The organism is Pirellulales bacterium (assembly GCA_019636335.1).
Classification (GTDB): Bacteria; Planctomycetota; Planctomycetia; order Pirellulales; family JAEUIK01; genus JAHBXR01.
Genome location: JAHBXR010000003.1, coordinates 1 through 115343, shown reverse-complemented (window position 1 = coordinate 115343; position 115343 = coordinate 1). Strand labels below are relative to the sequence as shown.

Genomic DNA, 115343 nt, shown 5'->3' with positions numbered 1-115343 from the left:
GCTCCACCGCTAATCCGGCCGCGCCACCCAAAGGCGCCGCGATTCTCTCCCTCGATCGGCGAAGAAGCGTTCGCGATCTCTTCCCGTCCCTGGCAGGACGGCGTGCAGCAGGCCATGGCCGACGGAGGCGCTGATCGTCGAGCCGGCGAGCGTGCCGATCAACAAGTGTAGTCCCTTTTCTGGGCATGACGCGGGCGGCGGCGTATGCTGGAACGCGACGTGTACGCTTTTCCTTCGCGCCTCGCGAACCGTAAGCGTTTCTCTCCAGCACGGCAGAATCATTCGGTTTCGTTCGCATGTCGTCGCGGCAGCAGTGCCTGTTCCTCAGCGCCGGGTTGATCGTCCTAACGGCGATGGCCTACGCGCCGCTGTGGCACAACGACTTCGTCAACATCGACGACGGCGTCTATATCTGGCAGAACCCCCACGTGCAGCAGGGCTTCACGACCGAGGCGATTCGCTGGTCGTTCGAGCTCAGCTTCCGAGACGATTGGCGCCCTTACGAAGCCAACTGGCATCCCCTCACCTGGCTTTCGCACATTCTCGATTGCCAATTGTTCGGCGCCGCTCCCACCGGGAGCAGCCCGCGCGGGCATCATGCCGCGAATCTGCTGCTGCACGCGCTCAGTACGGTTTTGCTCTTCTGGGCACTCTTGCGTCTTTCCGGCCAGTCCTCGGTTTCGACGAGCGCGAATCGCTGGGCGAGCGCCTTCGTCGCCGCCCTTTTCGCCTTGCACCCCTTGCACGTCGAGGCGGTCGCGTGGGCCGCCGAACGCAAGGAAGTTCTGTGCGGGCTGTTCTGGTGGTTGACGCTGCTCGCCTATGCACATTGGGTCGAAAAACCGAGCCCGACGCGACACCTATTGGTCGCCGCGTGTTTCGCGCTGGGCCTGCTGTCGAAACCGATGATCGTCATGCTGCCGGTCGTGCTGATCCTGCTCGACTTCTGGCCGTTGCGTCGAATGACGGTCGAGGCCGGCGATGTAACGCGTGTTTCCGCGCCGGCCGTGCGCCGTTGCGTCCTGGAAAAATGGCCGCTCTATCTGCTGTCGCTGGCCTCGGCCTTCATCACCTACCACGCGCAGCAACATGGCGGCACGACGAGCTTGCTCGAGCCGACGGCGCTACCCATCCGGCTGGCGAACGCCGCACTATCCACGGTCGCTTACCTGAGGCAGACGTTCTGGCCTACGGGATTGTCGGTCTATTACCCACACCTGCGCGACGAGATTGCGGCACAAGGCTGGCAGGCCCTCGACGTCTGGGGGGCGTTCGCCTTGCTCGCCGTCGTGACGGTGGCCGCCGTTGTCTCTTGGCGACGCTGCCCATGGCTTTTTGTCGGATGGTTCTGGTACCTGGTGACCCTGGTGCCGGTCATCGGCATCGTACAAGTGGGACGCCAAGGTCGTGCGGATCGGTACACGTACATTCCACTGGTGGGAATCTTTATCGCGGTGTCGTGGGGTGTGGCCGCGCTGCTGGACAGGCTCGAGCAACGCCCGAGCAGGACGACCGGAACGGACGAGCCCGTTCGTGCGCGTCATTCATTCGCTTTCGAGACGGCACTGGCCGGCGGAATGATCTTATTGATTTGCGGCGTGCTTACCTGGCGCCAGGTCAAAGTCTGGCAGAACGATCTCACGCTGTTCGGCCATGCCTTGGAGGTCACGTCGCGGAATGACTGCGCCGAAATGAACTATGGCACAGCACTGCTGCACGCTGGACAGCTTGAGGAAGCGACTACTCATCTGGCCCGCGCGGTCGAATTTCGGCCGAACTATATCCCAGCCCGGCGCAATTATGCGGCCAGCCTCGCCCTGACGGGCAATGTCGCGGAGGCGACGGCGCAGTTGCGCGCAGCGCTCGTCATCGACCTCGACTTTGGCCTGGCCGCCCGCGACCTGGCGAAGATCCTCGCCACCACGAACAACGACTCGATACGCCACGGGCCCGAGGCCCTACGCTGGGCACAGCAGGCCCTCGTGGTGCTGGGAGCAAACGACATCGAAACTCTCAGCGTGCTGGCGATGGCGCAGGCCGAAACGGGGGACTACGTGGCGGCCCAGCAAACCGCCTTGCGCGCCTTCGAGTTGGCCCGCGACGCGGGAGAGCGTCCCCAGCTCGAAGCGTTGGCGGCACAGATCGCGCGGTACCATCAACAGCGGCCGGTCCGCCTGCGTTGGGGATCGAACTAGCTGCCGTACGCCGACGAAACAATTCTCGGCCAAACAGTTGCAATCGCTTTGAGGCTGCGAGACAATCCCGCTCTTTCCTCTTGGGCCTTGCCAGCCAACCTGCGAAGCACCGTCGCCGCGCGGTGTCCCGTGCCCATGTCCGCGCCAACGACGCCTCACACCGAAGAGCATCCGATCTCGCTCGTGCAGCATCCGCCCCACACCGTGGGGGGCATTCTGCGTCGGCTGGGTCCCGGGCTCATTATCGCCGGTTCGATTGTCGGCTCGGGCGAGTTGATCGGCACCACGAAAACCGGCGCCGAAGCCGGCACTTATCTGCTCTGGCTGATCGTCATCGGCTGCGTCATCAAGGTCTTCGTGCAGGTCGAATTCGGCCGCTATTCGATCGGCCAAGGTCGCACCTCGATGGAGGGCATGAACGATCTGCCCGGCCCCCATCTCCGCGTCAGTTGGTTGATGTGGTACTGGGTCTTCATGTTCGCCCTGGGGCTCGGGCAACTCGGCGCCATCGTCGGCGGCGTGGGACAATCGCTGTCGATGACGTTTCCCATCACGGGAGACTTCAACCGCTTGATCGAGCAGCAACGCGAGTACGATCTCGTCGAGTTTCCGGCCGCTCTCGAACAAGCCCGTAAGGCTGCCGATACCTCGCCGGTCGAACGCGACGAACAGACCGAAGTCCGCCTGCTGATCGCCGCCGGGAAGATTGCCGGAGCCCGTCCGACGGGCGAGACGCGCGACGATATCTATTGGTCTTCGCTCGTCACGTTGATCACGTCGGTGCTGCTCGTGATCGGGCGCTACAATATGATTCAAAACGTGTCGGTGGCGCTCGTGGCCATGTTCACCGGCATGACCGTCTTCAACCTGCTCGCCTTGCAATATCACCAGGATTGGGCCCTGACCTGGGACGAACTGCGCAACGGCTTCAGCTTTCGCCTCCCCCCGAATCGACCGGGCACGTCACCCGTCGGCACGGCCCTGGCCACGTTTGGCATCATCGGCGTGGGGGCGAGCGAGTTGATCGCCTATCCCTATTGGTGTCTCGAGAAAGGCTACGCCCGCTTTACCGGTCCGCGCACCAGTGACGAATCTTGGGCGGTGCGCGCCCGCGGCTGGATGCGCGTGATGCGTTGGGACGCCTGGTGCTCGATGGTGGTCTACACGCTCGCGACGGTCGCGTTCTACCTGCTGGGGGCGGGCGTGCTCCACCGGGCGAACTTGAACCCCTCGGGCAACCAGATGATCGCCACGCTCGCCGAAATGTATCGCCCCGTCTTTGGAGAATGGGCGGCGTGGATCTTTCTGCTGGGAGCGTTCGCCGTCTTGTACTCGACGTTCTTCATCGCCACGGCCGGTAACGCACGCATGGCGAGCGACGCGCTGCGAATCTTCCGCCTGAGCGACGGGACGCCCCGCGTCCAGCAGCGTTGGGTCTCGATTCTCTCCGGCGTCTTTCCGTTTGTTTCGCTGTCTATGTACCTGCTGGTCCGTAACCCCGTGGGCATGGTCCTGGCCAGCGGCATGGCGCAATCGGTGATGCTGCCGATGCTGGGGTTTGCCGGTTTGTATTTCCGCTATCGAAGGTGCGATCGCCGTATCATGCCGGGGGGGCTGTGGGATCTCTTGCTGTGGCTCTCCGTCGGGGGACTCTTGCTTGCCGGCGGCTGGGGCATTTGGACCGAAGGACAAAAGGCGATCGCGTTCTTGAGCGGCTGGCTGGGATAGAGGGGGCAATCGGGCTGAACCTTTGCTCCGCGCCGCGTGTCGAACCGGCCGGCACGGCAACTCGCATCCACCCCGTTTACACCCGGCAGCCGGCTATCCTATGATGTTCCCCATGAGGAAGCGCGGCGCGCCGCCATCGTTCGGCGCGAGACCGGATCGACCACGCAGACCTGCCACAACGGAGCACTCATGACGACCAAGGGAGAGGCCTTTGCCGGGCTGTCGGTGGCCATCACCACGCCCTTTCGCGATGGCAAGCTGGACATCGCTACGCTGCGGGCTCAGGTCGAGTTTCAAATTGCCGCCGGCACGCAATGCCTGTGCCCCGTAGGGACGACGGGAGAGTCGCCGACCCTCTCGCACGACGAGCACGAACACGTGATCGCCGCGGTGGTCGACGCCGCCGCCGGACGCATCAAGGTGATGCCGGGCACCGGGTCGAACAGCACGAGCGAAGCCCTGCGACTCACCAAGTGGGCCGCCCAGCAAGGCGCCGATGCCGCGCTGGTGGTCGCTCCCTATTACAACAAGCCCACGCAAGAAGGCTTCTACCAGCACTTCAAGGCCCTGGCCGAAGCCGTCGACATTCCGATCTGCGTCTACAATATCCCGGGCCGTACCGGCAAGAACATCGAGCCGGAAACGATCGCCCACATGGCCGAGCTGCCCAACATCACCATGGTGAAGGAGGCGACGGGGTCGCTCGATCAGGCCTCGCAGATCCTGTCGCTCACGAATCTCACGGTCCTCAGCGGCGATGACAGCCTGACGCTGCCGATCCTCTCGATCGGCGGACGTGGCGTGATCTCGGTCGTGGGCAACATCGTGCCGCAAGACATGCTCGGCCTGCTCCGTGCTTGGGACGCCGGAGACATTGCCGGCGCCCAGCAGTGGCACCACAAGCTGTTTCCCCTTTGCCGTGACATGCTCGGACTGGCGACGAACCCCATTCCGATCAAGGCGGCCATGAAGCTGGTGGGGCGCGATACGGGCGAGCTACGCATGCCGATGACGTCGCTCGATGAAGATCTCGAGGCGCGCTTGCGAAAAACGCTCTCGGCCTATGGCTTGCTCTGATCGGACGTAGCGCCGATGCTCGAGGTTGCGTGGCTCTTCGAATATCCGACGCTCAACGGCGGCGAATACTCGTTGCTCGCCACGTTCGAGGGTCTACGCGCGGCGGGCTTCTACATTCGGGCGATTGCCCCCGCCCACGGCCCCCTCTCGGCGGCGCTGGCGGCGCGGCGCGTCGACCTGATTCCGCTCGAAGAGGCCGGAACGCCAGACAATGGCACGCCCCCGACGAGCGAGCCGCTGCCAATGCGGCGTCAGCTCGCCGCGATTCTCAAGAAGCTCAAGCCCGCGCTGCTGCACGCCAACAGCCTGAAGATGGGGCGCATCTCGGGACCGGTCGTGGCACAAATGAACCTGCCCAGCGTGGCGCACCTGCGCGACATCTTGCGACTGTCGCAGGGGTCGATCGACGATCTCAATCAGCATCGGCGTCTGCTGGCCGTGTCGCACGCCACACGCGACTATCACGTGGCGCAGGGCATCGCCGCCGAGAAGACGCATGTCATGTACAACGGCGTCGATTTGGCCCGCTTCCGTCCCCATGCGCCCGATGGCTGGCTGCGCCGCGAACTCGATCTGCCGCGCGAGGCACTCCTCGTGGGCAACATCGGGCAACTTGTGCAGCGCAAGGGGCTCGACGTGCTGGCGCAGGCCGCGGGAATGCTCGCCAAAAGCCATCTCAGGCTGCACTACCTCATCATCGGCGAGCGCTACTCGCGGAAGCCCGAAGCGCTCGCATACGAGCAACAGGTGCGGCAAACGTTTCACAACCTGGGCTTGCAGCAGCGCGTGCATTTCCTCGGCGTGCGGCACGACGTCGATCTGATCCTGCCGGAGTTGGATCTTCTCGTCCATGCGGCACGACAAGAACCGTTGGGGCGCGTACTACTCGAGGCGGCCGCCTGCGGCACGGCCATCGTGGCGACCGACGTGGGGGGCACGCGCGAGATTTTTCCCTCGCACGAACCAGCCGCCATGCTCGTCCCACCGGATCGGCCCGAGCGACTTGCCGCGGCGATGGCCACGCTGGCAGGCGATGCGGCGTTACGTTGCGAGTTGGGGGCCGCCGCGCGTCGACGGGCGGTCGAGGCCTTCGATGCACAGGCGGCCGCCGAGACGCTCGCCGGATACTATCGCGCGGTGCTGGGGGGGAATGTCGCACACACGGCACGTTGATCGTTGGCGGTCGCGGCGGGGCAACGTCTCTGCTAGAACAAGTGACACCGCCGCGAATCGATGCACGATTTGCTCCGGTGCATTCGTCGCCTTTCGCGCGAGCATCGCCCGGCTGAGGGCGGAAGGAGAAACCGCTTCCACATGAACGCACGCAGAGAAACCTCGCTCGGCAAGCTCACGCGCCGCGAATTCCGCGAACGCATGGCCGCCGGCGAACTCAAGGCCTGCATCATTCCGGTGGCCGCTGTCGAACAACACCTCGAGCATCTGGCCATGGAGCACGATTGGCGCAGCGCCCAGCTCGTGTCACGACTCGTGGCCGAACGCCTCGCCCCGCATGTCGTGGTGGCCGAGGGTCTCATGGCGGGCATCAGCGAGCACCACATGCGTCACTTCGGCACGCTCTCGCTCAAGCCCGGCAGTTTTCTGGCGGTCTTGTGCGATCTGATCGAGAGCATGGTCCGCGCCGGCTTCCAGCACATCCTCGTGCTGAATGGACATGGCGGCAACATCGCGCCGTGCCAGGGAATCTGGGGGCAGTTTCAGCAACTGGCCGGAGTGAACCTGCACTTCCTGCCCTACTGGGACGTGCTCGATCGTGACGTGGCCGGCAAGTTGCTGCAGACGGGCGTCATTCCCGGCCACGCGCAGGAATTCGAAACGGCTTTCGCCCTGGCGAACTTTCCCGAGAACGTGCGGACCGAGATGTGGACCGACCAGACCGATCAGGCACCGTCGCTCGCCACGGCCGAGGCCGGCGCGAAGCTCACCGAGATGGTGGTGACGGGGGTCGCACAGTATCTGCAGGAGATGATCGACGGCCGCCGCACGGCGGAGATCCCGTCTTATTTCCCTTGACCCGTTGTCCGGACGCTCGGCACGGTTCACTACGACTTGCCGGGCGAGTGGTACTCTTCGATGCTCGCCTCGAAGTGGGGATCGAGCGTGCGCTGAAATTCCTGCCACAGCTCGGCGATCACCGGCTCGCTGCTGATCTCCTCGGTGACGCGTCGGCAGGTCGATTCGTCCGGATACCAGTGTACTTCGAGCCATGTGCAGGGATCGCCCGCGCTCTGGAAATAGCTCGTGCGCACCGAGTCGTGGCGACGGTAGATATTGCCCGCCTGTTCCTGGATTGCCAGGTAGCGATTCAGCCGCTCGGGCAGCACTCGGTAGCGAAACAGTCGCACGAACATCGCGATACGGTCTCTCTCACAATCGCGGTCGCGCGCGATGGGCCACGAGATCAACTAGCGATCAAATTTAGCTTACTGAGTGCCGTCACGGTCGCTAGGACCCAAAAGAAGAGCCCCGACACGAACAGCGCAATCCGCACGAACCAACCCGGCCGGATCGGTTTGGGGAGCAGGCAGAGGTTAATCGCCAGCGTATGCCAGCAACTGAAGCCCAGGGCGAAGTTGAGCACCATCGTGGCGTAGAGCACCAGTTGCTCGGGCTTGCTGATACCTAGCATCACGAAGCTCAATGCCGACCAACTCAAGAGGACTCCGAAATACAGATACCGCATATCTTCCGGACGCCAGCGGCGCAGGCGGGGGCTGGCCGTCCAGAATACGTCGACCCAGCGGCGCACGAGACCGTCGGCTGTCGAGGCCATACTCGTGGCCAATACGATGAAACCGCAGAAAAGCGTCAGGTGCCAGAAGACACTCCCCATCGTCATCCCGGAGACTTCGCTCACACGTGCATGCACACCATCGGCGGTCATGCCGGCGGCCGTCCACTCACTCGCCTCGACACCTCGACGCAGGAACTCCACAGAGAGCATGCTTGGCAGCGCTACCCCCAGCAAACAGGCTGGAAACCAGACAGCCAACTGATCGCGGACGACGTGCCGATACCAGCGGCGCCAACGGGGGATCGATCCTTCATCTGGATGGAAGACGGTGCCAACGTGCGAGAGTTTGATGTCGCGGCCGCCGAACACCGCCGGAATGGCCCCCACCTGCCAGCCCATCCCCCAGCCCTGGTCGCGCGTGTAGTTGCTGATTGGCGTGTTCGACAGCCCTCCCTGCCCCGCGATGGCGACAAAACCGGCCAGCGTGGCGATGAGCGTGAGGTCGATAATCGGCAGCGGGTGGCCTTCCCATACGGCCAGGAAGATGTTGTCTATGTTTGTGCCGTCGCGAATCCCGTCGCCATCGACGTCGTGGAACTTGTCGGGCACGCCGTCTCCGTCGCGGTCTTCCCAGGCATCGGGCAGGCCGTCGCCGTTCGTGTCGATGGTCGGCGGATAGGCTTCTTCGACGATATCGAGGTGGCCGTCGCCGTCCCAGTCTTCACCGGGATCGAGCAGGCCGTTGCCGTTGAGGTCTTCGCCCCGGCGCACCGGCACGTTGCCCACCTTCAGAAAGCCGCTGAAGATGTCGATCCAGGTGCTGGGCTTCGAGAAGAAAATGCCCAGCACGAGGAGGAACCCGAAGACGAAGACGATTTTGAACATCATCACCGCCTTGAGCGAGTTGTACACCTTGCCGCCGACCATGAGTGGCAAGATCGAGAGTACAAAAATCACATAGCCCAGCACCTTTAACAGCCACCAGTGATTCGCGTTGGTCTCGGGCGATGGGATCTCGCCGATGATGAGCGCCCCCAAGGGGGTAGCCGCGTTTGCTGCCAGATAGGGAAACACGGCGCCGAAGTCGAGCACGAGGTAAACGCAGAGCCAGAATCCCGGCCCCGGTAGCGTGCGGAACTTGCCCGTGAAGATCGGCTCGCCGCTGTAAAGCGTGTAGCGGCTGATCTCGATGTTGTAGATCACCTGGCCCAGGATACTGACCAGGGCGAGCCACATCATGGCGCCGCCGTACTGGGCGGTGACGATGGGGCCGAGCAGCCACTCGCCCCCGCCGATCGCGGCGCCGCCGGCCACCAGCCCGGGACCGAGCATGGCGGCCCAGTTGCGCCAGGTGAAGCGGGGCGCATCGATCAGCTCGCCCGTCTTCCAGGCGGGCATCTTTTGCGAACCAGGGTGCGGCGCCGGCGATGGTGCATCGGCGCGCGCAGCGATCGTCTCGGTGATCGGTTGTGCCATGATCCCTCAGGTGCCCCACTCGTTCCCTCGGCGAGAAGCGCAAAGAACCTAAAAGATGGCAGCAATCGGCGCGCGATGCAAGCAACAAATCGGCGGCTAACGCACCGCCAAGAATGCACATGCCGGCACAGCGATGGTTCGGTCGTCAAGCTGCCCTGCCAAGTCCTGCGTAATGAGCAACCCAAACGGCGAATCGTATTTGGCTTGACCGCAAAACGAGTTGATGCCGGCCAGATCATTGCGTGACGGTTTGCCGCGACAATACTTCACTTCAATTGGAATTTGCTGCATTCCGATTGTAAGCACGAAGTCGATTTCTCCAGGCGCGGCTGGCGGCGGATAAAAACGCTGCGCGCGGTCGATCCGTGCATGGCGTGGCGGCTCCCCCCGCCGTCGCGCGGTCCCATCTCCGGCGTAGGCTATAGTTTGAAGTGGTTTCCCACCGTTTCCAAACCTGGGGGAGAATCGAAATGGACGCCGCCTGTCGGCCTGTCAGCACCTGGGCCGTGAGATTCACGGCGTTGTTTTTCGTTGGCCTGGCCCTTCCGGCCACGAGGGCAACGGCCGACGAGGCGCCCCCCGAGACGCTCGCGGAACTGGAACGATTCCTGGGCGACTGGAAGACCCGGACGCAAATTCGCCATTTCGGACCGCCCCCTCGCGAGTTCGACACGCAAGGCGAAGCCACGTGCCGACGAACGCTCGAAGGCCGCTTCTTGGAGTTCCGCGCCCAATCCGTTCCGCCGGGAGAGGCCGATCTGCAAATCATGACTTACGACACCGCAGCGGATCTCTACCGGCAATGGGTGTTCGCTTCCGACGGGTACTACCACGAAGCGGTCGGCAAGTGGAACCGGTCCACGTCCGTTCTACGCTGGACGGGCAAGACCGCCGATGCGTCCTTCGTCATCGACGACCGCTGGGTTTCTCCCGACCGGCTGGAATGGACCTTGCAGCGCACCGACGCCAGCGGAAAGCCAACGCAGACGATTCAAGGAACGCTGACGCGAGTCAAACCGAGCGAACCGTGAGTGGCGGCCGGCAAGCCGCGATCGCCCGAGTGGGTACCCGGCGGTCCGTGACGTGCCCGGTCTCTCCCCAAAAGCTTTCGCGGGAACGGTAGCTCCCCGAGCGCGAGGCTACCGTTTCGCCTTGATCGCCCGCACCATGGCGGTGCCCATGTCGGCGGGGCTTTCGGCCACGGCGATGCCCGCGGCCTCCAAGGCGGCCACTTTTTCGGCCGCGGTGCCTTTGCCGCCGGAGATGATCGCCCCGGCGTGCCCCATGCGCTTGCCCGGCGGCGCCGCACGGCCGGCAATGAAGGCCGCCACCGGCTTGGTGACGTGTTGCTTCACGTAGGCGGCCGCTTCTTCCTCGGCCGTGCCGCCGATCTCGCCCATCATGAGGATGGCTTCGGTCTTGGGATCGGCCTCGAACATCTTGAGCAAATCGATAAACGACGTGCCGACGATCGGGTCGCCCCCGAGACCAACGCACGTCGACTGCCCCAGCCCCAGCCCGCTGAGCTGGAACACGGCCTCGTAGGTCAGCGTGCCCGAGCGGCTCATGACCCCCACCGGACCCGCCTTGTGAATGTAGCCCGGCATGATGCCGATCTTGCACTGCTCGGGCGTGATGACCCCCGGACAGTTCGGTCCCACGAGCACCGACTTGCTGCGCTTCACGGCATCGTACACGCGCACCATGTCGAGCACGGGCACGCCTTCCGTAATGGCCACCACCGTGGGAATACCGGCATCGACCGCTTCGAGAATCGCATCGGCGGTAAAAGCGGGGGGCACGAAGATCATCGTCGCGTTGGCGCCGGTCTGCTCCACCGCTTCATGCACGGTGTCGAACACGGGCACGCCTTCGACCGTCTCGCCCCCCTTGCCGGGCGTGACGCCGCCGACCATCTTCGTGCCGTATTCCTTGCAACCGCGGGTATGGAACTGCCCCACCTTGCCGGTGATACCCTGGCAGATGACCCGCGTGTCCTTGTCGATCAGGATGCTCATGTTCCGAGAGTCCAGTTTACGCGCTTGTGTTCGAGGGAACGTGGTCCTAGCCCGCCGCCGCGACAACCTTCTTGGCCGCGTCGGTGAGTCCTTCGGCCGAGATGATCGCCACGCCGCTGCCGGCGAGGATCTTGCGGCCTTCTTCCACCTCGGTGCCTTCCAGCCGCACGACCAGCGGCACGTTGAAGCCCACGGTCTTGTACGCTTCGACGACCGCGGTGGCGATCGTCGTGCAGCGCATGATGCCGCCGAAGATGTTGACCAACACGGCCTTCACGTTCGGATCGGACAGCAGAATGCGAAAGGCCTCGGTCACCTGCTCGACATTCGCGCCGCCGCCGACGTCGAGGAAGTTGGCCGGGTTGCCACCGTGCAGCTTGATGAGGTCCATCGTGCTCATGGCCAGGCCGGCGCCATTCACCAGGCAGCCGATGTTGCCCTCGAGCTTGACGTAGCTCAGGCCGGCCTTGCCGGCACGCACTTCCGAAGGATCCTCCTCGGCCACGTCACGGAGCTCGGCCAGTTCCGGATGGCGGAACAGGGCGTTGTCGTCGAAGGTGATCTTGGCGTCGAGCGCCAGCAACTCGCCGGCGCCGGTCACCACCAGGGGATTGATCTCGACCAGGCTGCAATCCTTCTCGACGAAGACCTTGCAGAGGGCCTTCATGAACTTCTCGGCCGAACGGACGCTGGCCCCCGTCAGCCCCAACAGGGCCGCCAGCTTGCGAACCTGGTAGCTACCGAGGCCACGATCGGGATCGAAGGCCGCCTTGAAGATCTTTTCCGGCGTCTTCTCGGCCACCTCTTCGATATTCATGCCCCCTTCGCTCGACACCATCACGACCGGCTTCGAGGCCGCTCGGTCGACGACGATGCCCAGGTACAACTCGCGGGCGATATCACAGCCCTCTTCGACGAGGACCTGTCGCACCGTCTGTCCCTCGGCGCCGGTTTGAATGGTAACCAGCTTGTGCTCGAGCAGATTCTCAGCGACGCTTGACGCTTCCTCGGCGCTTTTGACCAACTGCACGCCGCGCTGGGCGGGATTGTCTTGGACCGTTCCCTTGCCCCGACCGCCGGCGTGGATCTGTGCCTTGACGACGGCCAGCGAGCCCCCCAGCGTGCGAAAGGCCTCGGCGGCCTCGGCGGACGAACGTGCCACGATGTTGCGCGGCACCGCGACACCCGCCTCGCGGAGAATCTGTTTCGCCTGATATTCGTGGATCTTCATACTGTTCCTTCACCGCGACAAAGTGCGCCACGGTTCGACATTGGAAACGGCCGGCCCGAAATGAATCGCGGCCCACGCTCACAGGCGAGTCGTCGGGCCGTCGAAGTCCGGTTCGGAGGGCAAACGGTCGGGGATGCTCGATCAGCACACCAGGGCGATCGTGGCAAGGCGCGGATTATAGGTCCCGCGGCGCAAAGTGGTCAAGCGACCAGAGCACGCTGAAAAGGGAAGTGTTTTCGCGTCTTGGCGGCATCCGGTGTACCGCATCGAGCGAAGATGGCCGCACGCCCTGCGACGCCGTGGTCGGCGAGTAGAGGAAAAAACAAAGAAGGCCGCTGCTCGAGAGTTCCGGCAGCGACCTTCCAGGTTGTGTCGTGTGTCCGTCGTCGTCACGCGGCGCATCGCCGAACAGCGACCGCCTGCCACGGAAGAGTACGTCGGCTAGCTGAGCTGCGCGAGCGCATCGAGGGCTTGCCGCGTCTTCTCGACGCCGCCCAACTTCTCGGCCATCGCCTTGACGGCCTTCAACGTGCTCAGCGTGATTTCGCCATTCGCCTTGCTGCGGGGGCCGCGTTTGGGTTGATACGAGCCCGTCTTGCGCGCCAGCTCGGCTTTGAGATTGCTGACCTGCGCCGCAGAAACCTTGATCTTCTTTTGCGCGAGAATCGCAATGACGTCTTTGGGAGCCGTGTCGTGTCCCTTGTCATTCAGTACATCGCGAATCGCCTGAGCCTTGCTGGGTCCACGGCTTCCAGCTTTTCGAGCTGCCATTCACAGAACTCCCATCAAAAGGTTAGCCCACTTTCTTATGAGCTAAACAGTAGCACGCGCTGGAGTGTGGTTAAAGTGGAGTTGCGACTTTCGATGAATAAAAAACCCGAAGGACGCCACCCCCTGTGTGCGGGGGAACGCCCGTTAGTGCAGTACCTCAACGGGTACATTCGTTCGCCGCAATACAAAAACCAATCGTCTACCCGTAATGTCCGGCATGAACGGCCTCGTGAACGTTTCCGGCGCTTCAGGGGCGCCATTTGTCCGTCTGTTCGCGATACCAGGCATGCTCTCGTACGGTGATGAATTGGCCGTCGCCGACGTCGCGGGCGAAATGAATCGTTGGATCCGGGCAATTACCAGCTCTCGTGTCGACGATACGATGTTCGACCGGATACCAGCGTTGACGCCCCACATAGCCGTTCAGCGCCTCGAATTGAAAATCGAGGTAGGGCACCATCGAGCGCGAAACGAGGAATCGCGGCGGTGGACCTTCGCTAAGCAAGCGAAAGCACGCGGTGCCCCCTCGTACCCGATTCGGCAGATAGAACATCAACGGCACGTCTTCGTACGTGATGAGAATCTCGTCCTCGGGCCGCAAGCGTGGACGAAGCAGTTCGATCAAATCGCGATTCGGGTCGGGCAACACGTCGGCCAGATCGAGGTACAGCCAACGCCACTCCTGGCGTGCCACGTAACCCATGTCCTCGACGCGCCAGGAGAGCTTCGGGATGACCGCCAGACCAACCCGCGAAAAGAAGGGAGAAAACGTGAGCAAGGCCGCCAAGGCAATCGCCCCCCAAGAACGCCAGGGCAACCATCCTTCGGGAAGAAAATGCGGGAGCCCACGCACGCAAACAAACGCCAGCAACGCTGCGGCAAAGGGAGTGCTTCCCACGATATATCGAAGATAGGGCGCCGGCGCAACGACCGTTACCCACACCAGATTGATGACCAGGATGGCAGCCGACAGAAAGAGGAAGCGACGTTGTGTCGGCCGCAACTTGCTCCACTCGTACCATAACAACCAGACGGCCAGCACCAGCAGTACCCAAGGAATGACGTACTGATTGAAATTGAACAACGAACCGGCCGAGCGATAACGCCAATCGAAAATGGTTTCTTTAAGACGCGAGAAGAGCTCGTAATACCACACCCACGGCGCCACGGTGAATCCGATCGCCGCGAAAACCAGCAGCACGCGCCCGCGAGAACGAGACGCACACACCACACCATCGAGAAACAATAAGCCGATCACGGGCCAGAACGTGCCATAGTCGAATTGGAACCAGATCCAACTCGTCAGCACGAATAGAATCGCTCCTCCCCGTCCGGCCGTTTGCCAACGCAAATAGGCGAGCACCGTCAACAGCATGAACAGACAAGACGGCGCGTAATAGCGGCACTGCCGCATGTGCAGCACCCAAAACACATTGGTGGCCAGCAGAAAACCCGCGATCCAAGCCATCCACGGATCGTCGAACTCGCGACGAATGAAACGGTAGAGGATGGCCACCGTCAGCAGTCCGCACAAAGCAAACGGAATCCGGGCGGCCAACGTCCCCTTGCCAAAAACCTGAAACGATGCGGCCGTCAGCACGAATTGCCCCCACGGCTGACCGATCCAGGTCGTATCGGGCTTGAAGTCGCCGCGGGCGACGAAGTAGGCAATGGCCACCTCGGGGTCGCGAATGCGACGTTCGAGGCCGATCCGATCGCGATCGGCCGTGACGTCCATCGTGATCAGATTGCGGCCGTCGTAGCCCAACGGCCGGCCAAACTCCAGCATCCGCTCGGCCAGCACCCCGGTGGCCGCTTCGTCCTGCCAGAGGTAACGCCGCCCCAGGTGCCAGAACAACAGCCCGCTGGCAATCAAGGCCAACAGAGCGATTGCCGCAAGCTCGCCCCACGATACAAAACGCCGCGTGCTCGCCGGCATCCACGCCCCGTCGGTCTCGTGCGCTGCGATCGCCGCCAAAATGCCACCCGGGGGCGCGGCGAAGTCGCGCCAATCGTAGAAACGTCGTGTCAGATGCTGGGACGCCGACCCATCACCAACCCGACAATGAACAGGACCAGGAATATCACGAACAGGATGCGCGCGATCTGCATCGCCACGCCTTCCAAGCCCCACAGACCCAGCACCCCCGCGACGAGCGCAATCACGAGAAAAATCAAGGCCCAGCGCAACATGGCGATCTCCCCTCTTGTTGCAAATTCAACAAGTACAAACCATTACTGCGACGATTGCGCCTCGTTCTCCGCCCCCTCGGGCTGGTTGAGTCGCACGAGCAGCCACTGTTGGGTGACCCCCTCGTCGAAATGCACCAGCGCGGTCGTCTCGTCCTGCGTGAGATTATAGATGCCCGTCTCCATGACGGGCAAATCCTGACCTTCGATGTGCCACGCCGCGCGCTGCGTGCTCCGATCGACGGCGCCAATCACCGACTCGGCCGAATCTTTCAGAGTATTGTGAAAGGCGCCGCTGATGATCCCATCCTGGCTCACCGCCAGTTGCAGGAACAATGTCGGATCGGTCGACTGCTCTTTGTCGGGCACCACGGCGAACACACCCAGCGGCATCCACTCGATCTGCTCGCTATCGAGATCCGCGGGCACGCTGTTGGCAATCTGCGATGCTTGTTGTGCGTAGTCATCCTCGGAATAAGCCGGCTGCCCATCGACGTAAACGGTGCTGTCCTGGTAGTAGACGTTGCCCCCCGTGCCAAAGTCGTAATAGATCGGCGTTCCCCAGGTATAGGGCATCCACGCCGACAGCGCAACCCAGTTCGGCCGGTTCCAATAATTGAAGCCCGGGTGATAGTGCCAGTGCAGGTTCGGATGATTCACCCACCAATGGTTATTGTACCAATGGTTGCGGTTCGGGAACTGATTCTGCCAGCGGTTGCGGACCTGGTTGGCAATCTCCTGGCGGTTTTCCCAACGGCCGGGCAGATTGTTCTGAAGCTGTTCCCAGCGCCCGCCCGAGGGTCGGGTCCAATCGTTCGGCCGATTGAAATCGGGACGGGTGATACCGGGTCGATTGATGTCCGGCCGATTTCCGGCACCGGGGCGCGCGGGCAGCGTCGTGATACCGCCGGGAATGTTCAGAAAATCTCCCAGGTCGCCAGGAGAAGGTCGCCCACCGGGACGATTCAGATCGGGCCGAGAGCCTGGTCCCAAATTGCCCGGCAACGTCGAGATGCCGGGGCGATTCCCGCCGCCGGGGCGCGTCGTTCCCCCCGGACGCGCGATGTTGGTGCCGCCGCCAGGGCGTTGGCCTGGATGCACATTGGGTAGCTGACCCGGACGTTGTCCCGCATTGAAATTCGGTAACTGCCCAGGACGCTGACCTGTATTGAAATTGGGAAGTTGCCCCGGACGCTGGCCGGTATTGAGATTCGGAAGCTGCCCCGGGCGCTGACCGCCGTTCCAGTTCGGCATCTGGCCAGGACGTTGGACGTTGTTGAAGTTCGGCATCTGGCCCGGTCGCGTCCCGATCTGTCCCGGCAAGCCGGTCGAGATATTGCCGGGCAGGTTGCCTGGCCGCATGCCGCCGGTGTTGGGCCTGGCGGGCAAGGTCTGTGGGCGCTGCGCCGGCAACCGGCTCATCGAGGGAGATCGATTCATGGCCGCGTGATTGATGCCTCCCGCGCCCCCCAGGTGAGCACCCCCGGCGCGCATGCCGGCGCCACCTCCGCCACCTCGACCTCCGCGCGCTAGCGCCTCGGGCACAAGACCTGCGACGATCAACAGCCCGGCGATAAGCGGCAATGTTACCTTGTTCATGGAGATGGCCTTTCCGTTTCACTCGCCGGCGTGGTCGTCTCTTCGATGTCGCGCGTGACCGTCACCGGATCGATATTGGGCAGCAGCACGCCGTCCACTTCGCGCTGGGTCGACTCCCAGGAAAAGCGGTCTACTCCTAGCGGCGTCAGAATTTGTACGGCGGTCGCTTGTCTTCCATCGGGAAGCGTAGCTCGCGTCTGGATCGTCCAATGATCCCCCTCGTTCTTCCAAAAGCCTTCGCCAAAACCACCGTCGGAATCGAACACCCAGGAACGAACCTGACCGTGGACGGGGTCCCAACCGATGACCTGCGTTCCCACCAGCTCTGACTGCCCCGGTATCGCGACTCGGAACGAGCGAGAAATGAAGCTTTGATTGGCCACCCAGCGGCACGAGGTGGCCACCTGGCCTTCGTTGTCGGCGTCGCGCCACTCGCCAATCAGCCACTCGAGATCTTGCAGATAGTCGTGCGGCGTTGACGCCGGGGGCGCGGCTTCCTGCTGGGAGAACGTTAATTCGCGCACCGTATCGAGCTGCCATTGCCCGTCGCGGCGAACGTGTACGGCGAGATAGCTCGATTCGTCGGCGCGACCATCGGGGGACGCGACTCGCGCGGTCCCTTCTTCGGTGGCGGTGTCCGCGGTGGCAAAGCGGATGCGATCGACTTGCACGTCCAGTTTTCTGCCGGGGTTTTCGGCAAACTCTTGGGCAAAATATTCGGCCAATGCCTGGCGTCCTTCGATACGGTCGCCCGCCGGGGTGATGTATTCGGCCGACTCGCTCCAATGCCCCGCCAGGGTCGAAGCGTCCGCGGCGTTGAACGCCTCGACGTACGATTTCACGCGGGCGAGGATCGCCTTGCGATCTTGTTCGACGGCATCATCCTGCGCCACGACCAGGCGAGCCAGGCAGGTCGTCAGCAGGAGGAACGAGCACGCCACACGGCGAAGATTCATGGTGCAACTCCCGAGGAAGCGAGACGCAAGCAATCGAGCAGGGGTGCGACGCGGCGGATCGAGACCCGATCCTGTCAGACAAGCGGCCGTCGTGGCTCGCGGACGGCTTCCAATTCTACTTCTCGCGCGTTCACATTGCGCGATATTTCCAACAATTGTGCCTGGTGCGAAAAGTGTCCAACCAGCGACCTTTGTGGATGATTTGCCACAACATCAGGGGGGGGTGGGGCCGGCCGGCTGCGGTTGCCGCCGCTGTGCTTCGATCCATTGCCGAAGCTGCCCGATCGCCGGTGCGCCGGGCGCCAGTCGAGTAAGTCGATCGGCCGTCTCGGCCGCGCGATCCCAATCCCGGCGCTCCGCGTAGAGCAGCGTGAGGGCATGCCAGGCATCGATCATGCGCGGATCGAGTTCGCACGCCTTTTTCAAGGCAACTTCCGCTTCGTCGAGCTGGTGCTGCTGCTGGAGCGCAAGCCCCAGGTTGTATTGCAGGCGTGCCTGCGCCGGCTCGAGCCGGGCCGCCGTCTGCAACTCGGCGATCGCCTCCGGCAGCCGATCGGGGGATTCCGCCAGCAGCAATCCCAGCGAATAGCGCGCCATGGCGAACTCGGGCTGGAGCTCGACGATCTTGCGGAATAGCTCTTCCGCCTCGGCCGGTTTTCCCTGCGTGTGAATCAACATGGCCAGATTGTTCAAAGCCGGCACGAATCGGGGCGACAAGCGCAGCGCGGTGCGGTATTCGGCTTCGGCCGTTTGCGGATCGCCCCGTCGTTCGGCCAGCATCCCCAAGTTCAGATGGGCGGCAGGCTGATCGCTATTGGCATGCTGGCCGGCGATGTATTCGTCGGTCGCGGCCCGCAGCGCGATTCGTCCGTCAGCGTCGAGCGTCGTGGCCGGCACGCCCGACAGGATGCGGGCCGCCTCGGTGCGCACGGCGCGCACGGGATCGGTCAATTTCGGGGCCAGCAACTCAGCCAACTCGTCCGGCGGTAGATTCTCGGCCGCACCGGCCGCGGCGGCGCGCACCAGGGCCTCGTCGTCCTTGAGAGCGCGGGCGAGCACCTCGCGCGTCTCGTCGATGGGGTAGCCTCCCAACAAGGCTGCCGCGCTGGCACGCACGACGGGCCCGACGTCCTTGCGGCGGATCAACTTCGACAGGCTGTCGACCGCCTCGGGCTTGCCCGCTCGTCCCGCCGCGATGGCATGGGCATAGTGCGGCTCGTGCAGTCGTTTGGGTCCGTACCACTTCACGATCCAATCGCTCGCCCACTGGGGCGTCTCTTTTTCGTGGCACCCGTTGCAAGCGTTGGGCGTGCCCAACGACACGGTAAGATCCGGCCGCGGAACGCGAATGCTGTGATCGCGCCGCGGATCGACCACCATGTAATTCGTGGTGGGCATGTGGCAATCGACGCAGTTGGCCCCGGCCTTGCCCACGGGGTGATGGTGGTGCGCCGGTCCGTCGTACTTGCCCGGCACGTGGCACTGGCCGCACAACTGGTTGCCTGCGGCCTTCAGCTCGAGCGAGTGGGGATCGTGGCAGTCGGTGCAGCGGACCCCTTCGCGATACATGCGGCTTTGCAGGAAGGAACCGTACTCGTAGACCTCCTCGCGAATCTGCCCATCGACGTGGTAATGCTCGCCACCGAGCAACTCGGGCATGTAATAGTCGAGGAGCTCATCCCCCGGCGTGTAACCGGCATGCACGATGCGGCGGCGTGAGTGGCAAGGGGCACAACTGTTGAGTTCCCCTTTCGACGACTTCCCCTTGAGCCGGGCGAGTCCATAGCCGTAGTGCCGGTCCCAGAACAGCGATTTCGCTTCGGCCAGCTCGACATGGATGCTCCCCGGACCGTGGCAGGCCTCGCAGCTCACGTCGATCTCGGAGAACTCCGTGTGGTAGGTATCGGTCTTCAGGTCGTAGTTCCTGCGCAGGTTGGTCGAGTGACACTCGGCGCACATGTAGTTCCAGTTTTGCGCCGGGCCAGCCCAGAAAAGCTCATCGTCGGGCTTGATGTGCTCGTCGTGGTAGATGTGAAACCAGCGTTTGTCCTTCGTGTCCCAGGTGGTGGGCAGCGTCTGCAGTCGTCCGCGTTCCGTCTCGACCAGGTACTGTTGCAAGGGGCGGATGCCAAAAGTGTATTTGACCGGATAAGTGCGCGCCTGGCCGTCGGGGCCCTCGGTGGTGACGAAGTACTCGTCCCCCTGGCGGAACATGCGCGACTCGACGCCGAAGTGCGAGAAGGTGGCACTGTCGAAATCGCCGACGACGGAATCAGCGTTCGGCAGTTCCATGGCCCGATCGTGATCCGAGCCGGCCCACTTGGCAGCCTCGGCCGCGTGGCACTCGGTGCAGCGTTGGCGGCCGACATACTCGGCGCGTCGCCCCGGGGGGAGCGCGGTCCACCAATCGAGCGCCAGCGCGGCCCCTCCCAGGGCCAACAGAGCCAGCGGCAACCACAACAATCGGCGCAAGCGAAGTTCCGTCGCAGAGGTGAATGAGGTCGAGACCGCGCCGCGCGAACGAACGTCGCTTCCGGTTCCGTGGGAAGGCGCGGTCTTTCGATTATCAATCGCCCCTCAGACCGCCGCAACCGTGCCCGGCATGGAACCCGGCGGTGGCCCCGAGTTCCATCACACGATACGATGCCCGGCATGCTGATTTGGATGACGACCTATTATCTCGAGACGCTCGATCCCACCGAATTGCGTCCCTCGTTGCGCGGTGAAGTGGGCGACCTGGTCATCCACCGGCAAGCCCCCGCAGGTACGACCAACCGCCGGTTTTACCTCTCGGTGGGGGCCGACTGGACCTGGACCGACCGGCTCTTCTGGACCGACGACGCTTGGGAGACCTACGCCCGGCAGCCGGGGCTCGACACCTATATCGGTTACGTCGGCGACGAGGAGATCGGCTACTTCGAGCTCGACCGCCAGCCCGACGGGAACACACAGTTGGCCTATTTCGGCTTGCTGCCATCGGCGATCGGCCGAGGACTGGGGGCGCGGTTGCTCGTCACCGCCATTCAACAGGCCTGGCGCGACGGCGCCCGGCGTGTCTGGGTCCACACCTGCACGCTCGACCATCCGCAGGCGCTGGCCAACTACCGCGCCCGCGGCATGCAGCTCTACAAGCAAGAGTCGTGTTGGAAAGAGCTCTAACCTAGCACCGAGGCGCGCCCCCGCGTAGCAACTCGTGCAGCACGATGCCGGCGGTGACCGCGACGTTGAGCGAATCGACCTCCGCCGACATCGGAATCGTGATCTTCCGCTGGCACAGTTCGACCAGGTGAGGGGGTAGACCGTGCGCCTCGTTGCCGAGCAACAGCGCAAAACGGCGCGAACACGGCCGTCGTCCCAGCGTCTCGGCGGCAGGGTCGAGCACCGTCGCCATCAGTTCGATGCCCTGTTGCTCGCGCAGCGTCGTCAGGTCGCGCGCCAGATCGCGCGAAAAAGCCAGCGGCAAGCGCAGCGACGCCCCCATCGAGACGCGCAACACTCGCCGGTCGAATGGATCGCACGTATCGGGACCGATGATCGCTCCGCGTGCCCCTAGCGCCAACGCACTGCGAAAGATCGAACCCAGGTTTTCTCGGTCGTGAATACCCGCGCAAACGATCAGTCCGCCCCCTTCCGGCGCGTCGGCCAGTAGCTCCTCGCATGGCCTTCCCGGCAGACGTCGGGCGCAGGCCAACACGCCGCGATGAAAGTTGAAGCCGACCAGCCGCTCGAACCAGGCGTCGGGCACGACATAAACGGGCACTGCGTCGGCGACGCGGGGAGCAAACGTCTCGGCCCAGCGTTGGCCCAAGAGCAACGACGCCACGGGAAACCGGCTCGCCAACAGACGCTCGACCAGCTTGCTCCCCTCGCACACGAACAAGCCGGCGCGGAGCGTTTCGTTCTTGTTCTTCAGATGGCGATAGACGGCCAGCCGAGGATCGTCCAAATCGTCGATCGGAATGAACGTCATCGCCGTGGCACTCGCACGCACATCGCAACCGCGGCCCGCGCGGCGACGAATCATCTCGGATTCAAGTGAGGGCGAACAAGCGGTTCTTCGCCGGCAGACTCGAGATCTGCGAATAGTGGTAGATCGTCGCGCGCTCGGTTCCTTCGTCGACGATCGGCGTGGGGCCTTCGACGACAAAATCGGCAAAGTGCGGCGCGTTGAACGCAATGAAGGCCAGACGCAGGCTGTCGATCTCGCGGTCATAACGCTGGCCGAGATCGGGCAGCGCGATCGGACCGGTGTCGTTCTGATACATCTGCCGATCGAGGCTGATATTCATCGTCTTGGCCGGGCATTCGATGATTGCCCGCAACCCCAATTCTTCGTTGGCCAATTCGGTCTGTGTCACGATGGGCTGCCCGGCTTGCGTTGCATCGCGAATGGCCGGCCATTCGGTCAATTCGACCGGCTGGCGGGCTTCGTGCAGCAGCAACTCGGGCTGTCCCCACAACTGATCGATGGCATAGGTGCTGCGGTAATCGGGATTCAGCCACGCCTTGCGACGGAACACGAGCAGGTTCGCACCGCCGAAGATGGGCAGAAAATCGTAGTTGTCGTCGTAGAACAGATCCTTTTCGCCAAAGGTGTTCTCGCTCTTGCACGAAGCGCACTGGTAGTAATCCGTCGATGTGTTCCGCTGCGCGTCGATGATGCGCGTGCGGCTTTCGATCCAGAAGCGCACCGAATTCTTCGCCGAAGTGCCCCGCAAAAACGAGCGGCCATAGTCGAGCGGAACCATCTCCTCTCCTGCCGGCGCCGCGAAGACAGACTTCACCAGCGAAGCAACCATGAGCGGCGCAGCACTCAATGCCGTAGCAGAAAGAAAGGTACGGCGAGACGTTGGCATCGTGATCCCCTCACTGCGCTAGGGTGCAGAACATGTCGCGGCAAGCGAGGCTTCTCCGAAGTCCGTCGCGACAGTAGCCCTATAAGCGACGATCCGGTCCCAAGCAAGCACTCACGGCACATTCGCAGCCAGAACTTGAAGTCCAGCTACTTACGTAGGCATCGAATAGGGCGCTCGGTAGGTATAGCCGAGCAGTGCGTTCGCCGCATCGTCACCGGGAAACGTTTCGCTCACCGGATCCCACGTCAGCTTGCGCCCCATCCGCACGGCGATGCTCCCCAGATGGCACAGCGAAGCCGAGCGATGCGAGCTTTCCACGTCCGAGACCGGCGTCGCCTCTTGCTTGACACACTGCAGAAAGTGATAGAGGTGCTGCAACACGATGCGGTCCTTCGAGGGAACGCTGTCGTGCAGACGAATCGCATCTGTGGGCAAGGGATTTCGGGCCGCTTCTTCGACCGGGGCGCCGTACAGCCCGACGCGATTCACGGCAAGGCGTCCCTCGGTCCCCTCGAAGCGCACGCCTAGCCGGTCGCGACCCTCCTTGATTGTCTTCGTGGGCAAGCTCTGCAACAGAATCTGCGTTCCGTTCGGATAGGTCATCGTGACGCGAAACTCGCGCGGAATCTGATAGCCGCCGGCGATGTCGGGCAGCCCCTGCGGCGTGACCCCTTCGATCTCGATCGGGCCATTCAGCTCCATGCCCAGGCCCCACTGCGCGATATCGAGCTCGTGTACCGCCCAATTGACGAGTTCTCCCTCGCTGTAGTCCCACCAACAGTTCCACGTTTGATAGCGCTCGGGACAGTATTCGGCGAGGGGCGCAGGGCCCAGCCAGGCGTCCCAGTTGAGCCCCGCCGGCACGGGCCGCGACGCGAAGGGACCTCCCAAACGTCCCTTTTCCAACACATTCACGACCACGCGTTTGATCTCGCCCAGGCGGCCATTGCGCACCAGTTCGCAAGCCAGACGATAGTTGGCGTCGCTCCGCTGCTGCGTTCCGACGAGCAACGTGGTACCGCTTTCTCGCACGGCGCAGACGATCGCTTGCCCCTCGTGGATCGTGTGCGAGAGGGGCTTTTCGCAATAGATGGCCTTGCCCGTCTTCGTCGCCTCGATGGCGATCTTCGCGTGCCAGTGATCGGGCACGGCAATGATGACCGCGTCGATGTCGTCGCGTGCGAGCACTCGGGTGTAGTCTTCGTAGAGCTCCGCGCCGGGGCACTCGGCGTCGCGGACCGCTTCGGCCTTGGCTCGATTCACTTCGGCAATGGCCACGACGTCGCCGTACAGAGGCAAGAATCTCGCCAGGCGGAGGATGTTGGCCAATCGGCTGCCGCGCACGCCCGCCCCGATCAGGCCGACACGCACACCCCGGCGAGAAAGCCAGTAGCCACTGCCCCCCAGCGTGCCGGCCGCGGCAATTCCGGCCGCGCCCAACAAGAGGCCGCGTCGCGTGAAGCGACGGTTTCGCGCCGGCGCGGCCGCGGGGGGCGTATTGGTGGCGGGCTCTTCGAGCTTACTGTTCATCGTAGAGCGAGGCTGGCCACGGGGTTCGGTTCAGGTGTCGGAACTGCTTACCATTCTAACTACGCTCCCCGAGCGGTACAGTTTCGCCCCTTCGAGCGACCGTGCAGCGACCGCGTCGCGCGAACATATCGCTCGCCGGAAAGGGAGGTTAGACTGATCGTGCGGGTAGTCCCCCCACACCCGGCATCCCTGGCACGCCACTCCTCAAGCCCGGACGAGCATGCTCCCTGTCCATCGTTTTACGCGGCAATTCGCCCGATGCCGATCGCTCGGCCCCTTCGTCGCCAGCGTTGTTTTGCTGCTGGCTTGCGGTAGGGCGTCCTTCGCCCCGGCCGCGGTGATCGTGCTGACGAACCGCGCTCCGGCCGCGGTGAATTTCGAGTGGCTCCCCGCCGGGGGCGAGGCCACGTCGCGCGAGCTCGCCGTGGGGGACGTCGTGGCGTTGCCGGTCACCGAAGGGGCCAGGATTCAGTTCGGCACCATCCGCGGCAAGCAAAAGTACGAGCTCAGTCCCAACTCGATTTATTTCTTTCACGATGCGAAGGGGACCGGTCTCGATCTCGAGCAGGTGGGCGTCCACGGCCACGTGGCGCGGCGGCCCATCGACTCGGGCCTCGAACGCGCGCCCTCGCGCGAGGTCGCCACGGTCACGGTGCGCATCTACGTCGACGAAGAAGAACGGATGACGCCCGCCTATTGGCAAGACCGTTTGCAGAAGCGCGTGGAAGCCGCCTCGCAGATCTTCGAGCAGTGTTGCGGCGTGCGTTTCAAGGTGGTGGCGACCGGCACGTGGCCCTCCGACGACGCGGCCGAGAATTTTCAGGCCTCGCTCCGCAACTTCGAGCGAATGGTCACGGCGCATCCGGCCGACCTGGCCATCGGCTTTTCCAGCCAATACGCCGATACGAAACCGGGCACCGAAATCGGCGGGACGCGGGCCCCCTTTCACCCGTACATCCTGATTCGCGAGGGTTCGGCCCGCGTGGGGGAGCCCGAGAAGCTCGAAGTACTGGTTCACGAATTGGGGCATTATCTCGGCGCGACGCACAGCCCCGAGGCGACCTCGGTCATGCGACCGCGCCAGGGAGATCGCCGCGCGCTGTTTGCGAGCCACCGGATTGGGTTCGATCCCGTGAACACGCTGATCCTGAACATCATCGGCGAGGAACTGCGCCAACGCCCGCTGCGTGCCTTGCGCGAGTTGAGCCTCGAGACCCGTCTCGAGCTGCGGCCGATCTATGCCGCGCTCTCGCAAACCTTGCCCGAGGATCCGGCCGGCCCCATCTACGTGCGCCTGCTGGGCATCATCGATCCGGTCGAGACGTTCGAACCGGCCACGGTGAAATAGGCCACGCCGCAGCGTGCCTAGGCTTCGCCGCCGTCGTCGGGCAGGATCTCGTATCCGTAGCGCTCGAAGAAAGGCCGCCAGCGCCGCGAGATTTCCCGCCGCAACAGCGGCGCCAGGTGGTAGCGGTTCGTGCGATACTCTTTCGAGTTGTCGACGTAATTCTGCAGTGCCGGCAGTGCCGGCTCGATGTCGCCCAACTCCAGATGCGAATAGATCTGCCGCATCTGTCCCAGCATGTCCCCCACGAGATCCTCGTAGCGCACCTCGTAAAAGCGATCGGGCGGAATCAGATCGCGGGTCTCTTCCAACCGGTGGTGCATGCGCATGAAGGTCTCGAAGACATGCTCGACCAGCCCCTCGAACTTGGGCACCTGTAGCCCGTGGATGTTGTACAGCCGCTGCCACAGATGGACCGTCGAGGGAAACACCACGTAAGGATCGCGCACGATGTTGATAAACCGTGCGTCGGGAAACATCTCGAGCAAAATCTTGACCCGCGCGGTATGGGGCGGCGACTTCAAGATCATCCGCCCCGGCCGCTTGAGCGTCACGTGCTTGAGAAAGCGCAACAGTGCCGCTTTCCAGCGTTCGCGGTCTTCGGCCGAAACGCCTTCGAGGTCCAAATACTCGGGATACTGCGGCGGCTCGTTCGGAAAGGCGATTGTCAGGTAGGGAGTGGGCACCCCCAGGTTGCACAGGGCGAACTCGTCTTCCTGAGGGCTGTCCCAGCCGAAGGCCATGTTGTCCATGGGCCGGTTCGGGGGCATCATCCAGTTGAAGAAGGTCGTCACGAACCAGTTGCTGAGCAGGAAATGATTCGGCTCGAGACATTCGTACGTCGTCGAGAACGTGTGCCGCTTGTCGAGGATCAGCAGCTCGTGCAATAGAGTCGTGCCCGAGCGCCAGTGTCCCAAGATGATGACCGGCGGTTCGAGCTCGGTTCGCTTCGTGCGACCGGCGTAGAGCGCATTCTGCACCCAGCCGAGCGACGTGTGTGCCACGCTAAATAGCGTGTCGAGTGCCGCGATATGTGCCCGCGATGGACTGAACCGGAAGCGATTCCGCGCAAAGAGGCGCATCAGACCGAAGAAGTCGGTTCCGAGCCAGATTCTCGGCGTAAACCACTTCTCGTTCTTGAGCGAACCGCTGGCCAGTTCCGGCTGGGGGACTGGTGTATCGGTACCGACCGCCATAAGTTCCCTTGAGCAATCACGCGTCAGCCGCGCGAGGCCCCACCCAATCGAGGTAGACAGTTCATACCCACGACGCAGGGTCTGGGACCAATCGTAGCCGGCAGGCGGCCTCAGCGGCAACCGGGGTTCGGCACTCCGTGGCGGCAACTGCCGGGCTTTAATCCTCTTGAGCCAGAAAGCTCGACGCTTGCCCCCAGTCTCCGCCAAAGACGGTTTCGTGCAGGGGGCGGCGGGGACGACGCTCGCGGTCCCGTTCGGCCAACTCGGGGCGATCCTGGGGTTTGCCTTCATAGCCCAGGGCGATGCCCGTCAGAGCGTGATACCCCTCGGGAATCTGGAAGAGCTCGCGTGCCCGATCGGGCAGGATACCGATCATCTGGTGGACGGCGATGCCGCGCGAGGTCGCCTCGAGCGAAAGCGTGGCGGCCGCCAGACCAAGATCGTGCTCGCAAGCCGCGTTGGGTTTCCCGTTCTTGACGAACTTTTCCGAGACCACGCCGATCGCCAGCGCCGAAGTGTGCTTGGCCCAGGCCTGATTCCCCTCGACCAGGCACGACAGCACCTTTTGGAACAACTCCGGCTCGTCGCGCGTGCCCACGATAAAGCGCCACGGCTGCTCGTTGTACGACGAAGGCGCCCAGCGTGCCGCTTCGAACAACGCACGCAGATCGGCCGCGGGAATCGACCGCTCCTCGAAGACGTAAGGACTCCAGCGCTCGGCCACAAAATCGTGTACCGGATGTTGAACGGGGGCTCTCATCGGGAAACTCCTTTGATCCATTGATCCATTGATCAGCCGGTAGGCGATTTTGCTGCGTGGCAAGGACTTGCCCTCAATCGTGACGGTTCGCACTTCGGGGCTGCTCGTTGCCTGCCAGCGCGATTATAGGTCTCGACGATGTCTGTTGCGACAAGCATTTCGTGCCCAGGCACCAGTGGGTCGCCAAGGTACCGCTTTCGCATCGCCGGCTATTGCCGTACGAGCGTGGCCGCTACCAGCAAGTAACGGTACGGGTACTTCTCAGGCTCTTTTCGCAGCAGCGCCTTCGCCTGCTCGTAGATAGCCGCGACCGTTGCGTCGCCGTGCGCGGGCTCGACCACGTGCCGCACGACCGGTTCGCTGAAGGCCTGCAGAAAGCCGACATACGCGTCGGCATAGCGTTCCACGTTCCCCGACTTCTTGAAGTCTTCGACAAAGGGCGTCGGCACACAACCGTCGAACACCTTTTCGACCGTGAAGGCCGACGCGAGCGGCGCGTCCTTCTCGCGAACAGGCGCCAGCAGCTCGTCGAGCGAGCGGAAGTAGACCGGCATCGTGATGCGTTCATAGACGGCGCGGTCGATGCGTCCTGCGTCGACCAACGCTCGGCAGGCGTCGTCGAGCAGATCGTAGACCCCGCTGCCGCACCAATGTTGCTCGTTTCGGCCAGGCAGGACGATGATCAGCCGCGCGCCCGCTTGCATCTCTGCGGCGCGATGCGTGTAGAACCGCAGCAGGTCGGAGGCCGCCTGTTCGATAAAGGCACGCCGCACCTCGGCCGGAATCTCTACGCCGGGCCGAATCGTAGCGCCGCAAGGGTGAATCACAAAATCCTGCACGAGCGCCGGCAGTCGGTCCATCCAGCAGACGGCGTTGAAGGTCATGCCCAGATGGACCGTCGCTGGGGGCAACAGCGGCCCATAGAACGAACCTCCCGCCGCCACGGGAAAAAAACCTTCGCGGTCGGCCGCCAAAGCATGGCTGGCCGTGAGATTCTCGAACAGACGATTAAAGTTGTTCGTCGCCAGATCGCTGAAGACGCCGCAGATGGGATGCTTCGCGCCGCGGCGCTGGAGCACCTCCACGGCGCGGCCCAGGCCCAGGATTGCATTGTTCCCCTCGGAGCAACCATAGTCGGCGATCGTCACCGGCTTGCCCGCGGCGGGCAAGGTGAGCTCGCGCGCGGCGATCTCGATCCAGTCGAGCAAAAACTCGATCGTGGCACGCTGGGCCGTGGAATGCTCGTCGTAAAAGCCCCGATCCTTCATTCCGCTGGTGCTGGGCACGGGCATTCCTCGCGTGTGCTAGTCGGGCTGGCGACGCCTCCGGCGGCGAGCCGCTAAACATAGCACACCGATCATGCCCGTCGAGGCAAGCGCCAGCGACGAAGGCTCGGGCACCACCTGCCAGCCGATATCTCGAAAGCCAGCCAAATCGAGATCGGTCATCAACTCGCGGACGCCGCGCGGCGTCGAAGGATCCATCAATGTCGTTTGCGGAACTCCGTTCACGAGGCCGGTCACCCCCAGATCCCAGTGGCCGCCGGAGTTGTCGAGCGGCACCGGGCCGCCGTACAAGGCCATGCTCGCTGGCCCATGAAAATCGTACACGCTACTCGAACCCGTGATCCAGCTATCCCACGACGCAGCAGTGCCGAAACCGAGCAGATGCCCCAACTCATGCACCGCGGTGGTGAGAAAATCAGATTTCGTCGAATCGAGCCCGGCGACCGTCTGTCCAAAATGCCAGGCAGCAGCGGAATTGAAAGTGATCGAGCCGCCCCAAGGGCCGAAGTCGGTTGCACTCGGGCCCGTGGTGTTGAGTTGCCCGCGATGGAGCGCCGCGTCGACGAACGAGGCACTCCCCGACGCGGTGGCTATTCCCTGCGAGGCAAACCCCAACACCGAGCTGGGAAAGGAACGTCCACCGACAAAGATGCGAATCTCCCCCTCGTCGAGCGTAAGATCCGAGCGGAGGACAGGACCGCCTCCCTGTCCGGGATGCACGAATCTTGCCGTCCAAGAGTCACCGCTCGCCGGGGCGATGGGAGCCAACGCATCGGCGAACATCGAGTAGACCGCGGCCGCCTCTTCCATACGAGCGCGCCGCTCGGGGTCGTCGAAGAACCCCTGGATGTCGTACGTGTAGTCGATGTGAATCGTCACCGCGGCCGCCTCACCGCAGGGCAGCACGAAACCGAACCCGCTCAGCAGGGCAAACAACAGCGATCGAAAGCAGTTCGAGCGGTGGGCAAGTGACAAGATCGTCTCTCCGAGTTCAATTCCTGCGGGGGGGAGACGCTCGTCGCCCCTTCGACGAGCGCTCGCCAACATGTTGCTACGATCGCGACAGGGCCTCGACGGCCAGGCCGATGTCGATGGGAAGACGAACGTCCTCGGCAATCGGTAGCGCGCGAATATGGATTCGCAAGTTGTCCGTTTCGCGTTCGAGCCACGTCGGCTGCTCCCCTTCGACCGTTTCGATGCGATCGCGGTAGATCTGCGCCAGGTTCGAGCGACGAATGACGTCGATTACATCGCCCGGCCGCACGAGCAACGACGGCCGATCGGCCTTGCGGCCATTCACCGCGAAATGACCGTGCGCCACGCCTTGCCGCGACTGAGGCCGCGTGGCACAAAAACCGGCACGCCGCACGACGTTGTCCAGCCGGCGTTCGAGCAGCGCGATCAAGGCATCGGCCGTGTTGCCTTCGGTGCGCTGTGCCCGAGCGAAAATTCGACGCAGCGTCCGCTCGCCGAGGCCGTAGAAATGCTTGATTTTCTGCTTCTCGAGCAGCGCCTGGCCGTAGACCGAAAGTTTGCCCCGCCGCGTGTGCATGCCGGGGGGCGAATCGCGACGTTCCAGCGCACGCCGCGCGCCACCGTTCTCGTAGATCATGACGCCCAGTCGGCGATTGACACGTCCCTTCGGACCGGTGTAGTGAGCCATGAGATAGTCCTTGTATGAATGGAATCGTGGTATTCCTGGCAAGTACTGCAAGGCGGAACGCTCGACGCCGGGAGCAAAGAGAAATTGCTCATCCATTCACTTCCCCAGCAACGGCCCGTGAGAAGACACTAGCCAGGGGAAGCGCCTACCGCGCGACGCTCTCTGCCCGTGCTCGCGAAGAACTCGCGATATCGCACGGGCCTAGGCACGAACAAGCTTGCCTGGAATCACGAGCGTCCTTTGCCGCCGACGTATCAAACGCGAAACAATTTGCGTCATCGAGAATTCGCTCCCCACACAGACACTTTGGGAAACGAAAGCCAAGCAGCTGGCGAGCGGCCGAAATTGGCTGGGCAGGCTGGCAGATCGGATGAGACGATGTCTCAACCTGCCCGCGATTGTAAGCGGGATTCGCCAACGGTCAAGTAGTGCCTCGCTTCACAACCTCGGAACGACTTCCGGACCTGGTGAACCACCCCAGGCCATCTCCCGCTATCGGAGGAATCCGTCCCGCCGGGGGCTTATTTTATTGACGGACGCGCCCGTCATTAAATACGATGGCGGCTCGGACGCGGTCCCTCGCGGCGGCCTGCCGCTGCGAACCGCGACCGGAGTCCCTCGCCCCCCAAGACACGTTCCCCGCCGCCATGAGCACGCACACTCGCCGCCGACGCGGACGCCCGGTCGATGCCGACTTGCGCTCGCGGCGCGAAAACGAGATCCTCGACATGGCCGCGCGCGTCTTCGCCGAGCGTGGTTACGCCGGTACCGATCTGCAGGTCGTGGCCGATGCGCTCGAAGTAGGCAAGGGAACCATCTATCGCTACTTCCGCGACAAGCAGAGCCTGTTTCTCGCCGCGGTCGATCGCGGCATGAACAATCTGCGCGAGAGTGTCGATCGCTGGGCCGCGCAGTCCGACGACCTGCTGCACCAATTGCCCCTGGCGATCTACGGCTACCTCCAGTTCTTCGACTCGAATCCGCACATCGTCGAGCTGCTGATCCAGGAACGGGCCGTATTTCGCGATCGCCCCAAGCCCACCTACTTTCAGCACCGCGACGCCGACGTCGTGCGCTGGGAACAGCAGGTTGCCGTGTTGATTGCCGCCGGGCGCATTCGAGACATTCCGGTCGAGGCGATCTCCGAAGTAGTCGGCGATGCGCTCTACGGCACGATGTTCACCAACTACTTTGCCGGCCGCAAACGATCCGTTTCCGAACAGTGCCGCAACGTGGTCGACATTCTCTTCCACGGCATTCTCACCCCCACGGAATTGAAGCGCTGGCGCTGGAAGGTGCCGGAAGAAAAAACCTCGCGTCCCCCTCGCAAGGTCCTTCGGACGCCGCGTAAGAAATAACCCCCAAGAAAGTACCTAGACGACGTGTTCTCCATGTTGAAAGTTTCCGCTCGACTCTACGCGATCGCCCCGCTGGCGCTGGTGGGAGTCTTGGCGCTAGGTCTGCTCCCAACCACGGGCTGCGGCAAGGCCGAGGCGCCCGCGGCCACCGTGGCCTCGGCGACGCCTGCCGAAGCCCTGGCCATCCCGGTCACGGTCGAAAAGGTAACGCCACGCCCCGTGCAGCGCATCGTCTACGTCAGTGCCACGATCCACGGGCTCGAGGAGGTCATCGTCACCCCCGAGGTCGAAGGGATCGTGAAGCGCATCCATCACGAGGTGGGCGATCGCGTCAAGCCGGGCGAGATCCTCGTCGAGCTCAACCCGATCAACTACCGGCTTGCCGTGAACGAAGCGATCCAGGCCCTGCAACTCGAGTTGGCCCGGCTGGGTCTCAAGGAATTGCCGGCAGAGGAATTCGACGTGACGAAGCTGCCGGGCGTCGTGCGCGCCGACCGGCTCGTCGAGAACGCCCGCCGGCGACTGGCGCGGGTCGAGAGCCTGTTCGGCCGCAAAGTGGCCACGGAGGAGGACTTCGACCAGGCGCGCACCGATTTCCAAGTCGCGCAGGCCACGCTGCAACAGACCATCGACGAGACCGAGGCCACGATTGCCTCGGCCCGATTGCGGGCCGCGACGTTGGCCTCGGCGCAAGAACGGCTCGACGATACGTCGATCTACGCACCCGATTTACCCACGCTCGCGCCCGACGGCTCGGTCGTCGTCGACTATGTCGTGGCCGAGCGCATGGTGGCCGAAGGAGAAATGGTTCGCGCCTTCCCCTCGCGCGACATGTTCCGCCTGGTGGTCGATCATCCCCTCAAAGTGCGAGCCAGAGTCAGCGAACGCAACCTGGCCGCGATTCGCGAGGGGCAGACGTTGAAGCTCAAGATCGATGCCTATCCGAGCGATCTGTTCGACGGCAAGATCGTGCGCGTCTATCCCACGATCGATCGCGCGAGTCGCACCTTCCAGATCGAAGCGATCGTGCCGAACGAAGATCGCCGCCTCAAGCCGGGGGTCTTTGCCAAGGGAGGCGTGCTTACCGAGCTCGATGAAAACGCCCCCACGGTGCCTCTCGACGCCGTGGTCACCTTTGCCGGCGTGACCAAGGTGTTCGTCGTCCGCGACAATAAGGCCTACGCCGTCGAAGTGCAACTCGGCGAAACGGGAGAGGGCTGGATCGAAATCAAGGGAGATTTCGATCCCGAGAGCACCGTCGTGACGAGCGGCCAGACGAAGCTGGCCGATGGCACCCCCGTCCGGATTCGCGAGCCGGAGACCCCCGAGATGGCGAGGCGCGAGCCGTGACCATTTGGGATCTCTGCATTAAACGGCCGATCTTCACGGCCATGCTCGTGTCGGCCCCGATCGTCATGGGGATCGCCTCCTTCAATCGCTTGGGGGTCGATCTCTTTCCCAACGTCGACCTGCCGGTCGTGGTGATTACCACCACGCTGCAGGGGGCCAGCGTCGAGGAAATGGAAACCTCGATCACCAAACCGGTGGAAGAGATCGTCAACACGATCTCCGGCATCGACGAGCTGCGCTCGACGACCAAGGAAGGACTCTCGCAGGTCACCGTCCAGTTTGTGCTGGAGAAAAACGGCGATACCGCGGCGCAAGAAGTGCGAGACAAGATTTCGACCATCCTCTCGCAGTTTCCGCCGGGCACCGATCCGCCGATCATCGACAAGTTCGATCTCGATGCCTCGCCCGTGGCGACGATCGCCATCTCGGGCCGCCGCGATCAACGCGAAGTCACCGAGATCGCCAAGAAGCAGGTCAAGGAAGTTCTCGAAACCGTTTCGGGCGTGGGCGCCGTCGTCATGGTGGGGGGCCGCGAACGCGCGGTGAATGTGATCGTCGACGCGTGGCGGCTCGTCGCCTACGGCCTCTCGATCGAGGATGTCCGGCAGGCCCTGGTCCGGCAGAATCTCGAAATGCCGGGGGGGCGCGTCGACCGCGGTTCGCAGGAGGTCGTGCTGCGCACCATGGGGCGCGTCCCCTCCTCGTCCGCCTTCGGCGAATTGATCATCGCCGATCGCGACGGCTATCCCGTGCGCATCAACGACATCGCCCGTGTCGAAGACACCTACGCCGAGCCGCGCGGGCTGAGCCGGCTCGATGGCGATACGGCCGTCAGCCTGGTCGTGCAGAAGCAGTCGGGCACGAACACGGTCGAGGTCGTCCACGCCGTCAAGCAACGCCTGGAGAAGGTTCTCGAAACGCTTCCCGCCGATATCAATATCGAGGTCATCCGCGATCAATCGCGTTTCATCGAAACGTCGATCGAGGAGCTCAAGTTCCACCTCGTGCTGGCGGCCGCGCTGGTCAGCCTGACGATTCTGCTCTTCATCCGCGACTGGCGGACCACGGTGATCGCGTCGCTCGCCATTCCGTCGTCGGTGGTGGCCGCGTTCGTGTTCATGGACTGGATGGGCTTCACGCTCAACAACATCACGATGCTGGGGTTGATCCTGGCGATCGGCATCGTGATCGACGATGCCGTCGTGGTCCACGAGAACATTTTCCGCCACATGGAAGAGCACGGGACCGACGCCCGAACCGCGTCGAGCACGGCCACGCGCGAGATCGCGCTGGCCGTGGTGGCGACCACGCTGTCGCTGCTGGTGATCTTCGTGCCGATCGCCTTCATGTCGGGGCGCGTGGGGCGGTTCTTCAACAGCTTCGGCTTCACCGTCGGCTTCGCCGTGCTGATGAGCATGTTCATCTCGTTCACGATGACCCCCATGCTCTGTGCCCATTTCCTCAAGCTCGAATCGGGGCACCACAGCAGCAAGGGGGGCTTCATCTGGCGCGCGATCGACGGCTTCTATGGCTGGATCCTGGGATGGTCGCTACGGCACCGCTGGGTCATCGTGCTGGCGTCCGTCGGCTTGCTCGCCGCCACACCGGCCATTTTTGCGAACGTGGGCATGGATTTCGTCCCCCGCGACGATCAGAGCGAGTTCGAAATCTCGATGACCCTGCCCGAAGGGTACTCGCTCGAGCGGGCCGATAAGATGCTCCGCGAGATCGAGGCTCGCGTGGCCAAATTGCGCGGCGTGACGCACCAGTTCACGATCATTGGCGACACGACCGGTCGCATCGCCGAAGGCCAGGGGGACGTGACGCAGGCCTCGATCTATGTGCGGCTGATCGATCTGCGCGAGCGCGACTACACGCAGTTCGACGTGATGCACGATGCCCGCCTCGTCATGGCCGACTATCCCGATATCCGCGGCGCCGTGCAGGACGTGCAGGCCTTCCAGGGGAGCGGCTTCCGCCAGGTCGACATCGATTTGAACCTGAGCGGACCCGACCTTGCCGAGTTGCAGACGATGGCGGAACAGATCACCGACTGGCTGCGCGGCACGGGGCACTACGTCGATGTCGACACCAGCCTTGCGCTGCGCAAGCCGGAGTTGCGCGTCGAGGTCGACCGCGAGAAGGCCTCGGACCTGGGAGTGCCCATCGAGACGATCGCCGCGACCTTGCAGGTGCTGGTGGGTGGACAAATCGTCTCGAAGTACAAGGAAGACGACGAACAGTACGACGTCTGGCTCCGGGCCGATCTTCCGTATCGCCGCAGCCGCGAGTCGATCGGCGCCATGACGCTCCCCTCACCCAAGGTGGGACTCGTCGAGTTGGCCAACCTGGCTAAACTCGTGCCAGCGCAAGGGCCGTCGACCATCGATCGCTTCGGCCGTCGCAGGCAGGTCGTCGTGGTGGCCAATCTACAAGGGCTCGCCCTCGGCGATGCCGTGAACGAGATCAGCCAGCACATGCGCACGATGGACCTGCCCTCGGGCTACTCCTGGGAGTTCATCGGCCGCGCCAAGCTGCTGGCCGAGTCGAACTCGAACTTCGTCGTCGCGTTCGCCTTGAGCTTTCTGTTCATGTACATGGTGCTGGCCGCGCAGTTCGAGAGCTTCGTCCATCCGATCACCATCCTCTTGGCATTGCCCCTGACGTTGCCCTTTGCCTTGATCTCGCTGATCCTCTTGCGCACGCCGATGGACATCTATGCGATGTTCGGCATCTTCATGCTGTTCGGCATCGTGAAGAAGAACGGCATTCTGCAGATCGACTACACGAACGTGCTGCGCGAAAAGGGCCTGCCGCGCGACGCGGCCATCCTGGAAGCGAACCACACGCGTTTGCGCCCCATTCTGATGACCACCCTGATGCTCGTGGCCGCCATGGTCCCCATCGCGTTGGGGCAAGGTCCCGGCGCCGCCGCGCGGGCCAGCATGGCCAAGGTGATTCTGGGGGGCCAGACCCTCTCGCTGTTGTTGACGTTGCTGATTACGCCGGTCGCCTATTCGTTGTGGGACGACCTGACTCGTCTGGTCTTTCGGATCGCGAAACGCAAGAATGCGGCCAGTGCGGAACCCGCCGCGGCCGCGAGCCTTTCCTCGCAGGAGACAGCGGCCGGCCCGCCACCTCCTGTGCAGGATTAGCCCGACATGCCCGACAAGAGTTGGACTCTGCTCTCCTCGCGCACGGTCTTCGAGCATTTCATCTTCGACCTGCACTGCGATCTTTATCGCCTGGCGCCCGACGGGCACGAAAGCGAGTTCGTGCGGTTGGAGTGCGCCGATTGGGTCAATGTGATCCCCATCACCGCCGAGGGAGACGTCGTCTTCGTGCGGCAGTATCGACACGGCGTGCGCGCCCTTTCACTCGAGATCCCCGGCGGCATGGTCGACGAGGGAGAACCGGCCGGCGCGGCCGCGCTGCGCGAGCTGCAAGAAGAAACGGGCTACGACTCTTCCCAAGTGCGACGACTGGGCGACCTGTGGCCGAATCCCGCCATTCAAAACAACCACTGCCATCTCTACGTGGCCGAGAACTGCCGCCTGGTGGCTCCCCCGCGCCCCGACCCGCGCGAACGGATCGAGGTCGTGACGCACCCTCTCGCCGAGATACCGCGACTGATCCGCGACGGTGAGATCCGGCACTCGCTGGTGATTTGCGCCTTTGCCCTGTACGGCATCGTGCCCGCCACAACCGAGTAGGTCAGGTACGCCGTACCTGACACTCAAACGAGTCGCCACGTCAAACCTTTGTCAGGTACGGCGTACCTGACCTACTCGACGGCTTCGCTCCTTCGATCCTTTACGCCTGATGGCTTGGCCGACCGATCTCGTTGTGATCGTGCGATTCGTGTTGCACTTCGTCCTGCTCCCCCTCGGGCGCATGCTTCTCTGGCGGAAGTGACGAGCCGATCCAGCCTTTGCGGACGAAGAAGATGAACTGCCCCACCACCACCACGATCATCGTCAGCCAGACGAGCGGGTAACCGTAGTACCACTCCAGCTCGGGCATGTTCCAGGGGGAGGTCTTCGTGTTGAAGTTCATGCCGTAGATCCCCACGATGAACGTGAGCGGAATGAACAGCGTCGAGATAACCGTCAGCACGCGCATCACCTCGTTCAGGCGATTGCTCGCGTTCGAGAGGTACAGGTCCAACAGGTCGGCACAGCGCTCGCGATCCACCTCGAGCAGATCGATCAACTGCACCGTGTGATCGTAGCAATCGCGAAAGTAGACCCGGGTCTCATCGCGGACCAGGCTCGAGTGATCTCGCACCAGCACGTTCAGCGCTTCGCGCTGCGGCCAGAGCACGCGGCGCATGCTGCGCAAAATGCTCTTCGACCCGTGCAAATCCCGGATCGTCTGCGCGCTGGGCTTCGCCAGCATGAGATCTTCGAGCGTGTCGAGCCTGTCCCCCTGGTGTTCGAGCACGGGAAAGTAGGCGTCCACGGCGGCGTCAATCAAGGCATAAGCAAGATAGTCGGGCCCCGCCACGCGGGCGTGCCCCTGCCCTGCCCTGACCCGCTGCCGTACCTGCTCGAAGCAGTCGCCCGGGTCTTCGAGAAACGAGACGACGTAGTTCTTCCCCAGAAAGATGCTCACCTGCTCGCTGTCGAAATGGGCATTCTGTCGCGGGATGCGCGTGACGATAAAAAGATGGTCGCGATACTCCTCGACCTTGGCCCGCTGATGCACGTTGACCACGTCTTCGAGGGCCAGCCGGTGCAGGCCGAACATCTCGCCCACCTGACCGATGATGGTGGCATCTCCCAGCCCTTCGACATTGATCCAGGTGACCGGGTACTTGTCCAGGTATTCGCGTGCCTCGCTGACCTTGCCGAGCATGCGCTCTTCGCAGCGATCGCTGCCATAGGACAGCAGGTGCAGCTTGGGCGACTTCGCCAAGGGATCGACCACCACGCTGCCGGGCAACGCCCCGGGCTGCGTGCGGCGTTGAAATCGTGCCTTGCGCTTGCGACGATGCATGGAACCGGCAGCAGTGGAACCCTAGGAAGCACAACGCTCGTCGACGATCGCCACCGGCGTGGCGATCGAACGTATCCGCAAATCGCGCTGCGGATAAGCAATTTCGATCTCGGCCTCGCGGAACAAGCGATCGATCGACGACAGGATGTCGTGCCGGGCAGCCGACACGACTTCCAGGCCCGGCACAAAGGCCTGCAGCGCGAAGTTCATCGTGCTGTCTCCGAACGATTCGAACGTGGCTTTCGGTTCCGGATCCTTGAGCACGAGCGTATGCTCGCGGGCCGCTCGCTGCAACAGGTCGCGTACGAGCGAAACATCGGAACCGTACGCCACGCCCACGTTGACCTGCAGGCGCTGGATCGTGTCGCTCAGCGTCCAGTTGACGACGCGTCCCGTGATGAAGTCCTTGTTCGGCACGATCAATTCCTGGCGATCACCATTCGTGATCGTGGTCGCCCTCATCCGAATGCGGGTGACCGTGCCCGACATGTTGCCCACGGTAATCACGTCGCCCAGACGGACCGGCTGCTCGAAGAGGATAATCAGGCCCGAGACGAAGTTGGCAAAGATCTCCTGCAAGCCGAAGCCGAGGCCGACCGTCATGGCCGCGACCAACCATTGCACCTTCGACCAGCCGATGCCGACCAGCCCGAAGGCGATCATCGCGCCGATCACCACGATGAGATATCGACAGACCGTCGAGACGGCATAACGGGCCGAGGCGGTCAGCGGCAGTCGCTGCAAAACGGCGATCTCGAGCAAGCCCGGTATATTCTTGCCGGCGACATAAGTGAGCGCGACGGCAACCAGCGAAAGCAGCAAGTGCGCCAGGGTAATATCCTGCACCGGCATGCCGAGTTGGTTCACTCCCAGGTTGATGGCCGTATCCGATGACCAGAGGGTAATCTGATTGAGCACCCCCAGGGCAGGCAGCACGTCGACCCAGGCCAGGTAGCAGCCCACCCCCAGCAAGACGCAGACCAGCACGTTGATCAGCTTGCGCGTCTGTTCATCGATCGTCGACAGGTCGATCATGGGCTCTTCGAGCACGATCGCGCCGGCGGTGTCTCCCTCGGCGGTCACCACGTCCTGGCGCGCTTCGACCATCGCGGCGCGTCGTTCGCGTGCCTGCTGCATCGCCAAGCGGCGGCGCGTGATCAGCAGCCAGCGGAGCAGCAGGGCATGCACGACGACCGCTCCGGTAAGAATCGCCAGCGTGACAAACATGCGCCACGCGAGTTGATCGGCCGTATAGTGATAACCGGCCGCGGAAAGCAGCGCGAGGCTCAACGGCGCGGCCATGGCCGCCGCATACCACAACGGCCTGAGCCGACTGGCCCACCCTTGCGGATACAGCGTGATGTAATCGGCCAACGCACCGGATGAAGGTCGCAGAATACGGTGTACGAAGAACGCCACGAGCAACATCCCGGCGATGAAAAGCAGTCGCCCGAGCGAGTGTCGCCAGACCTCATCGGTCTGGGTCGACGAGTGAATCGTCACCGTGATCAGCAGGAAGGGCAGCCCCACGAACATGGCCGCGCGCAGGTTGCGTCGCACGATGCTCACGCCCCGCGCCGGCCATTGGAAATGCGCCTCGGCCAACCCCAGGGGGCGACAAACCTGGCACAGGAACTCGCCCAGCAGCATGACCTGCGCGGTGGTCGCGAAGGCGCTCGAGAGCGCGGCGCCGAGGGCGCCCGTTTCTTTCGCCACCAGAAGCCACGCGATAAACCAGCAGAACCCGGGCCACATGGCCGCCGAGATGATCGTCGCGGCCAGCGACTCCAGCGTCGGTCCGAAGACCGCACAGTTGCGACGCGCGGCGATCTCGCCTTGCTGGCGCATCCGCTTCCGCAGCTTGTCGCGTGCCAGGACCACCGCGAACATGACGAGCACCCCCAAGCCCGCCGACAGTGGATGGATCCGCAGCACTCCTTCGGCCACCTCGGCGGCGGCTTTCCAATCCTGCGGATCGCGCAGCTTGCTCAAGCAGGCCACGGCATCTTGCAGCGTGCCGGCATGCGCCACTTCGGTGCTACGAATCCACAACATCAGCCCGTCGATCCAGTCCGAGTATTCGGCCTGCTGCTCGCGGAGCAGTTGTTGCTTCGTATCGACGTCGATGAGCGCCTCGTAATACTCGCGATAATCCGGAATGAGGCTGGTGAGAATCGTGGACTGGTTGGCCAGCAAGGTCCGCACGTTATTCCGGAGCTCTTCCCGCGGCGTCGTATTGGCGGCAAAAGCCGGGCTTTGCAGCAGTTCGTCCACGGCGTCGTCGAGTTCGTCCAGCGCTTCGGCCTGATCTTCGAGCGCGAAGAGTTGCTCCTGCGCAGCGACCAGTTTGCGCCACAGCGGAGCCCGCGTCTGGCCGTGTAGCAAATCCCTCTCCAAGTCGATACGATCGCGTTCGAGTTCCCGCCGCCGACGCGACAGGAGCGAGCGAATCGGTTCCGTAAGTCCGGCATCGTCCACCTTGCCGCGGTCGCGTTCGGCACGCGACTTCAACTCCTTGAGCGAGTGGTCGAGCGAATCGACCTTCTGCTGCAACGCACGAATCTGCTCGGGCAACTGGATCCGTAGCGCCGCCAGGGCCTTGTTCTCCTCGGCCAGCGCCTTCGTGGCGTCGTCACGTACTCGCGCGGCGGCGGTGCTGGCACTCATGGCCTGGCCCCGCGCTTCCTTGACCCGCGCAAGCTGCAGCTTTTCTTGCCAGGCATCGACGAGTGCCTGCGCTGCCGAAAGCCGCCGAGCGGCCAGCTTCTGCTCCTGTTCCAATAATTCGATCGTGGAAGAGAAGAACTGCTCTTCCAGTTCCCACAACGCGAGCTGAGCGACCAGCAACTGCTCTCGGGCCAGCAGCGCCGCCTGATCCGCCAGCGACAACTCGGGAGGCAAATCGGTGCGGCCGCCGATCGCTGTCAGGCGGCGCCGTACCTCGGACAATTGATCTTGGGAGGTCTCGCGCGTGCGCGAAATATCGAGCTTGCGATCGATGCGGCGTTGCGGCTCGGCATCGAGTTCTTTCTTCTCGTCGGCCAACTGCTTGCGACGTGTCACCTGCTCAGCCGCAAGTTGCTGCAACTCGCCCACCGCGGCGTTGGATGGCACCACCAGGTTCGGTTCGGTGACTGGCTTCGCCAGCTCGTCAGCGACCACCTTCGATCGATCGGGCACTTCGCTCAATTGCCTGGCCAGCGACTCGCGCCGTGCATTCAGGTCGGCGGCCCGCTTGCGATCATCGAGGGCCGCGCGGTAGTGCTCGGTGAGAAAGACCTTCGCTTTTTCATCGAGCGCCGTGTCGGTCTCCACGTCGCGCAGGCGGGCCTCCAGGGCCTCGACGGTAACTGGCACGGCCGTGCTGGTCGTACCGGGCTCGCCCGGGGGGGCTGGTTGCCGCGCCAAGAGAGGGACGCCACCCACGTAGGTTTGTCCCAGGGCCGTGGCCGGCACGAGCCAACCCACGAGCAAGGCCGCCAACAAAACGAACGTCTCGCCGTGGGTCAGTCGTTTTTCGAAGGTAGAATTCAAAGGGGCCTGGGCCGCCGTGCCGGATCGTCGCATCGGTCCTCCTGACCGTTCGCTCGTGGGGCGTGTCCGTGCGATACGCCGCCAGCTATTCGATCGCGCCACGAGAGGGGCCGGGCGCGCAACGCGGGAAGGGAATGCGTATACGAAAAGGCCGCTGCGCTGTAAAGGCGGACGAAGGGCGGCGCCGGTGCTAGCATTGCCCCCCGGCGGCACGTCGAGGCGAAACACCCGCTTGACCCCCTACTTGCTGCAACTTAGACTGCCTGTTTGGTTTAGAGCAACACGAAGGACGATTTCCACGGGTCGACACGGGGCTGCGTCACCGCGAGGATTTCCCTTCGACGGATGTCATCCACTCCGCCCACACCCCATAACTCGCGCACGTGGGAGTTCGCGTCGTCAGGGGCTTAGCCGAAGGACCATCAAGCGTGAAACGCGCGCTTGTCAGCGACATACACGGCAATCTCGAAGCCCTGACCGCTGTGCTGGAAGATATCCGGCAACAAGGTATCACCGAGATCTACTGTCTCGGCGACATCATCGGGTATGGGCCCAATCCGCGCGAGTGCATCGACCGCATCATGCAGGTCGACGCCTGCATCTTGGGGAACCACGACCAGGGCGCGCTCTTCGACCCCGAAGGATTCAACTCGGGCGCCGAACGAGCCATCTTCTGGACGCGTGAACAGTTGGAGGCCCCCGGCGGAAGTCCCGAACAAAATGCCAAACGTTGGGACTTTCTCGGCGAATTACCTCGTAGCATTCGCGAGAACGGCGCCCTGTTCGTGCATGGCTCGGCCCGCAATCCGCTCAACGAGTATGTCTTTCCCGAAGACATCTATAACCCGAAGAAAATGGAAAAGATCTTCTCGCTCGTCGAGCGGCTCTGCTTCCAGGGCCACACGCACGTGCCGGGAGTCTTCACCGAGGATCTGAAGTTCTACAGCCCGGAAGAGATCAACTATCGCTACGAGTTGTCGGACAGCAAGACCATGTTCAACGTCGGTTCGGTCGGCCAGCCACGCGATGGTGATCCTCGCGCCTGTTACGCCATCTACGAGGACGATTCCGTAACGTATCGTCGCGTCGAATATCCCTTCGAAGAAACCGCTCGCAAGATTCACGATATCCCCGATTTGGACAATTTCCTCGGCGATCGACTGCGCGAGGGAAAATAGGCGGGGGAAGTACAGGAAGTAACCATTCTGCCTCGCCGTGCGGCAGGCCCGCGCGGCGTCATGCTGAATTGTCTGTAGGCCCGACTCGATCACCTTGCAAGATCGTGGATAGTCGGGTTTCATGGACGGCTCGCGCGGCGTCCCGGCACGACGCGTCTTGGCTTCCCGCCCCGCCGGCCTTCACGCAACGTATTTCGACAAGGACGGCTCTGTGGACAAGCGGCTGATTGCCTTCATGCTCATTTCCCTGGCGATTCTCCAGGGATACTTCCTGCTGCTTTCGTGGTGGCAAGGCCCCCCTCCCGAGCAGCCGGCCGCGGTTGCCGAGGCCGAGGCCGACAAGAAACCTGCGGATGCCCAGGCTCCGCCCGCCGAGCAGCCGGCGCAAAACGCCGAAGGCACTGCCAGCCAGCCCGTCACCGAAGGGGAGTCGGCCCCCCCCCCGGCCAGCGAACCGGCCGCCGCGCCGCCCCCGCCCGAAGTTCGCCCCGTCGAGGCGGAACAATGGGTCACCCTGGGCTCGGTCGACCCCGACGAAGGCTATCGCCTGCTCGTCACGCTGACCAACCGGGGCGCGGCGTTGGCTCGGGCGGAACTCTCGAGCCCGCAGTTTCGCGATCTTGAAGATCGGTCGGGCTATCTCGGCCACCTGCTGCCCGAGGGAGACATCAACGGTCGCGGCTGCCGCGTGCGCGTCGTGGGGCGTGGCACCCCCGCCGCCCTGGCCGGGATTCAGCCCGGCGATCTGATCACCGAAATCGCTGGCAGCGAAATCGACGGCCGCATCCGCTTCGAGGAAGCGCTCGCGCGAACGCGCCCCGACGACACCATCGAGATCAAGCTCCTGCGCCACGACGAGCCCCTCACCGTGACCGCCACGTTGATGCGACGTCCGCTCGAGGTGATCCGCCCCGAAGGGGCCGATCCTCTCTCGATGCTGGCCACGCTGGCAATCTTCGATCGAGACAAACTGCGCGAGGAAGAGACCGAGTTCTCCGGAGTCGATCTGCTCCATGCCACCTGGCAGGTCAAGTCTGCCGACGAGTCGCACGTCAGCTTCAGCCACGTGACGAAGGGACTCGAATTCATCAAGACCTACCGCCTGGCCAAGGCGGCCGAGAACCTCGCCGAGGGGCCGGGCTATAACCTCACGTTCGAAATTGAAATCAAGAATCTCGACGCCCAAGCGCACAAGGTTGCCTATCGCCTCGACGGCCCGAACGGCCTCCCAGATGAAGGCTGGTGGTACGCCACCAAGATCGGGCGCGACTGGGGGGGCGCCGGCATGCGTGACATTGTCGTGACGCTCTGGCAGAACGGTCGCCTTTATCCGTCGATGGTCACCTGCCGCTCGATCGCGAAGGGGGACCTCGGTTCTCCCTGGCGCGATCAGCCCTTTGGCTTTCTCGCGGTCGACGCGCAGTACTTTTCGACGGCGCTCTTCCCACTCCAGCCCGAGCCGGGCACGGTCTGGTGCGAAACGGCGCAACCGATTCGCGTGGGTCCCGTGCCCGAGGATAAGGCGCAGTGGAATCGGACCAACACGTCCTTCCGCCTGCAAAGCCCCACGCACGAGTTGGCGCCTCAGGGAAGCATGAAGCAGGCCTTCACGCTCTTCGCCGGCCCCAAGCAACGCGTGGTGCTCGAGTCGTACGACGTCGGCAACGGCTACACGCTCTCGGACCTGGTCTACTTTGGCTGGTTCGGTTGGGTCTCGCGGCCGATGTTGCGGATCTTGTACTTCTTCCACGACTACGTGACGTTCGGCAACTATGGTCTGGCGATCGTGCTCCTCACGGTGCTCGTGCGTTCGTGCATGTTCCCCCTGAGCCGCAAGCAGGCCGTCAGCGCGCAGAAAATGCAGTTGCTGCAGCCCGAGCTGAAGAAGATCCAGGAGAAATACAAGAACAACACCGAGGCCAAGACCAAGGCCACGCAAGAGCTGTTCGCCAAGCACAACTACAATCCGCTCGGCGGCTGTTTGCTGGTCTTCATCCAGTTGCCGATCTTCGTCGGCCTGTATCGCTCGCTGGCCGTGAACGTCGAGCTGCGTCAGGCTCCCTTGATCAGCGAGAACATTCGCTGGGCCTCGAACCTCGCCGCGCCGGACATGCTGTTCCGCTGGAGCGAGTTCATGCCGCAGTTCGTCATCGGCTGGCTCGGCCCCTATTTCAACCTGCTGCCGGTCATTACGATCGCCCTCTTCCTCTGGCAGCAGAAGATGTTCATGCCGCCGGCGACCGACGATCAAACCCGCATGCAGATGAAGATGATGCAATACATGATGGTCTTCATGGGGGTCATGTTCTTCAAAGTGCCCAGCGGCTTGTGCATCTACTTCATTGCTTCGAGCTTGTGGGGCATTGCCGAACGTAAGCTGCTGCCCAAGACGATGAAGCCCGCCGCGGCACCCGTCGCCGCCGAGACGAAGAGCGACCATGCCGCGGGCAGCAACGGCAGTGGCGGTAGTGGCGGAACCCGTCGCAGCAAGCAGCGCGGCTCGCGTTAGTCGCTTGCCTGTCGCATCGAACGCTCGCGCGATGGACGCGTGATTGACGAGAACGAGGATCGGACCGCGCGCCGGTGCGCATCAGCCCACGTCGATGAATTACCTCCTCGACGACACGATCGCGGCCATTGCTTCGGCCCCCGGCGGGGCCGCACGGGGTGTCGTTCGCCTGAGTGGGCCACAAACCGCGTCCTGCCTGCAAGCTATATTCCGTGCCGATGATGCTCTCGACATCCTCACGAGGGAGAGTCCCACGCGAATTACAGGCCGGCTGTTGCTTGCCTCGCCCGGCCGCGTGCTGCCGTGCGATCTGCTCTACTGGCCCGACCAGCGCAGCTACACGCGCGAGCCGCTGGCCGAACTGCACCTGCTCGGCTCGCCCCCTTTGGTCGAAGCCTCGCTCCGTACCGTGTGCGTCGCGGGAGCCCGCGTGGCACGGCCTGGCGAATTCACGCTGCGTGCCTTCCTGGCCGGACGACTCGATCTGACGCAGGCCGAAGCCGTGCTGGGCGTGATCGACGCCGACGATGGCGCGCAGCTTCGCGTGGCGATCGCGCAACTCGCCGGCGGACTGGCCATGCCGCTGGGAAGCCTACGCGACGATCTGCTCGACCTGCTGGCCGAGCTCGAGGCCGGCCTCGATTTCGTGGAAGAGGACATCGAATTCGTCTCGCGCGCCGAATTGCTTTCGCGCCTGCACCGGGCAAGTGATGCGATCGGCGAGCTCGAGTCCCAGATGCAAACCCGCTCGACCGCCGGAGCGCTCCCCACGGTGGTACTCTACGGCCCACCCAACGTTGGCAAGAGCAGTCTCTTCAACGCCCTGACACAGGACAGCACGGCCATCGTGGCCGACGTGGCCGGCACGACGCGTGATTACCTGACGGCGACCCTCGAACTCGACACGGCACGCTGCCGCTTGATCGACACCGCCGGACTCGATCCGACCGAGCCCGTGGACGAGCTCGAACGTGCCGCCCAACAAACCACGCGGACCCAACGTGCGACGGCCGATCTAGAGATCTATTGTGTCGACGCGCGTGAAGCGCCCGATCTGGCGTCGTTCGATTCCACACTCGCCGTCCCGTCGCCGGCAGTCCGTCGCTTGTACGTGCTGACCAAGGCGGATCTCGCTCTCGTACCCTTTCCAAAGCAAGATCCTCGGCAGCACATCCTCGCCACCAGCAGCTCGACGGGCCTCGGCCTGGCCGAGCTACGCCGGGCCATGGCCGACGAGCTGAACGAGCTCGCGGCCAACTCGGGGAATGTCGTCAACGCCACCGCCACGCGCTGCCGCGAAAGCCTGCGTCGCGCACGAGAATCGCTCGCGCATGCCGTGGACATCGTCGGTCAACAAGGTGGCGAGGAGCTGATTGCCGCCGAACTGCGCACGGCCTTGGAAGAACTTGGCCAGGTCGTCGGCACGGTGTATACCGACGACATCCTCGATCGCATCTTCACTCGCTTCTGCATCGGCAAGTAGTCACATCGCGCGGACGGACGCAGGCGAATCCATGGCAGCACCGGCAGTCCTTGTCCTCGGTTCGATCAATACCGATCTCGTCCTGCGCGGCGCGCGGCTTCCTCGACCAGGCGAAACGGTGCTCGGCGGCCAGTTCTATCAGGCCGGTGGTGGCAAAGGGGCGAATCAGGCCGTGGCGGCGGCGCGCGCGGCGCGCGAACCCGTGCTCTTCATCGCCGCCGTGGGAGACGATCTCTTCGGCCGTGAATCGCTCGCGCGTCTCGCCCAAGAGAATCTCGATTGCCGCTTGATCAAGACCGTGCCTTCGCAACCGTCGGGCGTGGCGCTGATCCTGGTGGATGCGGAGGGGCAAAACATGATCGGCGTGGCCTCGGGCGCAAACTTGAATCTCGTACCGGCCGACGTCGATCGCGTGCCGGATGAGGTCTTTCGTTCGGCGCGTGTCTTGCTCGCCAGTCTCGAATCGCCGCTAGACACGGTCGCGCATGGCCTCGCACGCGCCCGGCAAGCAGGTCTGCTCACGGTGCTCAATCCGGCCCCCGCGGCGCGCGAGATCCTCGACATGAATCTCCTGCGCCAAGTCGATGTGCTGACGCCCAACGAGGTCGAAGCCGCGACGCTTTCCGGCATCGAATTCGTGGACGAGCAAGGTATCGATGCCGCGCAAGCCCTGGCGGCCGCGCGCAAGTTGCAAGCGCTCGGTTGTCGCGCGGTGATTATCACGCTCGGCGCGGAGGGCGTCCTCGTGGTCGAAGACGACCCCCTCCGCATTCCCGCGGCCCAGGTGCGGGCCATCGATGCGACGGCCGCGGGAGACGCCTTCAGCGGCGCCCTCTGCGTCGCGCTGTCCGAGGGGCGCACGCTCGTCGAGGCCGCACACTGGGCGACGCGTGCGGCCGCCCTCTCGGTCAGCCGTGCCGGAGCGCAGCCCTCGCTCGCCACGCGGGACGAGATCGAGCAATTCTCCCCCTGATCGGCGTGCTATTCTTGGCACAGGCCGCGCGATGGCACTCACCGCACCGGCATTTGGTTCCCTGTGCGAACCATGACCGCCGGTCGATTGACTTCGACTCCCCTACTGCCAACACTCAGAGCTCGAGCCACCTTCGCCGCGATGGCAACCAGCCATCTGTCGGCGCGTCTTACTACTGCCGCGTCACACGGAAGAGATCGACGATGCCAGTTCCGCGCTGTCCGTCCGCCTGCGGGCGTTCTTTGGTATTGCTGGCCTTGCTTCAGCTCGTCCACGGTATCGCGAATGCCGCGGAGCCATCGACGACGCCCCCCTCCGGTTTACGCAAGAACACGCCAGCCGTCCACTTTCTGGAAGGCACCCGAGTCGTGATCGCACCGGGGCGCGTGCTCGAAAAAGCGAACGTGCTGGTGCGCGATGGCGTGATCGCCGCCGTGGGAGAAGATCTCTCCGCGCCAGCCGACGCTCGCGTCTGGCCGCTGGCTGGCAAGACGATCTACCCCGGCTTTATCGATGCCTACAGCGAGCTCACGACGACCAGCCCCACCCCCGGCGGCGCCCCTTACTGGAACACGAACGTCGTTCCACAAAATCGCGCCGAGAAGATCTATCAGGCCGACAAGGCCTACAACAAGAAGCTGCGCAGCCAAGGCATCACGTCGCGATTGATTGTGCCCACCGGGGGCATCATACGCGGCACGAGCGCCGTTGTTTCCACGGCCGACGAAGCCGCCTCGCGCGACACGATCCGCGACCAGGTGGCGTTGCATCTCCAATTGACCGTCCGGCGCGGTAGTCGCGACAGCTACCCGAATTCGCCCATGGGCGCGGTGGCGCTGGTGCGGCAGGCGCTATACGACGCCGATTGGTACCGCAAGGCCTGGAGCGCGTTCGCCACGCGCGAAGGCCTGCCGCGTCCCGAGCAGAACGACGCCCTCGAAGTCCTCGAAAAGCATCTGCACGAGGGTCTGCCCGTCATCATCGACACGAGCAACGAGCGGTACTTCTTCCGGGCCGATCGCCTGGGGAGCGAATTCGGACTGAATGTCATCGTCCGCGGCTCGGGGCGCGAATATCGCCGCCTCGACGCGGTGGCGGCGTCGGGCCGCACGCTCATCGTGCCGGTCAATTTTCCGAAGGCCCCGAATGTTCGCACCCCCGACGCGGCCCTCGAAGCCAGTCTCGAAGAGCTGCTCGAGTGGGATCTCGCTCCAGAAAACCCCGCCCGGCTCGAAAAGGCCGGCGTGCGCATCGCCCTCACGGCGCACGGGCTAAAAGACTCGAGCACCTTTCTCTCGCGCGTGCGCGAAGCCGTCCGCCGCGGTCTGCCCGCCGAGGCAGCGCTGCGGGCGCTCACGACCACGCCGGCATCGATCCTTGGCATCGGCGGGCGTCACGGCACGATCGAGCCGGGACGTTCGGCCGATCTCGTCATCGCCGACGGCGATCTCTTTGCCGACAAGGGACGCGTGCTCGAAACCTGGGTCGCAGGGACTCGCTACGAGGTCGAAGCGGAACCCCTGTTCGACTTGCGCGGTACGTGGGCGGCCAAGATCACCCAACCCGACGGGAGCGAGAAGACCGCCACGGTCCACGTCGCCGGCGAGCCGCGCAAGCTCGAAGGCTCACTCGACGTAGGCGGGGCGAAGCTCAAGCTCGGCCACGTCTCCCTCAGCGATGCACAATGGACCTTCACCTTCAGCGCCAAGGAATTTTCCGGCGAGGGAACAGCACGCGCCGCCACCACGATCGCCCTGGCCGAGACATCGGAAATGACCGCGCTCGGCGTCGTCGAGTGGCCCAACGGTTCGAGCGATCCTTTTACTGCCACGCGCACGAAATCCTTTGATCCCCAGGCGGCTGCCGACAAGGATTCGAAAGCAACCGACGAGCCCTCCGGCCAGGAATCGGGGGCGGGCGACGAACCAGCGGAGCCGGTCGTGCGTCCGGCGGACGAACCTCCTACGGAAGAAACGGTCATGCCCCCCGACGCGGCGAAAGGAGACGCGCCAGGCACGGCGGAAACGACGAAACCCGAGGGAGAAAAGCCCGCCAAGCGGGCTACCGATACCGACAAGCAGCAGCCCGTCAAAGAGGACAAGAACCAGCCGCGCCAGGCGCTGTTCCCCGTGAACTACCCGCTGGGGGCGTTCGGCGTGGCCGGGCCTCCCGAGCAACCCGCTCTCGTCGCGTTCACCGGCGCGACCGTCTGGACGAGCGGACTAGAGGGCAAGCTCGACCATGCCACGGTGCTCGTCGAGGCGGGTCGCATCAAAGCCGTGGGCAAGGACGTACAGGTGCCCGAGGAGGCGTTGGTCATCGATTGCCAGGGGCGTCATATCACGCCGGGCCTGATCGACTGCCACTCGCACATCGCCACCGATGGCGGCATCAACGAATCGTCGCAAGCCATCACGGCCGAGGTGCGCATCGGCGACTTCATCGACGCCGACGACGTGAACATCTATCGACAACTGGCCGGTGGCGTCACCTCGTCGAACATCCTGCACGGCTCGGCGAATCCCATCGGCGGCCAGAACCAGGTCATCAAGCTGCGCTGGGGGGCGATGCCCGAGGAAATCAAGTTCGCCGGCGCTCCCCTGGGCATCAAGTTTGCCTTGGGAGAGAACGTCAAGCAGGCCAACTGGGGCGACCGCTTCAACTCGCGTTATCCCCAGTCGCGCATGGGAGTCGAGCAGATCATGCGCGACGCCTTCCTCGCGGCGCAGGATTACCGCCGCGCCTGGGACCAGTGGCAACGCACTCAGGCGGGACTGCCGCCCAGATTCGATCTCGAGCTCGAAGCGATCGCCGAGATCCTGGCCGGCGATCGTTTGATCCACTGCCACTCGTACCGGCAGGACGAAATCCTGGCCCTGATTCGCACCTGCGAGGAATTCGGCATCCGCATCGCCACGCTGCAACACATTCTCGAGGGCTACAAAGTGGCCGACGCGCTGGCCAAACACGGCGCCGGCGGATCGAGCTTCTCGGACTGGTGGGCGTACAAAATCGAGGTCTACGACTCGATCCCCTACAACGGCGCGTTGTTGCACAACGCGGGGGTCGTCGTCTCGTTCAACTCTGACGATGCCGAGCTCGCCCGGCGGCTGAATCTCGAAGCCGCCAAGGCCCTGCATTACGGACGCGTGCCGGAGATCGAGGCCCTCAAGTTCGTCACGCTGAATCCCGCGAAACAATTGCGTATCGACCAACGGGTGGGCTCGCTCGAGCCGGGCAAAGACGCCGACCTGGTCGTGTGGAGCGAATCGCCCCTCTCGACCTACACACGCTGCGAACAGACCTGGATCGACGGGCGCAAGTACTTCGATCGCGAGGCCGACATCGCCCGCCGCATCGAGCTCCGCGACATGCGGGCCCAACTCGTGCAGCGCATTCTCAAATCCGGCGCCGACATGCGCGGCCCGGGCGAATCGCGCGGCGGCGAAGACGACTTCTGGCCCCGCGAAGATCTCTTCTGCGGCCATCACGATCACGGACACGACGGCGGACACCAGCAGGCCGACCACGAACACGCGCAACACGGAAGCGAGGAGTAAGACCATGCGAACGATTCGAGTTTTGCTCGCCATGGTGGTGGTCATCGGTGGGACCCGCGTCTTGCGTGCCTCGGATGAGATCCCCGGTGCCCCGCAGCAAAAACCGATCGCCATCGTGGGCGGAACGATTCATCCGGTCAGCGGCCCCGACATCGCCCCAGGCACGCTGCTCTTGGTCGAGGGCAAAATCGCGGCCATCGGCGCCGACGTCCCCCTGCCCGACGACTGCGAGAAGATCGACGCCACCGGCAAACACGTCTATCCCGGCATGCTCCACGCTCATACGCAACTCGGGATTGTCGAGATCCCGGCCGTGCGGGCCACGGTCGATCAGGCCGAAACGGGGAGCGTCAATCCGAACGTCAAGGCGCAAGTCGCCGTGAATCCCGACAGCGAGTTGTTTCCCGTCGCGCGCGGCACGGGCATTCTCACGGCGCTCGTCGTGCCCGGTCCGGGCGTGATCGCCGGTCAGACGGCCGTGATGAATCTCGATGGCTGGACGTACGAGGAGATGACGGTTCGCTCCCCCGCTGCGCTGGCGATCAACTGGCCGCGCATGCACCCGGCCAACGCCTGGTATATCGAAGAGACCTCGCAACAACAGCTCGAAGCGCGCGATCGTTCGCTGTCTCTGTTGCGCGATACCTTTGCCGACGCACGTTCCTACAAGCGAGCGAAAGAGGCACATGCCGCGAGCCAAGGTCCCGCCATCGATCACGATCTGCGTTGGGAGGCCATGATTCCCGTCCTGGCTGGTGAAGTTCCCTTGCTCGTCATGGCCGACGAGGTGGCGCAGATTCAAGCCGCCGTCGCCTTTGCCCAGCGCGAGCGAGTGAAGCTCATCATCGCGGGGGGTTACGATGCTCCCCTCTGTGCCGAATTGCTGACGCGGCAGGACGTGCCGGTGATTATCGCGGGCGTGCATCGCCTGCCACAGCGAGAGAGCGACGATTACGACTCCCCCTTTACGCTCGCCGAACGGCTACGCCAGGCTGGCGTCAAGTTCTGCATCGCCGGTCACGATCGTCATTCGAAGGCCCAGAACATGCCCTACGAGGCGGGCACGGCGGCCGCTTATGGACTGCCCAAGGCCGATGCCTTGCGCGCCGTGACCCTTTCGCCGGCTGAAATCCTCGGCGTCGCCGACCGCCTGGGCTCGCTCGACTCTGGCAAGGACGCCACCCTGTTCATCGCCGATGGCGATCCCCTGGAGACGCCCACCCAGGTCGAAATGGCCTTTATCCAGGGACGCCGCGTCGATCTGTCGAGCAAGCACACCCGGCTGTGGGAAAAGTACAAGGAAAAGTATCGCCGCCTGGGAATCGAGAATTAGGCTGGTACAGAGTGGTTGTGAACGGGCCAGACGCACGTTTGCCCCACATCCCCGGCCCCTCTCCCGCGTTGGGCAGAGGCGAGTATATTCCTCGTCGTTCCTTCGTGAAGAATTATCCATGTCGTTCGCTCCGCTCGGCTCTTCGCGTCGTGGGTTTTTGGCGGCTACGGCCTCGGGGCTGATTGGCTCGCAGCTAACTTCCACCGTTCGGGCACAGGAGGCCCCCATGCTGCCGCGCCCCGGCGAGTTTCCCGTGAAAGCGATCTCTTCGGCCAACGGGCTCGAAGCCACGCAACGCGCCTACGAGTTGATGCTCGAGGGAGTCGACCCGCTCGACGCCGCCATCGCCGGCGTGAACATCGTCGAAGACGATCCGAACGAGATGACCGTCGGCCTGGGGGGCTTGCCGAACGAGAACGGCGTCGTCGAGCTCGACGCCGCCGTCATGCACGGCCCCACGCATCGCGCAGGCGCTGTCGCCTCGTTGCGCAACATCAAGAACCCCTCGAAAGTCGCGCGCCTCGTCATGCGCGAGACCGATCATATCCTGCTCGTCGGCGAAGGCGCGCTCGAGTTTGCCCGGGCCTACGGCTTTCCGGAAGAAAACCTGCTCACTGAGCGCTCGCGCAAGATCTGGCTCTACTGGAAGCAGACCCGCTCGAACGAAGATGACTGGCTGCCGCCTCCCGATAACGAGCTCGATCCCGAGGTGGCCAAGTTCTTCAAACGTCCCACGGGCACCATCCACTGCGCCGCGATGAACGCCGCGGGCGACATCTCGTGCGTCACCTCGACGAGCGGACTGTTCTTCAAGATCCCTGGACGCGTCGGCGACTCGCCCATCGTCGGCGCCGGACTGTACGTCGACAACGCGATCGGTTCCTGCGGCAGCACCGGGCGTGGCGAAGCCAACCTGGGCAACCTCAGCAGCTTCGCCGCCGTCGAGTTGATGCGGGGGGGCATGTCACCCCAGGAAGCGGGGCTCGAGGTCATGCGCCGCGTTGCCGCCCATACCGAACCGCGTCTGCGCGACAAGGAAGGACGTCCCGCGTTCAATCTCAAGCTCTACCTGCTCGGCAAAAACGGCGATCACGCCGGGGTCGCCATGTGGGCGCCGGCCAAGTACTCGGTCACCGATGCCCACGGCACCCGCCACGAGCCTTGCGTCGGGCTGTACGAATCCCCCGACGGGCAGGAAGTCTGAGCCGATCTCGGCTGGCCCTGCAAAAGGGGCTGTTTTCCGCCCCTTTTTGCGTTCTTTGCGCCCCAGCAAACCTCCCCGTCGAAAAAATGCTAGGGTTGCTTCACCGGACGTCGCGCGGGGCTACAAGCGACGGGCCGCTCGCCGATAGTCGCTGCTCCCCGCTCGAATGCTACGCGATGAACGAGGATTCGCGTGAACCAACCCTCCTCCGATCATCGACTCGTGGTCGTCGCCGATGACGATGTTCGCGTTCGCCGCCAGATCGAGGCGACGCTGATCTCGGCCGGCTTCGAAGTCCATGCGGCCGAAGATGGCTTGAGCGCCTGGCATCTCATCGCCGAGCGCTGCCCCGATTTCATCATCGCCGATGCCGAGATGCCCGGTCTCTCCGGCACGGAGTTGGCGCGTCGCCTGCGCGACGACGAATGCCCCCACTACGTCTACTTTCTGCTCCTCACGTCGCGCCTCGGCGCCGACGATCTGGGAGAAGCGCTCGCCGCAGGCGTCGATCACTTCCTGCCCAAGCCGGTCTCGACCACGGAGCTGCTGGCGCAGGTCTTCGCCGGCAGTCGCGTGCTCGAGGCACGGCGTCAGCTCGACAAGACGATGCGCCGCGACTCGCTCACCGGGCTGTTGAACCGCCGCCTGTTCCAAGAACTTTTCGACCGCGATTGGAGCCGCGCCGAACGACATCGCGCCGAGCTCTCGTGCGCCCTGGTCGAGATCGTCGATTTCGAGCAACTCGCTCAGACACATGGCGACGGCGCCGCCGATATGGTGTTGCGCTCCGTGGCCGATCTGCTGCGCAGCCATGCCCGGGCCAGCGACCTGCTCTGTCATTTGGGCAATGGACATTTCTTGGCCCTCTTGCCCGACACGCACGAAGAGGGCGCCGCCAGTTGGTGCCGCCGGGTCAACGAGGCCGTCGCCGCGAAGCGCTTACCGGAAAGTTGCGGCGTAACGACCGTGTCGTTGCGCGTGGGGGTGGCAGCGCGCGTTCCGCATCTCGAAGATCCCGAGGCCCTGGTCGATCGTGCTCGCCAGGCTCTCGAAGTCTCTCGCCCCGACGGCACGCGTCACGTCGTGCAATACCGCGATCTGGACGACAGCGACAATACGGTCTCGCATAACCCGCACGACGAACTCGAGGCACTCTCCGACGTGCGCGCGGCCGACTTGATGACCTCTCCCGTGGCGTGCCTGGGGCAGGACGAAACCGTCGCCGATGCGGCCGACTTTCTCGTCGCCCGCAAAATCAACGCGGCGCCGGTGGTGGACGACACGGGGCACCTGGTCGGAGTCATTTCCGAACGCGAGCTGATGGACTGGCTGCCGACGGAAAATGGCGGACAGCAGCCCCTGCTGGCGGTGATGAACACCACGGTCGTTTCGTACGAAGACGACGCGCCGGCTCATTCGATCTTCCGCTTCCTGCAGCGAGTGGCGGTGCGCAGGGTGATCATCTTGCGCGAGGGGCAACCCGTCGGCATCATCAGCCGCGGCAATTTGATCCGCTGGTTCCGTCGACAACAAACGGTGGGCCGCCCCGTGGTCCCCGCGGTGCTTCTCACCCAGACGGCGGCGTCCCTGGCCACGTAGGACAAGCTTCCGCCCGCGATCTTGTTCGTGGGGCGGAGATCATGCCGCGCTGCGCTGACTCGCCCCGGCGCGCGACGTCGTGCGTCGAGCCACATTCGCCGTCGCGCAAAAAAGAGACCGGTGTCACGTGCCCGTGGCTAGACGCGTGACACCGGTCGTTCGCACACAAGGTCGTCCGGCCCCCCAGATGGCTCTCCGGCCGATGTGTGCGTCCCCCCCTGGGTATACGAAGAAGCTCCGTCAAGTTGTGAACTACCAGATATCGAAGCTGCTCACATTGGGTCGAGCCGTGCGGATGACCACCTGCCGGTTGCCCACCGCGGCCCAGTTGAACGGATTGCCGCTGTTCCCCACCCAACTTGGCGAATAGCTATCGGTAAACGGAGTGGCCGAGGCGGTCGGCCGGGCCTTCGACTGGCCGAACCACTGCGACGAGGCGATACGATGTTGGCGCTGCGTGGCGCGGAACTCCGCGCGGCGACGCACGGCCATCTTCGGGTCGAGAAAGTTGCGCATCTCTTGCTGATAGAACCACATCTCCGGCGTGGGATGCAATTCGCCCAGCGAGATCTCGCGATCGAGCACGGGATGCGGCGCCGTTTTATCCTTCGGTTCCTGAGCGCGAACGACCGAAGCGCCGCCGGCGAGCAAGAGTAACACCAGGGCCACGATGCCCGCTCGACGCGAAGTGAAGTAACACCGCATGGACTGAGATCCTCCATCACGCGAGCCGGCCGTCGGCGAGCGTTCGCTGCATCGGCAGCGAACGCTTCTCGTGCGGCCAAGACTCGCGTGCGTCCCCCCCGGGAAATGCACTCGGTTGACATGTTCGCCACGCTTGCGAGCGGCGTATTGAATCGATTCGGCGAAGCGCGGGGCGCAGGATTAGGGAGAGTTTGCCGAATTTGCCGTGCGCACCGGCATGCTAGCAACGATCTGCGAGCGCGGAGAAACACCGCTTGCACGATCGCCCGTCAAGTCGAGACGCACGTGTGCGAGCGATGGCGCTCAGGCTACGGCGCCCCCCGAAGTGATAAACTGCTGATAGTCGGCCTCGCTTCCTTCGACCACCAGCACGTAGAGATAGCCATTCTCGAGCCAGGCATCCGTGGGCCGTTGTCCCGAGGAAGCGGGCTGACGCAAGGGGGACTGACCGGCGCCCGGCAGGATGCGGGGCGATTTCGGCGTCCCGGCGACCTTCACCACGTAGAGGGTGGCCGTCACTCCCCCCAGTTCGAGGTCGTAGGCGACACCGTTGCGGCCCAGAAAGCCCTTCACGTAGCGCCATTGCTGCCCGGCGTGTGGATTGACGAAGCGGCTCAATCGATAGCCGGTGGGGGGCTTCTTCGCGGCCGGCGAGATGCCCGAGCCCCGACCCTGGTCCGCCGTGAAGAACGCCTGCCCGAAGGCCAATACCCCTTCGTGCGTGTATTCGTTGGCCGGCCAGAACCAGTAGGCCACCAACAGCGCCGCGGCGGTAGCAGCGGCGCTGGCCATCCAGACGCGGCGGCTCGTCCGGCGGCGCGGTTCGCCGACGGTCCCGGGAGCGGCGGTGTTCTCGGCCGTCGGGGCTGGAGAATCGATGGCCCCCTGCACCGGATCGACCGACGCTTCGCGGGCGGCGGCCAGCGCGGCGAGCAGCCGCTGTTCGAGCCCCCCCGGTACCGGCCCCCGCTCGAGGGCCGCCTGAATCGACTGGTCGAACTGCTGCACGCGCTCGAACATGACGCGATGCGCGTGGTCGCGCTCGAACAGCTCGGTCAGAAATCGCGTCTCGGGCAGGTCGTGATCCTGACTGCCGGGGCGGCAGGCATCGATCGCCTCGAACCGTCGTTCGTCATGGGGACGTGCGGCATCGTCTGGCCTCATTTGTCACTCCTTTGACGGGGGGAGACCGTGGCGTGCAGTTCCAGATCGAGCAGCTTCGCGCGCAAGTGGCTCTTCGCGCGCGACAGGCGGCTCATCACGGTGCCAATCGGCAATTCGAGCTGCGTGGCGATCTCGCGGTACGAATGGCGCTCGAAATAGAACATCAACAACACCGTCTTGTATTCGTCCGACAACGAGTTGAGGGCGTCTTGCAAGCGTTCCTCGTCGATCGGCTCGGCCGTTCGCGACTCATCCGGCACGCTGTCGACGTTCAGTTCCGCGTCCACGGCGGGCAGGGGCACACGTTTCTTCAAGCTCTTGCGATAGCCATTGCGCAGGATGGCAAACAGCCAGCCGCGCGCTGCCGCCGGTTCGCGCAGTTGAGCCAGGTTTGCTTGCGCCGACAGAAACGTCTGTTGCGTCAAATCCTCGGCATCCGCAATCGAACCGGTCAGGCGATATGCGTAGCGATACAGCAGCTCGTGATGGGCAATCACAAGCTGGGTGATATCAATTTGGCTGGGCTCAGCGCCCATACGGCATATCCCTGCGAGAAGAGCCCTCGGACGGCCTGATTATTCCCAGTCCCCGTCCGAAAAGCACGAGAATCGCGACAAACGGCCCCCAGCGTGGGGCAATTCTTCCAATCGTGCGAGTTGACCGCTCTCTGGTCTCCTACCAGCTATTTGCCTGGGGAGGGAAAAAATCGTAAGAAATTCTACCGCCGGGGGAATAAACGCCCTAGTGAGGGCATCCTCCCTGGTGACACGGACAGGATAGGTGCCTGCCGGACTGTACAGTGTGTACCTCCTTCAATGAGGGAAGACGAGATGAAGAAGTTTGCTATCCTCGCTCTGTTGCTGAGCGCCGGTTTCATTGGCTGCGGCAAGAAGCCCGAACCCGCTGCCGCTCCGCCGGCCGAGGCCCCCGCTGCCGATCCCGCCGAAACCCCGGCTGAGCCGGCCGCCGATGAGACCCCCGCTCCGTAAGCTGGGTTCGTTTCACCGTATACGAGAAAGGGAAGGTTGCCCGCGTGGTAGCCTTCCCTTTTCTCTTGCGCCCTTGTCGAGCGACGCTCCTCCCCGACCTCGCAAGGGGCGAAAGAACGTCCGGCGACCGCTACATTTTGCGCTTGGGTCGTGGCACGCGTCCCCCTGTGGCACGGCTGCCGCGGCGGCCCTTGCCTCCGCGCCCCCCCCCTTTCTCGCGGATCACCACCTCGCTCGTCGGTTTTCCTAGCGCGCCGCGCATTTTTTCGACACGATCGCGCAGCGAGGCCGCCCGCTCGAACTCGAGCGCCTCGGCCGCGGCGAACATCTCCGTCTCGAGCTCCGCAATATATTCCTCGGTGATGTACTGTGTTTCGTCCGTGCGGCCTACGGCGGCGTTAGCCCGCGCATGCGCGTCGGCTTCTCCTTCGATCCCGGCCCGAATTGCCTTGCGCACCGTCTCCGGCGTGATGCCATGCTCGCGATTGTAGGCCTCTTGCATGGCACGCCGGCGCGTCGTCTCTTCGATCGCACGCTGCATCGAATCGGTCACGCGATCGGCATAGAGAATGACCTTGGCATTCACGTTGCGCGCGGCGCGGCCGATCGTCTGCATGAGCGACGTCTCGCTCCGCAAAAAGCCTTCCTTGTCCGCATCGAGAATCGCCACCAGCGAAACCTCGGGCAGGTCCAAACCTTCGCGCAGCAGATTCACGCCGACGAGCGCTTCGAAATGCCCTTCGCGCAAGTCTCGCAGCAGCTCCACGCGTTCGAAGGCGTCGAGCTCGCTGTGCAACCACTTGCAGCTCACGCCCTGTTCGTTGAGGTAGTACGAAAGATCTTCGGCCAGCCGCTTGGTGAGCGTGGTGACAAGCGTCCGCTCTCCCACGGCCGAGCGAGCGCGAATCTGCTCGAGTAGATGGGGCACCTGCCCCCGCGACGGCACCACCTCGATCACGGGGTCCAACAGCCCCGTGGGGCGCACCACCTGCTCGACCACCTCGCCCCGCGTCTGCTCCAGCTCGTACGGCCCGGGCGTGGCCGAGACGAAGACCACCTGGCTGATGCGTTCTTCAAACTCGTTGAACTTCAGCGGCCGGTTGTCGAGCGCGCACGGCAGACGAAATCCGTGCTCGACCAGGGTCGACTTGCGGCTGTGATCTCCCGCGAACATCCCGCGCACCTGCGGGATCGTCACGTGCGACTCGTCGATGAACAACAAGTAGTCGGGCGGAAAAAAGTCGAACAACGTGTTGGGCGTGGCCCCGGGGGGACGGCCGCTGAGCGGCCGGCTGTAGTTCTCGATGCCGGGACAGTAGCCCACCTCTTGCATCATCTCGATGTCGAAGCGTGTCCGCGCGGCCAGACGCTGCGCTTCGAGCAACTTGCCCGTGTCGCGAAAATGCTGGAGTTGCTGCTCCAGCTCCGCCTTGATCTCCTCGACCGCCGCGGCAATGCGTTCCTCGGGCAGCACGAAGTGCTTCGCCGGATAGATGTAGACGGCCGGTTCCTGGCTGATCGCCTCGCCGCTCGTCGGATTGATGATCGAGACCTGCTCGATGTCGTCTCCCCAGAATTCGATCCGGTAGGCGAACTCTTCGTAGGCGGGCCAGATCTCCACGCAGTCGCCCCGCACGCGAAACTTGCCGCGCGCGAACTCGACGTCGTTCCGCTGATACTGAATGTCGACCAGCCGCATCAGCATCTCGTCGCGATCGACCGACTCTCCCACGCGCAGCGCCACCATCATCTGGCGGTAGTCTTCGGGCGATCCCAGGCCATAGATGCACGACACGCTGGCCACGATGATCACATCGCGCCGGCTGACCAAGGCGCTCGTCGAGGCGAGCCGCAACCGGTCGATCTCCTCGTTGATCGAGGCATCCTTCTCGATGTAAATATCGCGCTGCGGAATGTACGCTTCCGGCTGGTAATAGTCGTAATAGCTGACGAAGTAGTGGACGGCGTTCTTGGGAAAAAACTCCTTGAACTCGCCATAAAGCTGCGCGGCCAGCGTCTTGTTGTGCGAGAGCACGATCGCCGGGCGTTGCGATTGCTGGATGACGTTCGCCATGGTGAACGTCTTGCCCGACCCGGTCACGCCCATCAGCACCTGGTGCTTGCGACCGGAGCGCACCCCCCGCATCAGAGAGGCAATGGCCTGGGGCTGATCGCCCGCGGGCTGAAACGGGCTTTCGATCTGAAAATCCACGAGGAGCTTTCGCTAGGGGCAAGCAGGGCGAGAGGCGGGGCGTTGGTCGTCGTTCAGCATAAAAAATGCCGACCTGGCTCCCAAGGGGCGCGGCGGTATTTTGCCGCGGCCTCCCCCGTCGAACAAAAAAGGTGGTACAAGCGTGAAGCCTGTACCACCTTGGTTATCGCAGAAGAGACGCAGGCACGTCAGTTGCCGCCCGACACATCCGCCGCGGCCGGCGCCGCCAGCAGTTCTTCGAGCTTCGCTTCGATGTCGTGCGCGTTCTCGTCGCCGCTGCCCACACGAATCAAGCGAATGATGCCCTCACGATCGATCACGACCATCTGCGGAATGCCAGTCACGCCATATTGCTCCGAGAGCGTGCTCCCTTCCGGCAGGTAGGCCAGGCGGTGCGTGAGTTGATGATGCCTGGCGAACTCGACCAGCGCCGCCTGTTCGTCGGCCGGCGAGAGATCGTCGATCGACGTATGCGTTTGCTGCTCGGCGTCCCAGCCGTACTGGTAGTATTTGGTGAGCCCGATGATCGCGAGGCCACGATCCGCATACTTTTCGTTCCACTCGCGTAGATGAGGGAACGTCGCGCGGCAAGGACCGCACCACACGGCCCAGAAGTCGAGCAGCACGACCTTGCCCTTGAGCTCTTCGTTGCTCAAGGGCGAACCGTTGACCCAGGCGGCCACTTCGAGCGGCGGCATCGGCTGACCCACCAGCTTTTCGCGTTTCTGTTCCGCCTCGAGACGACGAATGGCGCTGTCGATCAGCTTGCCGAGCGCTTCCACGCTCGGATGCTTCGCCACCTCCTCCGGCAGGGCCGCGACCAGGCCGCGATAGGCCTCGGCAGCCCCCTTGGCGGCGTCGATATTCTTGGCCTCGCCAAACTGCGTGATGCGCCACTGCACCCCTCGGGCATAATCCTGCAGCAACTCGACTTCGTTCGGACGTTTCTTGGCTTGCTCGGCAAGAAAATCGAGCCACGTCTGCCGAGCGGATTCCGCGGTCTCGTGCGCCGCGACCGACAAGCCCTTGGCCCGGGCCGACAGCAGTTCGCCCACGGCGCGAATCTTTTCCAACTCGTCGGGCGAAGCCTCGAGCGATTTCCGTGCTTCGGTCATCAGTTCCTGAAAGAGCGCTTCGGCCTTATCGAATTGCCGCGCTTCGCCGAACAACGCGACCTGGCGCTGCTTGAGCCCCGCCAGCAACTCCTCGACCGTGGCGCGCGTCTCATCGGTCAGCAGTTCGCCGGCCGAGGTGATTTCTTGCTCGAGCTGGCGCAGCGCTGCCTGCGGTTTCTTGCCCGAACGGTAGGCGTTCAGCACGCTATCGAGCTGTTGCAGGAATGGCTTGGCCAGCAGCTTTTCCTTCAACTCCGCGCGGCGTGCCGCCAATCGCACCGCCGCGTGCTGCGCGGCTTCGTCCCAGCGACCAGCCCGCGCGCAAGCCAGGTACAGAGACTGCCGCACATCGAGCAGCTTCGTTTCCTCGACCCCCGCCTGCTGCGCCGCCACCAAGGCGGCCTGCGCCTCGTCCACCTGCTGCGAGGTCGCCAGCGCCCGAATGAGCACCAGGAAAGCGTCCGCATGGTCCGCTTGCGCGCTGATCGCGGCCCGCGCCAGGCGTACGGCATCCTCGGGTTTGCCGAGTTCGAGATAGACGCCGGCCAGCTTCGCACGCTCCTCGGCCGAGAGTTTTGCCACGTCGAGCTGCGACGCCTCGGCCGCCAGAGCGGTCAACGCTTTTTGCCGTTCTTTGCGGGCGGCGGCGTTGGCCGCGCTGGCTTTCTTGCGCAGCTCGGGGTCGACGGTTTCTCCCGGTGGGGCCACGGGGAATGGCACCAGCGTTGCTTGGTATTGCTTCTCGATCTCGTCCAGACGCGCCGCCAGGTCGATCGGTACTGCCGCATCGTCGCTAGCAGTCGAGGACGCTTCGGCGGCCGACTCGCTCCCCATCAAAGCCATCGCGCGGTCGCCAGCCAGACTGACTCCGAGCACGAACATGCAGATCCAGTAACGCATGCCACTTCTCTCCTACCGAACGTGAACAAGTGGTGACGACCGCCGTAATACGGCCAGCCCGCGCTCTCCCCCCTGCGATGATAGCCGGCCGGGCACGCCACCAATTTAACGGTGCAGCCCTCCGAAGCCAAAAAGAATGCTCTGTTTTCCCGGTTTGCCAGGGCGCGGCAGCCGCCGTTGCACGGCACGGCAAAGTCGCCAGGCATCGTTACGAATTGGTCATGCGATACAGCCCTTACGGACGAAAATAGTGTCGTATCCGGCGCGGCCGGAACGCTATCGTTGCTTGCGCCACGAGCCAGGCCTCTCTACCGCACGCAATCTGCCGGGAAAGGATGCTCTGATGTTGTTCGATCTTCGCCGCCACTTATTGGCTGGGACCACGGCACTCGCCGCCCTCGGCGTCGCCGCCCCCACTTTGGCCGCCGCGCCCAAAGCGGAGGATGCCCTCAAGCTGAACCCCATTCAAAAAGACGTCGAATACGACAAACCGAGCGAGGCACAAGCGGCCAAGTGTACGATCAAGGCCGAGAAGGTCGGCAAGCAGACCGGCTGGGTCATTCGCGACGAATCCGGCAAGACCTTGCGCCGCTTCGTCGACACGAACGGCGATAACGTCGTCGACCTGTGGTGCTACTACATGGACGGCGTCGAGGTGTATCGCGACGTCGACGCCAACTTCAACGGCAAGTCCGATCGCTACCACTGGCTGAACACCGGTGGCTCGCGCATCGGCATCGACAAGGACGAAAACGGCCGGATCGACGCCTGGGTCTCGATCTCGGCCGAGGAAGTCTCCGCCGAAATCGTGGCGGCACTCGCCAACCGCGATGCCGAACGCTTCGCTCGCCTGCTGCTGCAGCCGGCCGACGTGAAGGCGCTCGGCCTGGGCGAGCAGAAGTCGAAGGACCTCGCCAAGAAGGTCGAAACGGCCGCCGCGGGCTTCAAAACCGTGGCCGGCCAGCAGACGCAGGTCACGCCGAAGAGCCAGTGGGTAAACTTCAGCGCGTCGCGTCCGGGGCTCGTGCCGGCCGGCACCGATGGCTCGACCAAGGACCTGTTGGTCTACGAGAACGTCGTCGCCGTCGTCGACACCGACGATAAGAACAGCCAGGTGCAGATCGGCACGCTCGTCAAAATGGGGGAAACGTGGCGTGTCATCGACGCCCCGCGGATCATGGGCGATAGCAACGAGCTCGCCAGCACCGGCTTCTTCTTCCAGACGCAAACGATGCCGCAGCACGGTGGCGATGACGCCGCCGACTCACAGAACCAGAAGATGCAGGCACTGCTGGCACAGCTCGAAGAGCTCGATCGTGCCCCGGCGGCCTCGCCGTCGGAAGCCGCCAAGAATCACGCCAAGCGTGCCGACTTGATCGAGCAGCTTGCCAAGGAAGCCGGAGACGATACCGATCGCGAGCAGTGGATTCGCCAGCTTGCCGACACCGTCAGCGCGGCCGCTCAGTCGGGCGAGTATCCCGAAGGGGTCGCGCGGCTCAAGGCGCTCTTTGACACCATCGAAAAGGACAAAACGGGCTCGGATCTGGCCGCCTACGTCAAGTTCCGCTTCCTCACGGCGGAATACGCCCTGAACGTCCAGTCGCCCAACGCCGACTTCGCCAAGATTCAGACCGAGTGGCTCGACAACCTCGAGAAGTACGTCACCGCCCATCCCAAGAGCCCCGACACGGCCGAGGCCCTGCTGCAATTGGCCGTCGCGCGCGAGTTCTCGGGCCAGGAAGAAGATGCCAAGAAGTGGTATACGAAGATCCTGAGCGACTTCGCGACCTCCTCAGCAGCGAAGAAAGCCTCGGGCGCCGTCACCCGTCTCGAGTCGGTGGGCAAGCCCATCGTGCTCAAGGGGACCAGCACGGCCGGCAAGCCGGTGGATCTGACCTCGCAGTACAAGGGCAAGGTCGTGTTGATCCACTACTGGGCTACCTGGTGCGAACCGTGCAAGGCCGAGTTGCCCACGCTGAAAGAATTGCAGGCGAAGTATGGCAACGACGGCTTCGCGCTGATTGGCGTGAGCCTCGACACGAATCAGACCGAGCTGGACGAGTACCTCAAGCAGAGCAAGTTGCCCTGGGTACAGATCTGCGAACCGGGCGGTCTCGACGGCCGGCTCGCCAACGAGTTGGGCGTGCTGACACTGCCGACCATGATCCTCGTCGATCAGGATGGCAAGGTCGTCGATCGTAACATCCACGTCTCGCAGCTCGAGACCGAGCTCAAGAAACGCCTCGTCAAATAACCGCCAGCGCCCCAACACGCCCGCGGTTCATTTCACACGCGACCCCAAGTCAGGCCGGCGCCACGAACGTGGTACCGGCCGACTTGGGGTCGCGGCGCGCGCCGACTTGAACATTTTCTTTTTTTCAATTCCGGGGCACGAATCGAGCGCGGATTTGTAGAATCTGCAAAACCCGCGTCAAAGGCGGCAACTTTGCCGGCACGCTGGCATGCTAGTGCGGCAATTGCCCTTCGCGTCGCAAGTGTTTCCGGGTACAACCCTTACCTCGGGCGTGCAAAACCAGCGAGCAAATTGCCCGCGTGCTTGGCACGCGAATCGCTCTTGCTCGCTGGTGATACAACGCCACGGTCGTGCAAGGGAATGCACGCCCACAACTAGCGCCTTCCCGCAAAGGCGCGCCGCGAGGGACCCGGATGATGCAAGGATTCGACACCTCTACCGTGCTGTGGTGCCTGGGTACGATTCAGGCTCTGGGTTTGGCCAGCGCCGCGTTCGCCCGTTGGAGCGAAGGCCGCACCTGCCAGACCCCCGTTCACTGGCTCTTCTTTGCCTTTCTCGGCCTGGTCGGCGTCGGCACCGTCGCCGCGATGATGATCGGCCCCGGCTGCGGACTCGTCTCCGGCACGACGCTGGCCCTCATGGCACTTACCGCCACGCTCGATTTGAGCCGCGTCGGACAGGCCTCGCACTCGCACTAACGGCCCCCGTGATCGGAGCTGGTCGGAACCGCCCGCGGGCGATCTCTGCCGTGCTGCGCGCTGCTGGCGCCAGCGAGGCGTCATGATCGATTCCGTCGTCAAAATCGGAAAAAAGCCTACGCTCGGCACATTCGTCAACCGAAAACCATAATCAGGCAGTTCGATCGAGTGTGCGCGACCAGCGCTGGGGGGCCAGTGCGTCGTAACGCCACCGGGCGATGAAGATCGCCCGGCAACCCTTCGCAGCTTTCTCGCTGCTCCTCTGACTGCCGCCGGCTCGTCGGTTTCGTGCCGACGATTCTCGCCGGTCGAGGTTTTCACTCTTGAGTTTTCAGGCTCACGCGCAAGCGGGGCCATAACGTCGATTGGCTATCGACGACGAAGAGCCGTGGGACTGGCTCGCGTTTCATGGAAGGGGGACGTATGCGAATGATGCTTCGAACCGTGGCGGCCGCCGTTTTGGCCGCCCTGCTGCCCACCCTCGCGTGGGCCAACGATCAGGAGACGGCACAGCAGATCGCCGATGATCTGCGCGCCAGCGGTCGCCTGCAAAACTACAGCATCGGCGTGAAATACAAGGATGGCACCGCCTGGCTCTCGGGCCGCGTGGCCAACAAGCAGCAGATGTCCGACGCCCTGCGCATGGCCAAGCAGTCGCCGTCGGTAGGCCGCGTCGTCAACCAATTGCAAGTCGGCAATGGCGAGGAATCGGCAGCGAGCGGACAGATGGTTCGTCAGGCAGGACCTGCCGGCAACCAGCATTCGCGCGTTCGCCAGGCCAGCACTCAGTGGGGGGATGACGGCGGCTACGAGGCGATGCCGATGCAGCAAAACATGCCGCGGCAGCCGATGCCGAACCAGCGGGCGGTCGCCATGCAGCGCTCGAACAAACCGTACGGCACGCCGATTCCCGGCATGCAGGGCCGTCCGATGCAGGCATCGTACAACGGCGCCGATTGCCCACCCGGTATGATGAATGGGGGCGAGATGTCGGGCGGTATGCCCGCCATGATGGGTGCTGGCGGAGGTCCTCTGCCGGCCTACGTACCAGGCACCGGTGGTGGTCCGTCGCCGGCGATCTACGATCAGCCGAACATGCCGAACTACGCCTGGCCTGCTTACTCGGCCTACCCGAACTACGCGGCCTTGGCCTATCCCAAGCAGTATTCGGCCACGGCGTGGCCCTTTATCGGCCCGTTCTATCCGTATCCGCAGGTGCCGCTCGGCTGGCGAAAGGTTTCGCTCGAGTGGGACGACGGCTGGTGGTTCCTCGACTTCCACGATACCCACCGATAGCAAAACGTGAGTGACGTCCCCAAGCTGAAGGCCTCGGCGGTTCTCAAAAAACCGCCGGGGCCTTTTTTTGTTCCCCCACCCGCTCAGTGTGAGAACTCAAACCCCGCCACTTGGTCGTGCCGAGGTGGTTCCTTTCTTTGCGGCCCGAGCGTGGTGGCCGCCATGACGGCGGCTCACGCATGCGCGAGCAGATCGGTAGATGACACAGCCACGTTCAATCGACTGGTATCCAGAGTCAAACAAGACTGCCTCCGAAAAAACAACACAACACATTTACATATAAATACTTGCACACAAAACACCCGTAAGATAAAATAGATTTATCTCTTTTAGATAAATTGATTTTATCTCATCCGGGGTGGACATGGCCGCCTGGAAGTTCTACGGACGAAGGGAGCAGCTTGCGGATTTAGAGCAAATGCTCGACCGCAAACGCTGGTTCTTTGCCAAGGTCACAGGTCGTCGCCGGATCGGCAAGACGACGCTCATTCAGCAGGCGATGGAGGAACTCGGCAGCAAGCAGCCCGTTTTTTACGTTCAGATACCGGACTCTGAACCAGCGGGCGTTCTCTCGGCAGTGAACGACGCCTTGGAGACGTTCCAAGTGCCTGCCGACCGGCATCCTCGCCCCAACGACCTGCTGCAACTTGCAAAATTGCTGGAGGCGATGGCTGAGGGCGGGTACATCCTCATCCTTGACGAGTTCCAATACTTCAATCGCACAGGTTACGAAGAGTTCTGCTCGTACTTGCAGACAAGCGTGGATCGTTTGGCAGCGAAGGCCGATCAGGTTCGAGGCGGGTTAATCGTTCTTGGCTCGATCCACACGGAGATGGTGGCCTTACTCGAAGATCGCACGGCTCCGCTCTACAACCGAGTCACAGACACCATTAACCTCACGCATCTCGACATCGGCTCCATCCTATCCATCCTTCAAGATCATGCTGAGCCGACCCCGGAGCGGCTGTTGTTTCTTTGGAACCTCTTCGAGGGAATTCCGAAGTTTTATCGTGACTGCTACGAACGAGACGTACTTGCCGCCGAACGCAAGACCCTGCTCCGTCGCATCTTCTTTGAGAGTTCATCGCCACTTCGGTCAGAAGCCGAGAACTGGTTTCTGCGTGAACTGCGTGGCCGGTATAATGTAGTTTTGAAGTTCGTGGCCCGCAATCCGGGGCGAATGCACAAGGAATTGGTTCAAGCGATTCGAGAGGCAAGCGGATCTGCTGATACACAAGTTGGCGGCTACTTGAAGGTTCTCATCGAGCGATTCGGGCTGATCGAACGCAAGTTGCCGGTGTTCGCCAAGCCAGAAGCGAAGCGAGGCCGCTACTACGTCACCGACAATTTTCTCCGCTCATGGCTGGCGGCGCTGGCCGGCCCCGTTTCAGCGATAGCGTTTCGACCACTCGACGAACTGATTGAAGAAGCCGATCAGCGTCTCGAAGTTGTCGAAGGTGGCTCACTGGAGAAACTGGCCGGCCAACTTTACGAGGAACGAAGCCGCAAGGGGATTGGCGACTTCCCGATCACCCATCGAGTGCAAGGATTCTGGGACAAGGCCGACACCGAGATTGATCTGGTGGCCTTCAATGAAGCGACCGAATCCATTCGATTCGGCTCGTGCAAACGGTCGCCCAAGAAGCTGATGTCCGATGTGAACAACTTCAAGCAGCACGTGGAGCGGTTTCTTCGAACGATGCCCAAGTATCAGGACTGGAACAAGCAGCTCGTTGGCATCTCACCGGTATTGGACGCAGAACAAAGAGCTTTCCTGGCCAGTCACGACATCTTTCCGCAGGACTTGAACGATCTAATCCTCGGCCTGAATTGACCGAAGATTTGCTTCCGATCAAACGCCCCCCGGAAATGGGTGACGGCCCCGGCCGGTGGTCGCCATGCGGATTTCATTCCGCCCCTGCTGCAAGCAACCATTGCCAGCTTGCTGCCTGGCTTTCTCGCGCGGATGGTCTTTTGGGATATCTGGGCGTTCTGCCGAGCACGGGTGGCCCATGCTTTCAAGGTTGGCTCTATCTGCCGGAAAAACCCGCAAGTTCGGCACAGTTTAACACGATAAGTAGGGCTAGCCTGAATAGTCGGGCGCACGCGGTCGTTGCCCTCGCGGCGCGATGCACGTGTCCCTTTCGCTTCTCCGACAATCTCGCGACGCTTGAAGGGTCAGCGCATGAAGACGTCACGCATCAACTCGACTGGCGGACTCTTGCTCGCCGCCGTGCTGTTGAGCTGCACCGGTTGCTGGACCAACTATGGCTTCAATGTCGGAGCATTGGGCGTACCGATCCCGGTCAGCCCCTTCTTCCAGGATCAGCTCGAAGATCAGTTCTGGGATCACGAGCGCTACGAGCGTCTGCCGATTCTCGGCCCGATCACCTCGGGCAGCGAGCCGGTGGCACTCGATCCCCCTTCGCCCGATGAAGTCATGCGGGCCCTGGAGCGCGCTCGACCCGTCGAAGGTGGCTTGCCCTTCTTCCACGAGATTCAGCGCAATAACGTGCAGATGGTGGTCGACCCCATTCCGGGTGGCGATTACGTCGACCCGGTTCGCGTCTATCCGCTCATCGGCCCGGCCCAGCAGCACCACTGCCACTACAAGTGTACGATCTACTTCACCGAAGTGACACGTGTCGGCTGGCCGATTCCGTACACCACGGTCGACGAGGATACGGTCGAAGTGGTCTACATCGACCACAACCACTTGCACATGGTGGGCAACGTCAGCGACGGGCCGTCGGGCAACTACTAAGCCCGCTGCTCGCCCGAATAGTCTTCCTTCCTGATGCGGCTTGCCACAAGTTTTCGAGCTTGTGGGGTTATCGCGGGCCGCGCGCGGGCCGTCGTGTCGATACAAGACATGAGGCGTTCGTCGCTCGCGATCGAACCGTTGGTCGTGCCCGGCCGTACACACCGGCAAGGCCGACCGGCATTCGGTCGCGCGAGTGCTATCACCCGCCAGCGTGCCAGCCCTGCTAGCGCGTGGTTGGGTGGCGACCATCGGCATTGCTGCCGCGCATGGCTCGCCAGTAGCATGCCCCGTTCGCGCGCCGGTATCTCGAAAACCCACCAGCAAGACGCACGTGCCTGTCATGGAAGACAAGCTCGCACGACGCAGGATCGTTGCCGCACTCGTGCTCGTCACGGCGCTGGCCGCGGCAAACCTCGCTCCGCGCGCCGCGCGTGCCGACGCCGGCGACGATCAATACGCCGTCGCTGCGGGCCACTACGCCCGGCAGCGCTGGCCGCTCGCCATCGAAGAGTTCGAGACTTTCCTTACCGCACATCCGCAACATGCGCGCACCGCCGCGGCCACCTTCTTTCTGGGCGAGGCGCTGGTCCACGCCGAGCGTTATGCCGCGGCCCGCGAGCGTTTTCAGCAATACCTCCAGGCGCAACCCGACGGACAGCACGTCCAACACGCGCAATTTCGCTCGGCCGAGTCCGCCTACCTCGTCGGCGATCGAGATGCCGCCTTGCGCGAGTTGCAGGCATTCCAATCGCGGTACCCCGACGACGAATGGAACGCCTTCGTGCTGACCTACCTGGGCGATCTTGCCCTGGCCGACAAAGACCACGCCGGCGCCGCACGGCACTACGAGCAATCGATCGAGCGCTTTCCCGAGGGTCCGCTTTGCGATGATTGCCGCTACGGCCTGGGGCGCGCCTGGCAAGAACTGGGGCAGTTCGACAAGGCGGAACCCATCTTCCGCTCGTTCGCCGAGCAGCGTGGCCATCCTCTCTCGGACGAATCGCAGTTTCAGCTTGGCGCGTGCCGCTATTCGGCCGGCGATTACGTCGGCGCCGAGACGCTGCTGGCCGACTTCGACCACGAGCGCTCGCAGAGCGCCGCGCGGGCCAAGACGCAACTGGCGCGCGGCTGGGCCTTGTTCCATCTCGAACGCTACGACGAGGCCGAGGCACTCTTCGCCGCCCTGACCGAGCACCCGCAGTGGGGACTCGAGGCTAGCTACTGGCTGGGACTGGTCGCCAAGGCCGAAGGACAATGGTCGTCGGCCGCCGAACGCTTGCAGGCCTGTGCGGCCCGCGCCGGCGATGCGCCGCTCGCCGCGGCGATCCATTTTCACGCGGGCGACGCCCTGATTCGCAGCGGCAATCCGGCGGCCGGTGTCGAGGAACTCGACCGCTGCGAAGCGGTCGATAGCGGCGCCGAGTGGGCCGACGACTGTCAGCTCGCACGCATCCAGGCGGCGCTGGCCGACGGCGATCATGAGCTCGTCGGCCGGCTGGCCCACGAGTTCGACGAAAAGTTCGCCACGAGCGATCACGCCCCCGAAGCGGCACGCGCCGTCGCACGCTCGCTGCTCAATCAGCGCGAATTCACGCAGGCCATCGCGCGGCTGTCTCCGTGGGTGGCCGATGCCGGTGCGAACTCGGCGCCGGCCGACCGCTACCTGCTGGCCCTGGCGTTTCAGGGAGCGGGTCGTCACGCAGAGGCCGTCGCCGCGCTGGCCGAACTGCCCGACGACGATACGCGACTCAGAACCGAGGCCGATCTCGTGGAAGGCACCTCGCTCGCCGCGCTCGAGCGCTACGACGAGGCGATCGCCCGCCTCGAACGGTACCTGGCGGCCCGCGGCGACGAGGAAGGCGCGGCGCGCTGCCGCGCTCAACTGGCCGTTTGCAGCGCGCGGGCCAAGCGCATCGACGACGCCCGCCACTGGTTCAACGAACTTCAAGCGAAGCACGCCGGCGACGCGGTACTGCGCCATGCCACGAGTCATCTGGCCGAGGCCGTCTACGCCGCGGGCGAGTTCGCCTGGTCGGCCGAGCTCTTCGAACAAGTCAGCAAGCTGGGGGGGGACTCGCCATCCGTCGAGGGCAACGAACCAGCCGGCGCGAGCGCGCGGGGCCTGGCCGGTCTCGCCTGGAGCCGCTATCAGCAAGGCGATCTTGCCGCCGCCGCGGCCGAATTCGCGCGCGTCGTCGAGCAGTTTCCCGCTGATCCCGCCGCGGCCGAAGCGGCGCTGATGCTCGGTCGCATCGAAGCGGAACGCGGCGCCCCGGCACGCGGGCTGGCCTCGTACAAGCAAGTGATCGAGCAGTTCCCCGACTCGCCCCACCTGGCCGACGCGCTGCGCGGCGCGGCGCGCCTGCACGAACAACTCGGCGATCACAACGAAGCCGCGGCACTTTACCAGCGGCTCGACCGTGAGTTTCCCGCCGCGACCGATCGCGACGCGCTCTTGTACGAATGGTCGTGGGTCGAGCGCGGTCGCCAGGACGACGCGGTCGCCAACGCGCTGCTCGAGCGACTTCACGTCGAACATCCCCAGAGCCGTTTCGTGGCCGATGCGCTCTATCGTCTCGCCGAGCGGGCCCATCAAGCCCGCGACTACGACCGTGCCAGCAGACTGCTGTCGGAGTTGAGCACGCGCGAGCAGGTCAGCCCGAGCATTGAAGAGCATGCCCTCTATCTGCAGGGTCAGCTCGCGGCGGCCAGAGAACAATGGACCGACGTCGAGGCGCCGCTGGCAGCGTTGCTCGAGAAACATCCCGAGAGCAGCCTGCGTTTGCTCGCCGAATACTGGTGTGCCGAGGCGAGCTATCGCCTCGGGCAGACGGACGTGGCCCTCGAACGGTTCGAAGTTCTGCTCACCAAGACGCTCGACAGCAAAGAATCGTGGGCGCCGATGGTGGCGCTGCGACGTGCCCAGATCTTTGCCGGCCGCCGCGAATGGGACGAGGCCTACGAGATGGCCTCGCAGATCGCGGGTCAGCATCCCGGCTTCGCCCAGCAATACGAAGTCGACTATCTCATCGGTCGTTGCCATGCCAGCCAGGCACGGTTCGAGGACGCGCGGGGGGCTTATGCCCTGGCCGTGAGCTCCGCCACCGGCGGCAAGACGGAAACCGCCGCCATGGCGCAATGGATGATCGGCGAGACCCACTTCCATCAACGGAATTATCGCGCCGCCATCCGAGAATATCTGCGCGTCGAGATCCTCTATGCGTATCCCGAGTGGCAGGCCGCGGCCCTGTTGCAGGCGGCAAAATGCCACGAGCAACTGCACGAGCCGCAGCAGGCAGCTCAACTGTATACACGGCTGGTCGAGCAATTCGGACAAACCAGCTATGCCGAAGAGGCCACCGCCCGCGCCAAGGTACTCGAGCAAAAGACCGCCAGCCTGACGTCCCCCGCTCTCCCCCCCTCCCCTTTGCCCCGCTAACGTCCTGCCCACTGTCGCGGCGTCTCAGGCGCCGCGCCCACGACCGCCCACACAGGATCGAACCCATGTCCGCCACACGCTTCACACGCCTGGCCCGGCAACTCACGTTGCTCATGGTTCTCACCGTGCTCGTGCTCGGTCGCCTGGTCACTTCCTCATCGGCGCAGGAATCGATCGAGGTGGGACCCGTCAGCGTCGAACAACAGGACGTCGAGGGGCAGGCCATCGCCACGCGCAATCTGCTGGGCATTATTCGCGACGGTGGCATCGTGATGCTGCCGATCATCCTCTGCTCGTTCGTGCTGGTGGTGTTCGTCTTCGAACGCACGATCAGCCTGCGGCGCGGGCGGGTCATTCCCTCTCCCTTCGTCAAGCGTTTCATGCACCAGCTTCGCGCTGGCGAATTGTCCCCCGAGGCGGCGCTGGCCATCTGCGATGAAAACGAGAGTGCCGTCGCGCAGGTCTTTGCCGCCGGGGTACGCCGCTGGGGGCGACCGGCCGTCGAAGTGGAACAAGCCGTGCTCGACGCCGGCGAACGTGCCGTCACCAGCTTGCGCCGCTACATCCGCGTGTTCAACGGCATCTCGACCATCAGCCCTCTGTTGGGGCTGTTAGGCACCGTTTTTGGCATCATCGAGGCCTTCAACGCCATCGCGAAGACGCAGGCCATGGGGCGTCCGGAATTGCTCGCCGGTGGTATCAGCGAGGCTTTGCTCACCACCGCGGCCGGACTCGTCGTCGCCATTCCCGCCCTGATCTTCTACCACTACTTCGTCAGTCGCGTCGATCAGCTCACCGTCGAACTAGACGCCTTGGGGCAGGAACTGGTCGAAGAGATTGCCGCCGACGGCCGCCTGGCGCGCGAGGGGGGACGCGCGAGATCAACCCGTCGCAGCACGGCCGCGTAAGCACGGTTCTGTCGTTCGGACTCGCTCGGGGGAACGATCATGCCACTGAAGACGCTCGAAGACGACGCACCCGTCTTGAACCTCACGTCGATGGTGGACGTGGTGTTCCTGCTGATCGTCTTTTTCATGGCCGGCACGGAGTTCACGCACCTCGAGCGCGAGATCGGCCTCAAAGTGCCCGAGGTCTCCGATCGGGGCACGCTCACCTCGGCGCCGGAACGCAAAGTGATCAACGTAGCGGACGACGGCACCATCACGCTCAATCGTCAGCCGATCTCGCTCGAACAACTCGAAGGCACGCTCGCCGCCGCGCGCAGCGAGTATCAGGATCTGGGCGTCGTCGTGCGCGGCGATGCCAGCGCGCCGTTTCAAAGCGTGGCCGATGTACTCAACGCTTGCAAGCAAGCCGGCATCACCGACCTGGGCATCTCCGTCCGGTTGGCCAGCCGCCCGAGGTGACGCCACATGCTCGGGCGATTCCTACGATTCTGGCATGCGCTCTCCGTCGAACAGATGGTCTGGTGGACCGTCTGGGCCGGCGTGGCGGTCATCATCGTAGCGCTCGTCGTCTTGATGCGCACGCGTTGGGGGCAATCGCGCCCGCTGCAAAAGTGTGCCGCGCTGTCTCTCCTGGTCCACCTGCTGCTCGCCTACGTCGCCGCCACCGTGCAAGTGGTGCAATCGGTCGCCGGACCGCCGGGAGGTGGCACGGTAAATATTTCGAGCATCGAACGCTTTGTCGAAGGGGGCAGCGCGGGGGATATCGAGACGGGCGCACCCTCGCTCGATGCCGATGATCGTGCCGCCACCAGCCCGCGTCTCGCACCGTGGGAGTCCGATACCGCCACAGACAACATGCAGTCGGTCAATCCGGCGCTCGAACGAATGGCTGCCGCCGTGCCGCTGGCTGCCGAGCGCACCACCGGATCTGCCGAGTCCGCCTTGCCCGGCGACCTGACAGCGGCGCCGCTCCCCACGAACAGCGTGGCGCCCGAGGCGCCCCGCAGCGTGCCGCAAACGGATCGCGCCCCTTCGGCTGCCGTGGCCGACACCTCTCCGCCGATCGATGCGCCGCGGGCCGAGCGTCAAGAAGCGATCGATCCGCTCGTGACCGATAACCTTGCCCCCCCCAAAGTCGAACCGCTGGCCGAGTCGGCTCCCCCGATGCTCGATCGCCCTCTGCCGGAACTGCCGGCTGAATTGCTCGCCGCCCCCACGGCGCTCGCGCCGCTGGTCGATGTGCCGACGCTTCCCATGCCCGATGAAACCCTGGGCAAGTTGATCGATGTTCCGCCGCGCGATCTGGTATCCGGCAGCACGAACGGGACGGCTCCGGCCATCGCGGGACTCAAATCGGTCGAAGTGCCGAACGCCGGAGGCGCGTTTATCGGCTCCCCCTTGGGAACAACCACCGGCGATCCCCGCATGGTCGCCATTCGCCGTGGCGCCGCGATTGGCGATCCGACCGAGGCCTTCGAGCATCGTCTCGGACCGATGCGGGCGCGCACCGGCGCCGAACATGGCGCCACGCCCGAATCGGAAGCCGCCGTCCAGGCGGCCCTCGACTGGTTCAAGCAGAATCAAAGCGCCGAAGGAGCCTGGGATCCCACGCAGCATGGCGGCGGCCGCGAAACGCGCACGCTGGGGCACGATCGACAGAACGCCGGCGCCGGCGCCGAAACGGGCGTGACCGGACTCGCCCTGCTCGCCTTTCTCGGCGCCGGCCACACGCATAAGACGGGCGACTATACCGAGACCGTCCGACGTGGGCTCGACTATCTGCGGCGCATGCAGGCCACCAACGGCAGCTTCGCCGGCAAGGCCAAGACCTACGCCGCCATGTACTGCCACGGCATGGCCTTGCTCGCCATCGCCGAGGCATACGGCATGACGGGCGATCCCGAATTGGCCGACTCCATGCGGCGCGGCGTGCAATTCACGCTCGCCGCGCAGCATCCCTCGAACGGCGGCTGGCGTTATCGCCCCGGCGATTTGGGAGACACGAGCCAGCTCGGCTGGCAATTGATGGCCCTCAAGAGTGCCGAGCTCGCCGGGTTGCCCATGCCCGACCTGACTCGCGAACGCATGTATCGCTTCATACGCGGAGTGACCTTCGGCGAGCACGGTGGGCTCGCGAGCTATCGTCCGGGCGAGCAAGCCAGCCGCACGATGACGGCCGAGGTGCTCGTATGCCGCCAATTTCTCGGCGCAGCGCCAGAGTACCGTGCCGGTGACGAAGCGGCGTCGTACATTGCCCAGGAATTGCCGGGGCACGGCCAGATGAATCTCTACTACTGGTATTACGCCACCCTGGGGCTCTACCAGCATCAGGGGGCTCAATGGCAACGCTGGAACGAAGCGATGCAGACGACCCTCCTTCGCACGCAACGGATCGAGGGAGACCTGGCCGGCAGTTGGGATCCGACCGACGTCTGGGGGGGCTACGGTGGCCGGCCCTATACCACGGCGCTGGGCGCCTTGTGCCTGGAGGTCTACTATCGCTATCTGCCCCTGTATTCGCACACGGCCAAGCGCGAACAACCGGGAGAACCAAGCGCACCTAAGTAATTACGAGATATTAAGCTACGGCGTGAAGTTCCGAGCGGAATTGCCCCTCTGTTTGTTTGACACTCGCGATGCCCCCATTAAAATGGTTAGTTGAACAGCAGTTGCTCCTGCGCCCTGTGCGCGTACCGTTCGTGAATTCCTCCCGCAGCGCGCCAAGTCAGCACTCCGCGTTGCCGCACCTTTCCTGCTGAGAAAGCGCCGATGTTAGCCATGTTTGGTCTTGGCCCCGCGGAACTGGTTGTCCTAGGCATCGTCGTCCTGCTCTTGTTCGGCAGCCGTCTACCCAGCGTGATGCGCTCGCTGGGCCGTGGCGTGGTCGAATTCAAGAAGGGGGTCCAAGGGATCGAAGACGATCTCGACGACGACGTGCCCACCACCAGCAAGCGAAAACTAGACGAGCCCACGCGGGAAACCGCCGAGCGCTAGTCGAGCGTACAACTCCGATCATCGAGTACACACCTGACGGACAGATCCTGCACGATCTTTCCGTTCCATGGTGGTGGCCGGCGATCGAGTCGTTTTTGAGGTCGCAACGTAACGCCGTTTCGTGGTGAGCGATGAGTTTGATTACCGCCAGCCTGACTTGGGCCATCTTTCCACTCGGCGGCGTTGGCCCAGCCGAAATGCTGGTCATTGGCGTTGTTGCCGTGCTCCTCTTCGGCAAGCGGCTGCCCGAGATGGGTCGCACGTGGGGCAAAAGCCTGCTCGAATTGCGCAAGGGTCTGAGCGGAATCGAAGAAGAACTCCGCGGCATAACCAACTTGTCGACGCCGGCCCCCAGCCGACCGGCCAAGCGCACCTTCCACGAAATGGACGATCGCGATGAAGCGACCGCCCCCAAGTTCGAGCCGCCGGTCGCGCCGGCCGCCGAATCGCAGGAAGAATCTTCTCCGGCCTCGTAACGGCCGAATTCATGCGCCACTAACTTCGGCGGCGCTTTAGCCCATGCTGGCCCGGCTCGAACGGCCCTGCCCGAGCGCCCGGATGATACGCTCCGCGCGCTGATCCTCGAGATGGCTGTGGACCACGAGAATGGCGTGGATCATGCCGGGGACCCAGAAGCAGAGCGTGAGAATCAGATTCAACACGAACTGTACCGGCTTGCCACACAACAGCACCGCCAACGGGGGCAACAAGATCGCGATGAGATAACGCACGGCTGAAGCAACCTCCCTTCCCGACAGGTCCGCCAGGTGTCTCACCTGCGAAATGCCGGCCTGTCTGAGACGTTATTCGCCAGTCGCCTGGAATTCTTTCCGTTCTCGGCCGGAAAAGCCCCCTCAGGTCGCGCGTTCCGAACCGCACCGTCCGCCCAGGGGGGTATCGAGCCCTCGGACGTGGCAGGACGGCTCGTAACGCCTGTTCTCCAAGGCGGTTTCGTGATCGGCGGTGGCACTTGTCCGATTTTTCGGCCGATACTACACTTACGGTTTCCCCAGGGCTCCCGGAGCGTCGTCTGGTCGAGCCCAATCCGACACAACGCCGATTGCAGCCAAGGACGAGAATCCGATGAAGAAGAACGTTCACCCCAAGTACGTCGACACGACCGTCCGTTGCGGCTGCGGCAACACCTTCAAGACCCGCAGCACGGTCGCCGAGCTGGCCATCGACATTTGCAGCAGTTGCCATCCGTTCTACACGGGCAAGCTGAAGTACGTCGACACGGCCGGCCGTATCGAGAAGTTCCAGAACAAGTTCGCCGCGACCGGTTATGCCAGCCTCAAGCGTGGCAAGAAGGCCGCGCCGGCCAAGCAGGAAGCGGAAGCCTGATCTCTGCCCTTTCGCGGGGACGCCGGGGTCGCGCGGAGCCAACCGCCGAGCCCCTCGCCGCGTAGGAATGCCGGGCACCCAATCTATGCGCAAGCACTATTAGCGACTCCCGCCTCTCCTCTCGTGAGCGCCGCGCGCGATCTCCGGACGCTTGCCCTGCGCGGGGCCTCTTGTCGGCCACCTCAGACACGCACCGCGTGTCCCGCTTTCAGCCGTGAGGAACTTCTCCCATGCGGGAAATGCTCGATCAAAAGCTTGCTCGTTTCGAAGAACTAGAACGCTCGCTCGTCGATCCCGAAGTGCTGGCCAGCGGTCCGCGCATGGCGGCCGTGATGCGCGAGCATGGCTCGCTCGCCAAGCTGGCCACCAAGTACCGCCGCTTCAAAGAGCTCAACCATCAGATCTCCGAGGCCATGGAACTCGCCAAGGGGCACGACGCCGAAATGCGCGAGCTGGCCGAGGCCGAGCTGCCCGAGCTCAAAGCAGAGCGCGAAGAGCTCTGGAACGAGCTACTCGATCTTACGATCGGCGGCGAAGATGCCAACCGCTCGCGCTGCGTGATGGAAATCCGCGCCGGTACCGGGGGCGACGAGGCCGCCCTGTTCGCTCGCGATCTCTACGAGATGTATCGCAAGTATGCCGAGACCAAGGGGTGGAAGGTCGAGGTGCTCGAGCTCAACCCCACCGAGCTCGGCGGCTTCAAAGAGACGATCCTCGGCCTCGAGGGGGAGGGGGTCTACCGCGAGCTGCAGTACGAAAGCGGCGGTCATCGCGTGCAGCGCGTACCGGAAACCGAGGCCAAGGGACGCATCCACACGTCGGCGGCCACCGTGGCGGTGATGCCCGAGCCGGAAGATGTGGAAGTCGATCTCAAGCCCGACGATTATCGCATCGACCGCTTCTGCGCCAGCGGTCCCGGCGGTCAGCACGTGAACAAGACGGCCTCGGCCATCCGGCTCACGCACCACGAGAGCGGCATCGTCGTCAGTTGCCAGGACGAAAAGAGCCAGCACAAGAACCTGGCCCGCGCGATCCGCGTGCTCAAATCCCGGCTCTACGATAAGAAGCGGGAAGAAGAAGAGCAGAAGCGCGCCGCCGCGCGCAAGACGCTGGTCGGCTCGGGGGATCGCAGCCAGCGCATTCGCACGTACAACTTCCCGGAAAACCGCGTCACCGACCACCGCATCAACCTGACCCTCTACAAGCTCGATCAGGTGATGGCCGGCAATCTCGTTCCGGTCACCGAAGCCCTGATCGAGTACGATCGCCAGGCCCAACGCCAGCAGATGGGCACGGTGGAGTAAAACGCCAACCAGATCGATTCGGCTTGCCGGGCAGGTCCGTTTCGGCTCGACTATGGTCCAGGTTGCCCCCAGGGAAGGGGATCGTTGGATCTCGCACCAACCGCGCCCGCGACACGGATGCCGTCATGCCGCAGACAGAAACCTGGACCATCGGCCGCCTGCTGGAATGGACCAGCAACTACCTGCGCGAGCGTGGCGCCGATTCGCCCCGTCTCGATGCCGAAGTCCTGCTGGCCGAGGCCCTCGGCTGCCGGCGGATCGATCTCTACACGAAGTTCGCCGAGGAACCGAGCGAGCAGCCCCGGACCGCCTTTCGCGAGCTGGTCCGCCGCCGCGCCGAGGGAACGCCGGTGGCCTATCTCGTGGGACGTCGCGAGTTCTACTCGCTCTCGTTTCGCGTCACGCCCGACGTGCTGATTCCCCGCCCCGAAACGGAGTTTGTCGTCCTGGCCTTGCTCGACTTCGTCAAGGAGCGCGGAGCCGAACGGAACGCCCCGTTCGACATCGCCGATGTTGGTGCCGGGAGCGGCATTCTGGCCATCTGCGCGGCGAAGTACGTGCCCGGCTCCCAGGTGCTCGCCATCGACAAGAGCGCGCCGGCCCTGGCCGTGGCCCAGGCGAATGCCACCGAACACGGCGTCGCCGAGCGGATCAAATTCGCTGAAAGCGATCTCTTTGCCCAGGTGGCCGCCGACCGGCAGTTCGACTTCATCGTCAGCAATCCCCCCTACATCTCCACCGCCGAGATGGCGGCACTGCCAGCCGACGTCGCCCGCTACGAGCCCCACCTGGCCCTCGAGGCCGGCCCGCGGGGCACGGACGTCATCGAACGGCTCATCCCCCAGGCGGCAGAACGGCTGCGTCCCGGCGGCGTGCTGTTGATCGAGATCAGCCCCACCATCGAAGGGGATGTCAAGCAACTGGTCGCCCAAGAGAGCCGTTTCGAGTTTTTGCCGACCCGCAACGACCTGTCGGGCCTGGCTCGTGTTGTGCAACTACGGCGGAAATCGTAGTCTGCTCGCCGCCGCGATGTGCTCCCCCCCTATGTCCACTGTTGCCGGCGACAGTGACTGAACGAAACGGGGCCTCGACTAGCAGCACCGTCAACTTTTGGAGCCAAGGATGGCCCAGCCGTCGAACGCCTCGAGCCAGGTTTTGCGCATCGCCGGTGGCCGCGCGCTCGCTGGTCGTGTAGCGGTCGGCGGCGCCAAGAATGCCGCCTTGCCCATCATGGCCGCGACGCTCCTCACCGACGAACCGGTGCGACTCTCGGGCGTGCCCCACCTGGCCGATGTCGAGACGCTCGCCCAGTTGCTCCGCCAACTTGGTGTCGCCGTCGAGCGCGACGAGCAAGATACGCTCTGCCTCGCGACCGTCGACGACGAGCCCGTGGTTGCCCCCTACACGCTCGTCGAGCGCATGCGGGCCAGCTTCTGTGTCCTGGGGCCCCTGGTCGCAAGGCGTGGGGGGGCCGTCGTATCGTTGCCGGGGGGCTGCATGATCGGCGATCGCCCGGTCGACTTGCACCTGGCCGGGTTGCAAGCGCTAGGCGCCGAGATTCAGATCGACCGCGGCTACGTCATTGCGCGTGCCCGACGTCTGTGCGGAGCGCGCGTCCACATGGCAGGCCGGCGCGGTCCCACGGTCACCGGCACCGCCAACATTCTCTGCGCGGCGACGCTCGCGCGCGGCACGAGCACGATCACCGGCGCGGCCGTCGAGCCCGAGATCGTCGACCTGGGCAACTTTCTCCGCGCCATGGGCGCCCGCATCGATGGTCTCGGCACGCCGACGATTCGTGTCGAGGGGGTCGAGCGCCTCGGCGGCGTCTCGCACACGGTCATTCCCGACCGCATCGAGGCCGCCACGCTGCTGATCGCCGGCGCCATGACCGGCGGCGAAGTGGAACTCACCGGAGCACGCCCGGCCCATTTGCGCCGCGTGCTCGCGGTGCTGGAACAGGCCGGGGCGAGGCTCGTCATCGAACGCGAACGTATCGCGCTGGCGGCGCCCGCTCGCTTGCGCGCGCTGCGGGTAGCTGCCGAGCCTTACCCCGGCGTGCCGACGGATGTACAGGCGCTGCTCACCGCAATGCTGCTCACCGCCCGGGGACACGGCCGGATCATCGATCGCGTCTTCGCCGATCGGTTTCTGCACGTCGATGAATTCCGAAGGCTCGGGGCCGACATCGTGCGCCGCGGCGCGACGGCGAGCATCGAAGGCGTGCGCCGACTGTCGGGCGCCACGGTCACCGCGTGTGACCTGCGCGCCGCGGCGGCACTCGCGCTCGCCGGACTGGTGGCCGAGGGAGAGACGATCGTCCGGCGGATCGACCACCTCGATCGTGGCTACGATCGGCTCGAGGACAAGCTGGCCGCGCTCGGCGCACGGATCGAACGCATCGTCGAGCCCCCTGTTCCGACAACTGCCTGGCGTCCCGACACCACCCGCCGCCATGCCGCCTGAGTGGTCCCTGCTGGGCCTAACGATCCCAGCGCGGCATTTGATACGCTTCTGGAACGGGTCGCGATTTCAGGGCGTCTACTCATATCTCCTCCTTGGCCGATCAAGGAATTCCAATCGGGATGCCGCTTTGTCCTTCGACTTTCCGCTTCACGCTGGACAAGGGGCGGTCGCCACGCGACGATATTCTTCCCACCTCTTGAACTTCGGAACGAACGTAATCTCCGATCCAGGGCATCGCCACGCGGTGGGAAGCACCGCGCAAGCGCGACATGAGGCAGGTAATACTTCGCGCACCCGATGAGTAGACTTCTCGCCATCAGCGACTTGCACCTCGACTACGAGGTGAACCGGCAGGCCCTGCTCGAGCTACTCCCCAGGCCGGGCGATTGGCTCATTCTGGCCGGTGACGTGGGAGACTCCCCCGAGCATCTCGAATTCGCACTGGCCACGCTCGCCCCCCGCTTTCGCCAGTTGATTTGGGTGCCAGGCAACCACGATCTGTGGACCCTGCCCGGCGCGGCCCACGGCCTGCGCGGCGTGGAACTGTACGAGCACCAGGTCGAGCTCTGCCGCTCGTACGGAGCCCTCACGCCCGAGGATCCCTACGCCACCTGGGACGGGCTAGGTCCACCTTGTGTCATCGCGCCGCTCTTCTTGCTCTACGACTACAGTTTTCGGCCCGTCGACGTGCGGCTAGAAAAAGCGCTCGAGTGGGCGGCCGAATCGGGCGTGATGGGGGCCGACGAAGGCTTTCTCCATCCCGATCCTTATCCCTCGCGCAGCGCCTGGTGCGAGGCTCGCTGCCGCCAGACCGAGGAGCGTCTCGCCCGCCTGCCGCGTGGCCTGCCGGTGGTCCTGGTAAACCATTTTCCCCTGCGGCAAGATCTCGTGCGGATGCCGCTCGCGCCCCGTTTCTCGCTCTGGTGTGGCACGCGACGCACCGAGGACTGGCACACCCGCTATCACGCCATCGCCGTCGTCTCGGGCCATCTGCACATCCGCGCCACCGACTGGCGCGACGGCGTCCGCTTCGAGGAATGCTCGCTCGGCTACCCACGCCAGTGGCAGCCGGAACGAGGCCTGGCCGCCTACCTGCGTGAAATCCTGCCCGGCCCGGTCGTGCGCCGCGTCTGAAGAGTAGCATCGATCATTTTGCGGATCGATTCACCTACCGGAGCGACAAGAGTCGCAAAATGGTCGATGTTGCGAAGCAACAAGAGGATGACGATAGATTCGCACTACGAAGTGTCGGCCCGTCATGGATCCTCTAATCGCTACACGACACGGACGATTCTCCGGCTCGGTATTGTTCGAGTCGGAACCCTCTCGCGGAAAATCGTGCTACCCTCCGCTCGTGGAACCGAGATCAGCTCATACCGAGAGATTTTCGAGCCGTCCCGTCGCATCACCCATCGTGTCGATCTTCACGTCGGCGCGATCGAGCAGCGAGAGGAACAGGTTCGCCACCGGCGTGTTCGGCTCGTAGCGCAGGTGCCGGCCCGGGCTGAGCTTGCCATTGGCCTTGCCCATGAGCAGCAGGGGCAGATCGTCGTGGTTGTGGCGGTTGCCGTCGCCGATGCCGCTGCCGTAGAGGATCATCGAGTGATCCAGCACGTTGCCCTCTCCCTCCTTGATCGCGGCCAGCCGCTCGACGAAGTAGGCGAACTGCTCCATGTGGAAGAGGTTGATCTTGCTGATCTTGACCTGCTTCGCTTCGTCATTCCCGTGGTGCGACAGATCGTGATGCCCTTCGCGCACCTCGAGGAAGGGATACGGTCGATTGCTCCCCTCGTTCGCCAGCATGAAGGTGGCGATGCGCGTGTGATCCCCCTGGAAGGCCAACGCCAGAATATCCGCCATCAGGCGCAGATGCTGCTGGTAGTCCCCCTTGGGAATGCCCGTGGGCTTTTCCATGTCGGGCTGTTCGATCGCCACTTCTTCGCCGGCGCGCTGGATGCGCAATTCCAATTCGCGCACGCCGCTAAGGTATTCTTCGAGCTTGCGGTTGTCGGTCTTGCCCAAGCGCCGCTGGAGTCGCGAGGCGTCGTCGCGAACGAAGTCGAGCACGCTTTTGCGATAGCGATCGCGCTGGTGGCGCGCCTCGCGCGATTCCGCCTCGTCCGGGCCGCCGAAAAGTCGTTCGAAGACGAGCTTCGGATCGATCTCCTTGCCCATCGGGGTCGATTCGGTCCGCCACGAGATGTTCGATGAGTAGGCACAGCTATAGCCCGAGTCGCACCCGCCGGCCTGCAGGCCGCGCTCGATGCCCAATTCGAGCGAGGGGAAGCGCGTCGTCTGCCCGATCTGCTGCGCGGCGTATTGATCGACGGAGACCCCCACCTTGATATTGGCGCCGCTCGTCTTGAAGGGTTGGCTCGCCGTCAGGAAGCAGGCCGCGGAGCGTGCGTGATCCCCCGGCCCGTCGCCGTTGGCCTTCGCCTTGTCGTGGGCCAGACCGGTGAGCACGGTCATGTACTCGCGATAGGCAGCCAGCGGCTGCAGCGTGGCCGGCAGCTCGAAGTCCGCGCCATCGGTGGCCGGCGTCCAGTCGGGCATGTGGACCCCGTTCGGCACGAAGAAGAACGCCATGCGCAACGGCGGGGTGGCCGACGCCGCGGAAGCCTCGCCAGCCAGCACGCGCAGCGGCTGCATCGCATCGAGCAGGGGCAGGGCCACGGTCGTGCCCAATCCCTTCAGCACCGTGCGACGACTGATGCGCCAGCTTTGACTCATGGGGTCTCTCCAGCAGAGTTCTCGGCGGGTTCCACAGGCGGGCTGTCGGTGGCCGCGACTTGCGTTGCGCGTCGCAGCCGGAAGGGATCGCTCGCGACGACCGCCGTCACCAGGGGGGTAAAGCGGTCGCCGTTATTCTCTAGCGCGTGGACGATGCTGTCCACCGCCGTGCGGTCATAATACTCCAGCCCGCGACCCAGGGCATAGGTCAGGAGCTTTTCGGCCAGCGAACGGCGGAATTCTCCGGAGCTCCCCAGCAGGATCTGGCGCAATTCGGCCGGTCCGGCAAAGTTTTCGCCCGAGGGAAGTGTGCCCGAGGGGTCGATGGGAAATTCACCATCCTTTTCGCGCCATCGGCCAACGGCGTCGAAGTTCTCCAGTCCAAAACCCAGCGGATCCATCCGTTCGTGGCACGAGGCGCAATTCGGATTCTCGCGATGCTGCACCATTCGCTCGCGCAGCGAGCCGGTTAACGCCGCCTGCTCTCCTTCAGCCAACAGCGGCACATCGGCTGGCGGCGGGGGCGGGGGCGTTCCCAAAAGCGTCTCGAGCACCCATTTGCCACGCTTCACGGGAGACGTGCGTGTGGGATTCGACGTGACCGTCAGCACCGAGGCCTGTGTCAACACGCCGCCGCGCGCCCCCGCGGGCAACTCGACGCGCCGGAACTCCTCGCCCGTCACTCCCTCGAGCCCGTAATGGCGGGCGAGACGCTCGTTCACATACGTGTAGTTCGCGTCGAGTAACTCGAGCACGCTACGATCCTCGCGCATCACGCCGGCAAAAAACTGGCGAGATTCCTCCGCCATCGCGGCGCGCAGCAGCTCGTCGAACTCGGGAAACAACTTCGGATCGGGCGCCAATCGATCGAGACTGCGTATCTGCAGCCACTGATCGGCAAAGTTGCGCACGAGCGCGTCCGATTTCGGATCGGTCAGCATGCGGCGGATCTGCGCCTCGCACGTCGCCGGCTCGTGCAGGGTGCCGGCAGCGGCAACGGCGAGCAACTCCTCGTCCGGCAGGCTGCTCCACAAGAAGTACGACAGCCGCGACGCCAACTCGTAATCGCTGATCGGCGCCGAGATCCCCCCCGGCTCGCTCGGCAGACGGTCTTCCTCGATGCGGAACAAAAAGCTGGGAGAGACCAATACCGCGGTCACCGCCAACTGGATGCTCTGCTCGAAACTCCCCCCCTCGCCCCGTCGCAGCTTGAACAACTCGACCAGGCGCGTCACTTCGTCGTCGGTGGCCGGACGGCGGAACGCGCGCGAGGCAAACTTCACAAGCAACTCTCGGGCGCAGGCATCGTCGGCCTCTCCTTCGGCCGGCGTGCGATAGATGATTCGCCGATGACTCTCGGGCAGAGGCGTGGGCTCTAGCGCGATCGGCCCCTCGACTTCGAGAAACGAGACGTAGAGATTCCGATCCCCCCGTTCCTCTTCCGGCCCCTTGGTGCGGTAGTAGTCGTTGTCGAACGAAACGGCGAATCGGTGCCGGCCGGCCTGCGCCTGGGCCCGGACCTCGTACACCCCCGGCGTTTCCACCTCCGCAGGCACGTCAACCACGTCGAGATGATCGCGACCGAGGTGGAAGCCCATCTTCACCGGCTCGCCGCCAGCCTGATCGCCGAAGGCCGACGCGCGGAGAATGTATTCGCCCGCAACGGGAAAATCCGGCTCGACGAAGATCTCTCCCTGCGAGTAGAGATTGCGCGTCGTATCGGCCGCCATGCCCCCTTCGACCCGTTTGTCGCCGGCGTCGAACCGGCGCACGGTCGAGAGATTCTGATCGACGGTCCGAATCGCGGCGTTGGTGACTTTCTCCGCCGCATCGAGAAACTTTTCGAGCAGCACCGGCGGCATCGAGAGCACATCACCGATGTTGTCGAAGCCGTAGCCGACGTCGTCGGCCGGAAAATCGGCCGCCGCATCGATCTCGACTCCGACCAGATCGCGAATCGTGTTGTTGTATTCCGCGCGGTTCAAACGCCGAATCGTGACGCGCCCCGGATCGACCGGCCCGCCACTATCTGGCGCCGTGCCGACCGTTTTCAACCACTCGACGATCTCGCGCCGTTCCGCTTTCTCCGGCTGCAGCTCATCCGCCGGGGGCATCGACTCGAAGTCGAGTTGCTCGGTCACCTTCTTCCAAACCGGCAAATGTTCGCGGAGCGATTGCCGCGAGGTATAGCCGTCGAACGACACGCCCCCCTTGGGCACATCCCCCGTGTGACAGGCCTGGCAGTAGGTCTCGAGGAAGGGAGTGACCCGCTGCTCGAAAAAGGCATCGGGCGAAAGTTCTTCCGCCGGTGCGGTTTCTTCCGCCCCGCTCCGGTGCGCCGCCAGGCAAATCAGTCCGATCGCCACTAGCCAAGCCACGGTCGATGCCCTGGCTGGACGGCGTGCGGCTGGCTTCACCATGCTTGCTCGCGACAAGATTTTGCGCATCACGGATAGTATTCGGGGCGACGTCGGAAAAGCGGCGTTCGGCAGACCAGATCGGGTGAGATCGCGTGCGGGACTCCAACGGAGCTGCGATCTCGGGCAGGTAGTCCCATTATAGGAACCGCCAGCGCGGCCTGTCGAGCAATTTTGTCGCCGAAAAGTGTTTCTGTAGCAAACTTTGCGCGAAACCACGCCCGCTCTTTCAGGGTACGTGGCGGCCACGATCGAGCCAGGCGTCAGGCCGCGCGACGCTGCGCTATGGCATTGTGCTTTCGCGCCGTCCAGCAAAGAAACAGCCCCGTCGGCTGCTGGTGATGCCCATGGGGAATGGAAGTCACCGCGATGTCTTCGCAGTGCGGCGTGAGCCAGGCAGTCACCTCGTCGGCCGCAAACCAGCGTTCCCAGGGCTCGTGCCGCGAGAGTGCCTGGTGCGACCGGCATTTGTCGATGATCAGGATGACGCCGCCGGGACGCACGGCGCGGCACAGTTCCTCGACGGCACGTCGTGGCACGAGCGAGTGCTCGAGCGCTTCGACCATGTAGGCGGCGTCGCAAGCGGCGTCCTGCACCGGTAGCCGCAGCAGATCGCCCTGCTGCCATTCGAGGTCGCACAGCCGGGGTAGTTGTTGCAGCGTGCGATCGGAAGCGTCGATGCCCAACCAGTGCCGTCCCGGCAATTCGTCGCGCAGGCGTCTCAGAAAGCGTCCCGCTCCGCAGCCCGCATCGAGCACTCGTTCCAATCCCTCCTGCTGTCGCAGCCAATGGACGACCGCGCGATAGCGACCGTCGGCGGCATCGATGGTCTCGGGCAAGTCGGCGCGCTGCCCTGCGAACGAGGCACGGACTTGCGCTTGCGCCGCTCGCAAGTAGTGGATTGTCGTCCACAGCTCGCGGTGCGCCACCAGTCGATCATCACCGCTCCCCACAAAGCGGCCTTCGCCGGTCTGCTTGGACGCCAGCCATTGCATGGCGCGATCGCCACGTTCGCGGTTCCCCAGTTCGAACCATACGGCCGCGGCGTGCGCCGTGGCCCAAGCCGACAGGTCCTCGGCATCGATGCGAGATGCCACGCCTCCATCGCTGCGCTGCGCCAAATCGAGCCAACGCGCGTGCCTTCGCGCCGCGTCGTTGCCGCCGAGTTCCAGCAGCGCGTCGATGGCCTGCGCCCAGAGGTGGCTCGGCGTCGTCCAGGGCGCCAGTTCGACGATTGACGTTGCCCTCTGGACGGCGCGTTCGATCAGGCGCTGCCAGTGCCCCTCCTGCCAACACGCGGCGAAGTTCGCCACCGGCGCCAGGCACGCGAGTCGCGCGAGGGGCGATCCCCAGCGATCCGGCAGGCTATTGGTCATATCGTCCGCGAGCAATCGCCCGCCCCGATCGAGGTGCGCCACGATGTACTCGCACGCGGCGAGAACTTTGCCCACGGGCAACTCTGCCTTGGAATCATCGTTCAAACGATCTGCCAGTCGCAGAAACAGGGCCGTCGCAAACAACGACGGAGCCCCCCCCGTCGCATCGGGAAGCGCGCCATCGCCGCGAAACAGTTTCAACGCCTGCTGCACGCAGCGCCGGGCATACTCCACCGCGCCGAAATCGACCAGCGCCACGCCCGCGGCACAGATCGCCGCCGCTCCCTGTTCTGCCACCTCGCCGCCGGCAACGGCGCCGAGGAGCCCATCGAGCGTTCGCTCGACCCCCTGCCCCTGCTCCGGCCCGCTCCGGCGGCGCAGCGCGTAACGGGCGCGGCGCTCGATCGCCTTGCTCAGCCGCGCCGTAAGCCGCGCGCGGGGAAGATCATCGCTCAAAATGCGAAGCGTTTCAGCGGCAGTCATCGCGGGTTCCTTCCTGCGCGGCGGCCGGGCGAGCCTTGGTCAGTCGATCGAATTCAGGGGGCGGCATTATCGCCGGACGAACAGGCTCTACCAACGGCAATTTGGCCTTACTCCGCCCAGTGCGCAGGCGGCACGGATGCCCCCTCGAGGCGATTACAGCCCCACGATGGCGCGGTATGCTGCCAACGAGCCACGCACCTCGACGAGTGAGCCCATGAGCGACTACCTGCTGATCTGCACGACGACCGAAACCCGTGCCCAGGCGGAGCAGATTGCCCGCGCATTGGTCGACGCACGGCTGGCGGCCTGCGTGCAGATCGAGGGCCCGATCACGAGCGTCTATCGCTGGGAGGGCGCCGTCACCCAAGCAGCAGAGTGGCGACTGACGGCGAAAACCCCAGCGGTGCTGTTCGACCGAGCGGTCGAGTTGATCCGCCGCGAGCACACGTACCAGGTGCCCGAGGTGATCGCCCTGCCCATTGTCGCCGGCAGTCGCGACTACCTTGCCTGGCTTTCCGCCGAAACCGACGCCACAGCGGAAGGATCCTGATGGCCGACACGTCGCTCTATCGTTTCTACGTCACGTTGCACGCGCGCCCGGCCGAGGCGCACGCCGGTTCCAAACTCGTACTCGGTGGGCAGACGATCCAGACGCTCGACGTGAACCCTGCCGAGTTGCGCGTGCCCTGCGCGTGCAGTTTCGAAGAGGCCACCGACGCCCTGTCGCGGTTGCCGCGCATGTATTGCGAGCCCGACGGATCGTTCGTCTGGGTCTCGCCACAGAGCGAGCCGTGCTGGCAGGTCGACGGCAACCTTTACGATCGCGATGGCCGGCTCTTGTTCGTCGATCTCAAAGGCACGTGTCCCGCGGTTCACTTCGACGAATTGCTCCGCGCGTTCGGCTGGCCTGAAACGCAGGTCGTGTTCCAGTTGGTGCGCGAGGCGGTCTTCGTCGACGAAGCCGAGTTTCGCCGACTCGCGAGCGTTGCTTGAGGTCAAAGCGAGGTTCAAGCCTGCCGCGAAATCTGCCATGATGGGCGCGGAAGCACTTCGTGGTGCGTCGCACGCCACGATCATCGACCGGAGGGAACATTCGCGATGCCGCGTCTGACGCCGTTACGCATGCAACCGATTCTGCGTCGCTACGTCTGGGGGGGCACGCGCTTGGGAAGCCTCCTCGACAAACCGGTCGGAGATGACCCGTATTGCGCCGAGAGTTGGGAGATCTGCGATCGGGGCCCCGATCAAACCATCGTCAGTCACGGTCCCCTGGCGGGGATGACGCTGCACCAACTCGTGCAGGAACACGGCGAGGAACTGCTCGGTCGACATCATCCGCAGCCGGCCTTTCCATTGCTGTTCAAGTTTCTCGACACCGCGGCGCCCCTTTCGGTGCAGGTACATCCCGACGATGCCCTGGCGGCGCAGGCTCGCACCCCCGACCTGGGCAAGACCGAAGCCTGGTACATCCTCGATGCCGAGCCCGAGAGCGTGATCTATGCGGGTCTCAGCCCGGGCGTCGATCAAGGCACGTTCGAGGAAGAATTGCGCAGCGGCCTGTGCGAAACCTGCCTGCACAGCTTCGAGCCGCGCGCCGGCGATTGTGTCTTCGTGCCCGCGGGCGCCGTACACGCCTTGGGGGCGGGTCTGCTCGTCGCCGAGATTCAACAGGCGAGCGACACCACCTATCGTCTGTTCGATTGGAATCGCTTGGGTACCGACGGCAAGCCACGTCCGTTGCACGTCGAAGAAGGCCTGCGGGCCATCCATTTTCGGCTCGGTCCGATTGGCCCGGTCATCGGGAGCCCCACGGTCCACGACGAAGCAACGCGGCTCGTCGCATGCGACAAGTTCGTGTGGGATCGCTGGACGATCGACGAGGCCATCACCCTCGGCGGCGATCATCGCTGCCACCTGCTCGCCGTCGTCGAAGGAGAGTTGCACGTCGCCGGCGACCCGGCCCGTCGTCCGCTGCGACGGGGAGAAACGATGCTGTTACCGGCCGCTTGTGGCGCCACCGCGTTGCGCCCCCACGGCAACGCCTCAGTCCTAGATGCATATCTTCCCTAGCCCGTACCGCCGGCATCCCCTTCGACCGGAATGGCTTGCGCCCGGCTCAAGTCGTGTGCGTGGCAGCGTCGATGCGACAGCAGAGACGCAAGCACGCGGCGGGCCAGTTCGCCTTCTAGCGGTCGAGCCGCGTACCTATAATCCGCCGCTTGTCGTCGTGGGGCACGAAATCGTACACCGGCTCTACGGGGCCGATCGGGAAAGGTCGATCAGCATGCGATCCGCCGCTCTACTTCTGGGTTGCCTGTTGATGGCCACGGTGTCCAGTGGATGCGGCGGCGGGGGTGGAGGCGGATCGTTCTTGAATCCCCCCAGCGAACAGCAACAACGCGCCACCGCGCAACGCTTCGATCCCTATCCCGAGAACGATACCGGCCCGCCGATTCTGGGCGGTCGACCGCTCGGCTATCGCGAGCCGATCGCCGAACCGAGCCGCGCTCGCTGGAATCCTTCGACCTGGTTCAATCGCCACGGCTCGCCGCAGTCGTATTAATCCCCGCCGGCAGCCACGTTGCTGCACCGGGCCACGGGTCTGCTTTTAGCCGTCCATTCACCGCCGGATGACGTTGCGCGCTGCCCGACGCCGCTAGTCGTCCGCCTCCTCTGGGCTATGATGGGGACACGGCGTGGCTAGGCTGCGCGGTATCTCTCCCTGGCCCCCAGCAGAACGGCAGCCCGTCCATGCCCCCCTCCGAACCCTCGCGAGCGAAACGTCGTCCGCGGGGAAAACCCTCCGGCAAGCCGGCCAAGTTTCGCCGCGGCAAGCCCGGCAGCGCGCCGCGCAAACGCCCCGCGGCCGGCGCAAGTTCAGCCTCCCCCCGCGACGACTCCCCAGAACGCCGCCTGCAGCAAGTCCTCGCCGCCGCCGGCGTCGGCAGTCGCCGTCATTGCGAAGAGTTGATCCTCGCCGGGCGAGTCGAGGTCGACGGAGAAGCGGTCACCAAGCTCGGCACCAAGGTCGATCCCGCGCGGCAACAAATCCGACTCGACGGCGAAGTACTCGTCGCCGAGCGCAAGTCTTACTTTGCCGTCCACAAGCCGGTGGGCATCGTGTCGACGAACCACGATCCGTCGGGCCGACCGCGGGTAATCGATTTGCTCCCCCCCTCGGTAGGACGAGTCTACACCGTGGGGCGCCTCGACAAATCGAGCGAGGGGCTGATCCTGGTCACCAACGATGGTGAGTTGGCCGAACGCCTGACGCATCCCCGTTACGGCGTCGCCAAGACCTACCACGTGCTGGTCGCGGGACAGATCTCCCCCGAGGAATTGGCTCGCCTGCAGCGCGGCATCCACCTGGCCGAAGGCTTCGCCAAGGTCGAAGGCGCCCGCATCAAGAAAGCTCAAAAGCAAAGCTCGCTCCTCGAGATCGTGCTGCGCGAAGGCCGCAATCGCGAGATTCGCCGCCTCTTGGCCCGGGCCGGGCATAAGGTCCTGCGATTGAAACGCATCGCCATTGCCAATCTCCGCCTGGCCGATTTGCCGAGCGGCGCCTACCGCATGCTGCGCGCCGACGAGGTGCGCGATCTGCGGCGTGCCACGTTCGTCGGCCGTCCAGCGGCGGAGACCACGATCGAAGCCGTCCACGAGAGCCCTTCCATCCAGGAAGAGCCCGCTCTCACGACCGCGCGCCCCGCGAAAGAGGCTGCCCCCCCCGGCAAGCCCCCTCGCCAACGACCACACGCAGGGGGTCCCAGACAGCGTCCAGCCGGACGCGGCAAGAAACCGTTCGAGCGCGGCGGCCAGCGTGCCGAACGCCCGCCCCGCAAGCGGGGCGGCCCCCCAAAAAAACCGCTAGGAGCCACGATCATCGGTGGCGACGAACCCGAGGTTCCCGCCGCCACGCGCGAAGGGGGCCGACCCGCCAGACGCCCCCCCCGCCCGAAGCCGCGGGGACGCCGCGCATGAGCGATCCGTTACGCCAACCAACTTTTGCCGATCGCGCCTGCCACGCGCGCGTCGAGATCCTCGAAAACGAGCGTCTCGCGCGCGATACCTATCGCGTGCGCTTTGCCTGCCCGACGATCGCCCAGCGGATCGTGCCGGGGCAGTTCGTCATGTTGCGTCTCTCGCCGGGCGATGATCCGCTGCTGGGCAGACCGCTCGCGTTCTACGACACGATCGACGGCGCCGACAGCCGCCCCGAGGCGCTCGACGTCGTCTACCTCGTCGTCGGCAAGATGACGAGCCGGCTCGCGCGTTGCGTGCCGGGACAGGAACTCGAGGTGTGGGGCCCCCTCGGCAACGGCTTTCCCGTCCGCGAGGCACGCCACGTCATCATGGTGGCGGGCGGCATCGGTCAGACGCCCTTCGTGGCCGTAGGTCGCGAAGCGCTGGGGCTGCGAGCTTATGGCGCCCCGGCCCGGCGCGTGCCTCGCGCCGAACGCGTCACCTTCTGTTACGGCGCCCGCACGGCGGAATATTTCGCCGGCGTCGATGATTTTCGTCGCCAGGGAATCGACGTGCGGCTCAGCACCGACGACGGCTCGGCCGGACATCACGGTCTGGTGACCGAAGTGCTTGCCGACGTCCTCTCGCGCGAGCAGCCGGCCGACTGTCGCGTCCTCTGCTGCGGCCCGGAGAAGATGATGGAAGCGGTGGCGCATCTCACCGCCGAACGCGGCTTCCGCTGCGAGTTGTCGCTCGAGACGCCGATGGCGTGCGGCCTGGGAATCTGCTTCAGTTGTGTCGCCCGCGTGCGCGACGAAAGTGGCAACTGGGATTATCGGCGCACCTGCGTCGAAGGACCCATCTTCGACGCGGCCACGATCGAGTTCTAAACAGACGCCGTGGCTATTTGCCGCGGAACTCCGCGGGGCGCTTGCTGAGGAAGGCCATCACCCCTTCCTTGAAGTCTTCGCTGGCGAAAAGCTCTTCCTGCAAGTCGGCCTCGCGCGCCAGGGCCTGGCCGATCGTATGATCGCCCAGCGAAGCCCGCATGGCACGTTTCGAACGCTCGAGCGAGAGCGGAGCCTTCTTGGCCAGCGACGCGGCGAACTCCTGCACCTGCTCCTCGAAGTTCGCCGTGGGGTAGACGTGATTCACGAGCCCCCATGCGTGTGCTTCCTCGGCCGTGACCCGTTCGCCCAGCATGGCCATCTCGAGCGCGCGTCCCAACCCCACCAGCCGCGGCAGGTGGAACGTGCCGCCTCCGTCGGGAATCAGGCTGATGTTGACGAAGATGTGCGAAAAGAACGCACGATCGCTCGCCAGACGCATGTCGGCGGCCAGGGCAAAATCGCAGCCGATCCCCGCCGCGGCGCCATCCACCGCCGCGATCACGGGCAGCGGAGATTCGACCATACTCTTGATGAGCGGATGGTAGTGATCGGCTAGCAGCTTCTTGACGCTGGGCATCTCTCCCGTGAAGGCGCCGGCCACGGCCTTGAGGTCGGCCCCCGACGAGAACGAACCGCCACTGCCCGTGAGCACGATCACGCGGGCCCCCTCCGAGGCCGCGCTGTCGATCTCCGCCCGTGCCAGATCGGCCGATTCGAGCGTGACCGCGTTACGCACCTCGGGGCGGTTGAATCGCACCCACTTCACGCCTGCTTTCACTTCACCCACGACGATCGGTGCGGCAGTCGACTGGCTCATGTTCGTTCCCCTGCAAGGTACAGCACTTCGCTTCGGCCACGGCACATCGGGTGCCACGAGACGCGTCTAGAAGGGGGCGCCGCCCGTGCCCGGACCGCCACCCCGAATCATCTGGCCGATCAGCGGCGTGAGGAGCGTCAAGGTCTTGAACGCCCCGCGACCGATGGTGGAGTCGAGACGCAAATTTCCCTCGTCCGTGGGCGCGGCGGTGATGGTCATCAAATCGGAATCCGCTCCCTTGTGCGACAGGTTCATGCCCAACATCGAGAAGGCGAGCTTCTGCGTCGAGTCTTGCACCGTTTCGCCCATCATGCGCGTCAACGGTTGCAGGTGGGCCGTCACTTGCAGCGGCTTGACCGAGACGGGCGCCCCCGATATGGCCGCCTTGAGATTCGGCAACGCCTCGGGGCCGATCGCCATCCAGGCCGCGCCGTCGTTGAAGGCGACGTGAATCGCCAGTCCACCGAAGAGCTTGTCGAATGGCTTCAACTCATCGGTCGGTTTGACGACAAGCTTGTGAATCTTCGTCGTCTCGTGCTCGTCGACCCCAAGCTTGGCTTCGAGGACGTTCGGATCATTCTTGGCCATCTCGATCATCTGCTCGAAGACCTTCTCCAACGCCGACGAATCGGCCACGGCGGCGCCTGCCACCAGCGTCATGGTGCGGCCCGACTTCGTAATCGTGAGCGCAAGGTCGAGCTTACCCCCCTCGACCGTCGCTTTGCCCTGCTCGAGGAGTTGCGTGGCAAGATCCTTATAGGCGGTGCGTTCTTCGTCTGAACTGACGATGGCCGAGCTGTTTACCAACTCGTTCAAGGCACCTTCGTACGCGGCCAATTCGGCCCGCATGTGCGACATCATGCCTTCGTCGAGCGGACCCGTCAGATTGACGGCCAACACTGGGTCCTTCACGCCGACGATGCCGCCAAAGCGTGTCTCGACGCTGCTCAAACCCTCGAATTGCGACTTGAGCGGGCTGTCGGCCAATGGCTCGACGAGCGTTTCGCTCACCAGGCGGCTTGTTTCCTGATCGATTTTGACGCCCCACGTCACCCGTTCGACCTCGGCCAAGGCACGCCGAAAGAACTGCACGCCCCCGTGGGCCATCTCGTGACGCAAGGCATATTGGGCATCCGATTCACCCGGCCGCGGCTTCAAAAACTCGCCCAGCAGGGCGCCGGAGTGATCGATCAACAGCGAACGCAGCACCTCGGGCACGTTCTGCACGTTCCACTGGGCCGCCATGTCGTAGCGCGAGGGCAAGTCCCCCACCAGCGCCAGCGGATCGGGCGGGTTCACCAGATGATCGGCCGTCTGCGCAATAAAGGCCCAGCCGTTCACCTCTCGCACCACGCCGGTCAGCGTCCCCTTGCCCACGATGTACGAACCGTCGTCCTGCAGCTTCCATTCCTGGAAGACGATCTTGAACGATTCCATCAGATCGCCCAGTCCGTTCTCGACGATCGGCACGAACGCGACGGGCGAAATGGCCACGCCGTCGGTCAGCACGACGAAGCCCCAGGGGCGCGTCTGATCGACGCCCGGCATGTCGCGCAACGAGAAGCGATTGACCTTCTTCTTCGGCTTGGCGTTCCCCTGGGCCGCGGCGCCCGCTGGCTTTTCCTCGGCCGGAGCCTGTTCGGCGTTCTCGGTCGCGGCGGCTTCCGCGGCGGGCTCTTCAACCGCGGGCTCTTCAACCGCGGGCTCTTCGGCCGCGGCCGGGACGCCGGGACCCGCGAGCGGGCCCAGCAGCTTATCGCGCTGGGCCAGGATCTCGCCCAACAGAATCTCGAACGAATCGATGAACTCGTCGTCGTCACCCTGGGTGCCGATGTACTTCACGTCCTCGACGAACTTCTCGAGACTCTGCGTCGTGAAAACGAGGATCGGCTCGAGCGGACCCGTCGCAATGCTGTCGATCTCCGTCGCCACCGGAGCGGTCGCCACTTCTTGCGCCTGCGCGGGCTGGTGCCACGCCACGCATGCCAGGGTTAAGAGAGTCAAGACGACGGACGATCGGTGCCAGGTGCGCACAGTGCGAATCTCCACGGAGTAGTGCTGCGAACGGCGGCTACGCGAGCCGCCCGATAGCTTGCTTTCCAGGGAACCACGTATGTCTCGCGCGGCCTGTACGGCCGCCCGCGGCCCCATCCAAAGGTGGCACGAGCCTAACACCTAGCTGCCTTGAAAGCCAGTCCCACGGCACGCCGCAGGCCGGGCTCCCCGCGCACCGACAGGTGCCTCCTGGTAGCGAAAGACACGGACACTGGCGTTGCCACACCTGTCGTACTGGAACAGAATAGTGAAAGTTTCACTCCACACGAGGCCGCATTGCTCATGCCACGAATTTCCTGCTGCTACTGGTGGCCCGCGTCGATTTTGCTCGTCGTCATTGCCTTGAACTTGGCCCCCCCAGTCACACTGGCCGCTCCGAAGGATCGCCCGGCGATCAAAACTTCGTTCGAGCAGCTTTCTTGGCACGAAGATGTGCGCGAATTGATAGCCGCCCTGGGCGAAGAGGGGCCCACGCTCCAGCCACTGCTGCCCCGGTCGGTGATCCTCTCGGCAAGCGGCCGGCTCCGTCCCCAAGCCGCCGCGGTCGTCATGCGACGACTGTCCGATCCGGCCTTTATCGCCCGACTCGAGCCCACTCGGCCCGAAATCGCCAACGTCTTCGCCGGGCTCTCCACGGCGATTCCCTTGCTCGACGAGATCGAGCCCGAGGTGCAGCTCATCGTGGCGCGACAGTCGTTCCGCGATGCGGGCGACGCCGTGCCGATGGGCAAGTTCCCTGCCGTGGCCCTCGTGTTCGTGCCGCAAGACACGCGACGGGCGAAGCAACTCTTTCTGAGCGCCTTCTGGGCCGCCATGGCGCAGGCCAACGAAACGGCCAAGCTGACCGGGCGCCCTCGCCTGCGCATGGAAAGCCGCCGTCGCGGAGATGGCTTTTTCGCCGGAGCCACCTTTGTGCCCCTCGAGGGAGAAAAGTACCGGGGACTGGCCGATTACAACGTCTCCCCCGCGATCGGCACCGCCAGCCGGATCTTCGTGCTCTCGAGCAGCAAAGAGCTCGCCGCCGAGCTGGTGGAACTAGCCGCCGGCAAGGAACCCACCTTCGAGCATGTGCCCGGCAGCCTGCGCATCGACGTGGGGCCAGTGGCCGCCGGCGAGTTGATGCTCGACAATGTCCCCTCGGTGGCCGACTTACTCTTCGACGACGACGCGGCGTTGCGTCGCGCCGTACACCGCGTGTCGGACGAAGGCTCGCGTTTCCTCGCGGCGCTGCCCCATCCGCGCTGGCAGCTTCCCAGCCGTCCGCTGGCGCTGCTGCGTCGACAGCTCGACGATGCCATCGGCGATCTGCGCTAGCGCGGCGCTTCCAGCACACGAAGCGCTCACGCCGCGGCCGCGGCGCTCAATTCGTCGGCCAGGGCGATGAACTCTCCCAGGATCATGCCGGTCGCGCCCCAGATGCAGTGCCCGCCAAACAAGAGATGCGGCGCCGAGAATTCGATACCGCGATGATCGCGCGCATGCCGGCCGATGTTGGTCGGATCGGTCATGTAGGGGAGGGGGACTTCGAGCACCTCGGCCACTTCATGCTCGTTGGGGACGAGCGTGGGGCGCTCGTGCAGCACCCCCACCCAGGGCGTGACCTGAAAGTTGCTCACGAACAGATAGAGGGGCGAAAGCTCGCCCAACAGTTCCATGCGCGGATCGTCGACGCCGAGTTCCTCGGCCAGTTCGCGCAAGGCGGCCTCGCTCGTCGATTCGCCAGGCTCGATCAAGCCACCCGGCAGGCTCACCTGACCGGCATGATCGGTCATGGTCGTGGGACGCACCGTGAAGGGCATGTGCCAGACGCCGTCCACGGGATACAGCAGCGCCATCACCGCCGCGCGGCGGGCCCCCGGGGGGGGCGGGGCAAAATGCCGGCCGTAGCTCATCGCCGGCTCAAAGCGCGACTGCGCCGGCCGCCCCGGCAAAGGGTGCTGCAATCGCGCCCCCAACCGCGACGGAAACTCAACATCGAAAGAAGCATTCATCATCCGCAACCGTCAGATTTCTCCGCGCCTCCATCGCTCCGCGTAAGCCCCATTTCCGCGCGTTATCAGGTCTTCGGTTGAGCGGAAAACTCACGCTCGCGCAACAGGCCCCGTTTGATCTTCCCGCTCGGTGTCTTGGGCAATTCCGCGACGAACTCGACCTTGCGCGGATACTTGTACGGCGCGGCGTGCGATTTGACCCATTCTTGCAATTCGCACGCCAAGGGATCGCTCGCCACTCGATCGACGCGGAGCACGACAAAGGCCTTGATAATCATGCCGCGCAGCTCGTCGGGGCTGGCCACCACGGCCGACTCCAGCACCGCCGGATGCTCGGCCAGGCAGCTTTCCACCTCGAACGGCGACACGCGATAACCGCTGGCCTTGATGACATCGTCGCCGCGTCCCTGAAACCAGAACAATCCCGCTTCGTCCTGACGCAGCACGTCCCCCGAGTAATACCATTCGCCGCGAAACACCTCGGCCGTGCGGTCCGGCTTGTTCCAATACTCTTTCATCATGCCTGGGTGCGTATCGCGGCGCACGCACAGAATGCCGGGCTCGCCGCGCGGCACTTCGCGCAGCTCGTCGTCCATGAGCTTGATCACGCAGCCCGGCGCCGGGCGTCCGCAACTCCCCGCCATCACTTCCTCGCCCACGCGCTGAAAGCAGTACACCATGCACTCGCTCATGCCGATGCCGTCGAGTGGCGTGAACCCCAGGGTGCGGCGCACCCCCTCGAACGTGTCGGGGGGCAAGGGCTCGCCTGCGCTCGTGCCATGACGCAGGCTCGCAACGTCCGCCTCGTGAACGGCCGGGTCGGCAGTCAGCATGCGAAACATCGTCGGCGTGCCCACGAAGTTCGTGATGCCGTACCGCGCGATCAAGCGAAACCAGGCCGCCGGATGAAAGCGACCGTCGAGCGGATGGTAGAGCACCGTCTCGATGCCCGAGCGCATCGAGTACAGAAACGTCGAGGCCACCGGCAGCAGCCAGCCGACCTCGGCCGGGCAGGTGCAGACGTCGTCGTCGCGATAGTCGTGCCAGTGGCGAATCAGCGGATCGTACGAAATCGGGTAGCGGTGGTAATGCACCACCCCCTTCGGATCCCCCGTCGTGCCCGACGTGTAGGCGATAAAAGCCACATCATCGCTGGCCGTGTCTGCCGGCGAAAACGCCTCGTCCCCCGACGCGATGAGCTCGGCCAGATCGAGTTGCCGTCCGGCCAGCTTCGCGCCGGCATAGGGTAGCGCCAGCACATGCTTCAAGTCGGGCGCGCGAGACCAGACGCGCTCCACTTCGCCCGCCAGACCGGTCGTCGTCACGACGGCCACGGCGGCCGAATCGCGCAAGCGGTATTCGATCTCGCTCTCGCGAAACTGCGTGCTGGAGGGAATGAACACGCCTCCCAGCTTCGCCACCGCGAGCGAGGCGATGTAAAACTCGGGCAGATTCGGCAAGCGCAACAAGACGCGATCGCCACGCCCCACGCCCAGCTTCGCCAGCGACGAGGCCAACCGGCTGCTCGCCGCATCCATTTCGGCATACGTATAGCTGCGGGCCTCGCCGGCCGAATTCTCCCAGGCCAGGCAACGCTTATCCCCGCGCCCTTGGGCCACGTTGCCTTGTGTCAAAGACACCCCCAAGTTGTATCGAGCCGGGATGCCCGACCAGGGATCCGTCTCGCGCCAGAGCTTTTCGTACGCCAACTGCGCGTCGGAGGGCATGGAGCTTTTCGCAGGGGGGTCAGCGATCGAGCCGATAGACAGCGTACGAATTATTCTGATACACCAGATCCAGGGCAAGACGAGGTTGGGCCTCGACCAACAGGTACGCCGCGTCGTACGTGTCCCCCAATTCATGCAAACGCTCCGGCGATAGCTCATTGAGCGACCCCACCCAGCGTTGAGGAACCCGGCCGGGATCGCGGTAAATCTCGCGTAATCTCAGCCGCCACTCGAGCAAACTGGCCGCATCCTGGGGGACATCCTTCCACGTGGCCACCTCGCTCCGGGCGGAATACCACTTGAAGGAACTTTCCATCCGCGGGGTGAGAAAGCGGGCCTCGGGAGGGGTCTTCTCGGCAATCCATGCGCACGCGGCGCGCCAATCGGCAAACTGCTCGCCGCGGGTCGCCGCAGGCTCGGCCGCGAAACCGCGAAAACTCCGCGGCGCCCGCACCGTGGCGATCGTCCAGAATCGTTCGGCCGTATACGCGCTCACGAAGATCGCCAGCGCCACCAATACCCCCCGCTTCCACCGCTGTCGTGCGATCCGCGCCACATCGGCATCGCTCAGGCTCAACCCATTCACCACGAGCAAAGCCACCGCGGCAGGCACCAACACATCCGCCAGACGAAACCAATAGAACTTCATCAGCGCGGCGTGCAGGGCGCGATCCCCCAACGTACACGTGCTCACGATCCATCCCACGGCCGAAATGACGATCGTGCCATGCGTAAACCAGCGCAACTCGCGCGGCAGCCACGCCCGTGGCGTGAACCAGGCCAGCCCGATCCACGCCGCCATGAGCGACATCGCTCGAACCACCTCTGCCGGTTGAAAACTCGTGGGATCGAGATGATGCGCCAGCCGGCGATAGACGTAAATCATGTTCGCCGTGCGCACCGTATCGGGGTCGCTCTTCGCCGTCAGCAAAAGTGCGGCAGAGAGCCCCGGCAGCGACAAGATCAAACCGATCGACAGGCCCCCCAGCATCGATCCAATCGAAGGACGCTCGCGCCCCATCGCGAGCCAGGCAACCCCCGCCGCCAGAACCGACCAGCCCCCCACGAGCACGTGAAACGACGACGCGGCGCCGAACCAAATCCACGCGGCGTTCCACCGTGTCCGGGCTAGCGCCGCCATGCCGAGAAACACCCCCGCGTAAGCAACCCCCTTCGCTTCGGCCCCCCCGACGGCCCATTCGCCCGCCATTTCGCATTGCTCGGCCAACAGCACGAACAGCCCGGCCGCCAGCGGCGCCAGCCAGCGCCGCGCGGAGATCGCATTCCACAACCGGCACCAGGCGAAGGCCTCGAGCGCCCAGACGATCCAGCGCACCGTCCAGGCGTACGCATCGCGCGGCAGGTACGAAAGCCAGCCCAGCGCCCAAGTGAACGTGGGATGGCCATCGGCCGCGTCGTAGAAGAAATCGTTCGGCACCCAGTCGGGCTGCCACTGGTGCTTGGTCTTGCCGAGATAGTGCGCCTCATTCGCCTCGGGCAGCGGCCACGCCACCAGCAGCGCGAACATGGCCAGCACCGCCGCCACCTGCCCGAGCTCAACGAAGAACGATCCCCCCACGGTCGGCCCGTCGTCGCACAGGGTTGCGGCAGAACTTTGTTCCACGACCGGCTCCCGGTTACTCGGTCCGGTCGACCGCCTGATGCACCAGCGTGGGCAACTCGGGCGATTCGCGCAGTGCCTCGGCGATCCGCGGGTGCGCGAAGATCCGCACGCGTTTCACGTAGTCGTCGAACTGCTCGCGCGCCAGCGTCCGCACGACGGGGGACACGTCTTCCAAACGGCGATACGCCTGCTGCTTGCCGAAGCAGACCTCGACGTTGAACTCCACTTCGCGCTCGACGGGGGGCGCATCGAACAAGATCTCGTGTGGCGCCACGACGCGCCCCAGGTGCGTGCTGGCCAGCGTCGCGAACTCCGCGGCACACGCCGCCAGCCAGGGATAGGGACGCCGCGCCAGCCGCGCGTAAAGCTCCTGATCTTCGAAGTAGCTGTATTGCCCGACCCGTTTATAAAGACGCCGCGCCGGCCCGAATAGGCCGTTCAACAGGTCGGCCGCCGGTCCTCCGGTGGCCACGCGGCGCAGCTCGGCAATCATCGGCTCGTCGGTCAAGCGAAACAGCGCATCGAGATCGAGCTGATTCATCAGCAGATAAAAGGCCCGTTGCAGCATGGCGGTCGCCGAGCGAACCCCGTGGTGCCAGTAGACCTCGCTGAACATGACGTAGCGTGCAAAGACCAGCAACTCGGCCGCGGTACGTCCCTTGTCGGTTACCGCGAGACCATCGCCGGCCTCGTTCAGGCACAGGCTGCCGATCAAGCGCCCCTGATCGAAATGCCGACCGTAGGGGACGCCCGCGTGCAGGCTGTCGCGCCCGAGGTAGTCCATCTTGTCGATGTCGATCGGCCCCGACAGCATGCTCGCCAGGATGCGCGAGCGGGCGTCGCGCGGCCGTGCCGACAACAGCGCCACGACATCGCGCGGATTGACTCCCCAATCGTCGCGCAGCGTGTCGGCCACCTCCCCTTCGAGCAGAAAGCTGTTGGCGAACAACTCGTGCTGCGGCACACCGGGCAATCGCATGTCTTCGATCGGATGGCAAAAGGGCCAGTGCCCCAGGTCGTGCAACAGCGCGGCGGTGATGAACACCTCGGCATCTTCCGGACGCACGGTCGACGTGAAACGCTCGTCGTACGAAAGCTGCTTGAGATACAAGAGCGCGAGACGATAGACCCCCAGCGAATGCTCGAAGCGGGTATGGATCGCCGCCGGGTAGACGAGCGAAACCAGCCCCAACTGACTGATGTGAGCCAGCCGACGGAACTCGCGCGTGTCGATCAACTGCCTCACGCGCGGCGTCAGGGGCACGTCGGTCTCGGGCGGAATGCGCACGATCGAACGGCGATGATCGAGCCCGGCAATCTCCGGAATGTCACGAATCGTGGACATACTCTTGTCACGCACCGCAAGCGCGCGGGCGGCCAAACAGGTCGAGCACGATCTCGGCGACGGCCGGGTCGGGCCGCTCGCTGCCGAGCGATTGCAATTGCTGCCACAGTCGCCCGCCGCGCTCGACGACCTCGGCCAGGTGCGTGGGGCAGTCGAACGTACGCGCCGCGTCGATCTCGAACTCGGCGATCTTCAACTCGAGCGCCGCCGGCAGGGCCGACATCGCTTCGATCGTTTCGAAGCGTGTCTGCCCGACGATCAACGGATTGTCGCGCCCCGCGATCGCCGAGCGTGCGTCTTCCTTGAAGATCACCAGCGGCTTGCCGAGCATCCACGCCATGGTGGCCTCGGCGACGGCCCCTTCGTCGGGGACGCGACCGTTCAGGTTCAGCACCAACGATCCGCAACCGAGCACTACTTGGAAGGTGTCCAGGGCGAAGACCGCCTCGTGCAACAGGCGTCCCGCGGCGGCCGGTTCGTACCCTTCCTCGACCAGGTAGGGGTGGACCAGCGCAAACTCCATGCCGTCGGAGTGGGGCACGAAGGGCTCGAAGCCGGCCGAAGATAGCACCCCGGCAATCTGTAACATCTCGCGTCGTTCGGCCTCGTTGAACAAGGGGCCCGCACAATAGACGCGACGCAAATCTCGTAGCGGTTCGATCCGCATAGTCTTATCTGCCAAGGCTTCCGTGCCGCACACCCCGCAAGCTGGGGCTGGAATGCTTCGTGCCTCAAAGCTAACGCCCTGCCCGACTCGCTGCAAGCAAGCGCGCCATCAGGGGGCCAGGCCACCAATGCTTCGAGACGCAAACGATTCTCCCCACCCCGTTTGGATCGTCTGAAGTCGGCTTCTCGGCAGCTTGTCGTAGCGGTAGACTCCGTTAGACTTATGGTGGCGAATGCGAGGCCGCCAGCGCTCGGGGCGACGACTGCAAATTCGGCTGCTTCACCCGCCAAGCCCAGCAACTCTTCGATCGAGGGGCATCGCAAGCTCTGCGAATCCACTCGCCAGCCAGGCCGATCGCCTCCCCGCGTGCTCCCCTCGCAATCAGAAACGATCCAAGTCGCTCGCCAGGGCGATTCCAGGTACGGAGAACAGAACTGATGTCGCCTGACCAACTTGCCAGTCTGGCCGAGGCCGTGACGCCGGTCACTCCCGCCGCCACCCCTTCGGTTGCCGAACCCGTCGCGGCTGAAAAGTCCAACATCGGCCCGATCGCCCTTGCTGAGAATCTCCGCGAACGCTGGCGGCAGGGCATCGACTGGCCGGTGATGACCTGGATCGCCGTGCTCCATATCGGCGCCCTGGGCGCCCCGTTTTTCTTCACCTGGAAGAGCGTGCTCCTGGCGGTCGTGTTGGCCTGGCTCACCGGCGGCATCGGCATCTGCCTGGGCTACCACCGCCTGCTGACCCACAGTAGCTTCACGACGTTCCGTCCCGTCCGCTGGATGATCGCCTGGCTGGGAGGCCTCGCCGGTCAGGGCTCGCCCCTCACGTGGGTGGCCAACCATCGCAAGCATCACGCCTACAGCGATCAGGATGGCGATCCTCATTCGCCCCACGATGGCGCCTGGTGGAGCCACATGCTCTGGCTCATGCCACGCTTCAACGGCAAGTATTACGACTCCCTCTACCAACGCTACGCCCCCGATCTGCTCAAAGATCCCTTCATGCGGATCCTCGATCGGACGTTCCTGTTGTGGTACTTCCTGCTCGGCGGGGCGTTGTTCCTCGTCGGCTATCTCGGCTGGGATGCCTACACCGGCTGGTCGTTCGTCGTCTATGGCATGTTCGTGCGGCTCGTCTACGTGCTGCACACGACCTGGTTCGTCAACTCCGCCACGCACATGTGGGGTTATCGCAACTATGAGACGAGCGACGACAGCCGCAATCTCTGGTGGGTTGGTCTCCTCTCCTTCGGCGAGGGCTGGCACAACAATCACCACGCCTATCAGCGCGCCGCCGACCATGGCCATCGCTGGTGGGAGTTCGACATCACCTATCTCACCATCTGCCTGATGGAAAAGATGGGACTTGCCTGGAACGTCGTGCGCGACCTGCACAAGCGCCGCTCGCCGGCCGCCTAGTCGAGTAAGACGCCGCGAAAGGTGTGGCGCCGCTGGCCGGCACAACGGTGTGCGACACCGCTGGCTTGCCCAGCAGTGGATCGCGGGGGATGGCGCCATCGATAAAGGGCACCCGTCGATGTCCGAAATCCGCATCGGCCTGATCGGCGCGGGCGCCAATACTCGCCTGCGTCATATTCCCGGCCTGCAGGCGATCTCCGGCGTCCGTCTGGTTTGCGTGGCCAATCGCTCGCTGGCATCGGGCCAGGCGATTGCCGGCGAATACGACATTCCGCGCGTCCACGCGCATTGGACCGACGTCGTCGCCGATCCCGGGGTCGATGCCGTCCTGATCGGCACGTGGCCCTACCTGCACGCCGAGGCCACCTGCCGCGCGCTCGAGGCGGGCAAGCATGTGCTGTGCGAGGCCCGCATGGCCATGAACGCCGCGCAGGCGCGGCGCATGCTCGCTACTGCTCAGCAGACCGGCCGTGTCGCGATGCTCGTGCCCAGTCCCTTCGGCCTGGCAGGCGATCGCGTGATGGGCGACTTGATCGCCGCCAAGCTCGGCGAGCTCCGCGAGATCTACGTTCGCGCGCTCTCCCCCCAACTGCTCGACGCCAGCCTCCCCCTGCACTGGCGTCAGCGTGCCGATCTCTCGGGCGTGAACGTGCTGACGCTGGGTATTCTGAACGAAACGGTGCAGCGCTGGTTCGGCCGCACCGAAAGCGTCATGGCCGAGACGTCGATCTTTGTCCCGCGCCGCTTGAATCAAGACACCGGTCGCTTGGACGACGTCGAGACCCCCGATAGCGTGGCCGTGGTGGCCCGCATGGCCAGTGGCGCGACGTGCGTCTACCACGTGAGCGGCGCCGCGCGGCACGCAGGGGGCATGCGGCTCGAAGCATACGGCGCCGCCGGCTCCGTGCATTACGATCTCGAACGCGACACGATCCATCTCGGCACTGCCGAAGACAAACAACTGGCCGTGGTCCCCATTCCCGCCGAGCAAGCGGGGCGCTGGCAGGTCGAGGAAGACTTCATTGCCGCCATCCGAGGGGAGCGCCCCGTCACGATGACGAACTTTGCCGACGGCGTGAAATACATGTGCTTTACCGAGGCCGTCCGTCGCTCGGCCGACACGGGACGCCGCGTTCATCTCTTCGAGGTGTGAGCTCGCCGATGTTCGTGCCGCAGCTCGAAGCGAATCTGCCGCGCACGGCAACGATCAACCGACTGGGCGAGGTCTGCCGACTGGGACTCGCCACGCGCGGCAATACGCATCTGGCCGACGAGGACGTGCTGGCGGCCGTGGCCCGTGGAGTACAGTATCTCAACTGGTGCGGCTACGCCGACGGCATGAGCGCTGCCGTGCGGCAAATGTCGCGCGACGAGCGCCACGCGATCAAACTGGCCGTGCAGCTTGAAGCCCGTACCGCGGACGATGCCCGTCGCGAGATCGAGCGGCTGCTCTCGGAATGCGGCGCTGACTATCTCGACGCGGTCACGTACTATTACGTCGAACATGTCGAAGAATGGCACGAGATCCTCTCCGCCGGCGGCGCTGCCCAGGCGCTCGAGACGCTGCGCGAGCAAGGAGTCGTGCGCGCGATCGGCTTGACGAGCCATCAACGATCGCTCGCCACCTCGTTTGCAGCCAGTGGCCGACTTGATCTCCTCATGCTGCGTTACAACGCTGCCCATCGCGGCGCGGAGCGAGATGTCTTTCCGACGTGCGACGAGCAGAGAGCTTCTGTCGTGGCGTTCACCGGATTGCGCTGGGGCGCTTTGCTCGAATCGACGCCACAAGACCCGCACGATTTCGCGTTGCCGACGGCGGCGGAATGCTACCGCTTTGTCCTCGCGCACCCGGCGGTCGACGTCGCCCTGATGGCCCCCGACACGCGCGACGAATTGGAAGAAAACCTTGCGTTGCTCGACAACTGGCAAGGACTTTCGGCCAAACGCTACGCAGAACTCCTCCAGCACGGCAACCGCGTGCGCGCTCACGCAGGGGCATTTCCCTAGCCTCCGCGCAAGACGCCTGCCCCGCGCTACCTCAACAACCTATTTTGCCGTTGCGCGGCTACTACCCCTAAAGTTTTTTTCTAGCCTATTTCACGGCATATTGACGCAAGTCTTGATATATCGGCCGCGTACGAGAGTCGTCTACCCCATGAGTATGGCATCGTGCCGACAAACGCCTTACGGGGTGGTTGAATTCGCACAGGGTGCTAGCTAGGTTCAGCCCCGATGGAACGCCTTCGGAACGGATTCCCACCGCGGGGCACGACACCAACCACGCCCTGCCAACCCACACTCCCTCGCCCGTAGAACGCCCCGGCCAGCACCTGGTACTCACGGCGTTCTTGGTTCCACGCAGCACGCCCAACCTGAAGCGCTCGGCGCCTGGCAAGCTCCGTGCCGTCACTACGGACAGATCGTTTCGCGAGGCCTGGCTCTTCATCCGACGAGTGGCCTCAAGTCAACTCACGGAGGCGAACAATATGAATTTGATCGTGCTAGTCGCGGTGACCTTGGCCGCACCTCACATGGCCTCGGATCCCACGGCCGACCTGTTGGCCATCAGTGCCGCGGTGCGACCGGCCGAGCCGAAATTTTCGTTCATGTCGGCGCAAAAAGAGGCCCGCCTGCGGGCACTCTTGCCGCAGATCGACGATCGGGCCATGAGCGAGCTACTGGCCGACGACCACCTGCTGCTCTACACCGAAGAAGAAATGCCGCGCGCCTATCAGTTTTGGGATGGCATGTTCCCTGGCGTCCACAGCCCGAATTACAACATCTCGGCCAACAACAGCGAACCGTTCGGCAACGGCAATCGCGAGTTCCCCTGGGGCTCGCCCGCCGGCACTCATCGCACGAGTGACCTCACGTCGTTTCGCTTTCTCTCGCTCCCCCGCGGCGCGGACGGCAAGCAATTGCCAGTCGTCTGGTACCGCCGTGCCCTGACAGGCGATGGCCGCATGGGCTATGCGTGGACGTTCCCAAAAGGCGCCGTGCTGGGCGAAGTCCTGTGTCTGCGTGGCCCCGATGGCAAAGACTACGCCTTCGAATTGCGTATTCGCCGCCGCGAGGTGAACGATTGGGGCGTCGACGTCTTCCGCCCCTTCCCGGCCACAGAGGATCTCGCCGAACGCATCAAAGAACTGCGACCGGGCTGGTACGAGCAGGAGAAACTGGCACGGTTCGTCTCCTACCTGGCGGAGCCCCGCGAGCTCCCCTCGATGCGCCTCGTGGATCAACAGCCGGGCCAGCGTGCCTTCGAACAACGCATGGGGCTCGACACCCTGCCGGCCCTGGACGACGACATGCTGGTGACCGAGTTGCTCACCACCACGCCGTTCCGCTCGGCGCTGGGGGCGACGTGGCGTTTCGGCACGAACGGGCAGCGCACGGCGGCTCCCACGACCGATGCCAAGTTCCATATCGTGCCCGCCAGCTACGATGCCGGCTTCGTCGACGTCGATCGCGTCTCCTGCGTCCGCTGCCACGAGACGGTGAACCAGAGCGTCAACCGCTTCAATGCCGGCCGCGATTGGTATGGTCGCATCCGGGGCTCGGACGGCATCTTCTCGTTCCACCCCTTCTCGCACGGCAGCATCAGCGGCAACGGCTACGTCAACTCGGTCTCGATGCGCGGCGACATGCAAACCGCCGGGCTGCTCCAGCGGTACGACCCGAAAAAGCACCCCGCCGAGAACTACACGAAGATCGAGTACCTGACGGAGTAGTGCCGCTACTTGCGTCAGGCGGAATAAAACTGGCACCGGTTGATCGACAGCGATCGACCGGTGCCATTTTTGTTGGCCGGCGTAAGTGGCTTTAGAATCAGGCGATTGGACCATTTGCAACAGCCGGGTAGCACCGACGATGGTGCGGCGCGACGTCGCGCACGACAACACGCCCGAGTCGCACCGTCGTCGGTGTTGCGCAGCAACCAGAGGGTCGATCGGGCAGGCACCTTTCAGCAGCGCAGCCTCGCCACCACGTCGGTCCGGTCGAAACGATCCTCTTGTCGCTGCGCGACACCGACGAGCTTCCGACTTGCGCGAGATAAGTTTCACGCCTGCTGCGGAAACTCGTCGGTGCTACCCCCCAAATCCAGCATCATACCCTGTTTTCGGGTTCCCAGATTCCACGCGCACGATTTGAGGACCAATTTGGCAAGGGCAACCTGAACTTTTAGCTCTGACAAGGCACTAGTCCCTCATCCCACGTAGATGGCCTAAGTTGAGTGGCAGAAACATTATCCAACATTCTATATACACGCCGCAAGACAGCCCCCCTCGGCGGCAACTATCTTGGCGGACATGACGCCCACGAATCCGCGGGCCGCCGAGGATGGCCCCCCCGATCAACCGCCGATCGACCCCAGCGCGGTGCTGGCGCAGAACGAGCGCTGGCTGCGGACGGTGGTCTACGCGCGATTGGGTCAGCCCGATGCCGTGGACGAAGTGCTGCAGGAAGTCGCCCTGGCGGTGGTGCGAAATCGCGCTCCGCTGCGCGACCCAACCAAAGTGGCGCCGTGGCTCTACCGGCTGGCGGTGACGCAGGCCCTGCTCCACCGGCGCAAGCTCGGCCGGCAACGGCGGCTGGTCGATCGAGTGGCGATGCGGCGCGGCGTGTCGGAAGAAGACGCGCGCGAGGCCGATCCGCTCGACTGGCTGCTGGCACGCGAACGTAGCCGCCTGGTCCGCGAGGCGCTGGCGCGACTGCCGCGACGCGAGGCCGAGATGCTGCTGCTCAAATACAGCGAGGACTGGAGCTACCAACAGATTGCCGACCATCTCGGGCTGACGCACGCAGCGGTCGAAAGTCGACTGCACCGTGCCCGTGCCAAACTCCGCCAGGAACTGACCGTGCGAGAGGTGATCGAGACGACACGATGAGCGCGCCGCAACAAGAACTGAACGCCGCCGAGTTGCAAGACCTCGAACGTCTCGTCGATGGCGAGCTCGAGCTTGCCGCGCAGCAACAGTTGCTGCAACGACTCGAACAGGTCCCCGAGGGTTGGCGGCGCTGCGCTCTGGCGTTCCTCGAGTCGCAAGCGCTCGCTCGAGAATTATCCCTTCCCACGACCCGGCCGAGCGATACGCCGGTCCTCGCGGGAATCACCATCAACGACGCTACCGCACAACCGACCGTTGCTCCGGTTCAACGCCAAAAGAGAGTCTCGCCCGTCTTCGCGCTGGCGGCCAGTTTCTTGATCGCGTTCGGCTTGGGGCTTGCGCTCCGCGGCACGATCCTGCACGATCCCAGCACCGGCGGGGTCCCGTTGGCCGAGTCGGAGGCCGAGTCCGCGTCGGGAGATCCGGTGGCCCAAGCAGCGGCGCCACCACTCGAACACGCACGCCCCGTCCAGATATCTCCGGCCCCGTCCGATCTGAAAAACGCTTCTCCCAGTGGCGCACCGATCCGCCTGGTCGGCTCGGACAAAGACGGCCGCCCCGCCGGGATGCCACGGCGATCGTTGATTCCCCCCCAGGTACGACGCGCGTTGGAACGGATGGGACATCGTGTCGAAGAGCACCTCGAGATGCTCCCCATCGAACTGGAAGATGGCTCGCAAGGGTACGTGCCCGCCGAGCGCATTGAGTTGCACTACATCGGAAATCAGTATCAGTAGGCCAAGATCGGCCAGGCCACGATGAAACACCGGAATCGACCGTGCTGCCGCCACACGTTGGCCCGGTAGGCAGTCCGTGCGAGCCATGCCCGAAGGGAGTGTGTTTGCCATGAAGATCGCCCGCTGGAAGGACCGCCTCGCGTGGTTCGCTATGGTCTCGGTCGTGTTGCTGTCGGGCGCCTGGGTGCAGGCCCAGCAGCCGACTCCGCCGGGCGACGTGCTGTTGCCGGCTATTCCCGGCCTCACCCCCCAGAGTTTGAACCTTCCCACGGCGCCGGTGCCGCCGCCGAGCCCCTACTGGGTTGGACTCGAATGCTTTCCGGCGGACTCGACGTTGCGCACACAACTCGGCCTGCCGGAAAATAGCGGACTCGTCGTGGCCGAAGTCGCCCCGGACAGCCCCGCTGCCAAGGCGGACATCAAGCAGCACGACGTGCTACTGAGCGCCGGCGACAAGCAACTCTCCTCGGTGGCCGATCTCATCGAGGCGATTAACGCGTCGCAGGGAATCACGATGTCCAAGGCCGGCGAACCGCTACGGAAATCGGAGGAGGCCGTGCCCGCTCCGAGTAAAACGCTGACGCTGGCCGTATTGCGTGCCGGCGAAAAGTTGACGATCGAGGTCACACCTGCCGCGCGCGAGGTGAACGCCCGCGCTCTGCCGGCAGGGCCGGGTCGCATCTTCGGGCCCGACAGCCGAGCGCTGACCAACTGGATCGAGCAGTTGCGGGGCGCCACCGCCCCCGGACAAGGGCCCCTCTCGTTCTGGGTCGCCCGGCCGGACGTCATCTTCCAGGGCGCCGCCGAATTGCCCGAGGATATGACCATCACGATCAAGAAACGAGGCAAAGAGCTGGCCCAGATCATCGTCGAACAGGGAGAGAAGAGCTGGCAAGTGACGCAAGATCGCCTTGCCGAGCTTCCCGACGACGTGCGCCGCCACGTCGAGCCGCTGCTCAATCCCCTGGCGCAAGTAGCGCCAGGCGCGGCGCAGGAGATCGAACGCGTCGAACGTGAACTGCTCGGCCGCGTCCGCGATCTCGATCCAAACGGTGCCCTTCGTAGCCGCCTGGAACAGCGTCTCGAGCAACTCCACGAACAACTCGAAGGAGTTCGCCGCTCGGTCGAAGAGTTGAAGAAGCCGAGCGCGGACAAAGCAGCGCCAAAAAAGGAACAGCCGGCAGCGAAGCCGGCAGAAGATCTGCCCGAGCCGAAGAGCGACGCCAGCGAAGTCTGACGTAAGTCAGGCACCCCATGCTTGACAACGGCTTTAACGCAAAGGCGCAGAGACGCTAAGACGCAAGCTCTAGGTGATTAACACCGAGGCGCTGCTTGCATCGAGCAACACAGGCTAACAGCCTGTGCCACCGCCATATCTTTTTCTTTGCGTCTCTGCGGCTTCGCGTCTTTGCGTTAAAAAGTTCTGCGAACGAATCGCCGGTCTAAGGCTAGTCGCGGACCTGCAGGAACACGTTCGTTCCCTTCTTGTTCGATGTCGCCACGTCGAGCAGGCCGTCGCCGTTGATGTCGGCCACGTCGAATTGCGTGCCCACGCCGCTATCGTGGTCGAACTGGTGCGCGATCCACTTCGGCTTGCCCTTCTCTCGCGTCAGTTCGAACCAGTACATCACGGCGGGTTGATCGGAACCCGGATCGCCACTGGCGCCGTGTGCCCACCAACGCTTGCCTGTCACAAAGTCGGGCAGGCCGTCGCCGTTGATATCGGCCAGCCACAGCGAGTGGGTCTGCGAGAAGCTGCGATCGATCTCGTGCGTCTTCCAACCCTCGGACGTCTGCTCGTGCCACCAGATGCCAAACGCGTGCGCGCTCGAACTAAGGACGTCGTTGTCGCCGTCACCGTCGAAGTCATAGACGTACATGTTCGCGCACGGCTCGCCAAACGGCGCCGCATGGAATTCCCATTCGCCCTGGCCGAGCTTTTCCGGGGCCTCCCACCAGCCTTCGTTACAAAGAATGTCGGGCCGGCCATCGCCGTTTACATCTCCCACGCCTAGTCCATGCGAGAACTTTTGCGTGCCCGGTGCGTTCGGCTTCGAGATCGGCGTGATCTTCCAGGGCGCCGCCGGATCGGCCGTCGGCTTCGCATAAGCCATGCGATTCTCGCCATCCGAGAAGATCAGCTCGCGCCGGCCATCTCCGTCGATGTCGAGCATGTTCGGGCTTTCATTGTTCGTAACCGGCACCGCCTCGTGACGTTTCCACTTCCCCTCGGTCGATTGGGGGTTTTCGAACCACCACGTCTGCTTGCCTGGAAAATCGACCACGATGATGTCGTTCCAGCCATCGCCGTTGATGTCGTCGATGAAGTTGCAGAACGTATCGCTGTAGTTGGCGGGATCGAACTCGTGAGCCTCTTCGGCAAACACGTGCATCTTCCAGTCGGGCGCGGTGAAGTAGACGCTGCCGGCCGTGATGTCGGGCTTGCCGTCGTTATTCAGATCGCCGATGGCCGAGCCTTCGCTGCGAAATTTCCCCTCGATCTGCGTCCGTTTGAACTGGATGCCTTCGGCCCACGACGTAGCGGCGCACGTCGCCATCAACACGCCCAAGACCCACGAGGCCCGACAGACGATGCACTTCATAGACTCGTTCCTCTCGACGCTCAAACGGACCGCTGCTTCGCGTATCAAGACGCAAGGCCGCCTGCCGTGATGGTTGCAATTCAATAGAGGGGGCGCGTGTTGCACCGCGCCGACAAGGCGCAGCGCCGCCCGACAACAGACCGCTACAGTCTACTGTCGGCGCCGGCCCGGCGAAAGAAACGCCCGCCGCGCGATGGCCCGCCGTAAGCGCCCGCCATGTAGGCAGCAGCGTGCGAGAACTCGGCTTGCTACTGGGCGAACTGACTGGTGCCCTTCCAGGACCAATGGCTGGCGGTGGTCACTCCGCTGCTCCCCCCCACCGCGGCCGAAGCGGCGTTGCCGTGCGTCGTCGAGCCCGGGAATTCCATCGTCGATGGCCCGGTATTTCCGCCTGCCGAGGCCCGCGCCGGGCCAATGGCGCTGGCGGGCAAGACCTGCGGCGCCGCGGCCGTCCCCGGTGGCGCCTGCCCCGGTTCCACATAAGGGACGTAACGGGCCCCATTGGGGGCATACTCGGCAGCGACCTCGGCGGCCGAGGGATCGGCCTCGAACCGCGTAAACGATTGCAGGGCGCGGCGCGAGTTTTCGTGAGTCGGGTCGGCGGCCAGCGCCTTCTGAAAACACGTCTTCGCCGCGTTGTTGTCGTCGCGCGAGGCGTAAATAAAGGCGACGTTGTATTGCGCGTCCGCTTCGCTCCCCGCCTTGCGGAATTCCACCAGCGCCTGGTCCATGCGTCCCTGATGTCCGTAGACGAGTCCCAGGTTGTTGCGATAGCGCGCCTCGGACGGTGCGAGATTCACCGCTTTGAACAAGGCGCTTTCGGCCTTGTCGAGTTGCCCCTGCAGGAAGAAGCAATAGCCCAGGTCGTTGAACAACTGCGCCTCGGTCGGGGCGCGCTCGATCGCCTGCGAGTACAGGGCCTGCGCCTCCCGATGCCGGCGTTGCTTGTCGGCCACGATTCCCAACCGGTGATACGTCTCGTAGCGGTCGGGAAACTCGACGATCATGGCCTGGTACAAATCGCGAGCCTCGACCAGCTTGCCGCTGCTTTCCAGCGTTCTCCCCTTGGCAATCTGACGCAAGAACTGCTGCTCGGCTTCTTTCTTCTTGTTGACGAAGGGGATCGCACGACGCGCCGGTGGCGCATGGTCCAGATCCATCGAGAGCCGCTCGCCGGGCAACGTCGGTGGCGAGGCGCAGCCGCTCAACGCTGCCGTCGTCACGGCGCCGGCGACAAGGCTCCAGAAGGTTGCAGTCGTGCGAGGCCAGCGAATCATGATTCGACCCATTTTTTCTTGCGAGCAAGGTTTATACCGGTGCCCAGGCGTTGAGCCAGCGACGCTTGATT

Annotated in this window: 90 protein-coding genes (1 of these 90 running past the window's edge); 52 read left to right on the top strand and 38 right to left on the bottom strand. The window is 64.1% G+C overall.

Annotation, left to right across the window (positions count from 1 at the left end):
• The 6 genes from KF708_04510 to KF708_04485 form a co-directional block, all read left to right on the top strand.
• Window positions 1-13: the final stretch of a hypothetical protein gene (locus KF708_04510; protein MBX3411958.1), read on the top strand. 377 nt of this gene lie to the left of the window's left edge; 13 of the gene's 390 nt are visible here — the last part of the coding sequence; its start codon lies off the left edge, out of view; it ends in the stop codon at window positions 11-13.
• A 283-nt stretch (window positions 14-296) separates the two neighbouring features.
• Window positions 297-2195, top strand: coding sequence for a glycosyltransferase family 39 protein (locus tag KF708_04505; GenBank protein ID MBX3411957.1), 1899 nt, complete (start codon window positions 297-299; stop codon window positions 2193-2195).
• A gap of 135 nt (window positions 2196-2330) precedes the next feature.
• Window positions 2331-3923 (top strand): Nramp family divalent metal transporter, encoded by a 1593-nt coding sequence (locus KF708_04500; GenBank protein MBX3411956.1) that lies wholly within the window; start codon window positions 2331-2333, stop codon window positions 3921-3923.
• Window positions 3924-4112: 189 nt separating this feature from the next.
• Entirely contained in the window at window positions 4113-5000 is an 888-nt protein-coding gene (gene dapA, locus KF708_04495; GenBank protein MBX3411955.1) for a 4-hydroxy-tetrahydrodipicolinate synthase, read from the top strand.
• A 15-nt stretch (window positions 5001-5015) separates the two neighbouring features.
• The gene (locus KF708_04490) at window positions 5016-6173 is read left to right on the top strand and encodes a glycosyltransferase (protein ID MBX3411954.1); all 1158 of its coding nucleotides are present in this window, start codon (window positions 5016-5018) and stop codon (window positions 6171-6173) included.
• A gap of 141 nt (window positions 6174-6314) precedes the next feature.
• Window positions 6315-7031: a creatininase family protein gene (locus KF708_04485; protein ID MBX3411953.1), complete on the top strand. Its 717-nt coding sequence runs from the start codon at window positions 6315-6317 to the stop codon at window positions 7029-7031.
• A 29-nt stretch (window positions 7032-7060) separates the two neighbouring features.
• On the opposite strand, the gene KF708_04480 is transcribed toward KF708_04485, so the two are convergent.
• Both KF708_04480 and KF708_04475 read right to left on the bottom strand, forming a co-directional pair.
• A complete protein-coding gene (locus tag KF708_04480; GenBank protein ID MBX3411952.1) occupies window positions 7061-7369 on the bottom strand; it encodes a hypothetical protein in 309 nt (102 codons plus the stop codon).
• Window positions 7370-7419: 50 nt separating this feature from the next.
• A complete protein-coding gene (locus tag KF708_04475) occupies window positions 7420-9228 on the bottom strand; it encodes an Nramp family divalent metal transporter (protein ID MBX3411951.1) in 1809 nt (602 codons plus the stop codon).
• Window positions 9229-9698: 470 nt separating this feature from the next.
• On the opposite strand from KF708_04475, the gene KF708_04470 reads away from it, so the two are divergent.
• Entirely contained in the window at window positions 9699-10259 is a 561-nt protein-coding gene (locus KF708_04470) for a DUF1579 family protein (GenBank protein ID MBX3411950.1), read from the top strand.
• Window positions 10260-10367: 108 nt separating this feature from the next.
• On the opposite strand, the gene sucD is transcribed toward KF708_04470, so the two are convergent.
• The 8 genes from sucD to KF708_04430 form a co-directional block, all read right to left on the bottom strand.
• The gene (gene sucD / locus KF708_04465) at window positions 10368-11246 is read right to left on the bottom strand and encodes a succinate--CoA ligase subunit alpha (protein ID MBX3411949.1); all 879 of its coding nucleotides are present in this window, start codon (window positions 11244-11246) and stop codon (window positions 10368-10370) included.
• Window positions 11247-11292: 46 nt separating this feature from the next.
• A complete protein-coding gene (gene sucC, locus KF708_04460) occupies window positions 11293-12477 on the bottom strand; it encodes an ADP-forming succinate--CoA ligase subunit beta (GenBank protein ID MBX3411948.1) in 1185 nt (394 codons plus the stop codon).
• 441 nt (window positions 12478-12918) lie between these two features.
• On the bottom strand, window positions 12919-13248 hold the full coding sequence (locus tag KF708_04455; protein MBX3411947.1) for a hypothetical protein: 330 nt from the start codon (window positions 13246-13248) through the stop codon (window positions 12919-12921).
• A gap of 247 nt (window positions 13249-13495) precedes the next feature.
• Window positions 13496-15187 (bottom strand): glycosyltransferase family 39 protein, encoded by a 1692-nt coding sequence (locus KF708_04450; protein MBX3411946.1) that lies wholly within the window; start codon window positions 15185-15187, stop codon window positions 13496-13498.
• Between the two features lie 89 nt (window positions 15188-15276).
• Entirely contained in the window at window positions 15277-15441 is a 165-nt protein-coding gene (locus tag KF708_04445) for a DUF1328 domain-containing protein (GenBank protein MBX3411945.1), read from the bottom strand.
• A gap of 42 nt (window positions 15442-15483) precedes the next feature.
• Entirely contained in the window at window positions 15484-17037 is a 1554-nt protein-coding gene (locus KF708_04440) for a hypothetical protein (protein MBX3411944.1), read from the bottom strand.
• Window positions 17034-17993, bottom strand: a complete 960-nt coding sequence (locus KF708_04435; GenBank protein ID MBX3411943.1) for an SgcJ/EcaC family oxidoreductase — start codon at window positions 17991-17993, stop codon at window positions 17034-17036. The genes KF708_04440 and KF708_04435 overlap by 4 nt, the downstream gene beginning before the upstream one ends.
• Before the next feature lie 213 nt (window positions 17994-18206).
• Window positions 18207-20465: a tetratricopeptide repeat protein gene (locus tag KF708_04430; GenBank protein ID MBX3411942.1), complete on the bottom strand. Its 2259-nt coding sequence runs from the start codon at window positions 20463-20465 to the stop codon at window positions 18207-18209.
• A 180-nt stretch (window positions 20466-20645) separates the two neighbouring features.
• On the opposite strand from KF708_04430, the gene KF708_04425 reads away from it, so the two are divergent.
• Complete coding sequence (locus KF708_04425; protein MBX3411941.1) at window positions 20646-21152, top strand: GNAT family N-acetyltransferase; 507 nt, start codon at window positions 20646-20648, stop codon at window positions 21150-21152.
• A gap of 1 nt (window position 21153) precedes the next feature.
• Here KF708_04425 and KF708_04420 read toward each other — a convergent pair whose 3' ends face one another.
• From KF708_04420 to KF708_04410, 3 genes are all read right to left on the bottom strand, one after another.
• Window positions 21154-22017, bottom strand: coding sequence for an RNA methyltransferase (locus KF708_04420; GenBank protein MBX3411940.1), 864 nt, complete (start codon window positions 22015-22017; stop codon window positions 21154-21156).
• Window positions 22018-22024: 7 nt separating this feature from the next.
• Window positions 22025-22777, bottom strand: coding sequence for a hypothetical protein (locus KF708_04415; GenBank protein MBX3411939.1), 753 nt, complete (start codon window positions 22775-22777; stop codon window positions 22025-22027).
• Window positions 22778-22999: 222 nt separating this feature from the next.
• Window positions 23000-24379 (bottom strand): Gfo/Idh/MocA family oxidoreductase, encoded by a 1380-nt coding sequence (locus KF708_04410; GenBank protein MBX3411938.1) that lies wholly within the window; start codon window positions 24377-24379, stop codon window positions 23000-23002.
• Between the two features lie 220 nt (window positions 24380-24599).
• Here KF708_04410 and KF708_04405 point away from each other — a divergent pair, with 220 nt between their 5' ends.
• A complete protein-coding gene (locus KF708_04405; GenBank protein ID MBX3411937.1) occupies window positions 24600-25727 on the top strand; it encodes a hypothetical protein in 1128 nt (375 codons plus the stop codon).
• Window positions 25728-25744: 17 nt separating this feature from the next.
• Here the strand turns inward: KF708_04405 and KF708_04400 are convergent, their stop codons facing one another.
• From KF708_04400 to rpsD, 5 genes are all read right to left on the bottom strand, one after another.
• Window positions 25745-26920 carry a sulfotransferase gene (locus KF708_04400; GenBank protein ID MBX3411936.1) on the bottom strand — a complete coding sequence of 392 codons (1176 nt, stop codon included), beginning with the start codon at window positions 26918-26920 and terminating at the stop codon, window positions 25745-25747.
• A gap of 157 nt (window positions 26921-27077) precedes the next feature.
• Window positions 27078-27680, bottom strand: a complete 603-nt coding sequence (locus tag KF708_04395; GenBank protein MBX3411935.1) for a nitroreductase family protein — start codon at window positions 27678-27680, stop codon at window positions 27078-27080.
• Between the two features lie 209 nt (window positions 27681-27889).
• A complete protein-coding gene (locus KF708_04390) occupies window positions 27890-28966 on the bottom strand; it encodes a hypothetical protein (protein ID MBX3411934.1) in 1077 nt (358 codons plus the stop codon).
• A gap of 18 nt (window positions 28967-28984) precedes the next feature.
• Window positions 28985-29941 carry a PEP-CTERM sorting domain-containing protein gene (locus tag KF708_04385; GenBank protein MBX3411933.1) on the bottom strand — a complete coding sequence of 319 codons (957 nt, stop codon included), beginning with the start codon at window positions 29939-29941 and terminating at the stop codon, window positions 28985-28987.
• Between the two features lie 76 nt (window positions 29942-30017).
• Window positions 30018-30629: a 30S ribosomal protein S4 gene (gene rpsD, locus KF708_04380; protein MBX3411932.1), complete on the bottom strand. Its 612-nt coding sequence runs from the start codon at window positions 30627-30629 to the stop codon at window positions 30018-30020.
• 647 nt (window positions 30630-31276) lie between these two features.
• On the opposite strand from rpsD, the gene KF708_04375 reads away from it, so the two are divergent.
• From KF708_04375 to KF708_04360, 4 genes are read left to right on the top strand one after another with little or no spacing between them, the layout of a single operon-like run.
• Window positions 31277-31987: a TetR/AcrR family transcriptional regulator gene (locus KF708_04375; protein MBX3411931.1), complete on the top strand. Its 711-nt coding sequence runs from the start codon at window positions 31277-31279 to the stop codon at window positions 31985-31987.
• Window positions 31988-32020: 33 nt separating this feature from the next.
• Complete coding sequence (locus tag KF708_04370) at window positions 32021-33337, top strand: efflux RND transporter periplasmic adaptor subunit (protein ID MBX3411930.1); 1317 nt, start codon at window positions 32021-32023, stop codon at window positions 33335-33337.
• Entirely contained in the window at window positions 33334-36492 is a 3159-nt protein-coding gene (locus KF708_04365; GenBank protein ID MBX3411929.1) for an efflux RND transporter permease subunit, read from the top strand. Before KF708_04370 ends, KF708_04365 begins: the two co-directional genes overlap by 4 nt.
• 6 nt (window positions 36493-36498) lie before the next feature.
• A complete protein-coding gene (locus tag KF708_04360; GenBank protein ID MBX3411928.1) occupies window positions 36499-37050 on the top strand; it encodes an NUDIX hydrolase in 552 nt (183 codons plus the stop codon).
• A gap of 100 nt (window positions 37051-37150) precedes the next feature.
• On the opposite strand, the gene corA is transcribed toward KF708_04360, so the two are convergent.
• The gene (corA, locus tag KF708_04355) at window positions 37151-38335 is read right to left on the bottom strand and encodes a magnesium/cobalt transporter CorA (GenBank protein MBX3411927.1); all 1185 of its coding nucleotides are present in this window, start codon (window positions 38333-38335) and stop codon (window positions 37151-37153) included.
• 21 nt (window positions 38336-38356) lie between these two features.
• A complete protein-coding gene (locus tag KF708_04350) occupies window positions 38357-41902 on the bottom strand; it encodes a mechanosensitive ion channel (protein MBX3411926.1) in 3546 nt (1181 codons plus the stop codon).
• Window positions 41903-42297: 395 nt separating this feature from the next.
• Here KF708_04350 and KF708_04345 point away from each other — a divergent pair, with 395 nt between their 5' ends.
• The 8 genes from KF708_04345 to KF708_04310 all read left to right on the top strand — a co-directional run bounded on the left by KF708_04345 (window position 42298) and on the right by KF708_04310 (window position 55708).
• The gene (locus KF708_04345) at window positions 42298-43047 is read left to right on the top strand and encodes a metallophosphoesterase family protein (protein ID MBX3411925.1); all 750 of its coding nucleotides are present in this window, start codon (window positions 42298-42300) and stop codon (window positions 43045-43047) included.
• Between the two features lie 211 nt (window positions 43048-43258).
• Entirely contained in the window at window positions 43259-45556 is a 2298-nt protein-coding gene (locus KF708_04340; GenBank protein ID MBX3411924.1) for a YidC/Oxa1 family insertase periplasmic-domain containing protein, read from the top strand.
• A 94-nt stretch (window positions 45557-45650) separates the two neighbouring features.
• Window positions 45651-47039 (top strand): tRNA modification GTPase, encoded by a 1389-nt coding sequence (locus tag KF708_04335; GenBank protein MBX3411923.1) that lies wholly within the window; start codon window positions 45651-45653, stop codon window positions 47037-47039.
• Between the two features lie 31 nt (window positions 47040-47070).
• A complete protein-coding gene (gene rbsK / locus KF708_04330) occupies window positions 47071-48012 on the top strand; it encodes a ribokinase (GenBank protein ID MBX3411922.1) in 942 nt (313 codons plus the stop codon).
• Window positions 48013-48215: 203 nt separating this feature from the next.
• Window positions 48216-51572, top strand: coding sequence for an amidohydrolase family protein (locus tag KF708_04325; GenBank protein MBX3411921.1), 3357 nt, complete (start codon window positions 48216-48218; stop codon window positions 51570-51572).
• Between the two features lie 4 nt (window positions 51573-51576).
• Window positions 51577-52905, top strand: a complete 1329-nt coding sequence (locus tag KF708_04320) for an amidohydrolase family protein (GenBank protein MBX3411920.1) — start codon at window positions 51577-51579, stop codon at window positions 52903-52905.
• Between the two features lie 226 nt (window positions 52906-53131).
• Window positions 53132-54109 (top strand): N(4)-(beta-N-acetylglucosaminyl)-L-asparaginase, encoded by a 978-nt coding sequence (locus KF708_04315; GenBank protein ID MBX3411919.1) that lies wholly within the window; start codon window positions 53132-53134, stop codon window positions 54107-54109.
• Window positions 54110-54301: 192 nt separating this feature from the next.
• Window positions 54302-55708 carry a diguanylate cyclase gene (locus KF708_04310; GenBank protein ID MBX3411918.1) on the top strand — a complete coding sequence of 469 codons (1407 nt, stop codon included), beginning with the start codon at window positions 54302-54304 and terminating at the stop codon, window positions 55706-55708.
• 252 nt (window positions 55709-55960) lie between these two features.
• On the opposite strand, the gene KF708_04305 is transcribed toward KF708_04310, so the two are convergent.
• The 3 genes from KF708_04305 to KF708_04295 all read right to left on the bottom strand — a co-directional run bounded on the left by KF708_04305 (window position 55961) and on the right by KF708_04295 (window position 58113).
• Window positions 55961-56413 carry a hypothetical protein gene (locus KF708_04305; protein ID MBX3411917.1) on the bottom strand — a complete coding sequence of 151 codons (453 nt, stop codon included), beginning with the start codon at window positions 56411-56413 and terminating at the stop codon, window positions 55961-55963.
• A gap of 303 nt (window positions 56414-56716) precedes the next feature.
• A complete protein-coding gene (locus tag KF708_04300; GenBank protein ID MBX3411916.1) occupies window positions 56717-57577 on the bottom strand; it encodes a hypothetical protein in 861 nt (286 codons plus the stop codon).
• A complete protein-coding gene (locus tag KF708_04295) occupies window positions 57574-58113 on the bottom strand; it encodes a sigma-70 family RNA polymerase sigma factor (GenBank protein ID MBX3411915.1) in 540 nt (179 codons plus the stop codon). Before KF708_04295 ends, KF708_04300 begins: the two co-directional genes overlap by 4 nt.
• Window positions 58114-58407: 294 nt before the next feature.
• Here KF708_04295 and KF708_04290 point away from each other — a divergent pair, with 294 nt between their 5' ends.
• Window positions 58408-58566, top strand: a complete 159-nt coding sequence (locus KF708_04290; protein ID MBX3411914.1) for a hypothetical protein — start codon at window positions 58408-58410, stop codon at window positions 58564-58566.
• Window positions 58567-58696: 130 nt separating this feature from the next.
• Here the strand turns inward: KF708_04290 and uvrB are convergent, their stop codons facing one another.
• A complete protein-coding gene (uvrB, locus tag KF708_04285; protein MBX3411913.1) occupies window positions 58697-60778 on the bottom strand; it encodes an excinuclease ABC subunit UvrB in 2082 nt (693 codons plus the stop codon).
• 188 nt (window positions 60779-60966) lie between these two features.
• Complete coding sequence (locus KF708_04280; GenBank protein MBX3411912.1) at window positions 60967-62793, bottom strand: TlpA family protein disulfide reductase; 1827 nt, start codon at window positions 62791-62793, stop codon at window positions 60967-60969.
• 343 nt (window positions 62794-63136) lie between these two features.
• On the opposite strand from KF708_04280, the gene KF708_04275 reads away from it, so the two are divergent.
• The 11 genes from KF708_04275 (at window position 63137) to KF708_04225 (ending at window position 77622) form a co-directional block, all read left to right on the top strand.
• Window positions 63137-65047 carry a redoxin family protein gene (locus KF708_04275; GenBank protein MBX3411911.1) on the top strand — a complete coding sequence of 637 codons (1911 nt, stop codon included), beginning with the start codon at window positions 63137-63139 and terminating at the stop codon, window positions 65045-65047.
• A 413-nt stretch (window positions 65048-65460) separates the two neighbouring features.
• The gene (locus tag KF708_04270) at window positions 65461-65745 is read left to right on the top strand and encodes a hypothetical protein (protein ID MBX3411910.1); all 285 of its coding nucleotides are present in this window, start codon (window positions 65461-65463) and stop codon (window positions 65743-65745) included.
• Window positions 65746-66168: 423 nt separating this feature from the next.
• Window positions 66169-67041, top strand: coding sequence for a BON domain-containing protein (locus KF708_04265; GenBank protein MBX3411909.1), 873 nt, complete (start codon window positions 66169-66171; stop codon window positions 67039-67041).
• Between the two features lie 364 nt (window positions 67042-67405).
• Window positions 67406-68875 (top strand): AAA family ATPase, encoded by a 1470-nt coding sequence (locus KF708_04260; GenBank protein ID MBX3411908.1) that lies wholly within the window; start codon window positions 67406-67408, stop codon window positions 68873-68875.
• 351 nt (window positions 68876-69226) lie between these two features.
• The gene (locus KF708_04255; GenBank protein ID MBX3411907.1) at window positions 69227-69805 is read left to right on the top strand and encodes a hypothetical protein; all 579 of its coding nucleotides are present in this window, start codon (window positions 69227-69229) and stop codon (window positions 69803-69805) included.
• 340 nt (window positions 69806-70145) lie between these two features.
• Entirely contained in the window at window positions 70146-73244 is a 3099-nt protein-coding gene (locus KF708_04250) for a tetratricopeptide repeat protein (protein MBX3411906.1), read from the top strand.
• 113 nt (window positions 73245-73357) lie between these two features.
• Window positions 73358-74152 (top strand): MotA/TolQ/ExbB proton channel family protein, encoded by a 795-nt coding sequence (locus KF708_04245; protein ID MBX3411905.1) that lies wholly within the window; start codon window positions 73358-73360, stop codon window positions 74150-74152.
• A gap of 39 nt (window positions 74153-74191) precedes the next feature.
• Window positions 74192-74611, top strand: a complete 420-nt coding sequence (locus KF708_04240) for a biopolymer transporter ExbD (GenBank protein ID MBX3411904.1) — start codon at window positions 74192-74194, stop codon at window positions 74609-74611.
• A gap of 6 nt (window positions 74612-74617) precedes the next feature.
• On the top strand, window positions 74618-76720 hold the full coding sequence (locus KF708_04235) for a hypothetical protein (GenBank protein MBX3411903.1): 2103 nt from the start codon (window positions 74618-74620) through the stop codon (window positions 76718-76720).
• 210 nt (window positions 76721-76930) lie between these two features.
• Window positions 76931-77146: a twin-arginine translocase TatA/TatE family subunit gene (locus tag KF708_04230; GenBank protein ID MBX3411902.1), complete on the top strand. Its 216-nt coding sequence runs from the start codon at window positions 76931-76933 to the stop codon at window positions 77144-77146.
• A 131-nt stretch (window positions 77147-77277) separates the two neighbouring features.
• Window positions 77278-77622 carry a twin-arginine translocase TatA/TatE family subunit gene (locus tag KF708_04225; protein MBX3411901.1) on the top strand — a complete coding sequence of 115 codons (345 nt, stop codon included), beginning with the start codon at window positions 77278-77280 and terminating at the stop codon, window positions 77620-77622.
• 36 nt (window positions 77623-77658) lie between these two features.
• Here the strand turns inward: KF708_04225 and KF708_04220 are convergent, their stop codons facing one another.
• Window positions 77659-77904, bottom strand: a complete 246-nt coding sequence (locus KF708_04220; GenBank protein MBX3411900.1) for a YqaE/Pmp3 family membrane protein — start codon at window positions 77902-77904, stop codon at window positions 77659-77661.
• A 325-nt stretch (window positions 77905-78229) separates the two neighbouring features.
• Here KF708_04220 and rpmE point away from each other — a divergent pair, with 325 nt between their 5' ends.
• The 5 genes from rpmE to KF708_04195 all read left to right on the top strand — a co-directional run bounded on the left by rpmE (window position 78230) and on the right by KF708_04195 (window position 83394).
• Window positions 78230-78490, top strand: coding sequence for a 50S ribosomal protein L31 (gene rpmE / locus KF708_04215; GenBank protein ID MBX3411899.1), 261 nt, complete (start codon window positions 78230-78232; stop codon window positions 78488-78490).
• Window positions 78491-78720: 230 nt separating this feature from the next.
• A complete protein-coding gene (gene prfA, locus KF708_04210) occupies window positions 78721-79794 on the top strand; it encodes a peptide chain release factor 1 (protein ID MBX3411898.1) in 1074 nt (357 codons plus the stop codon).
• Window positions 79795-79919: 125 nt separating this feature from the next.
• Window positions 79920-80807, top strand: a complete 888-nt coding sequence (prmC, locus tag KF708_04205) for a peptide chain release factor N(5)-glutamine methyltransferase (protein ID MBX3411897.1) — start codon at window positions 79920-79922, stop codon at window positions 80805-80807.
• A 109-nt stretch (window positions 80808-80916) separates the two neighbouring features.
• On the top strand, window positions 80917-82260 hold the full coding sequence (gene murA, locus KF708_04200; protein ID MBX3411896.1) for a UDP-N-acetylglucosamine 1-carboxyvinyltransferase: 1344 nt from the start codon (window positions 80917-80919) through the stop codon (window positions 82258-82260).
• Window positions 82261-82557: 297 nt separating this feature from the next.
• Window positions 82558-83394, top strand: coding sequence for a metallophosphoesterase (locus KF708_04195; GenBank protein MBX3411895.1), 837 nt, complete (start codon window positions 82558-82560; stop codon window positions 83392-83394).
• Between the two features lie 237 nt (window positions 83395-83631).
• On the opposite strand, the gene KF708_04190 is transcribed toward KF708_04195, so the two are convergent.
• The 3 genes from KF708_04190 to KF708_04180 all read right to left on the bottom strand — a co-directional run bounded on the left by KF708_04190 (window position 83632) and on the right by KF708_04180 (window position 89269).
• Complete coding sequence (locus KF708_04190) at window positions 83632-84993, bottom strand: DUF1552 domain-containing protein (protein ID MBX3411894.1); 1362 nt, start codon at window positions 84991-84993, stop codon at window positions 83632-83634.
• Window positions 84990-87371 carry a DUF1592 domain-containing protein gene (locus KF708_04185; GenBank protein ID MBX3411893.1) on the bottom strand — a complete coding sequence of 794 codons (2382 nt, stop codon included), beginning with the start codon at window positions 87369-87371 and terminating at the stop codon, window positions 84990-84992. Before KF708_04185 ends, KF708_04190 begins: the two co-directional genes overlap by 4 nt.
• 302 nt (window positions 87372-87673) lie before the next feature.
• Window positions 87674-89269, bottom strand: coding sequence for a class I SAM-dependent methyltransferase (locus KF708_04180; protein ID MBX3411892.1), 1596 nt, complete (start codon window positions 89267-89269; stop codon window positions 87674-87676).
• A gap of 214 nt (window positions 89270-89483) precedes the next feature.
• Between KF708_04180 and KF708_04175 the strand changes: the two genes are divergently transcribed.
• The 6 genes from KF708_04175 to KF708_04150 all read left to right on the top strand — a co-directional run bounded on the left by KF708_04175 (window position 89484) and on the right by KF708_04150 (window position 94119).
• Entirely contained in the window at window positions 89484-89819 is a 336-nt protein-coding gene (locus KF708_04175; protein MBX3411891.1) for a divalent-cation tolerance protein CutA, read from the top strand.
• On the top strand, window positions 89819-90262 hold the full coding sequence (locus KF708_04170; protein MBX3411890.1) for a hypothetical protein: 444 nt from the start codon (window positions 89819-89821) through the stop codon (window positions 90260-90262). The genes KF708_04175 and KF708_04170 overlap by 1 nt, the downstream gene beginning before the upstream one ends.
• Window positions 90263-90367: 105 nt before the next feature.
• Window positions 90368-91339 (top strand): class I mannose-6-phosphate isomerase, encoded by a 972-nt coding sequence (locus tag KF708_04165; protein ID MBX3411889.1) that lies wholly within the window; start codon window positions 90368-90370, stop codon window positions 91337-91339.
• A 214-nt stretch (window positions 91340-91553) separates the two neighbouring features.
• Complete coding sequence (locus KF708_04160) at window positions 91554-91832, top strand: membrane or secreted protein (GenBank protein ID MBX3411888.1); 279 nt, start codon at window positions 91554-91556, stop codon at window positions 91830-91832.
• A 188-nt stretch (window positions 91833-92020) separates the two neighbouring features.
• Window positions 92021-93247, top strand: a complete 1227-nt coding sequence (locus KF708_04155) for an rRNA pseudouridine synthase (protein MBX3411887.1) — start codon at window positions 92021-92023, stop codon at window positions 93245-93247.
• Complete coding sequence (locus KF708_04150) at window positions 93244-94119, top strand: dihydroorotate dehydrogenase electron transfer subunit (protein ID MBX3411886.1); 876 nt, start codon at window positions 93244-93246, stop codon at window positions 94117-94119. Before KF708_04155 ends, KF708_04150 begins: the two co-directional genes overlap by 4 nt.
• Before the next feature lie 13 nt (window positions 94120-94132).
• Here the strand turns inward: KF708_04150 and KF708_04145 are convergent, their stop codons facing one another.
• Complete coding sequence (locus KF708_04145) at window positions 94133-94936, bottom strand: enoyl-CoA hydratase/isomerase family protein (protein MBX3411885.1); 804 nt, start codon at window positions 94934-94936, stop codon at window positions 94133-94135.
• A gap of 66 nt (window positions 94937-95002) precedes the next feature.
• Window positions 95003-96940 (bottom strand): hypothetical protein, encoded by a 1938-nt coding sequence (locus tag KF708_04140; GenBank protein MBX3411884.1) that lies wholly within the window; start codon window positions 96938-96940, stop codon window positions 95003-95005.
• Window positions 96941-97273: 333 nt separating this feature from the next.
• On the opposite strand from KF708_04140, the gene KF708_04135 reads away from it, so the two are divergent.
• Window positions 97274-98305, top strand: a complete 1032-nt coding sequence (locus tag KF708_04135) for a hypothetical protein (GenBank protein MBX3411883.1) — start codon at window positions 97274-97276, stop codon at window positions 98303-98305.
• A 26-nt stretch (window positions 98306-98331) separates the two neighbouring features.
• On the opposite strand, the gene KF708_04130 is transcribed toward KF708_04135, so the two are convergent.
• The 5 genes from KF708_04130 to KF708_04110 all read right to left on the bottom strand — a co-directional run bounded on the left by KF708_04130 (window position 98332) and on the right by KF708_04110 (window position 104360).
• Window positions 98332-98883 carry a CoA pyrophosphatase gene (locus KF708_04130; GenBank protein MBX3411882.1) on the bottom strand — a complete coding sequence of 184 codons (552 nt, stop codon included), beginning with the start codon at window positions 98881-98883 and terminating at the stop codon, window positions 98332-98334.
• A gap of 164 nt (window positions 98884-99047) precedes the next feature.
• A complete protein-coding gene (locus KF708_04125; GenBank protein MBX3411881.1) occupies window positions 99048-100709 on the bottom strand; it encodes an acyl-CoA synthetase in 1662 nt (553 codons plus the stop codon).
• 19 nt (window positions 100710-100728) lie between these two features.
• Window positions 100729-102333 (bottom strand): hypothetical protein, encoded by a 1605-nt coding sequence (locus KF708_04120; protein MBX3411880.1) that lies wholly within the window; start codon window positions 102331-102333, stop codon window positions 100729-100731.
• A gap of 13 nt (window positions 102334-102346) precedes the next feature.
• Window positions 102347-103678, bottom strand: a complete 1332-nt coding sequence (locus KF708_04115) for an HD domain-containing protein (protein ID MBX3411879.1) — start codon at window positions 103676-103678, stop codon at window positions 102347-102349.
• Window positions 103679-103685: 7 nt separating this feature from the next.
• Window positions 103686-104360, bottom strand: coding sequence for a nucleoside 2-deoxyribosyltransferase (locus tag KF708_04110; protein ID MBX3411878.1), 675 nt, complete (start codon window positions 104358-104360; stop codon window positions 103686-103688).
• Between the two features lie 422 nt (window positions 104361-104782).
• Here KF708_04110 and KF708_04105 point away from each other — a divergent pair, with 422 nt between their 5' ends.
• The 7 genes from KF708_04105 (at window position 104783) to KF708_04075 (ending at window position 112629) form a co-directional block, all read left to right on the top strand.
• Window positions 104783-105766 (top strand): fatty acid desaturase, encoded by a 984-nt coding sequence (locus KF708_04105; GenBank protein MBX3411877.1) that lies wholly within the window; start codon window positions 104783-104785, stop codon window positions 105764-105766.
• Window positions 105767-105884: 118 nt separating this feature from the next.
• Window positions 105885-106919, top strand: coding sequence for a Gfo/Idh/MocA family oxidoreductase (locus KF708_04100; GenBank protein MBX3411876.1), 1035 nt, complete (start codon window positions 105885-105887; stop codon window positions 106917-106919).
• Window positions 106920-106927: 8 nt separating this feature from the next.
• Window positions 106928-107773, top strand: coding sequence for an aldo/keto reductase (locus tag KF708_04095; protein MBX3411875.1), 846 nt, complete (start codon window positions 106928-106930; stop codon window positions 107771-107773).
• Window positions 107774-108252: 479 nt separating this feature from the next.
• Entirely contained in the window at window positions 108253-109497 is a 1245-nt protein-coding gene (locus KF708_04090) for a hypothetical protein (GenBank protein ID MBX3411874.1), read from the top strand.
• 579 nt (window positions 109498-110076) lie between these two features.
• Window positions 110077-110655: an RNA polymerase sigma factor gene (locus tag KF708_04085; GenBank protein ID MBX3411873.1), complete on the top strand. Its 579-nt coding sequence runs from the start codon at window positions 110077-110079 to the stop codon at window positions 110653-110655.
• On the top strand, window positions 110652-111392 hold the full coding sequence (locus KF708_04080; GenBank protein MBX3411872.1) for a hypothetical protein: 741 nt from the start codon (window positions 110652-110654) through the stop codon (window positions 111390-111392). Before KF708_04085 ends, KF708_04080 begins: the two co-directional genes overlap by 4 nt.
• Before the next feature lie 109 nt (window positions 111393-111501).
• The gene (locus tag KF708_04075) at window positions 111502-112629 is read left to right on the top strand and encodes a PDZ domain-containing protein (GenBank protein MBX3411871.1); all 1128 of its coding nucleotides are present in this window, start codon (window positions 111502-111504) and stop codon (window positions 112627-112629) included.
• A 211-nt stretch (window positions 112630-112840) separates the two neighbouring features.
• Here KF708_04075 and KF708_04070 read toward each other — a convergent pair whose 3' ends face one another.
• Entirely contained in the window at window positions 112841-113995 is a 1155-nt protein-coding gene (locus tag KF708_04070) for a VCBS repeat-containing protein (GenBank protein MBX3411870.1), read from the bottom strand.
• A gap of 248 nt (window positions 113996-114243) precedes the next feature.
• Window positions 114244-115272: a tetratricopeptide repeat protein gene (locus tag KF708_04065; GenBank protein ID MBX3411869.1), complete on the bottom strand. Its 1029-nt coding sequence runs from the start codon at window positions 115270-115272 to the stop codon at window positions 114244-114246.
• Between the last annotated feature and the right edge of the window lie 71 nt (window positions 115273-115343).

What these genes read in the sequence shown, in the direction of transcription:
- KF708_04265 (MBX3411909.1), top strand. Translation starts at nt 66,169, where the DNA reads ATGCGAATGATGCTTCGAACCGTGGCGGCCGCCGTTTTGGCCGCCCTG.
- dapA (MBX3411955.1), top strand. Translation starts at nt 4,113, where the DNA reads ATGACGACCAAGGGAGAGGCCTTTGCCGGGCTGTCGGTGGCCATCACC.
- KF708_04160 (MBX3411888.1), top strand. Translation starts at nt 91,554, where the DNA reads ATGCGATCCGCCGCTCTACTTCTGGGTTGCCTGTTGATGGCCACGGTG.
- KF708_04255 (MBX3411907.1), top strand. Translation starts at nt 69,227, where the DNA reads ATGAAGACGTCACGCATCAACTCGACTGGCGGACTCTTGCTCGCCGCC.
- sucD (MBX3411949.1), bottom strand. Translation starts at nt 11,246, where the DNA reads ATGAGCATCCTGATCGACAAGGACACGCGGGTCATCTGCCAGGGTATC.
- KF708_04100 (MBX3411876.1), top strand. Translation starts at nt 105,885, where the DNA reads ATGTCCGAAATCCGCATCGGCCTGATCGGCGCGGGCGCCAATACTCGC.
- KF708_04290 (MBX3411914.1), top strand. Translation starts at nt 58,408, where the DNA reads ATGAAGAAGTTTGCTATCCTCGCTCTGTTGCTGAGCGCCGGTTTCATT.
- corA (MBX3411927.1), bottom strand. Translation starts at nt 38,335, where the DNA reads ATGCATCGTCGCAAGCGCAAGGCACGATTTCAACGCCGCACGCAGCCC.
- KF708_04250 (MBX3411906.1), top strand. Translation starts at nt 70,146, where the DNA reads ATGGAAGACAAGCTCGCACGACGCAGGATCGTTGCCGCACTCGTGCTC.
- KF708_04435 (MBX3411943.1), bottom strand. Translation starts at nt 17,993, where the DNA reads ATGAATCTTCGCCGTGTGGCGTGCTCGTTCCTCCTGCTGACGACCTGC.
- KF708_04245 (MBX3411905.1), top strand. Translation starts at nt 73,358, where the DNA reads ATGGTTCTCACCGTGCTCGTGCTCGGTCGCCTGGTCACTTCCTCATCG.
- KF708_04445 (MBX3411945.1), bottom strand. Translation starts at nt 15,441, where the DNA reads ATGTTGCGCTGGGCCTTGATTTTTCTCGTGATTGCGCTCGTCGCGGGG.
- KF708_04275 (MBX3411911.1), top strand. Translation starts at nt 63,137, where the DNA reads ATGTTGTTCGATCTTCGCCGCCACTTATTGGCTGGGACCACGGCACTC.
- KF708_04115 (MBX3411879.1), bottom strand. Translation starts at nt 103,678, where the DNA reads ATGTCCACGATTCGTGACATTCCGGAGATTGCCGGGCTCGATCATCGC.
- KF708_04490 (MBX3411954.1), top strand. Translation starts at nt 5,016, where the DNA reads ATGCTCGAGGTTGCGTGGCTCTTCGAATATCCGACGCTCAACGGCGGC.
- KF708_04455 (MBX3411947.1), bottom strand. Translation starts at nt 13,248, where the DNA reads ATGGCAGCTCGAAAAGCTGGAAGCCGTGGACCCAGCAAGGCTCAGGCG.
- sucC (MBX3411948.1), bottom strand. Translation starts at nt 12,477, where the DNA reads ATGAAGATCCACGAATATCAGGCGAAACAGATTCTCCGCGAGGCGGGT.
- KF708_04300 (MBX3411916.1), bottom strand. Translation starts at nt 57,577, where the DNA reads ATGAGGCCAGACGATGCCGCACGTCCCCATGACGAACGACGGTTCGAG.
- KF708_04370 (MBX3411930.1), top strand. Translation starts at nt 32,021, where the DNA reads ATGTTGAAAGTTTCCGCTCGACTCTACGCGATCGCCCCGCTGGCGCTG.
- KF708_04260 (MBX3411908.1), top strand. Translation starts at nt 67,406, where the DNA reads ATGGCCGCCTGGAAGTTCTACGGACGAAGGGAGCAGCTTGCGGATTTA.
- KF708_04305 (MBX3411917.1), bottom strand. Translation starts at nt 56,413, where the DNA reads ATGCGGTGTTACTTCACTTCGCGTCGAGCGGGCATCGTGGCCCTGGTG.
- prfA (MBX3411898.1), top strand. Translation starts at nt 78,721, where the DNA reads ATGCGGGAAATGCTCGATCAAAAGCTTGCTCGTTTCGAAGAACTAGAA.
- KF708_04175 (MBX3411891.1), top strand. Translation starts at nt 89,484, where the DNA reads ATGAGCGACTACCTGCTGATCTGCACGACGACCGAAACCCGTGCCCAG.
- KF708_04335 (MBX3411923.1), top strand. Translation starts at nt 45,651, where the DNA reads ATGAATTACCTCCTCGACGACACGATCGCGGCCATTGCTTCGGCCCCC.
- KF708_04075 (MBX3411871.1), top strand. Translation starts at nt 111,502, where the DNA reads ATGAAGATCGCCCGCTGGAAGGACCGCCTCGCGTGGTTCGCTATGGTC.
- KF708_04225 (MBX3411901.1), top strand. Translation starts at nt 77,278, where the DNA reads ATGAGTTTGATTACCGCCAGCCTGACTTGGGCCATCTTTCCACTCGGC.
- murA (MBX3411896.1), top strand. Translation starts at nt 80,917, where the DNA reads ATGGCCCAGCCGTCGAACGCCTCGAGCCAGGTTTTGCGCATCGCCGGT.
- KF708_04360 (MBX3411928.1), top strand. Translation starts at nt 36,499, where the DNA reads ATGCCCGACAAGAGTTGGACTCTGCTCTCCTCGCGCACGGTCTTCGAG.
- KF708_04410 (MBX3411938.1), bottom strand. Translation starts at nt 24,379, where the DNA reads ATGAACAGTAAGCTCGAAGAGCCCGCCACCAATACGCCCCCCGCGGCC.
- KF708_04135 (MBX3411883.1), top strand. Translation starts at nt 97,274, where the DNA reads ATGCCACGAATTTCCTGCTGCTACTGGTGGCCCGCGTCGATTTTGCTC.
- KF708_04130 (MBX3411882.1), bottom strand. Translation starts at nt 98,883, where the DNA reads ATGAGCTACGGCCGGCATTTTGCCCCGCCCCCCCCGGGGGCCCGCCGC.
- KF708_04235 (MBX3411903.1), top strand. Translation starts at nt 74,618, where the DNA reads ATGCTCGGGCGATTCCTACGATTCTGGCATGCGCTCTCCGTCGAACAG.
- KF708_04395 (MBX3411935.1), bottom strand. Translation starts at nt 27,680, where the DNA reads ATGAGAGCCCCCGTTCAACATCCGGTACACGATTTTGTGGCCGAGCGC.
- KF708_04085 (MBX3411873.1), top strand. Translation starts at nt 110,077, where the DNA reads ATGACGCCCACGAATCCGCGGGCCGCCGAGGATGGCCCCCCCGATCAA.
- KF708_04350 (MBX3411926.1), bottom strand. Translation starts at nt 41,902, where the DNA reads ATGCGACGATCCGGCACGGCGGCCCAGGCCCCTTTGAATTCTACCTTC.
- KF708_04400 (MBX3411936.1), bottom strand. Translation starts at nt 26,920, where the DNA reads ATGGCGGTCGGTACCGATACACCAGTCCCCCAGCCGGAACTGGCCAGC.
- KF708_04320 (MBX3411920.1), top strand. Translation starts at nt 51,577, where the DNA reads ATGCGAACGATTCGAGTTTTGCTCGCCATGGTGGTGGTCATCGGTGGG.
- prmC (MBX3411897.1), top strand. Translation starts at nt 79,920, where the DNA reads ATGCCGCAGACAGAAACCTGGACCATCGGCCGCCTGCTGGAATGGACC.
- KF708_04500 (MBX3411956.1), top strand. Translation starts at nt 2,331, where the DNA reads ATGTCCGCGCCAACGACGCCTCACACCGAAGAGCATCCGATCTCGCTC.
- KF708_04315 (MBX3411919.1), top strand. Translation starts at nt 53,132, where the DNA reads ATGCTGCCGCGCCCCGGCGAGTTTCCCGTGAAAGCGATCTCTTCGGCC.
- KF708_04090 (MBX3411874.1), top strand. Translation starts at nt 108,253, where the DNA reads ATGAATTTGATCGTGCTAGTCGCGGTGACCTTGGCCGCACCTCACATG.
- KF708_04105 (MBX3411877.1), top strand. Translation starts at nt 104,783, where the DNA reads ATGTCGCCTGACCAACTTGCCAGTCTGGCCGAGGCCGTGACGCCGGTC.
- KF708_04325 (MBX3411921.1), top strand. Translation starts at nt 48,216, where the DNA reads ATGCCAGTTCCGCGCTGTCCGTCCGCCTGCGGGCGTTCTTTGGTATTG.
- KF708_04475 (MBX3411951.1), bottom strand. Translation starts at nt 9,228, where the DNA reads ATGGCACAACCGATCACCGAGACGATCGCTGCGCGCGCCGATGCACCA.
- KF708_04190 (MBX3411894.1), bottom strand. Translation starts at nt 84,993, where the DNA reads ATGAGTCAAAGCTGGCGCATCAGTCGTCGCACGGTGCTGAAGGGATTG.
- KF708_04470 (MBX3411950.1), top strand. Translation starts at nt 9,699, where the DNA reads ATGGACGCCGCCTGTCGGCCTGTCAGCACCTGGGCCGTGAGATTCACG.
- KF708_04270 (MBX3411910.1), top strand. Translation starts at nt 65,461, where the DNA reads ATGATGCAAGGATTCGACACCTCTACCGTGCTGTGGTGCCTGGGTACG.
- KF708_04170 (MBX3411890.1), top strand. Translation starts at nt 89,819, where the DNA reads ATGGCCGACACGTCGCTCTATCGTTTCTACGTCACGTTGCACGCGCGC.
- KF708_04230 (MBX3411902.1), top strand. Translation starts at nt 76,931, where the DNA reads ATGTTTGGTCTTGGCCCCGCGGAACTGGTTGTCCTAGGCATCGTCGTC.
- KF708_04485 (MBX3411953.1), top strand. Translation starts at nt 6,315, where the DNA reads ATGAACGCACGCAGAGAAACCTCGCTCGGCAAGCTCACGCGCCGCGAA.
- KF708_04155 (MBX3411887.1), top strand. Translation starts at nt 92,021, where the DNA reads ATGCCCCCCTCCGAACCCTCGCGAGCGAAACGTCGTCCGCGGGGAAAA.
- KF708_04125 (MBX3411881.1), bottom strand. Translation starts at nt 100,709, where the DNA reads ATGCCCTCCGACGCGCAGTTGGCGTACGAAAAGCTCTGGCGCGAGACG.
- KF708_04240 (MBX3411904.1), top strand. Translation starts at nt 74,192, where the DNA reads ATGCCACTGAAGACGCTCGAAGACGACGCACCCGTCTTGAACCTCACG.
- KF708_04070 (MBX3411870.1), bottom strand. Translation starts at nt 113,995, where the DNA reads ATGAAGTGCATCGTCTGTCGGGCCTCGTGGGTCTTGGGCGTGTTGATG.
- KF708_04375 (MBX3411931.1), top strand. Translation starts at nt 31,277, where the DNA reads ATGAGCACGCACACTCGCCGCCGACGCGGACGCCCGGTCGATGCCGAC.
- KF708_04165 (MBX3411889.1), top strand. Translation starts at nt 90,368, where the DNA reads ATGCCGCGTCTGACGCCGTTACGCATGCAACCGATTCTGCGTCGCTAC.
- KF708_04405 (MBX3411937.1), top strand. Translation starts at nt 24,600, where the DNA reads ATGCTCCCTGTCCATCGTTTTACGCGGCAATTCGCCCGATGCCGATCG.
- KF708_04505 (MBX3411957.1), top strand. Translation starts at nt 297, where the DNA reads ATGTCGTCGCGGCAGCAGTGCCTGTTCCTCAGCGCCGGGTTGATCGTC.
- KF708_04095 (MBX3411875.1), top strand. Translation starts at nt 106,928, where the DNA reads ATGTTCGTGCCGCAGCTCGAAGCGAATCTGCCGCGCACGGCAACGATC.
- KF708_04295 (MBX3411915.1), bottom strand. Translation starts at nt 58,113, where the DNA reads ATGGGCGCTGAGCCCAGCCAAATTGATATCACCCAGCTTGTGATTGCC.
- KF708_04195 (MBX3411895.1), top strand. Translation starts at nt 82,558, where the DNA reads ATGAGTAGACTTCTCGCCATCAGCGACTTGCACCTCGACTACGAGGTG.
- KF708_04150 (MBX3411886.1), top strand. Translation starts at nt 93,244, where the DNA reads ATGAGCGATCCGTTACGCCAACCAACTTTTGCCGATCGCGCCTGCCAC.
- KF708_04180 (MBX3411892.1), bottom strand. Translation starts at nt 89,269, where the DNA reads ATGACTGCCGCTGAAACGCTTCGCATTTTGAGCGATGATCTTCCCCGC.
- KF708_04440 (MBX3411944.1), bottom strand. Translation starts at nt 17,037, where the DNA reads ATGAACAAGGTAACATTGCCGCTTATCGCCGGGCTGTTGATCGTCGCA.
- KF708_04480 (MBX3411952.1), bottom strand. Translation starts at nt 7,369, where the DNA reads ATGTTCGTGCGACTGTTTCGCTACCGAGTGCTGCCCGAGCGGCTGAAT.
- KF708_04425 (MBX3411941.1), top strand. Translation starts at nt 20,646, where the DNA reads ATGCTGATTTGGATGACGACCTATTATCTCGAGACGCTCGATCCCACC.
- KF708_04080 (MBX3411872.1), top strand. Translation starts at nt 110,652, where the DNA reads ATGAGCGCGCCGCAACAAGAACTGAACGCCGCCGAGTTGCAAGACCTC.
- rbsK (MBX3411922.1), top strand. Translation starts at nt 47,071, where the DNA reads ATGGCAGCACCGGCAGTCCTTGTCCTCGGTTCGATCAATACCGATCTC.
- KF708_04450 (MBX3411946.1), bottom strand. Translation starts at nt 15,187, where the DNA reads ATGCCGGCGAGCACGCGGCGTTTTGTATCGTGGGGCGAGCTTGCGGCA.
- rpsD (MBX3411932.1), bottom strand. Translation starts at nt 30,629, where the DNA reads ATGGCTCACTACACCGGTCCGAAGGGACGTGTCAATCGCCGACTGGGC.
- KF708_04065 (MBX3411869.1), bottom strand. Translation starts at nt 115,272, where the DNA reads ATGATTCGCTGGCCTCGCACGACTGCAACCTTCTGGAGCCTTGTCGCC.
- KF708_04145 (MBX3411885.1), bottom strand. Translation starts at nt 94,936, where the DNA reads ATGAGCCAGTCGACTGCCGCACCGATCGTCGTGGGTGAAGTGAAAGCA.
- KF708_04420 (MBX3411940.1), bottom strand. Translation starts at nt 22,017, where the DNA reads ATGATTCGTCGCCGCGCGGGCCGCGGTTGCGATGTGCGTGCGAGTGCC.
- KF708_04280 (MBX3411912.1), bottom strand. Translation starts at nt 62,793, where the DNA reads ATGCGTTACTGGATCTGCATGTTCGTGCTCGGAGTCAGTCTGGCTGGC.
- rpmE (MBX3411899.1), top strand. Translation starts at nt 78,230, where the DNA reads ATGAAGAAGAACGTTCACCCCAAGTACGTCGACACGACCGTCCGTTGC.